Annotated in this window: 71 protein-coding genes, 1 tRNA gene and 1 pseudogene (2 of these 73 only partly in view); 37 read left to right on the forward strand and 36 right to left on the reverse strand. The window is 72.8% G+C overall.

Features of this window, described 5'->3' with window-relative positions:
• A protein-coding gene (locus ACGFRG_RS12390; protein ID WP_188278129.1) for an HNH endonuclease crosses the window boundary here: on the reverse strand, nucleotides 1–413 show its 5' portion. 124 nt of this gene lie to the left of the window's left edge; 413 of the gene's 537 nt are visible here — the first part of the coding sequence; it begins with the start codon at nucleotides 411–413; the stop codon falls past the left edge of the window.
• A 254-nt stretch (nucleotides 414–667) separates the two neighbouring features.
• Here ACGFRG_RS12390 and ACGFRG_RS12395 point away from each other — a divergent pair, with 254 nt between their 5' ends.
• The 14 genes from ACGFRG_RS12395 (at nucleotide 668) to ACGFRG_RS12460 (ending at nucleotide 19,310) form a co-directional block, all read left to right on the forward strand.
• Nucleotides 668–1,756, forward strand: coding sequence for a mechanosensitive ion channel family protein (locus ACGFRG_RS12395; protein WP_393263435.1), 1,089 nt, complete (start codon nucleotides 668–670; stop codon nucleotides 1,754–1,756).
• A gap of 155 nt (nucleotides 1,757–1,911) precedes the next feature.
• On the forward strand, nucleotides 1,912–3,117 hold the full coding sequence (locus ACGFRG_RS12400; protein ID WP_393263437.1) for an ROK family transcriptional regulator: 1,206 nt from the start codon (nucleotides 1,912–1,914) through the stop codon (nucleotides 3,115–3,117).
• 120 nt (nucleotides 3,118–3,237) lie between these two features.
• On the forward strand, nucleotides 3,238–4,581 hold the full coding sequence (locus ACGFRG_RS12405) for an ABC transporter substrate-binding protein (protein ID WP_361429989.1): 1,344 nt from the start codon (nucleotides 3,238–3,240) through the stop codon (nucleotides 4,579–4,581).
• Nucleotides 4,582–4,598: 17 nt separating this feature from the next.
• On the forward strand, nucleotides 4,599–5,540 hold the full coding sequence (locus ACGFRG_RS12410) for a sugar ABC transporter permease (RefSeq protein WP_361429988.1): 942 nt from the start codon (nucleotides 4,599–4,601) through the stop codon (nucleotides 5,538–5,540).
• 1 nt (nucleotide 5,541) lies between these two features.
• Nucleotides 5,542–6,435, forward strand: coding sequence for a carbohydrate ABC transporter permease (locus tag ACGFRG_RS12415; protein ID WP_361429987.1), 894 nt, complete (start codon nucleotides 5,542–5,544; stop codon nucleotides 6,433–6,435).
• An 8-nt stretch (nucleotides 6,436–6,443) separates the two neighbouring features.
• Nucleotides 6,444–7,709 (forward strand): 6-phospho-beta-glucosidase, encoded by a 1,266-nt coding sequence (locus ACGFRG_RS12420; protein ID WP_393263440.1) that lies wholly within the window; start codon nucleotides 6,444–6,446, stop codon nucleotides 7,707–7,709.
• Complete coding sequence (locus ACGFRG_RS12425; protein ID WP_393263442.1) at nucleotides 7,706–8,680, forward strand: N-acetylglucosamine kinase; 975 nt, start codon at nucleotides 7,706–7,708, stop codon at nucleotides 8,678–8,680. The genes ACGFRG_RS12420 and ACGFRG_RS12425 overlap by 4 nt, the downstream gene beginning before the upstream one ends.
• Nucleotides 8,681–8,898: 218 nt before the next feature.
• Nucleotides 8,899–10,299, forward strand: coding sequence for a hypothetical protein (locus ACGFRG_RS12430; protein ID WP_393263444.1), 1,401 nt, complete (start codon nucleotides 8,899–8,901; stop codon nucleotides 10,297–10,299).
• 61 nt (nucleotides 10,300–10,360) lie between these two features.
• Nucleotides 10,361–11,341 (forward strand): glutamate ABC transporter substrate-binding protein, encoded by a 981-nt coding sequence (locus ACGFRG_RS12435; RefSeq protein WP_393263446.1) that lies wholly within the window; start codon nucleotides 10,361–10,363, stop codon nucleotides 11,339–11,341.
• A gap of 57 nt (nucleotides 11,342–11,398) precedes the next feature.
• The gene (locus ACGFRG_RS12440) at nucleotides 11,399–12,727 is read left to right on the forward strand and encodes a hypothetical protein (protein WP_361429983.1); all 1,329 of its coding nucleotides are present in this window, start codon (nucleotides 11,399–11,401) and stop codon (nucleotides 12,725–12,727) included.
• Entirely contained in the window at nucleotides 12,724–15,390 is a 2,667-nt protein-coding gene (locus ACGFRG_RS12445) for a tetratricopeptide repeat protein (protein WP_393263448.1), read from the forward strand. The genes ACGFRG_RS12440 and ACGFRG_RS12445 overlap by 4 nt, the downstream gene beginning before the upstream one ends.
• 3 nt (nucleotides 15,391–15,393) lie before the next feature.
• Nucleotides 15,394–16,659, forward strand: coding sequence for a PP2C family serine/threonine-protein phosphatase (locus ACGFRG_RS12450; RefSeq protein ID WP_393263450.1), 1,266 nt, complete (start codon nucleotides 15,394–15,396; stop codon nucleotides 16,657–16,659).
• A gap of 64 nt (nucleotides 16,660–16,723) precedes the next feature.
• Nucleotides 16,724–18,082 (forward strand): VWA domain-containing protein, encoded by a 1,359-nt coding sequence (locus ACGFRG_RS12455; RefSeq protein ID WP_393263452.1) that lies wholly within the window; start codon nucleotides 16,724–16,726, stop codon nucleotides 18,080–18,082.
• An 85-nt stretch (nucleotides 18,083–18,167) separates the two neighbouring features.
• Nucleotides 18,168–19,310, forward strand: a complete 1,143-nt coding sequence (locus tag ACGFRG_RS12460) for an FHA domain-containing protein (protein WP_361429979.1) — start codon at nucleotides 18,168–18,170, stop codon at nucleotides 19,308–19,310.
• A gap of 126 nt (nucleotides 19,311–19,436) precedes the next feature.
• On the opposite strand, the gene ACGFRG_RS12465 is transcribed toward ACGFRG_RS12460, so the two are convergent.
• Entirely contained in the window at nucleotides 19,437–20,405 is a 969-nt protein-coding gene (locus tag ACGFRG_RS12465; RefSeq protein ID WP_393263454.1) for a methyltransferase domain-containing protein, read from the reverse strand.
• A gap of 178 nt (nucleotides 20,406–20,583) precedes the next feature.
• Between ACGFRG_RS12465 and ACGFRG_RS12470 the strand changes: the two genes are divergently transcribed.
• The 4 genes from ACGFRG_RS12470 (at nucleotide 20,584) to ACGFRG_RS12485 (ending at nucleotide 28,482) form a co-directional block, all read left to right on the forward strand.
• Nucleotides 20,584–20,988: a globin gene (locus tag ACGFRG_RS12470; RefSeq protein WP_361429977.1), complete on the forward strand. Its 405-nt coding sequence runs from the start codon at nucleotides 20,584–20,586 to the stop codon at nucleotides 20,986–20,988.
• A gap of 230 nt (nucleotides 20,989–21,218) precedes the next feature.
• On the forward strand, nucleotides 21,219–24,518 hold the full coding sequence (locus tag ACGFRG_RS12475) for an FtsX-like permease family protein (protein WP_393263456.1): 3,300 nt from the start codon (nucleotides 21,219–21,221) through the stop codon (nucleotides 24,516–24,518).
• A 1-nt stretch (nucleotide 24,519) separates the two neighbouring features.
• A complete protein-coding gene (locus ACGFRG_RS12480; protein ID WP_393263458.1) occupies nucleotides 24,520–27,270 on the forward strand; it encodes an FtsX-like permease family protein in 2,751 nt (916 codons plus the stop codon).
• A 246-nt stretch (nucleotides 27,271–27,516) separates the two neighbouring features.
• Entirely contained in the window at nucleotides 27,517–28,482 is a 966-nt protein-coding gene (locus ACGFRG_RS12485) for an ABC transporter ATP-binding protein (protein ID WP_393263460.1), read from the forward strand.
• Nucleotides 28,483–28,966: 484 nt separating this feature from the next.
• Here ACGFRG_RS12485 and ACGFRG_RS12490 read toward each other — a convergent pair whose 3' ends face one another.
• The 7 genes from ACGFRG_RS12490 to ACGFRG_RS12520 all read right to left on the reverse strand — a co-directional run bounded on the left by ACGFRG_RS12490 (nucleotide 28,967) and on the right by ACGFRG_RS12520 (nucleotide 38,460).
• A complete protein-coding gene (locus tag ACGFRG_RS12490) occupies nucleotides 28,967–29,641 on the reverse strand; it encodes a hypothetical protein (protein WP_393263462.1) in 675 nt (224 codons plus the stop codon).
• Entirely contained in the window at nucleotides 29,638–30,165 is a 528-nt protein-coding gene (locus ACGFRG_RS12495; protein WP_361429972.1) for a thioesterase family protein, read from the reverse strand. The genes ACGFRG_RS12490 and ACGFRG_RS12495 overlap by 4 nt, the downstream gene beginning before the upstream one ends.
• A gap of 5 nt (nucleotides 30,166–30,170) precedes the next feature.
• Complete coding sequence (ettA, locus tag ACGFRG_RS12500; protein WP_393263464.1) at nucleotides 30,171–31,835, reverse strand: energy-dependent translational throttle protein EttA; 1,665 nt, start codon at nucleotides 31,833–31,835, stop codon at nucleotides 30,171–30,173.
• Between the two features lie 200 nt (nucleotides 31,836–32,035).
• Nucleotides 32,036–33,469 (reverse strand): LAETG motif-containing sortase-dependent surface protein, encoded by a 1,434-nt coding sequence (locus tag ACGFRG_RS12505; protein ID WP_361429970.1) that lies wholly within the window; start codon nucleotides 33,467–33,469, stop codon nucleotides 32,036–32,038.
• 219 nt (nucleotides 33,470–33,688) lie between these two features.
• Complete coding sequence (locus ACGFRG_RS12510; protein ID WP_361429969.1) at nucleotides 33,689–34,207, reverse strand: single-stranded DNA-binding protein; 519 nt, start codon at nucleotides 34,205–34,207, stop codon at nucleotides 33,689–33,691.
• Nucleotides 34,208–34,459: 252 nt separating this feature from the next.
• Entirely contained in the window at nucleotides 34,460–36,232 is a 1,773-nt protein-coding gene (locus ACGFRG_RS12515) for a GTPase (protein WP_393263760.1), read from the reverse strand.
• 629 nt (nucleotides 36,233–36,861) lie between these two features.
• A complete protein-coding gene (locus ACGFRG_RS12520; protein WP_361429968.1) occupies nucleotides 36,862–38,460 on the reverse strand; it encodes a dynamin family protein in 1,599 nt (532 codons plus the stop codon).
• 345 nt (nucleotides 38,461–38,805) lie between these two features.
• On the opposite strand from ACGFRG_RS12520, the gene ACGFRG_RS12525 reads away from it, so the two are divergent.
• Nucleotides 38,806–38,878: transfer RNA gene (locus tag ACGFRG_RS12525), tRNA-Arg, on the forward strand.
• Nucleotides 38,879–39,069: 191 nt separating this feature from the next.
• Here ACGFRG_RS12525 and ACGFRG_RS12530 read toward each other — a convergent pair.
• Nucleotides 39,070–39,450: a hypothetical protein gene (locus tag ACGFRG_RS12530; protein ID WP_361429967.1), complete on the reverse strand. Its 381-nt coding sequence runs from the start codon at nucleotides 39,448–39,450 to the stop codon at nucleotides 39,070–39,072.
• Nucleotides 39,451–39,572: 122 nt separating this feature from the next.
• Entirely contained in the window at nucleotides 39,573–40,730 is a 1,158-nt protein-coding gene (ccsB, locus tag ACGFRG_RS12535) for a c-type cytochrome biogenesis protein CcsB (RefSeq protein ID WP_361429966.1), read from the reverse strand.
• 409 nt (nucleotides 40,731–41,139) lie between these two features.
• Between ccsB and ACGFRG_RS12540 the strand changes: the two genes are divergently transcribed.
• The 3 genes from ACGFRG_RS12540 to ACGFRG_RS12550 are packed head-to-tail and all read left to right on the forward strand — an operon-like array spanning nucleotide 41,140 to nucleotide 44,670.
• Nucleotides 41,140–42,444: a PLP-dependent aminotransferase family protein gene (locus ACGFRG_RS12540; RefSeq protein WP_393263467.1), complete on the forward strand. Its 1,305-nt coding sequence runs from the start codon at nucleotides 41,140–41,142 to the stop codon at nucleotides 42,442–42,444.
• Between the two features lie 22 nt (nucleotides 42,445–42,466).
• Nucleotides 42,467–43,567, forward strand: a complete 1,101-nt coding sequence (hppD, locus tag ACGFRG_RS12545) for a 4-hydroxyphenylpyruvate dioxygenase (RefSeq protein WP_393263469.1) — start codon at nucleotides 42,467–42,469, stop codon at nucleotides 43,565–43,567.
• Between the two features lie 50 nt (nucleotides 43,568–43,617).
• The gene (locus tag ACGFRG_RS12550) at nucleotides 43,618–44,670 is read left to right on the forward strand and encodes an alpha-hydroxy acid oxidase (RefSeq protein ID WP_361429998.1); all 1,053 of its coding nucleotides are present in this window, start codon (nucleotides 43,618–43,620) and stop codon (nucleotides 44,668–44,670) included.
• Between the two features lie 47 nt (nucleotides 44,671–44,717).
• On the opposite strand, the gene ACGFRG_RS12555 is transcribed toward ACGFRG_RS12550, so the two are convergent.
• The 9 genes from ACGFRG_RS12555 to ACGFRG_RS12595 all read right to left on the reverse strand — a co-directional run bounded on the left by ACGFRG_RS12555 (nucleotide 44,718) and on the right by ACGFRG_RS12595 (nucleotide 75,049).
• Nucleotides 44,718–46,067, reverse strand: a complete 1,350-nt coding sequence (locus ACGFRG_RS12555) for a hypothetical protein (RefSeq protein ID WP_361429963.1) — start codon at nucleotides 46,065–46,067, stop codon at nucleotides 44,718–44,720.
• Nucleotides 46,068–46,100: 33 nt separating this feature from the next.
• Nucleotides 46,101–46,322 carry an MbtH family protein gene (locus tag ACGFRG_RS12560; protein ID WP_188278159.1) on the reverse strand — a complete coding sequence of 74 codons (222 nt, stop codon included), beginning with the start codon at nucleotides 46,320–46,322 and terminating at the stop codon, nucleotides 46,101–46,103.
• Nucleotides 46,323–46,358: 36 nt separating this feature from the next.
• Nucleotides 46,359–50,309, reverse strand: a complete 3,951-nt coding sequence (locus ACGFRG_RS12565; protein ID WP_393263472.1) for an amino acid adenylation domain-containing protein — start codon at nucleotides 50,307–50,309, stop codon at nucleotides 46,359–46,361.
• Complete coding sequence (locus tag ACGFRG_RS12570) at nucleotides 50,306–67,546, reverse strand: non-ribosomal peptide synthase/polyketide synthase (protein WP_393263474.1); 17,241 nt, start codon at nucleotides 67,544–67,546, stop codon at nucleotides 50,306–50,308. The genes ACGFRG_RS12565 and ACGFRG_RS12570 overlap by 4 nt, the downstream gene beginning before the upstream one ends.
• A 239-nt stretch (nucleotides 67,547–67,785) precedes the next feature.
• Nucleotides 67,786–68,673, reverse strand: coding sequence for an ABC transporter permease (locus ACGFRG_RS12575; RefSeq protein WP_361429960.1), 888 nt, complete (start codon nucleotides 68,671–68,673; stop codon nucleotides 67,786–67,788).
• Nucleotides 68,670–71,306: an alpha/beta fold hydrolase gene (locus tag ACGFRG_RS12580; protein WP_393263476.1), complete on the reverse strand. Its 2,637-nt coding sequence runs from the start codon at nucleotides 71,304–71,306 to the stop codon at nucleotides 68,670–68,672. The genes ACGFRG_RS12575 and ACGFRG_RS12580 overlap by 4 nt, the downstream gene beginning before the upstream one ends.
• A gap of 135 nt (nucleotides 71,307–71,441) precedes the next feature.
• Complete coding sequence (locus ACGFRG_RS12585) at nucleotides 71,442–72,233, reverse strand: maleylpyruvate isomerase family mycothiol-dependent enzyme (RefSeq protein ID WP_393263478.1); 792 nt, start codon at nucleotides 72,231–72,233, stop codon at nucleotides 71,442–71,444.
• A 100-nt stretch (nucleotides 72,234–72,333) separates the two neighbouring features.
• Nucleotides 72,334–73,731: an APC family permease gene (locus ACGFRG_RS12590; RefSeq protein WP_361429957.1), complete on the reverse strand. Its 1,398-nt coding sequence runs from the start codon at nucleotides 73,729–73,731 to the stop codon at nucleotides 72,334–72,336.
• A 430-nt stretch (nucleotides 73,732–74,161) separates the two neighbouring features.
• Nucleotides 74,162–75,049 (reverse strand): LysR family transcriptional regulator, encoded by an 888-nt coding sequence (locus ACGFRG_RS12595; protein ID WP_393263480.1) that lies wholly within the window; start codon nucleotides 75,047–75,049, stop codon nucleotides 74,162–74,164.
• 95 nt (nucleotides 75,050–75,144) lie between these two features.
• Between ACGFRG_RS12595 and ACGFRG_RS12600 the strand changes: the two genes are divergently transcribed.
• Nucleotides 75,145–75,894 (forward strand): hypothetical protein, encoded by a 750-nt coding sequence (locus ACGFRG_RS12600; RefSeq protein ID WP_393263482.1) that lies wholly within the window; start codon nucleotides 75,145–75,147, stop codon nucleotides 75,892–75,894.
• Nucleotides 75,895–75,943: 49 nt separating this feature from the next.
• Here the strand turns inward: ACGFRG_RS12600 and mmsA are convergent, their stop codons facing one another.
• From mmsA to iolC, 5 genes are read right to left on the reverse strand one after another with little or no spacing between them, the layout of a single operon-like run.
• Nucleotides 75,944–77,446, reverse strand: a complete 1,503-nt coding sequence (gene mmsA, locus ACGFRG_RS12605) for a CoA-acylating methylmalonate-semialdehyde dehydrogenase (protein WP_361429954.1) — start codon at nucleotides 77,444–77,446, stop codon at nucleotides 75,944–75,946.
• Nucleotides 77,447–77,471: 25 nt separating this feature from the next.
• Nucleotides 77,472–79,352 carry a 3D-(3,5/4)-trihydroxycyclohexane-1,2-dione acylhydrolase (decyclizing) gene (gene iolD, locus ACGFRG_RS12610; protein WP_393263484.1) on the reverse strand — a complete coding sequence of 627 codons (1,881 nt, stop codon included), beginning with the start codon at nucleotides 79,350–79,352 and terminating at the stop codon, nucleotides 77,472–77,474.
• On the reverse strand, nucleotides 79,349–80,170 hold the full coding sequence (gene iolB / locus ACGFRG_RS12615; protein ID WP_393263486.1) for a 5-deoxy-glucuronate isomerase: 822 nt from the start codon (nucleotides 80,168–80,170) through the stop codon (nucleotides 79,349–79,351). The genes iolD and iolB overlap by 4 nt, the downstream gene beginning before the upstream one ends.
• A gap of 16 nt (nucleotides 80,171–80,186) precedes the next feature.
• Nucleotides 80,187–81,140, reverse strand: coding sequence for a deoxyribose-phosphate aldolase (locus tag ACGFRG_RS12620; protein ID WP_393263762.1), 954 nt, complete (start codon nucleotides 81,138–81,140; stop codon nucleotides 80,187–80,189).
• The gene (gene iolC, locus ACGFRG_RS12625; protein ID WP_361429951.1) at nucleotides 81,077–82,075 is read right to left on the reverse strand and encodes a 5-dehydro-2-deoxygluconokinase; all 999 of its coding nucleotides are present in this window, start codon (nucleotides 82,073–82,075) and stop codon (nucleotides 81,077–81,079) included. The genes ACGFRG_RS12620 and iolC overlap by 64 nt, the downstream gene beginning before the upstream one ends.
• Before the next feature lie 131 nt (nucleotides 82,076–82,206).
• Between iolC and ACGFRG_RS12630 the strand changes: the two genes are divergently transcribed.
• The 4 genes from ACGFRG_RS12630 (at nucleotide 82,207) to ACGFRG_RS12645 (ending at nucleotide 86,412) form a co-directional block, all read left to right on the forward strand.
• Nucleotides 82,207–83,109, forward strand: a complete 903-nt coding sequence (locus tag ACGFRG_RS12630; protein ID WP_361429950.1) for a sugar phosphate isomerase/epimerase — start codon at nucleotides 82,207–82,209, stop codon at nucleotides 83,107–83,109.
• 311 nt (nucleotides 83,110–83,420) lie between these two features.
• Nucleotides 83,421–83,624, forward strand: a complete 204-nt coding sequence (locus ACGFRG_RS12635; RefSeq protein ID WP_188278175.1) for an AlpA family transcriptional regulator — start codon at nucleotides 83,421–83,423, stop codon at nucleotides 83,622–83,624.
• Between the two features lie 136 nt (nucleotides 83,625–83,760).
• A complete protein-coding gene (locus tag ACGFRG_RS12640; RefSeq protein WP_361429949.1) occupies nucleotides 83,761–84,072 on the forward strand; it encodes a heavy-metal-associated domain-containing protein in 312 nt (103 codons plus the stop codon).
• Nucleotides 84,073–84,150: 78 nt separating this feature from the next.
• Nucleotides 84,151–86,412, forward strand: a complete 2,262-nt coding sequence (locus ACGFRG_RS12645) for a heavy metal translocating P-type ATPase (RefSeq protein ID WP_393263489.1) — start codon at nucleotides 84,151–84,153, stop codon at nucleotides 86,410–86,412.
• A gap of 631 nt (nucleotides 86,413–87,043) precedes the next feature.
• On the opposite strand, the gene ACGFRG_RS12650 is transcribed toward ACGFRG_RS12645, so the two are convergent.
• Entirely contained in the window at nucleotides 87,044–88,333 is a 1,290-nt protein-coding gene (locus ACGFRG_RS12650; protein WP_361387685.1) for a citrate synthase, read from the reverse strand.
• A gap of 179 nt (nucleotides 88,334–88,512) precedes the next feature.
• Nucleotides 88,513–90,729 (reverse strand): ATP-dependent RecD-like DNA helicase, encoded by a 2,217-nt coding sequence (locus ACGFRG_RS12655; protein WP_361429947.1) that lies wholly within the window; start codon nucleotides 90,727–90,729, stop codon nucleotides 88,513–88,515.
• Nucleotides 90,730–91,045: 316 nt separating this feature from the next.
• Here ACGFRG_RS12655 and ACGFRG_RS12660 point away from each other — a divergent pair, with 316 nt between their 5' ends.
• Nucleotides 91,046–91,429 (forward strand): DUF937 domain-containing protein, encoded by a 384-nt coding sequence (locus ACGFRG_RS12660; RefSeq protein ID WP_393263492.1) that lies wholly within the window; start codon nucleotides 91,046–91,048, stop codon nucleotides 91,427–91,429.
• A 298-nt stretch (nucleotides 91,430–91,727) separates the two neighbouring features.
• On the opposite strand, the gene ACGFRG_RS12665 is transcribed toward ACGFRG_RS12660, so the two are convergent.
• Both ACGFRG_RS12665 and ACGFRG_RS12670 read right to left on the reverse strand, forming a co-directional pair.
• Entirely contained in the window at nucleotides 91,728–92,528 is an 801-nt protein-coding gene (locus ACGFRG_RS12665) for an SDR family oxidoreductase (RefSeq protein ID WP_361433064.1), read from the reverse strand.
• Between the two features lie 141 nt (nucleotides 92,529–92,669).
• On the reverse strand, nucleotides 92,670–93,848 hold the full coding sequence (locus ACGFRG_RS12670) for a LacI family DNA-binding transcriptional regulator (RefSeq protein WP_393263494.1): 1,179 nt from the start codon (nucleotides 93,846–93,848) through the stop codon (nucleotides 92,670–92,672).
• Nucleotides 93,849–94,073: 225 nt separating this feature from the next.
• Between ACGFRG_RS12670 and ACGFRG_RS12675 the strand changes: the two genes are divergently transcribed.
• The 4 genes and pseudogenes from ACGFRG_RS12675 to ACGFRG_RS12690 all read left to right on the forward strand — a co-directional run.
• The gene (locus ACGFRG_RS12675; protein ID WP_393263764.1) at nucleotides 94,074–95,198 is read left to right on the forward strand and encodes a Gfo/Idh/MocA family protein; all 1,125 of its coding nucleotides are present in this window, start codon (nucleotides 94,074–94,076) and stop codon (nucleotides 95,196–95,198) included.
• A complete protein-coding gene (locus tag ACGFRG_RS12680) occupies nucleotides 95,195–96,349 on the forward strand; it encodes a dihydrodipicolinate synthase family protein (RefSeq protein ID WP_393263496.1) in 1,155 nt (384 codons plus the stop codon). The genes ACGFRG_RS12675 and ACGFRG_RS12680 overlap by 4 nt, the downstream gene beginning before the upstream one ends.
• 26 nt (nucleotides 96,350–96,375) lie before the next feature.
• Nucleotides 96,376–97,182 carry a sugar phosphate isomerase/epimerase family protein gene (locus tag ACGFRG_RS12685; RefSeq protein WP_361433071.1) on the forward strand — a complete coding sequence of 269 codons (807 nt, stop codon included), beginning with the start codon at nucleotides 96,376–96,378 and terminating at the stop codon, nucleotides 97,180–97,182.
• 5 nt (nucleotides 97,183–97,187) lie between these two features.
• Nucleotides 97,188–97,940, forward strand: a pseudogene (locus ACGFRG_RS12690) (sugar phosphate isomerase/epimerase family protein); the annotation flags it as partial.
• Here the strand turns inward: ACGFRG_RS12690 and ACGFRG_RS12695 are convergent.
• Nucleotides 97,831–98,841: an EamA family transporter gene (locus tag ACGFRG_RS12695; RefSeq protein WP_393263498.1), complete on the reverse strand. Its 1,011-nt coding sequence runs from the start codon at nucleotides 98,839–98,841 to the stop codon at nucleotides 97,831–97,833. The pseudogene ACGFRG_RS12690 and the gene ACGFRG_RS12695 sit on opposite strands and share 110 nt — an antisense overlap.
• Nucleotides 98,842–98,988: 147 nt before the next feature.
• Here ACGFRG_RS12695 and ACGFRG_RS12700 point away from each other — a divergent pair, with 147 nt between their 5' ends.
• The 3 genes from ACGFRG_RS12700 to ACGFRG_RS12710 all read left to right on the forward strand — a co-directional run bounded on the left by ACGFRG_RS12700 (nucleotide 98,989) and on the right by ACGFRG_RS12710 (nucleotide 102,703).
• Nucleotides 98,989–99,909, forward strand: a complete 921-nt coding sequence (locus ACGFRG_RS12700) for a LysR family transcriptional regulator (protein ID WP_361433113.1) — start codon at nucleotides 98,989–98,991, stop codon at nucleotides 99,907–99,909.
• 332 nt (nucleotides 99,910–100,241) lie between these two features.
• Entirely contained in the window at nucleotides 100,242–102,053 is a 1,812-nt protein-coding gene (locus ACGFRG_RS12705) for a glycoside hydrolase family 3 protein (RefSeq protein WP_393263500.1), read from the forward strand.
• A gap of 110 nt (nucleotides 102,054–102,163) precedes the next feature.
• Nucleotides 102,164–102,703: a hypothetical protein gene (locus ACGFRG_RS12710; protein WP_361433077.1), complete on the forward strand. Its 540-nt coding sequence runs from the start codon at nucleotides 102,164–102,166 to the stop codon at nucleotides 102,701–102,703.
• 44 nt (nucleotides 102,704–102,747) lie between these two features.
• Here ACGFRG_RS12710 and ACGFRG_RS12715 read toward each other — a convergent pair whose 3' ends face one another.
• From ACGFRG_RS12715 to speB, 6 genes are all read right to left on the reverse strand, one after another.
• A complete protein-coding gene (locus ACGFRG_RS12715; protein ID WP_361433079.1) occupies nucleotides 102,748–104,151 on the reverse strand; it encodes a S28 family serine protease in 1,404 nt (467 codons plus the stop codon).
• A 126-nt stretch (nucleotides 104,152–104,277) separates the two neighbouring features.
• Complete coding sequence (locus ACGFRG_RS12720) at nucleotides 104,278–104,670, reverse strand: hypothetical protein (RefSeq protein WP_361433081.1); 393 nt, start codon at nucleotides 104,668–104,670, stop codon at nucleotides 104,278–104,280.
• Nucleotides 104,671–104,790: 120 nt separating this feature from the next.
• Entirely contained in the window at nucleotides 104,791–108,498 is a 3,708-nt protein-coding gene (locus tag ACGFRG_RS12725; protein WP_393263503.1) for an ABC transporter ATP-binding protein, read from the reverse strand.
• Nucleotides 108,499–108,721: 223 nt separating this feature from the next.
• A complete protein-coding gene (locus ACGFRG_RS12730) occupies nucleotides 108,722–109,717 on the reverse strand; it encodes a serine hydrolase (protein WP_393263505.1) in 996 nt (331 codons plus the stop codon).
• A gap of 171 nt (nucleotides 109,718–109,888) precedes the next feature.
• The gene (locus ACGFRG_RS12735; RefSeq protein WP_393263507.1) at nucleotides 109,889–111,559 is read right to left on the reverse strand and encodes a thiamine pyrophosphate-binding protein; all 1,671 of its coding nucleotides are present in this window, start codon (nucleotides 111,557–111,559) and stop codon (nucleotides 109,889–109,891) included.
• Nucleotides 111,556–112,527 carry an agmatinase gene (gene speB, locus ACGFRG_RS12740; protein ID WP_361433087.1) on the reverse strand — a complete coding sequence of 324 codons (972 nt, stop codon included), beginning with the start codon at nucleotides 112,525–112,527 and terminating at the stop codon, nucleotides 111,556–111,558. Before speB ends, ACGFRG_RS12735 begins: the two co-directional genes overlap by 4 nt.
• A 155-nt stretch (nucleotides 112,528–112,682) precedes the next feature.
• Between speB and ACGFRG_RS12745 the strand changes: the two genes are divergently transcribed.
• Together ACGFRG_RS12745 and ACGFRG_RS12750 are read left to right on the forward strand one after the other, a co-directional pair.
• The gene (locus tag ACGFRG_RS12745) at nucleotides 112,683–114,224 is read left to right on the forward strand and encodes a PucR family transcriptional regulator (protein ID WP_361433089.1); all 1,542 of its coding nucleotides are present in this window, start codon (nucleotides 112,683–112,685) and stop codon (nucleotides 114,222–114,224) included.
• Nucleotides 114,225–114,302: 78 nt separating this feature from the next.
• A protein-coding gene (locus tag ACGFRG_RS12750; RefSeq protein WP_361433092.1) for an acyl-CoA dehydrogenase family protein crosses the window boundary here: on the forward strand, nucleotides 114,303–115,343 show its 5' portion. Its footprint extends 117 nt past the window's final position; only the first 1,041 of its 1,158 coding nucleotides appear in the window; it begins with the start codon at nucleotides 114,303–114,305; its stop codon lies off the right edge, out of view.

Consider the following 115,343-nt stretch of genomic DNA (forward strand, 5'->3'; position numbering starts at 1 on the left):
GCGGGCTGATGGCGCAGGCGCCAGCCGAGCTCCAGCAGATGCCGGTCGGCCTTGACGTGGTTGCAGCGACGGCACGCGGCCACCACGTTGTCCCAGACGTGCAGACCACCACGGCTGCGCGGGATGACGTGGTCGACGCTGGTTGCGACGCCACCGCAGTACATACAGCGCCCGCCGTCCCGTGCGAAGAGCGCACGGCGGGTCAGCGGAACGGGCCCCCGGTAGGGGACCCGTACGAATCTCTTCAGCCGGACCACGCTGGGCGCGGGGACGGCACGGGTCGCGCTATGCATGAAGGCGCCGGATTCCTCCAGGCAGACTGCCTTGTTTTCGAGCACGAGGACGAGCGCGCGGCGGAGCGGTACGACGCCGAGGGGCTCGTACGACGCGTTGAGGACCAGGACGTGCGGCACGGTGGATGCCTCCTTGTACGCCGGCGGCGCGTGGCTCGCGCCGGGACGATCTGCCTTCAGTCTCTCCTCATGCCTGGTCGAAACGCCACCACGTCCGGGTAACGGGCTGGAAGTGTTTTCGACCACACTCCCCACCATCCCCCGTCCGGGTCCGTCTCTCCCTCGAACACGGCACCGAAGCACATGGGTTGCCCCGTTAGTGTGGTTGGCCTGCCGTCGCACTGTCGGCAGCGCAAGTCCTGGAGGTTCCCGCCGTGCACTGGCCCGCCGTATTGGCCGCCGGATCCCCGTCCCCCGATCCCACCGGCCCGACGACCACCCCGGTCACTCTCGACGACGCCCAGAAGTCGGCCACCGAGGCCGCCGGCTGGGTCGAGCAGAACTGGTCGACGTGGCTCGCGATCGGCCTGCGCATCCTGCTGATCCTGATCATCGCCTCGGTGCTGCGGGTGCTGATACGCCGGGCACTGACCAAGCTCATAGACCGGATGAACCGCAGCGCCCAGGCCGTGGAGGGCACCGCGCTCGGCGGTCTGCTGGTCAACGTCGAGCGCCGCCGCCAGCGCTCGGAGGCGATCGGTTCGGTCCTGCGCTCGGTCGCGTCCTTCCTGATCCTGGGCACGGCGGCCCTGATGGTCCTGGGCGTCCTCAACATCGACCTGGCGCCGCTGCTCGCCTCGGCGGGTGTCGCGGGTGTGGCGATCGGCTTCGGCGCGCGCAACCTCGTCACGGACTTCCTGTCCGGCGTCTTCATGATTCTGGAGGACCAGTACGGAGTCGGCGACTCGATCGACGCGGGCGTGGCGTCCGGCGAGGTCGTCGAGGTCGGCCTGCGGGTGACGAAGCTGCGCGGCGACAACGGCGAGATCTGGTACGTGCGCAACGGAGAGATCAAGCGCATCGGCAACCTCAGCCAGGGCTGGGCCACGGCCGGTGTCGACGTCCGGGTCCGCCCGACCGAGGACCTGGCCCGGGTCCGCGCGGTGATCGCCGAGGCCACCGATTCCATGACCAAGGACGAGCCGTGGAACGAGCGGCTGTGGGGCCCGGTGGAGATCCTGGGCCTCAACGAGGTCCTGCTGGAGTCGATGGTCATCCGTATCTCGGCGAAGACCATGCCGGGCAAGGCGCTGGGCGTCGAGCGCGAGATGCGCTGGCGCATCAAGGAGGCGTTCGACGCGGCGGGCATCCGCATCGTGGGCGGCCCGCCGCTGACGGACACGCCCGCCTCCGCCCCCGACCCGACGGCGTCCATGTCCGCCCCCTCGGCCCTGGGCAACCCGACGTCCCCGCAGTCCCTGGCCACCGCCCCGATACCGCCGGGACCGAGCCTGTCGAAGTAGTAACGGAATGGTCGTCGTCGGGGTCGGCCCATTGACGGGGCCCTGACGTGCGGCCTACCGTCCTCCCAACCAAATAGGAAACTTTCCTAACAGTGTCGCCCGCCACGCCGCAGCAGCGGCGTGGCGGGCCTCAGCCGAAGGCAGGTGCAACCGTCGTGGCGGGTACCACCCCGGGAACTCCGCGCGTACTGCGCGCCATGAACGACCGTGCCGCCCTCGATCTCCTGCTGGAGCACGGGCCGCTGTCCCGCACCCGGATCGGGAAGCTCACCGGGCTCTCCAAGCCCACCGCCTCCCAGCTGCTCGCGCGGCTCGAAGCCGCCGGGCTTGTCGTCGCGACCGGGACCACCGAAGGCCGCCCGGGCCCCAACGCCCAGCTGTACACGGTGAACGCGCGCGCCGCGCACGTCGCCGGGCTCGACGTCACACCCCAGCGCATCCGCGCCGCCGTCGCGGACGTGACCGGGAAGGTGGTCGGCGAGTGCGAGGTGCGCACGCCCGGGCGGCGCGGCGCCGAGTCCGTGGTGCGCCAGGTGACCGACGCCCTCGACGGGGCCGTCAAGGCCGCCGCTCTGGTCCGCGCCGATCTGCACCGCGTCGTCATCGGCACCCCCGGCGCCTTCGACCCCGGCACCGGCCGGCTGCGCTACGCCTCCCACCTGCCCGGCTGGCACTCCCCCGCGCTGCTCGACGAGCTCGCCGCCGCGCTGCCCATGCCGGTCGAGTACGAGAACGACGTCAACCTCGCCGCCGTCGCCGAGCAGCGCCTGGGCGCGGCCCGGGGCCACGACGACTTCGTGCTCCTCTGGAACGAGGGCGGGCTCGGCGCCGCCCTCGTCATGGGCGGGCGGCTGCACCGCGGCTTCACCGGCGGCGCGGGCGAGGTCGGCTTCCTGCCGGTGCCGGGCGCCCCCCTGGTACGCCATGTGACCAAGGCCAACAGCGGCGGCTTCCAGGAGCTGGCCGGCGGGCAGGTGGTGCCCCGGCTGGCCCGGGAGTTCGCAGTGCCGGACATCCCCGGCGGCACCCCCATCGAGGTCGCCGTCGCGCTGGTCGCCCGGGCGGCCGAGGCCGACGACGGGCCGTACCGGCAGCTCCTGGAGACGTTCGCCACCGGCCTGGCCACCGGTCTCGCCTCGCTTGTCGCCGTACTCGATCCCGAACTCGTCGTCCTCTCCGGCGCGCTGATCGCCGCCGGGGGCGAGCCGCTGCGCGAGCTCGTCCAGACCGAGCTGGGCGAGCTGGCCGCCTCGCGGCCCCGGCTCGTCATCGGCGAGGTGACCCGTCACCCGGTGCTGCGGGGCGCGTTGGAGAGCGCCCTGGCCACCACCCGGGACGAAGTCTTCGACACCTCGCGCTGAGACGCCTCCCGTCGAGACGCCTGCCCGTGGGCCCTGGGCCTTGAGGCGCGTCTCGTCGAGACGCACCCCGCCGTACCCCGTCCTGCCCGCATCCCCGACCCTGCCCCGGGAGACTTCGCCATGTCCGCAATCCGCCGGAACCGGAAGGCGGCCGCCGCGCTCGCCGCGTCCGCCTCCATCGCCCTGTTCGCGTCCGCCTGTACGGGCCAGAGCACCTCCTCCGCCAAGGACGACCCGTCCAAGGAGACGACGATCACCTTCTGGCACGGGTGGAGCGCGCCCGACGAGGTCAAGGCGATCCAGGCCGATGTGGACGCCTTCGAGAAGGCGCATCCCAACATCCATGTGAAGGTCGTCGGCAACATCAACGACGACAAGATCAACCAGGCGCTGCGCGCGGGCGGTTCGAGCGCGCCGGACGTGGTCTCCTCGTTCACCACCAACAACGTCGGCAAGTTCTGCTCGTCGCACGCCTTCGTCGACCTCGACGCCTTCCTGAAGAAGGACGGGATCGACCCCGCCAAGACGTTCCCCAAGGCGATGAACGAGTACACCCGGTTCCAGGGCAGGCGCTGCACGCTCCCGCTGCTCGGTGACGCGTACGCGCTCTACTACAACAAGGACGCCTTCAAGGCGGCCGGGATCGCCGAACCCCCCAAGACCTGGACCGAGTTCGCCGAGGACGCCAAGAAGCTGACGAAGACCAAGGGCGACTCGTACGAGCAGCTGGGCTTCATGCCGACCTACCACGGCTACGAGTCCACCACCGAGCACTACCTCGCGCAGTGGTCGCCCACGTACTTCGACTCCAGCGGCAAGTCGAACATCGCCAAGGACCCGGCCTTCGCCAAGGCCCTCGCCTTCCAGAAGCAGCTGGTGGACGACCTGGGCGGGTTCCAGAAGCTGGAGAAGTTCCGGACCGGTTTCGGCGACGAGTTCGGCGCCAAGCACCCCTTCCACCTGGGCCAGGTCGCCATGCAGATGGACGGCGAGTGGCGCCTGGCGATGGCCGAGGAGGCCAAGCCGAAGTTCGAGATAGGGGTCGCCCCGCTGCCGGTGCCGGACGACCAGGTCGCCACCGCCGGCAAGGGCTACGTCACCGGCACCATCGTCGGCATCCCCGCCACCTCCGCCAAGCAGAACGCCGCCTGGGAGCTGGTCAGGTTCCTGGCCACCGACACGGACGCGGTGGTGAACTTCGCCAACGCCATCCACAACGTGCCGTCCACCCTGGACGCGCTGAAGTCGCCGAACCTGAAGTACGACCCGCGCTTCAAGACGTTCCTGGACATCGCGCAGAACCCGAACTCGACGACCACCCCCGCCTCGGTCAACGGCGGCCAGTACCTGCTCTCCCTGCAGAACCTCGGCTACGACGTCGAGAAGGGCAAGCAGACGGACGTCAAGGCCGGTCTGGACGCGACCGCCCGGGAGATCGACGCCGCGATCGCCCAGGCCAAGTAAGCCGGTCCGGTCCCCTCATGAGCACGTACACGCTGCGCGCCAAGCGCCGCCGGGCCGCGCTGCGGACCCTGGCCTTCATGTCACCGTGGCTGATCGGCTTCGGCGTCTTCTTCGCCTACCCGCTCTTCTCCACGGTCTACTTCTCCTTCACCGACTACGACGGCTTCGCGGCTCCCTCCTTCACGGGCCTGAAGAACTGGTCGTACGTCTTCGACGACTACCCGCTGTTCTGGCCCGCGCTGCGCAACACGCTGTGGCTGGTGATCGTGATGGTCACCTGCCGGGTCGTCTTCGGCCTGGGCGTCGGGATGCTGGTCACCAAGATCAAGACAGGCGTCGGGGTCTTCCGGACGCTGTTCTACCTCCCGTACCTGGCGCCGCCGGTGGCCGCCACGCTCGGCTTCGTCTTCCTGCTCAACCCCGGTACGGGCCCGGTCAACTCGGTCCTGACCGACCTCGGCGTCCCCGCGCCCGACTGGTTCACCGACGCCTCCTGGTCCAAGCCCGCGCTCACCATGCTGGCGGTGTGGGGGGTGGGCGACCTGATGGTCATCTTCATGGCCGCGCTGCTCGACGTGCCGAAGGAGCAGTACGAGGCCGCCGAGCTGGACGGGGCCTCGGCCTGGCAGCGGTTCCGGTTCGTGACGCTCCCGAACATCTCGCCCATCGTGATGTTCGCGGTGGTGACCGGGATCATCCAGACCATGCAGTACTACACCCAGCCGCTGGTGGCCGGGAAGGTCGCCTCCGGGATCATCGGCAACTCCGGGCAGCAGTTCGAGCCGGGCTACCCGGACAAGTCGACGCTGACCCTGCCCCAACTCGTGTACAACCTGGGCTTCCAGCGCTTCGAGTACGGCTCCGCGTGCGTGGTCGCGCTGGTGCTCTTCGCCCTCTCCATGGCCTTCACCGCCCTGCTGATGCGGCGCCGCGGCGGACTGATCCAGGCAGGTGACTGACATGGCGACGACCGATCCGGCCTACCCGCCGACGACGGCCGCGGCCACCCCGGCGGCCCGGACGGCCCGCCGCAAGGCGCTGCTCCACTGGATCGCGGTGCACGCGCTGGCGGTGGCCGCGGCCCTGTTCTTCGTGCTGCCGTTCGTCTTCCTGGTGCTCACCTCGCTGATGGACGACCAGCAGACGCTGACGCGCGATCTGATCCCGCACCACTGGGAGTGGTCCAACTACAAGAAGGTGTTCGACACCCCGGGTTTTCTGACCTGGTGGCGCAACACCCTGGTCTACGCGGGGCTCGGCACCCTCCTCACCGTGGTGTCGTCCCTGCCGGTGGCGTACGCGCTCGCCAAGTTCCGCTTCCGGGGCCGCAATCTGTCGATGATGCTGGTCATCTCGATGATGATGCTGCCGCCACAGGTGATCATCATCCCGATGTATCTGTTCTGGGCGAAGCAGCTGGACCTGTCGGGCACGCTCTGGCCGCTGATCGTCCCGATGGCGTTCGGCGACGCGTTCTCCATCTTCCTGCTGCGCCAGTTCCTGCTGACCATCCCGAACGAGTACCTGGACGCGGCGAAGGTCGACGGCTGCGGGGAGCTGCGGACGCTGCTGCGGGTGGTGGTGCCGATGGCGAAGCCCGGCATCGCCGCTGTCGCGCTCTTCCAGTTCTTCTACGCCTGGAACGACTACTTCGGACCTCAGATCTACGCCTCGGAGAACCCGGGCGCCTGGACCCTGTCGTACGGCCTGGAGTCCTTCAAGGGCGCGCACCACACCGACTGGAACCTGACCATGGCCGCGACCGTTCTGGTCATGGCCCCTGTCATCCTCGTCTTCTTCTTCGCCCAGAAGGCGTTCGTCGAGGGTGTCACACTGACCGGAGTGAAGGGCTGACGTCTGTTATGAAGCTCGCAGTTGTAGGGGGCGGATCCACCTACACCCCCGAACTCGTCGACGGCTTCGCGCGGTTGCGGGACACGCTGGCGATCAGTGAGCTGGTCCTGGTGGACCCGGCGGCCGACCGCCTGGAGCTGGTCGGCGGCCTGGCCCGGCGGATCTTCGCCCGCCAGGGGCACCCCGGGAGGATCACCACCACCTCCGACCTGGACGCGGGCGTGGAGGGCGCCGACGCGGTGCTGCTCCAGCTGCGCGTCGGCGGCCAGGCGGCCCGCGAGCGGGACGAGACCTGGCCGCTGGAGTGCGGCTGCGTCGGCCAGGAGACGACGGGCGCGGGCGGTCTCGCCAAGGCGCTGCGGACCGTCCCGGTGGTCCTGGACATCGCCGAGCGGGTGCGGCGCGCCAACCCGGACGCCTGGATCATCGACTTCACCAACCCGGTGGGGATCGTCACGCGCGCGCTGCTCCAGGCCGGGCACAAGGCGGTCGGGCTCTGCAACGTCGCCATCGGCTTCCAGCGCAAGTTCGCGGCGCTGCTGGACGTGGCGCCCGGCGCGGTGCATCTGGACCATGTGGGCCTCAACCACCTCACCTGGGAGCTCGGCGTACGCCTCGGCGGGCCCGAGGGCGAGAACGTGCTGCCGAGGCTGCTCGCCGAGCACGGCGACGCGGTCGCGGACGACCTGCGGCTGCCCCGCCGCCTCCTGGACCGCCTCGGCGTGGTCCCCTCGTACTATCTGCGCTACTTCTACGGCCACGACGCCGTGGTGCGCGAGCTCGCGACCAAGCCGTCGCGGGCGGCGGAAGTGGCCGCGATGGAGCGGCGGCTGCTCGCCATGTACGGGGACCCGGCGCTCGACGAGAAGCCGGCGCTGCTCGCCGAGCGCGGCGGCGCCTTCTACTCGGAGGCGGCCGTCGACCTCGCGGCCTCGCTCCTTGGCGACGGCGGCAGTCCGGTGCAGGTCGTCAACACCTACAACAACGGCACCCTGCCGTTCCTCGCCGACGACGCGGTGATCGAGGTGCAGGCGCGGATGGACAAGAGCGGCCCGGTGCCGCTGCCCGTGCCCGCGCTCGACCCGCTGTACGCGGGGCTGATCGCGAACGTCAGCGCGTACGAGGACCTGGCGCTCGAAGCCGCGCTGCGCGGCGGGCGCGACCGGGTCTTCCGGGCGCTGCTCGCGCATCCGCTGGTGGGCCAGTACGACCACGCCGAGGGTCTGACCGACCGGCTCCTCGCGCACAACCGGGAGCACCTTTCGTGGGCATGAGCGTGCTGGCGGTCGACGCCGGCAACAGCAAGACCGACGTCGCCGTGATCGGCCCGGACGGCACGGTCCTGGGCAGCGCCCGGGGCGGCGGCTTCCGTCCCCCGGCCGTGGGCGTGACGGCGGCGGTGGACGGCCTCGCGCAGGCGGTCGAGGCGGCCTGGGCGGACGCCGGGCACAGCGGACCGGTCGGCGTCGACCATGTGTCGGCGTGCCTGGCCAACGCCGATCTCCCGGTCGAAGAGCGGGAGTTGGCCGAGGCGCTGACCGCCCGGGGCTGGGGCGGGACCGTGCGGGTGTACAACGACACCTTCGCGATCCTGCGGGCCGGGCTGCCGCGCGGGGCCGAGCCGCGCGGGGTCGCGGTGGTGTGCGGGGCGGGCATCAACTGCGTCGGGATGACACCGGACGGCCGCACCGCCCGCTTCCCGGCGATCGGCAGGCTCTCCGGCGACTGGGGCGGCGGCGGGGGCCTGGCGGAGGAGGCCCTGTGGTTCGCCGCGCGCGCGGAGGACGGCCGGGGCGAGCCCACCGCGCTGGCCCGGGCGCTGCCCGCGCACTTCGGACTGCCGTCCATGTACGCCCTGATCGAGGCGCTGCACCTGGAGCGCGTCCCGGCCGCCCGCAGACATGAGCTCGCGCCGGTCCTGTTCGAGGTCGCGGCGGCCGGGGACGCGATCGCCCGGGCGCTGGTGGACCGCCAGGTCGAGGAGATCGTCGCGCTCGCGGTGGTGGCCCTGGACCGCCTGGGCCTCCTTGACGAACAGACGCCGGTCCTGCTCGGCGGCAGCGTCCTCGCCGCGCGCCATCCCCAACTGGACGACGGCGTACGGAACCTGCTGGCGTCCCGGGCCCCGAAGGCGGTCCCGCTGGTGGTCTCGGCGTCACCGGTGCTCGGGGCGGGGCTGCTGGGACTCGACGTGGTGGGCGCCGAGGAGGAGGTGCTCGAACGGCTGTGCCGGCAGTACGTGTAGGCGTACGAGCGCCCTCGGTCACATCCGTACACACCGAAGGGAACCGAATGGGTGCCTTCGGCGTATACATGAGGGGGAAGTAGACAGTGGGGAACGGGGCGGCGCGAAGCGACAGGGGCGCAGCGGGCGGGTAACAAGATCAGGTCAACCCTTGTGTCGTGGCCGGTCCCAGCGTCCATACTGCTGACCAGGCACTGGGTGACCGAGGGGGAGGTCTAGTGGCACACCCGCCGAACACGCGCGCACCTGAAGAGGCGTCGGCGACGGCACGGACATCGGCACCGGCGTACCCCGCCCAGCCCCCCGCCCCGCGCCGGGGCGGCTGGGCCGAGGCCCGCGAGCGGCTGCGGGCGGCCGCGACCACCGAACCCGGCAGGCTGTGGATCGTCGGGACGGTCGTGGCGCTGCTCGTCGTGGCGTTCGGCGCGGTCACCGCCTGGGAGGTCTCCGACCGGGCGGCCGCCGCCGACGACGTGGTGAGCCGCAGCCAGCCGCTGAGCGCGGACGCGGCCTCCATCTACCGCTCGCTGGCCGACGCGGACACCGCCGCCGCCAGCGGCTTCCTCGCGGGCGCGCAGGAGCCGCACGACGTGCGCCTGCGGTACGAGACGGACATCGCCACCGCCTCCCGCCTGCTCGTCAAGGCCGCCGCCAACACCACGGGTTCGTCCGGCTCCGCCCAGTCCATCGCCCAGCTCAACGAGCAACTGCCGGTCTACAACGGGCTGATAGAGCAGGCCCGCGCCAACAACCGGCAGGGCTTCCCGGTCGGCGGCGCCTATCTGCGCTACGCCAACGAGAAGATGACCTCGGACCTGCTGCCCGCCGCCCACACGCTGTACGCGGCGGAGACCGGGCGGCTCTACGAGGACTACGACCAGGCCGAGACCTGGCCGTACGCGGCGCTCGCGGTCGGTGTGATCGCGCTCGGCGGGCTCTTCTGGGCCCAGCGGCGCACCTATCTGCGGACGAACCGGGTCTTCAACCACGGGCTGCTCGCGGCCAGCGCCGCCTCGGCGGTCGTCCTGCTGTGGCTGGTCGCCGCGCACGCGGTGGCCGCCGACGACCTGTCGACCTCGCGCTCGCACGGCCAGGAGTCGCTGAAGGTGCTCAACGACGCCCGGATCAACTCGCTGCAGGCCCGCGCCAACGAGAACCTGACGCTGGTGGCGCGCGGGGCCGTCCTGACGGCGGACGGCAAGGACGACAAGTACGACGCGATGTACAAGGCGGAGATGACGGACCTCGTGGCCCAGCTCGGCTCGGCCGGGAAGCTCGCCGACGACAGCTCGGGGCGCACCCCGGTCGAGGACGCGCGCACCAGCGTCACCGAGTGGCAGCAGCGGCACGGCAAGGCGCACGACACCGATACCAGCGGCGACTACGACGGCGCCCTCAAGCAGGTCATCGGCGAGTCCGGCTCCACCGGCCAGTCCTTCGACCGGGTCGACGCGGCCCTGGAGAAGGCGATCGGCCATGAGCAGAGCGAGTTCACCCGGGCCGCCTCGGACGGCAAGGGCGCACTGACCGGCCTTCCGCTGGGCGCCGCGGTGCTCGCGGTGCTCGGCGCGGCGGCGGCCGGTGTCGGCGTCAGCCGCAGGCTGGCGGAGTACAGGTGAGCACCGTGGGGTACAGGGCACCACTGGCCCGAGGCGCGCAGCGGTCCTGGAAGGGGGCGCGATGAACAGGAACGGCAGGCTCCGTGGGTGGGGCGGTGTCGGCGGGATGGCCCTGGCCTGTGCCGCCGCAGCTTCCCTGCTCGTACCGCTGTCGCGGCACGCTGCGGGCGGGGACGGCGGGCAGGTCGGCGGATCCGGCGTGGCGCAGGGCGTCCAGGCGAAGGCCGACACCTGCAAGGACCCCGAGGCCAGCCTGCCGCCGTCGAGCGACGACGGGCCGAGCATCGCGAAGATCAAGAAGGCCGGAAAGCTGGTCGCGGGCGTCGACCAGAACAGCTTCCGGTGGGGCTACCGCAATCCGGCGACCGGGCGGCTCGAAGGCTTCGACATCGATCTGGTGCGGGCGATCGCCAAGAACATCCTGGGCGACCCGGACGCGGTCATCTACCGCGCCATCCCCACCAGTCAACGCGTCCCGGCGCTCCAGAACCACCAGGTCGACGTCGTGGTGCGGACGATGACCATCAACTGCAAGCGGATCGGCCAGGTCGCCTTCTCCTCCGCGTACTTCACGGTCGGGCAGCAGGTGCTCGCGCCCAAGGAGTCGACGATCACGGGATACAACTCCACGCTGAACGGCAAGAAGGTCTGTGTGGCGGCCGGTTCGACCGCGTACGACGCGCTGGAGACTCAGTCGTACGGCGCCGTCTACAAGGACCTCACGGTGCCCAACCAGCTGGACTGCCTGGTGCGTCTCCAGCTCGGCCTGGCCGACGCGGTGCTCACCGACAGCGCGCTCGCCGCGAGCCAGGCCGCGCAGGATCCGGCGGTCCAGCTCAAGGGCGTTCCGCTGACCCCGGAGTACTACGGAGTGGCCACCAACCTGGCGAACACGGACCTGGTCCGCCGGATCAACCAGGTCCTGGTGGACTACCGCAGCGGCGGCGCCGACAGCCCGTGGATGAAGGCCTACCGCGAATGGCTCGCCGTCGACCTGCCCGGCATATCCGGCCCGCCGGAGCCCAAGTACCGTTCGCAGTAACCGGATCGGCACCGGTGTCGTACCAGTGCGGTGGAACGCGGAGCAGAGAGGTGATCGATGGGCGCGGGATCCTTCCCCGGCTCCTCCTCGGGGAGGCCCGCCCGGCCGGTGCTCGACCGGGACGAGGTGGACCGGGCGCTGTCCCGGCTCGACGCCGAGCACGAGGCGATCGAGACCTCGCTGCTCGCGCTCCAGGACCACGCGGGCAGACGGCTGCTCGAAGGCGCGGAGCTGACCGGGGTCACCCGGGAGCGCTGGGCGGCGGCCGAGCAGTCGATCTCCTTGCTGTGGACGTACTTCGACGCGTACAAGGCGGCCCTGGACGCGGCGCGTGAGCTGCGCGAGCGGCGCCGGTGGCCGTCCCGCGAGGATCTGCTGGAGCTCACCGAGCGGCTGCTCGGAGAGTCCGTGACGGTCGCCGGATCGGCGCAGGCCGCGGGCTCGATCACCGGCCCGGCCCGGCTCACCGAGCGGTTCACGCTGGAGAAGCTGGTCGGCCGGATGAACGAGCTGTACGCGAGCTCGCTCGACCTGGTGGTCGCGGCCGACGCGGTGTGGTCGGCGCTGCCCGCCCGGATAGACCTGCTCGCGGCCGAACTGCACCGCACCCGGGGCCTGGCGCACTCGGTGGGCGTGCGCCCCGGGGAGCATCCGTCGGGGGACGACCTGGAGTCGATCACCCAGGAGCTGACGGCGCTGCGCGGCCAGGTGGTCTCCGACCCGCTGGCGTTCTGGCTGCCCGCGCCCGGCAGTTCGGCGCCGGGGGGCGGGCGTCCGGACACCGAGCGCTACGACCGGGCCGCCCGCGCCCTCGACGAGGTGCGCCGCGAGATCGAGGCGGTCCTGACGGTCCGTCAGGACGCCGAGATGCGGCTGCTGCGGCTGCGGGACGTGCTCTCGCGCGCGGACCGCACGCTCACCGAGGCGCGGGCCGCGCGGGGCGAGGTGCTGGCGAAGATCGCCGCGTCGGAGGTGCCCGCGGTGAGCGGTCCGCCGACCGCGCTCCAGGAGCGCCTGGTGGCCGCCGCCGAGTACCGCAGACACGCCCAGTGGCACCGGCTCTCCCCGCTGCTCGAATCGCTGGAGCGGGAGGCCGAGGACGAACTGCTGCGCGCCCGCGAGTCGTTGACGGCCGTCACCGCGCCGCTGGCGGTCCGCGCGGAGCTGCGCGGTCGGCTGGACGCGTACAAGGCGAAGGTCGCCCGGCACGGCATGGCCGAGGACCCGCTGCTCATCGAGCGGTACGACGCGGCGCGCCGGATGCTGTGGTCCGCCCCCTGCGATCTGCGCGTCGCCGAGCAGGCGGTGCTGCGCTACCAGCAGGCGGCGGCCGACGTCCTGGTCCCGAGGCAGAGCGGACCCGTTGACCACAGGGGGGAATCATGAGCGAGCGGAAGAAGTGCCAGCGCCCCGGTTGCGAGGGCGCGTACGAGGACATGGGCGGCGGTGAGCTGTACTGCGACACCTGCGGCCTGGCGCCAGTCGTCTCGGTGAACGGGAGCCTCAGCTCGCCCGCGACCGGCATCACCGGCGGCGGCCACAAGGGCACCGGCTCCTCGCCTCTCTCCGTGTCGGCCGGCTCGGCGGGCTCCTCGCGCTCGTCGCAGGCCACCCGCTCCTCGCGGTCCTCGACGTCCCGGCGCTCGGTCTCCGGCCGCCTGTCGCGCTCGCTGACCGGCGGGTCCGGCAGCTCGCGTTCGGTCTCGGTGCGCAGCTCGGGCTCGGGGACCGGCGGTTCGGCGCGCAGCAGACTCGGCGCCGGGCTCTGCGCCGTGCCCACGGTGCCCCGCCCCGACCCGGCGACCGCGGTGATGGAGAACCCGGAGGTCCCCGAGCGGAAGCGATTCTGCTCGAAGTCGGACTGCGGTGCGCCGGTCGGCCGCTCGCGCGGTGAGCGGGCCGGGCGCACCGAGGGGTTCTGCACCAAGTGCGGCCACCCGTACTCGTTCGTGCCCAAGCTGCACAAGGGCGACATCGTGCACGGCCAGTACGAGGTGGTGGGCTGTCTGGCGCACGGCGGCCTCGGCTGGGTCTACCTCGCCGTCGACCGCGCGGTCTCCGACCGCTGGGTGGTCCTCAAGGGCCTGCTCGACACCGGCGACCAGGACGCGATGGCGGCGGCGATCTCCGAGCGCCGCTTCCTCGCCGAGATCGAGCACTCCAACATCGTCCGCATCTACAACTTCGTGGAACACCTCGACCAGCGCACCGGCTCCCTGGACGGCTACATCGTCATGGAGTACGTGGGCGGCAAGTCGCTCAAGGAGATCGCCAACGACCGGCGCGGCACCGACGGCAGGCGCGACCCGCTCCCGGTCGAGCAGGCGTGCGCGTACGGGATCGAGGCCCTGGAGGCGCTGGGCCATCTGCACAGCCGCAATCTGCTCTACTGCGACTTCAAGGTCGACAACGCGATCCAGACCGAGGACCAGCTGAAGCTGATCGACATGGGCGCGGTGCGCCGGATGGACGACGAGGAGTCGGCCATCTACGGCACGGTGGGCTACCAGGCCCCCGAGGTCGCCGAGTCCGGCCCGTCGGTCGCCTCCGACCTGTACACGGTGGCCCGTACGCTCGCCGTCCTCACCTTCGACTTCCAGGGCTACACCAACGTCTTCGCGGACAGCCTGCCCGACCCCGAGAACATCGAGGTCTTCCGTACGTACGAGTCGTTCTACCGGCTGCTCGTACGGGCCACCGACCCCGACCCGGCGCGCCGGTTCGCCTCCGCGCAGGAGATGGCCGAGCAGCTGACGGGCGTGCTGCGGGAGGTCGTGGCGCTCCAGACCGGCCGCCCGCGCCCGGCTCTGTCGACCCTGTTCGGGACCGAACTGCGCGTCCCCGACACGCAGTTGTTCGCCGAGCTCACCGGGGACGTGTCGGTGCTGGGCGCCCGCGCGCTGCCCACGGGCCGCCTGGCCCGCAGGCGCGCGGCCGCGAACGGCCCGGCGGGCGCGCCCGGTTCGGCGGCCGCCGTCACGGCCGCCCCCGCCACCACGCCGCCCCCTTCGACGTCTCAGGCCGCCCCCACGGCCCGCACCGCCACCGCCGTCGTCCCCGCGCCCCGCGTCGGGGGCGGCCCCGGCCCGTACGCCACCGGTGACGCCGAGCTCAGGGCGCTCGACGCGGGCGCCACCTCGCTGGCGCTTCCGGTGCCGCACGTGGACCCGGGCGACCCCAACGCGGGCTTCCTCGCGGGGCTGATGGCGGCGGCGCCCGCCGAGCTGATCGCCGCGCTGCGGGCCGCGCCCGCCAACTCCGTGGAGAAGCGGCTGCGCGAGCTGCGGGCCCGGCTCGACATGGGCGAACTGGTCTCCGCCGGCAAGGGCCTGGAGTCCCTGGAGCACGACCATCCGGACGACTGGCGGGTGGTGTGGTACCGGGGTGTCGCCTCGCTGGTCACCGGCGACCACGAGAACGCCGCGCTCTCCTTCGACGCCGTCTACGACGCCTTCCCCGGCGAGCCCGCGCCCAAGCTGGCGCTCGGCGTGTGCGCGGAGGTGCTCGGCCAGCTGGACAACGCGGCCGAGTACTACCGGCTGGTGTGGACCACCGACCCGAGCTATGTCAGCGCCGCGTTCGGCCTGGCCCGGGTGCAGTTGGCGGCGGGCGACCGCACCGCGGCCGTGCGCACCCTGGAGTCGGTGCCGGAGGCGTCGATCCACTACACGGCGGCGCGGGTCGCGGCCGTACGGGCGCGACTGCGGCGGCGCTCCCCGGGCGAGCCGCTGCTCGACGACCTGCGGGCGGCGGCGGCCCAGGTGGACGCGCTGCAGAAGCTGGGCCTGGACGCGGTGCGCCGCGAGCGCCTGGCCACCGAGGTCCTGGGCACGGCGCTCGACTGGGTACTCTCCGGGAGCCGGGGCGCCCAGAACCCGGGCGGCCCGTCCGCCGGGGCCATACTGCTGGGCAGCGAGCTGGACGAGCGGGGCCTGCGGTTCGGCCTTGAGCGCTCGTACCGGGTGCTCGCCCGGCTCGCCGCCGGCGGCGACGAGCGGATCGAACTGGTGGAGCGGGCAAACCGTTTCCGCCCCCGGACGTGGGTGTGATTGATGGCGCAGATGCATCGGCCGGCGGCCGGGTCGACGTGCCCCGACTGCGGGGAGCCGCAGGAGTCGGGCGACCTGTTCTGCGGGCGCTGCGGGTACGACCTGTCGGCCGGTCCTGTTCAGGGCCCGGCGGTGGACAGCCCGACCGTGGTCCTCGGCAGTCCCGTGGCGGGCGAGGCCTGGCCCGCCGACCGTGAGAGCGAGGGCTCGCCCACCGGCGCGCCCGCCGCCGCGCCCTCGGGCGTACGGCTCGACGGCCCGGCCGAGCCCGAGGAGTACCCCCTGCCCGCACCCGACCCGCGCGCCGCCGACCCCGAGCCGGCCACCCATGTCACGACTCCGGTCAAGGTCTGTGTGGCCTGCCGGGCCGGGCGGGTCGACGCGGACGGCTACTGCGAGAACTGCGGGCACGCCCAGCCGCGCGAGCGCGACCACATGGAGCTGGAGCTGAGCGCGGTGGCGGCGGTCAGCGACCGCGGGCTTCGCCACCACCGCAACGAGGACTCCTTCGCCCTGTCCACGACCTCGCTGCCGGACGGCTCCCCCGCCGTCGTCGCGATCGTCTGCGACGGCGTGTCCTCGGCGACCCGCCCCGACGACGCCTCGGCCGCCGCCGCGGCCCGCGCCAACGACACGCTGCTGCACGCGCTGCCGCAGGGCACGCACCCGCAGCAGGCGATGCACGAGGCGATCGTGGCCGCCGCCGAGGCGGTCAACTCCCTCGCCACCGAGCCCGGCCGGGCCATGGAGCACGACCCGCACCGCCAGGAGAACGCGCCCGCCTGCACCCTGGTCGGCGCGGTCGCGGCGGGCGGGCTGCTCGTGGTCGGCTGGGTCGGCGACAGCCGGGCGTACTGGGTGCCCGACGACCGTACGACCCCGCCCGCCCGGCTCACCGAGGACGACTCCTGGGCCGCGCAGATGGTCGCGGCGGGCCTGATGAGCGAGGCCGACGCGTACGCGGACGAGCGGGCGCACGCGATCACGGGCTGGCTCGGCGCCGACGCGTACGAACTGGACCCGCACACCGCCTCGTTCAAGCCGGACCGCTCCGGTGTGGTCGTGGTCTGCACCGACGGGCTGTGGAACTACGCGGAGGGCGCCCAGGAGATGGCCGGCGCGGTGCCCGCGGACGCCGCCGAACGGCCGCTGCACAGCGCCCAGGTGCTGGTCGGCCACGCCCTGGACGGCGGGGGCCACGACAACGTAACAGTGGCCGTCCTGCCGTTCACGGTCCCGTCGTCGGGGGCAGGATCCGCCTACAACTAGGCCTTCGCACCGGTTTCCGTCACTTTCCTCTCTTCAGGCCCAGAAGCCTCAAGGAGCCTTTCAGATGGCCAACTTCTCCAAGTCCACCGCGCCCCGGTTCTCCGTCGAGGTCTACCAGAACGCGTATCTGCCGGAGGGCGGCCGCGAGGTCAACGCGATCGTCACGGTGACGTCCACCGGCGGGGGCACGGTCGGCGGCGCCCCGCTGGCCGGGGCCGCGCTGTCGCCCTCGTACATACCGGGCCAGGCGCCCAGCGCCGCCGTGGTGATCATGGTCGACTGCTCGGGCTCGATGGACTACCCGCCGACGAAGATGCGCAACGCGCGCGACGCGACGGCGGCCGCCATCGACACCCTGCGCGACGGCGTGGCCTTCGCCGTGGTGGCCGGGACCCACCAGGCCAAGGAGGTCTACCCGGGCAACGGCCGTCTCGCCACCGCCGATTCGGCCACCCGCGCGCAGGCCAAGGAGGCGCTGCGCAGGCTGAGCGCGGGCGGCGGCACCGCCATCGGCACCTGGCTGAAACTGGCCGACCGGCTGCTCAACGACGCCGACGTGCCGATCCGGCACGGCATCCTGCTCACCGACGGCCGCAACGAACACGAGTCGCCCAAGGACCTCCAGGCGGCGCTGGACGCCTGCGCCGGACGGTTCACCTGCGACGCGCGCGGGGTGGGGACCGACTGGGAGGTCAAGGAGGTCACCCAGATCGCCTCGGCGCTGCTCGGCACCGCCGACATCGTCGCCGATCCCTCGGGCCTGGCCGCCGACTTCACGCGGATGATGGAGACCGCGATGGGCAAGGAGGTCGCGGACGTGGCGCTGCGGCTGTGGAACCCGGTCGGCGTCGAGATCAAGTTCGTGAAGCAAGTGGCGCCCACCGTCGAGGACTTGACCTCGCGGCGCGCCGAGGCGGGCCCGCGCGCCGGGGACTACCCGACCGGCTCGTGGGGCGACGAGTCCCGCGACTACCACGTGTGCGTCCAGGTCCCGGAGGCCGGAATCGGCCAGGAGATGCTGGCCGCGCGCGTCTCGCTGATCCTTCCCGACCCGGCGGGCGGTACGCCGCAGACGCTCTCGCAGGGTCTGGTGCGGGCGGTGTGGACCGAGGACATGGCGGCGTCCACCGCCATCAACCCCCAGGTCGCCCACTACACGGGTCAGGCGGAACTGGCGCAAGTCATCCAACAGGGTCTCGATGCCCGCAAGTCGGGCGATATCGACGGCGCGACCGCCAAGCTCGGCCGGGCCGTGCAGCTCGCCGCGGCCTCGGGGAACGCGGATACGGCGAAGCTGCTTGCGAAGGTGGTGGACGTCGTCGACGAGGCGACGGGTACTGTGCGACTCAAGGCGAAGGTCGCGGAGGCGGACGAGATGACTCTCGAAACCCGTTCCACCAAGACCGTTCGCGTCAAGAAATAGGACCGCGTCAAGCGGTACGAGCAGCAGCGATACCACTTGAGTGTGTCGGCCCGAGGGCCGGACGAGGAGAGGGGGAAGCGACTCCATGCCGACCTGCCCGAACGGACACCAGTCGGGTTCCGACGACTGGTGCGAGGTCTGCGGCCATCGCATGGGCGCCGTGCCGCCGCCTCCCCCGCCCCCGCCGCCCGCGTTCCGGCAGGGCCCGCCGCCCCCGCCCGGCGGCGGCTACGGCTACCCCGGCCCCGAGGCGCCCACCGCCCCGGCGGAGCTCTGCCCGCAGTGCCGCACGCCCCGGGAGGGCAACACGCCCTTCTGCGAGGAGTGCCGCTGGAACTTCCTCACCCAGACGGCGACCTCGTACACGCCCCTGGCGCCGAATCCGGCCCCGTCCCAGGGCCCGGCCCTGAACCTGCCGCCGGGCTTCCAGTCGCCGCCGCCCCAGCAGCAGCGCGACCCGTACGAGTACCAGAGCTCGCGGCCCTCGCAGGTCAACCGGCCCGCCGAGCCGATCGGCGGCGACCCCTCGCGCCAGCAGGGCCCGCCGTCGTTCCGGCCGGGGCCGCCCCCGCCGCCGAACGTGGACACCGCGCAGCAGCAGCCGCCCGCCTTCCAGCAGGGTCCGCCGCCTCCGCCGGTCTTCCAGCAGGCCGGTCCGCCCGCGCCCCCGGCGTTCCAGCAGCCGCCGCAGCAGCAGGCCGAGGCCGACGACTGGCTGATCCCGCCGCCCGCACCGGTACCGGCGCCGCAGCACACCCAGGCGCCGCAGCCCCCGCAGCAGCCCCAGCCGCCTCAGCAGCAGTTCCAGGCCCCGCCCGCCCAGGCGAACTGGACGGTGACGGTCGGCCCGGACCGCGACTACTTCATGGCGATGATGCAGCGCAGCGGCCCCGAGGCGGCGGGCCTCAACCTGCCCGCGTACTCGCCGGAGCAGCAGCGTCCGCTCACCGGCAACCAGCTCACCATCGGCCGCCGCCGCCACTCCACCGGCGAGGCCCCGGACATCGACCTGGCCGTGCCGCCGGAGGACCCGGGCGTCTCGCACCAGCACGCGGTCCTGATCCAGCAGCCGGACGGCGGCTGGGCGGTGGTCGACCAGAACTCGACGAACGGCACCACGATCAACGGCGCCGAGGAGCCGATCCAGCCGTACATCCCGGTGCCGCTCCAGGACGGCGACCGGGTGCACGTCGGCGCCTGGACGACGCTGACCGTACGCCGGGGCTGAGCGCTCCGCCGGAGGTGCGGATATTCGACTGCGGGCCGGCTGTGGCTGGTCGCGCAGTTCCCCGCGCCCCTTTGGGGCACGCGGCACCGCACCGGTACTTCCCACAGACCGCTTGGGCTCCGAGCCTCACGCGGCATCCCGCAGGGGCCAGGTGTAGGGCCCCTGCGGGTCGTCCAGCCAGGCCCACTGCCGCCCGCCGCTGACCGTCACGCCGAACCGCTCCCGGCGCGGGCGCCCCTCGCGCCGCCACAGCTCGTACGCCTCGTACGGGTCGAGGCTGTCCTCGGTCAGCGCGAGCAGGAAGCGGAACAGATCGCTCTCCAGGCCCGGGTGCGGCAGCCCGCCCGCGTACGGGAGGTCGCGCTCCGGGCCGGGGGCCACCCCGCGCAGCGGCACGAAGTACGCGGGGGTGTGCAGGAAGCGGCCCTGCGCGTACCCGGCGTCGCGCACCTTCAGCAGGATCAGACCGGTGGCCAGCGGGGCCTCGATCAGCGCGCCCCGGGCGCACTGCCGCAGCCACGCGGACGGCACCCACGGCAGGGTGCAGGTCGCGATGATCTTGTCGAAGGGGGCTCGGGACGGGCAGCCGCGCGCCCCGTCGCCGGTCACCACCGCCGGATGGAAGCCCGCGGCGGCCAGATGCGTACGGGCCGACTCGGTGATCTCCGGTTCCAGGTCGACCGTGGTGACCAGGCCCTCACCGAGGCGGTGGCAGAGCAGCGCCGCGTTGTAGCCGGTCCCGGCGCCGATCTCCAGCACCGCGTCCCCGTCCCGTATCGCCAGCACCTCCAGCATCCGCGCCATCAGCGACGGCTGGCTGCTGGAGGAGAGCAGTTCCCCGTCGCGCACCCGGGTGGCCAGCGGCATGTCCGTGTAGACCCCGGCCAGCCAGCGCTCACGCCGGGCCGGGTCGGGGTCGGCGCCCCACAGCCGCTCGTAGCCGCCGGGGCCGCCGACGAAGTAGTAGGGCACGAACAGATCGCGGGGCACCTCCTCGAAGGCGGCCCGCCAGGCCGGGTCGGCGAGCGCGCCCCCGGCCACGATCTCCCTGACCAGAGCCGCCCGCGCGACGGCCGGATCCCGGTGTGCGCCCATATGTCCACTGTGCTGCGTGCGGGGCCGGGAGGCGAGTGGTCCCCGTAAGTCCTACGTCCCCGGTCCTCGGCCGGGCCATCTGAGACGATGGTGTGGTGCTGCACCTCCCGGGGGACAACCCCCGGACCCCCGGCCGAGCCCGGGGGCACGCCTGAATGACATTGCGAGGCATATACACGTGACCGAGATTCCGCGCGGCACGCTTCAGGAGCAGACCTTCTACGAGCAGGTCGGCGGCGAGGAGACCTTCCGGCGCCTGGTCCACCGCTTCTACCAGGGCGTCGCCGAGGACCCGCTGCTGCGGCCGATGTACCCGGAGGGCGATCTGGGCCCGGCCGAGGAGCGCCTTGTGCTGTTCCTCATCCAGTACTGGGGCGGCCCGCGCACCTACAGCGACCACCGCGGTCACCCCCGGCTGCGGATGCGGCACGCGCCGTTCACCGTCGACCGGGCCGCGCACGACGCCTGGCTGACCCATATGCGCGAGGCCGTCGACGAGCTGGGGCTCTCCGATGAGCACCGGACGACGCTCTGGAACTATCTGACGTACGCGGCCGCCTCGATGGTCAACACGGCCGAATAGCGACCGAAGAGCGACGGTCAACACCGCCGAGCTAAACGGAAGTTGACGTTCCATCCGGTCCGCCACCGGAATGCGGCAATCCACGATCGCATTCCGGTCACGATCGGATGAAGGTCGCCCCTGTCCGGTCCGCAAGCGGTTTCCACCGACCCGTGCCCTCTGAAAGCATCGTCGCCTGTCAGCACAACTGGACAGACGTTCGGGGGAACGAGGGGTCTGGGGGGCCGTAGGTGGCGGGATTCGTGTTTCTGCGGGTGCGCGCGCACCGGCTGCTGCTCGCCGCCGCACTGCTCGCGGTCCTGCTCACCACCTCGGTGCTCGCCGCCCTGACCGCGTTCTCCGGCTCCATCGGCGACGCCGCCCTGCGCCACACCCTGCAGACCCGCTCGGCCGTGCCCGCCGCCCTCACCGTCAAGGCGAACGTCCAGGAGCGCAACCGGCAGGCCGCCGACACCGCCGTACGCGAGGGAGCGGCCCGCACCTTCGACGGACTGCCGGTCACCACCCGCGAGTTGACCCAGTCCGGGCCCTACGCCCTGCCGCGCTCGCTCCAGCCGCCGGGAGAGCGCAAGGGCGACCCCGATCTCACGCTCTTCGCCGCCGTCGACCGCACCCGGGTCAGGCTCACCGGCGGCAGCTGGCCGGCCGCGCCCACCGCGCGCGGGGAGGTCCAGGCGGCTCTGCCCGAGACCGCCGCCGCCCAACTGGGCCTGCGCACCTGGCCCGTCTCCCTGACGCTCGCCGACCGGCTCGGCGGCCCGGCGGTCAAGGCCGTGATCACCGGCGTCTACCGGCCCGTCGACGCCACCGAGGCGTACTGGCAGCTGGACGACCTCGGCGGCCGGGGCATGCGCAAGGTCAACTTCACCACGTACGGGCCGCTGCTCACCGATCCCGCCGCGCTCACCGGCGGCCGGGTCAGCGCGGGCCAGACCTCCTGGCTCGCCTCCGCCGACTTCGCCACCCTGACCACCGGCCGCATCCACGCCCTGCGCGCGGCGGCCACGGCGGGCCCCAAGTCCCTGGTGAACGGCGGGGTGTTCGCGGGCGACGCGGCCGCCTCCACCGCACTGCCCGACATACTCGACCGGGCCGAGCGCTCCCTGCTCGTCTCGCGCTCGACGCTGCTGATCGTGGCCCTGCAACTGATGCTGCTCGCCGGGTACGCGCTGCTGCTCGTGGCCCGGCTGCTGAGCAGCGAGCGCACCGGCGAGAGCACCCTGCTGCGGGCGCGCGGCGGCTCGCGCGGCCGCCTGCTCGCCCTGTCGGCCATCGAGGCGCTGCTGCTCGCCGCACCTGCCGCGCTCTGCGCCCCGCTGCTGTCCGGCCCGCTGACCCGGCTGCTCGCCGGGCACGGCCCGCTGGCCCGGATCGGCCTGCGCCTGGACACCGGCACCACCGGCACGGTGTGGCTGGTGGCGGTCCTGGTCGCGCTGGGGTGCGCGGCGGCCGTGGTGGCCCCGGCCCTGTCCGCCGGGCGCACCACGCGGCCCGGCCGGGCGGGCACCCTGCCCGCGTCCGTGCGCGCCGGGGCCGACATCGGGCTCCTGGTGATCGCCGGGGTCGCCTACTGGCAGCTGGACCGGCAGACCTCCGGGACCGGGGCGCTGAGCGGCGACCGGGGCGGCGGCCTCGGCATCGACCCGCTGCTGGTGGCCGCGCCCGCGCTCGCCCTGCTCGCCGGGACCGTACTGACCCTGCGGCTGCTCCCGCCCGCCGCGCGCCTGGCCGAACGCCGGGCGGCCGGGGGCCGCGGCCTTCCGGCGGCGCTGGCGGGCTGGCAGCTCAGCCGCCGCCCGCTGCGCGGCGCGAGCCCGGTGCTGCTGCTCGTCCTCGCGGTCGCCATGGGCATGCTGGCGATCGGCCAGTCCGCGTCCTGGAACCGCTCGCAGGACGACCAGGCGGACTTCCGGGCGGGCACCTCGGTACGGGTCTTCGGGTCGAGCACCCCCGCCATGGGCCAGGCCGGTTCGTACGACAAGCTGCCGGGCGTACGGGCCGTGGCCCCGGCCGCGCGCTCGTCGGTGGAGCTCTCCGACAACCGCTCCGGCACCGTGCTCGCCCTGGACACCGCCCACGCGGACGGCCTGCTGCTCCGCGGCGACCTGGGCTCCGCATCCGCGCTGCCGCGCGAGCTCGCCCCGCCCCGCGCCCCCCGCGCCGGGGCGCTGCTCCCCGCGGACACCGCCGAGCTCGTCCTCGCGCTGCGCCTGGGCGCCGAGGACGCGTCCGGCAAGCCGACGACGGGCCGCACCCCGGTCGATGTGACGGCCGTCGTCGAGGACCGCTTCGGCGTGCGGTACACCGTCCCGGTCGGCACCCTGGCCGCCGACGGGCGCCCGGCCGAGCGCCGGGTCTCCCTGGACGCCGTGGCGGGCGCGCCGGTGGGCCGCCCGGCCGCCCCGCTCGCGCTCACCGGCATCGACCTGGACTTCACCATCCCGCTGGGACAGGGCGAGCGGCACCGCTTCACCGTCGACGCGCTGCGCGGCGTGAGCCGCGACGGCCGCACCACCCCGGTCGCCCTGCCCACCGCCGATCACTGGACGGCCGACTCGGTGGAGTTCGGCGGGCCGGAGACGAAGAGCCGACTGGCCCCCACTACCCAAGGCCAGGCGCTCACCCTGCCGTACTCGACGGGCGCCACCATGTCGCTCGCCAACACCTGGGGCACGCTGCCGAGCAGTACGGTGCGGATCACCGCCGCCCGGCCGAAGCCGCCGGAGCTGACGGCCGTGGCCGGTGACCGGTTCCTCGCCGCCAGCGGGACCAAGGTCGGGCAGAGCGTGACGGTCGTCCTCGCCGGCCAGACCCTGCGCGCGAAGGTCGTCGACCGGGTGCGCGACGTGCCCACGACCGGCCCGGGCGCGGGCGGCTCCGCCGAGCACGACGGCGGCGCGCTCCTGCTCGACCTGCGCGCGGTCAACGACCAGCTCGCCACCGACGGCTCCACCGCCCTCGCGCCGACCGAGTGGTGGCTCACCACCGCCCCGGGCGAGGCGGCCCGCACGGCGGCGGCGCTGCGGGCCCGGCCCGACATCGACCCGCAGCAGGTCGTGGTCCGCGCCGAGGTGGCCGAGCAGCTGCGTGACGACCCGCTGGGCGCGGGCCCGCAGGCCGCGCTCGCCGCCGCCTCCCTGGTCGCGGCGGCGCTGGCGGCGGTCGGCTTCGCGGTGAGCGCGGCGGGCTCGCTGCGCGAGCGGGGCGCCGAGTTCGCGGTGCTGCGGGCCCTTGGCGCCCCGCGCCGCCAGCTGGCCCGGCTGATCGCCGCCGAGCAGGGGGTGCTGATCGCGCTGGCGCTGCTGGTCGGTCTCGCCCTCGGGGAAGTGCTGACCAGGGCCGTGGTGCCGCTGATCGTGCTGACCGAACAGGCCACCCGGCCGGTGCCGAAGGTGCTGGTGCAACTGCCCGCCGGACAGCTGGCCGTGCTGCTCGCCGCGGTCGCCGCCGTACCGCTGCTGATCGTGGCGGCGCTGGCGCTGCGGCGGACCGACCCGGCGGTCTCGCTGCGTCATCAGGGGGAGGACTGAGATGAGTGCCAAGGCTGTCGCCCCCTGGGTGCGCACCCGGCTGCGGACCGCGCCGGGCGCGGCGGGCGCCCTCGCCCTGCTGGTGCTGCTGACCGCGTTCCTGGCCGCGGCGCTGCCGCGCGGCATCGACCGGTACGAGGACCGGGGGCTGCGCCACGCGGTGACCTCGGCCGCCCCGGACAACACCGTGATCCGGGTCTCCGGCCCGGTCGCGGCGACACCCGTCCCGGGTTCGGACCTCACCTCCGACAAGATGGCGCAGGGCTACGCGGAGCTGCTGCGGACGATCCCGGCGCCGCTGCGCCCGGACCGCGGCCAGTCGGCGTACGGGGTGCGCACCACGGAGAAGATCCTGAGCGACGCACGGGACACCTGGCTGGCCCGGCCCGAGGGGCTGCCACCGCGCTTCTTCGTCGACGCGCGGTCCGCCCCGGGCGACCACACCCGGCTGGTCTCCGGCCGCCTCCCCGCCGCCAAGGCCGCCGCCTCCTCACCGACGGCGGAGGCGGCGGTGACGAAGGCGACGGCCGACGCCCTGCACATCACGCCCGGTTCGGTCATCCATGTGAAGCGCCTCATGGCCGACCCGCTGGCGCTCCGGATCACCGGCATCGTCGAACCGCTGCGCCCCTCGGCCACGTACTGGGCCGCCGAACCGGTGCTGCGCGAGCCGGAGTTCGTCCTGTCCGACCTGAACGACCGCGACTCGCCGCACTACTGGTACGCGGGCCTGCTGCTCGGCCCCGACGCCGCCCCGGCGCTGGCCGGGGCCGCGGGCAAGCCCGAGGTGTACACCGACATCGCCCCCGACCCGCGGGCGATGAACGCCCGGCAGCTGGGCGGCCTCAAGAGCGCGCTCGCCTCCCTGAAGGGCGGCCCGGCCCTCGCCGACATCCGCGCGGCCACCGACGGCGGAACCCAGTTGATGACCCAACTCGACGCGGTCCTCACCCTGTTCACCTCGGTACGCGACTCGATCACCCCGGTGGTCGCGGTGGCCACCTTCGGGACGGCGACGGTCGCGGGCGTGGTCCTGCTGATGGCGGGCGGCCTCGCGGCGGCCCGCCGCACCAGCGAACTCGCCCTGCTGCGCGCCCGGGGCGGCTCCCTGCGCGGCATCGCCGGCCGCCTGACCGCCGAGACGGCGGTGGTGGCCGTCCCGGCGGCCGCGCTCGGCCTGGCCCTCGCGGTGCGCGCGGTCCCGACGGGCCGGATCGGTACGTCGCTGCTCGCCGTGGCCGCGGTGACGGCGGTGTCCTGCCTGGCCCTGCCGGTACGGGCGGTCCTCGCCCATCGCACGGTCCGCTCAGCCGAGCGCGACGACCTCGTCCGCGTCACGCCGTCCCGGCGCCGGACCGTGGCCGAACTGACGCTGCTGGTCCTGGCGGTGGGCGCGGTGGTGGCCCTGCGCCGCCGCTCCACCGCGGCGGGCTCCGACGCGCTGGTGAGCTCGGCGCCGGTGCTCGTGGGCGTCATCGCGGCACTCGTGCTCGTACGGCTGTATCCGCTGCCCCTGCGCTGGGCGGCCCGCCCGGCGGCCCGGCTGCGCAGCACGGTCGGCTTCCTCTCGCTGGCCCGCGCGGGCCGCGCCCCCGGCGGCGGGGTCCTGCCGCTGCTCGCCCTGCTCACGGCGCTGACCACGGCGGCGTTCGGCGGCTCGGTCCTGGCCGGGGTGGCGGACGCGCGGGACCGGGCGGCGCTGTACACGACGGGCGCGGACGCGCGTATCGACAGCGTGGGCCCGCTGCCGCCCGCCCTGCCCGGCCGGGTCGCCAAGGCCCCGGGCGTCTCGTCCGCGACGCCCGCGCACGTCGAGTACGGGGTGGAGATGCCGTACGGCGACCGGGTGGCGGTGATCGGCGCGGACCCGGACTCGTACGCACGGCTGACGGCTCGTACGGGGCTCGGTTCGATCCGGGCGGACGCGCTGCGGGCAGCGGCGGGTTCGGGTCCCGCGACCTCCGGGGCGCCACGGGGTGTGCTCCCGGCGATCGCCTCGCCGAAGGTGGCGGCGGGCCTGGGCAAGGGCCCCCGCAAGGTACGGGTGGCGGGCTACGACGTGATGGTCGAGGTCGTGGCGGTGCGCACCCGCACCCCGGCCGTCCCGCAGAGCGACTTCCTCGTCCTGGACGGGTCCGCTCTGGGCACCAAGTACCCGACGACGGTGCTGATCACGGGGCCGTCGGTGGACGGCAGAGCCCTGCGCGAGCTGGTGCGGACGGCAGCGGGCCCGCACCCCCACGACCCCCCGTCGGTGCAGCTGCGCAAGGACACCAGGCGGCAGCTCACGGACTCCCCGCTCCAGACGGGCGCGGAAGACCTCTACACGGCGGCGGTGGCGGCCGGAGCGGGCTTCGCCGCACTGGCCCTGCTGCTGTCGCTGCTGCGGGGCGCGCCGGAGCGGGCGGCACTGCTGGCGCGGCTGCGGACCATGGGCCTGACCCGTGGCCAGGGCCGACGGCTGCTGATCCTGGAGGCACTGCCGCAGGCGGTCCTCGCGGCGGTCGGCGGCGCCCTGACGGGCTGGGCGGCGACCGAACTCCTCGCCCCCGGCGTCGACTTGGCGGGCCTGGCCCTGGCGGCCTCCCCCGCGACGGCCGCGGTCACCGCCGAACTCCGGGCGGACCCGCTGTCCCTGGCGCTCCCGGCGGCCTGCGTGGTGGCCCTGGCGGCGGGGGTCGCGGCGACCCAGGCATGGTGGACGAGCCGACGCGGCTCGATCACGGAGTTGAGGGCGGGCGACACGAGATGAGGTGTACGGGGATGAGGACGGGGGCCGGACGATGACGGGGATGGGGTTGGGGATGGGTTGGGGGTCGGACGATGACGGGAACGGGCATGGGGACGGGGGCTGGACGATGACGGGAACGGGCATGGGGACGGGGGTCGGACGATGACGGGAGCGGGGACCGGGACCGGGACCGGGACTGAGACCGGGACCGGGACTGAGACCGGGACCGGGACTGAGACCGGGACCGGGACTGAGACCGGGACCGGGATGAAGGCCGATGCGGGCGGCGGGCGGTCGCTGGCGGAGCTGGAGGCGCGGGCGACGGCGCACCGCGACCGTCCGGCGTACGGCCACGACGCCCTGATCGCCTGCGACCGCCTGGTCCGCATCTTCACCACGGACGGCGTCGAGGTCCAGGCCCTCCAAGGCCTCGATCTCCTGGTCACCGAGGGCGAGTTGATGGCCCTGGTCGGCGCGTCCGGCAGCGGCAAGTCGACGCTGATGAACATCCTGGCGGGCCTGGACGTGCCGACCGCGGGCTCGGCGAAGGTCGCGGGCCGCGATCTGCTGGCCATGGACGCGAAGGCGCGGCTCGGCTACCGCCGCGAGGTGGTCGGCTTCGTCTGGCAGCAGACGGCGAGGAACCTGCTGCCGTATCTGACGGCGGCGCAGAACGTGGCGCTGCCGATGCAGCTGAGGGGCCGGGCCGGGGGGTCCCGCCGGGCGGCCCGTGGGGCCCGGGCGGACTCCCTCCTCACCATGCTGGAGGTCGCGCACTGCCGGGACCGGCGCCCGCACCAGATGTCCGGCGGCGAACAGCAGCGCGTGGCGATCGCGGTGGCGCTGGCCAACAACCCGTCCGTACTCCTGGCCGACGAGCCGACCGGCGAACTCGACTCGACCACGGCCGAGCAGATCTTCGCCGCGTTCCGCACGGCGAACGAGGAGCTGGGGACGACGATCGTCATCGTCACCCATGACCAGACGGTGGCGAGCGAAGTGCGCCGCACGGTGGCCATCCGCGACGGCCGCACCTCCACGGAGGTGCTGCGCCGCACGCATGTCGACGAGACGACGGGCGAGGAGTCGGTGGTGGCCCGCGAGTACGCCATGCTCGACCGGGCGGGCCGTCTCCAACTCCCCATGGAGTACACGGAAGCGCTGCGGATGGAACGCCGGGTCCTGCTGGAACTGGAGTCCGACCACATCCAGGTGTGGCCGGACGGGGGTTGATCCCCCACCCCACCCCTTCCCGAAAGCCCTGGGCGGGCGGCCGGGTGGTGAGCGAGGGCCGGTTTCCCCGGGGGGCTCCGCCCCCGGACCCCCGTTGTTCAGCTGCGGCCCGGCGGGGGCTGACCGCGCAGTTCCCCGCGCCCCTAAAGGAGGGCCCGAAGGGCCCATCAAGGGGCGCGGGGAACTGCGCGAGCAACCCAGCACGATCCGCAGCCGAACGAAGCGGGGTGCAGGGGCGCAGCCCCGCTACCCACCCACCCGCAGGGGCAGAGCTCAGGTACCCAGCCGGAGCCCCGAAGCGGAGTGCAGGGGGCGCAGCCCCGACAAAGGGGTCCGGGGCGGAGCCCCGCGGGGGTGCAGGGGCGCAGCCCCCTTGGGGGTCCGGGGGCGGAGCCCCGCAGGGGTGCAGGGGCGCAGCCCCGCTTGGGGGTCCGGGGCGGAGCCCCCGGGAGACCCGCCTCAACCCCCACCCACCCTCGGAGAGTTAAGGGAACGGGCGGGGTGGGGAAAACTTCAGGCCCGCGACGCCCGCCGCACCACCCACCCGAACCGCCACAGACCCGTACGGCGTCCGCAGCCGCAGCCACGGCCCCGCACCAAGCAGCGCCACAGGCACACCGACCCGCAGGAACCCCAGCGACTGCGCCGCGTGCACCGCCCGCAACGGCAACCCCGTGGATCCCAGCGTCCGCGACCAGATCTCGCGCCCGATCCGGTCCCGCTCGGCCCGCGTCCGCCCGGCCACCGGCAACGCCTCGTCCCGCGCCCGGAACTCCGCGACCGCCGCCGAGACCACCGCGCCGATCTCCGCCGCCGAGGGCAGCCCGGGCAACTGCTGCCAGCCACCGCGCGGCGGCAGCACACCCGCCCACGGCGGCCCGGTCACCGACGGCGGGACCACCACAGCGGACGCCGGCTCGTCCAGCGCCTCAAGGAGCTCACCCGCCGACACGGTGACATCGAGCTCCACCACCGCGTCCAGCCGGGCCGTACGAATCGCCAGCACCTCGAACGACGGCGGACGGCCGAACACCGCCACCGCACCGCCACCGGCCTGCAGCCGCACGGCCGCCGACCGGTCGTAGTGGATCAGCCGCGCCAGGAAGGCGGCGAGATCCGCCACCTCCCCGGCGTCGTCGAAGCCCAGCTTCACGGTCATGCCGCGGCCCGCTCCGAACCGGAGTCCGCATCCGAGCCCGCGGACGAGGCGGACGAGTCAGAGCCCGCACCCGAGCCCGCGCGCGCCGGCTTCCCGGCGCCAGCCCCCGCGCCCGCCGCACCCTCGACGTACTCCTGGAGGAACGCCTTCTCCTCCGCCGATATCCGTCGGGGCCGCCCCGCCGCCAGGTCGAACGGCACGACGACCGTCGACGCCCGCACATACACCTGCTCGGGGTCCTTGATCTCGTACGCGATCGTCAGCGACGCCGCGCCGATCTTCGTGACCCACGACTCGACGGTCACCGGTGCGTGCCGGTGCACCAGCGGCCGTACGTAGTCGATCTCGTGCCGGGCCACCACGGACCCGCCGGAGAACGACGGCGAGCCGTCCCCCGGCGCCAGCCGGAACATGAAGTCGATACGTGCCTCCTCCAGATAGCGGAGGAAGACCACGTTGTTGACGTGCCCGAAGGCGTCCATGTCCGACCAGCGGAGCGGGCAGCTGTAGATGTGGCGAGCCAAGAGGATCAGCCCCGGGTCAGCTTCTTGTAGGTGGCGCGGTGCGGACGCGCCGCGTCGGCTCCGAGCCGCTCGATCTTGTTCTTCTCGTACGACTCGAAGTTGCCCTCGAACCAGTACCACTTCGAGTCGCCCTCGTACGCGAGGATGTGCGTCGCGACCCGGTCCAGGAACCAGCGGTCGTGGGAGATCACGACAGCGGCACCGGGGAACTCCAGGAGCGCGTTCTCCAGCGAGGAGAGCGTCTCGACGTCGAGGTCGTTGGTGGGCTCGTCGAGGAGCAGCAGGTTGCCGCCCTCCTTGAGCGTCAGCGCCAGGTTGAGGCGGTTGCGCTCACCACCGGAGAGCACACCGGCCGGCTTCTGCTGGTCCGGGCCCTTGAAGCCGAACGCGGAGACGTACGCGCGCGAGGGCATCTCGACCTGGCCGACGTTGATGTAGTCCAGCTCGTCCGACACCACGGCCCAAAGGGTCTTCTTCGGGTCGATGTTGGCGCGGCTCTGGTCGACGTACGAGATCTTGACGGTCTCGCCGACCCGGATGGAGCCCGAGTCGGGGGTCTCCAGGCCCTGGATCATCTTGAACAGCGTGGTCTTGCCCGCGCCGTTCGGACCGATGACGCCGACGATGCCGTTGCGCGGCAGCGTGAACGACAGGTCGTCGATGAGCACCTTGTCGCCGAAGGCCTTGGAGAGGTTCTGGACCTCGACGACGATCGAACCCAGACGCGGGCCCGGCGGGATCTGGATCTCCTCGAAGTCCAGCTTCCGCATCTTGTCCGCCTCGGCCGCCATCTCCTCGTAACGGGCGAGGCGCGCCTTGGACTTGGTCTGCCGGCCCTTGGCGTTGGAGCGGACCCACTCCAGCTCTTCCTTGAGCCGCTTGGCGCGCTTCTCGTCCTTGCGGCCCTCGACCTTGAGGCGGGACGCCTTCTTGTCCAGGTACGTGGAGTAGTTGCCCTCGTACGGGATGGCGCGGCCGCGGTCGAGCTCAAGGATCCACTCGGCGACGTTGTTCAGGAAGTACCGGTCGTGGGTGACCGCGACGACGGCGCCCGCGTACTTCGAGAGGTGCTGCTCCAGCCAGTTCACCGACTCGGCGTCGAGGTGGTTGGTGGGCTCGTCGAGCAGCAGCAGGTCGGGCGCCTCGATCAGCAGCTTGCAGAGCGCCACGCGGCGCTTCTCGCCACCGGAGAGGTTGACCACGGGCCAGTCGGCGGGCGGGCAGCCCAGCGCGTCCATGGCCTGCTCCAGCTGGGCGTCGAGGTCCCAGGCGTTGGCGTGGTCGAGGTCCTCCTGGAGCTTGCCCATCTCCTCAAGGAGCGCGTCCGAGTAGTCCGTCGCCATGAGCTCGGCGACCTCGTTGAAGCGCTTCAGCTTGCCCATGATCTCGGCGGCGCCGTCCTGCACGTTCTCCAGGACCGTCTTGGTCTCGTCGAGCTGCGGCTCCTGCATGAGGATGCCGACACTGAAGCCCGGCGTCAGGAACGCGTCACCGTTGGAGGGCTGCTCAAGGCCCGCCATGATCTTCAGAACGGTGGACTTACCGGCACCGTTCGGACCGACCACACCGATCTTCGCGCCGGGCAGGAAGCTCAGCGTGACGTCGTCAAGGATCACCTTGTCGCCGTGCGCCTTGCGCGTCTTGCGCATGGTGTAGATGTACTCAGCCAAGAGAAACCGTCCGGCAGTGTGAATCGGGCTGTGGGCAGATACACCCCATCTTGCCGTACCGCCACCCCTCGGCGGAAACGGGTGCTTCGACGGGTAGGTCGAACGGAACGCCAGTGGCCCCGGTGCGCCTGCGCTCACCGGGGCCACTGTCACAGGGTGCTCACTCTGCGTACGGAGTGCTCTGCGTCACCGTCGCATGGTCAGTGCCCAGCGGTCCCGGCCTTCTTGCGGCGCAGGAAGAACACCGCGCCGCCGCCTATCGCGACCAGCGCGACCGCGATGCCCGCGATCATCGGGGTGGAGCTGGAGCTACCGGTCTCGGCGAGGTCGCCACCGGTCGAGCCGGACGAGGTGCCGCCCGCCGAGGCGGGGCTGGGGTGCGACGACGGCGTGGTGGTGCCGGGGCCGGCCGTCTTGCAGTCCAGGACGCCCTTGAACTCCTGCTTGAAGCCGTTCGGCCCGGTGATCACGAAGTCGTACGCCTGGTCCTCGGCGACCGGCACGGTGACGGTCTTCGACTGACCGGCGCCGATCGTGTACGAGAACCCGGCCAGCTTGAAGCTGAACGCCTCGTCGCCCTTGTTGGTGGCCGTGATGTCCACGCCGCCCTTGGCGCAGTTCTTCGCCGCCGTCAGGGCCGGAATGGCGCCCTTCTTGGCCCACGTCGCCTTGGCGACGGCGCTCACGGTGGAGTCGCTGGACCCGGCGAGGATCTGCGTCTGGCTCTTGGACTCACTGGCGAACGCGCGGCCGACCGGCACCTGCGTGGTGGCCTGGACGGTCAGCGAGCCCGAGCCCGGCTGGGCGCCCGCGGGGACGTCGAAGAACAGCTGCGAGCCGTTCTTGGCACCCGTGACGGTCTTGCCCGCCTTGTCGACGACCTTGATCCCGGCCGCCTTGAGCTCCTCGGACGGGGTGACCGTGACCTTGTCGGCGTTGGTGCGCACGGTGACCGGGCCGAGCTTGGTGCCCGCCTTGCCGGAGACCGCCGGGTTGTCGAGGGTCAGCGACGCCTTGGGCTCCGCCACGTTCTGCGCGGACTTGCTCAGCCAGTCCGCCAGCGCCTTGGCCTGGCCGTCCACGGCGTCGACCTGGACGTGGTCCGAGAAGCGCCAGATGGCGACCTGGGTGGCGGCGGCGGCCGTGCCGTTGGTCAGCTGACCCTTGAGGCCGGCCGACTTGGCGAGCGCCGTCAGGTCGTTCACCTGCGGGTACGAGTGCTCCAGGATCCAACGGATCTTGCCCGCGTCCGGGTTGCCGCTCAGCGAGGTGCCGCTCCAGGGGGTCTCCTGGTACTTCGCGGCCTGCTGGGTCGGGTTGTGGATGTCGATGCAGTACGTACGCAGCGTGCCGCCGCCGTCGACCACCATCTGGAACAGGCCGGCCGCGACCGGACGGTCACCGCCCTGCTCGTGGATGACGGCCCGGTCCGAGGCGTCCGGGTCCAGACCCTTGATGGTGGCGACCGCGCCGCCCTGGTGCTGCTGGCCGGGCGTGTCGGCGACCGCCGCACCGGCGCCGGCTATCGCACCGCCGGCGACCAGACCCGTGACGGCCGCAGCGGCCGCGAGGCGTGCGGCGCCGCGCTTGCGTACAGACTTGGGTACAGAAAACCCGTGAACGACTGAAAACACAGAATTCCCCTTCGGGCGAGGAGCTTTCGCGTACATGCGCGTGGGGGAAGTGCCTCGCCTGCTGACTCAAGTGCCCCGTGAGTACGGCGAATCCTATGGAGGCCGCGCCCCCTGATCCCCGGTCATACGGTCAGATAACCATTCCGAATCGGAATCGTTATCGCCGGTACCCACTCCCACCTGGGGTTATCGACAAATCTCCAGAACGGAACGGGACGTTCAGGGCACACTGACCGCCACGGCGGGCGGATTCACGGGCGGATCCGCGGACGCATCCGCGGGCGGCGGCGGCTCCGCCGAACCGGGATCCGGCGCGTCGGACGCCGCCGAACCGGCCTGTGCCGCCGGGTCCTTGGGCGGAGCCGTCAGGGCCGGGTCCGCCTTCACCACCCGCCGGAACGCCGACGTCCCGCGCGTCAGATCGTGGCCCACCGCGATCGCCTCGACGTCCGCCGAGAATCTGCGCTGCCCGTCCTGGTCCTGGTCGCGTACCCGCAACCGGCCGTGCACCACCAGCGGTTCGCCCACCGCGACCGAGCTCGCCAGATTCAGCCCGAGCGTGCGCCAGGCCCACACGGTGTAGAAGCTTGAGTGCCCGTCGACCCAGGCGGCGGTCTGCCGGTCGTACCGGCGCGGGGTCACCGCCAGCCGGAACCGCGCCACCCCGCCCGTCGCCGACTCCCGGTACTCGACCCGGGTCGCCGCGTTCCCCACCAGCGTCACCAGCGTGTCGTTCATCCCCACCACTCCCCCGTCATGCGTGTCACGTCGTACGTGTCGCGGCTCCGTCCGGCCCAGGCGGCCGATCGAACCCTTGCGCTGTCGATCTCCATGCTGGACCGGACGGAGGACTCGTGCCGGGGCCTGTGGACTACTGGCCAGTTGTGGAAAACCCCGTCACCCGAACGTGGCGCGCCCACCCCCGTACGTACCGATCCACCCGGCGGGACCAGGACGCGCACCGATCCGACGCACCGATCCGACGCACCGTCACGACACCCCCGCCCGCACCCCGGACCCGCCCCGCACCCCCGTACCCCCCCGCACCGCCACGTACTGCTCGCGCACCTCCCGGTACCGCATCAGTTCCGCCGCGATCGGGTCGAGGACCCTCGCGCGGCCGCAGCCCGCCGCGGCCTCCCGCAGGCGGCGCTCGGCCTCCTGCCCGTACCGCCGCCCGGGTCCGCGCGCCGCGACCCCGCAGGCCCACTCCACCAGCGGCCCCCCGATGATCCCGGCCAGCATCACCAGCGCGGGCACCAGCAGCCCGGGCCGCAGCACCCCCACGATCTGGCCGAGCAGCCAGCCCCCGCCGACGATCTGAACCAGCGTCATGGCCGCCTGCACCAGGACCGCCGCGGGCCACCACGCGGGCCGCGGCGAGGTGCCCCGCTCCTGCTCGGCCCGTACGGCCAGCTCGTCCAGGGCCTGCGGCAGCCCCTCGGCGCCCCGTACCGCCGCCTCCCGGACCGCCGTGGCCCAGGGCGCGGGCAGCCCGCCGGCCGCCTCGTCCGCGACCAGGCGCACGGCCTGCTCGACGCGTTGCCGGGCGGTCACCTCCTCCTCGGGCGGCGCGCTGGGCTGCGGCGACTCAAGGCCCGGGACGCGGATCCGCTCGTACCAGCGCCAGAGCCGCAGCCACGGGGTGCCGCACGCGCGGCTCGCGTTGCGCCGCCACTCGCGCTCGGCCGCCTCGCCCGCCGCGGCCGCGCCGACCGCGGCCGCGAGCCGGTCGGTGAACTCCTCCCGGGCCCGTTCGTCAAGACCCGAGCGCCCGTCCGCGACGTACACCGGACGTAGTCCGGCCGCTGCCGCGTCCAGATCGGCCGCCACGCGGCGCTCGGGCGCGCCGCGCTCCTGTACGAAGCGGCTGAGCAGTTCGCGCAGTTCGACGACTCCCTGGCCGGTGAGGGCGGAGATCGACAGCACGGTGGCGCCCGGTTCGCCGTGCTCGCCGAGCGCCATGCCGTCGTCGTCCAGGAGCCGTCGCAGATCGTCGAGCACCTGGTCGGCGGCGTCCGAGGGCAGCCGGTCCACCTGGTTGAGGACGACGAAACTCACCTCGGCGTGCCCGGCGAGCGGCCGCAGATAGCGCTCGTGCAGCACGGCGTCCGCGTACTTCTCCGGGTCCACGACCCAGACGACGGCGTCCACCAGCGCGAGGACGCGGTCGGCCTGGCGGCGGTGGTCGACCACGGCCGAGTCGAGGTCGGGCAGATCGACGAGGACGAGCCCTTGCAGCGCCTCGGCGTGGGGGTCGCTCGGCAGGGGTCTGCGCCGCAGCCGCCCCGGGATCCCGAGCCGGTCGAGCAGCCCCGCGGCGCCGTCCGTCCAGCTGCACGCGATGGGCGCGCCGGTGGTGGGGCGGCGCAGCCCGGTCTCCGAGATGTTCGTCCCCGCGAGGGCGTTGAACAGCGTGGACTTGCCGCTGCCGGTGGCTCCCGCGATGGCGACGACGGTGTGCCGGGCGGAGAGCCGCTGGCGGGCCGCCGCCTCGTCGAGCACCCGTCCGGCCTCGGCCAGCGTCTTCCCGTCCAGCCGCGTCCGCGACAGCCCGACGAGTTCCCGCAACGCGTCGAGCCGCCCCCGCAGCTCGCCTCCGTAGGGCCCGCCGATGGGTACGTACGCCTCGACCGGCTCGGGCTCCTCCTCGGGAACCTCCACCGCCTGCTCCTCGTTGACCCGTCGAGCGATCAGCCCGTCGTCCCAGGCGGTGCCGGAGCGCGTGTCGGGGTCGGACGCCGGGGTGGCGGCGTCGCGGATCGCCGCGCGCGCTGCGGAACCGACGGCGTCGCGGGTGCGGGGACGTGCGTGCGGGGCCGGGCCCGCGGTGGCGGTACGCGGGGCGGCGTCGCGAGGTGCGCTGTTGCGGGGTGCGGCATCGCGGGATGTGCCGTTGCGGGGTGCCCGGTCGGGTGCGGGAGGCGTCGCATCGCGCGCGTCGTCGGCCGGTTCCGTTTTGGCCGGGGCGCGCGAAGGCTCGGGCTCGGGGCGGTCGGGCCGGGGCGCGGAGTCGGTCGGCTCGGGACCGGGGGCAGCTTCCGTACCACCGGCCGGCTCGGCGCGCCGGGTACGCGGGCGCTCGGCCCAGGGGCGGTCGAAGCCGAGCCACCCCGAGGTCGGGCCGACGGTCTCCAGACGGCCGATCCCGGGCCGCCCGGAGGCACGCAAGCCGGTCCCCGTCGACGCGGCCTCCCGCTCGTCACGCGACTCGTCATCCGATGGTGTGGCCTCGACCGGGCCGGACGCGGCCCCGGACCGATCGGACCCGGACTCGGACTCGGGCCGGTCCGCCCCCGCCCGACCGGCCTCGGGCTGGTCGGCCCCCGACCGATCGGATTCGGAGTCCGGCTGGTCGGCCCCGGGCCGATCCGTCAGAGCGGTCACCCCGCTCACCTCTCCTTCTGCAGTAGGGACAGCGCGGCGATCAGCTCGGCCTGGGGCTCGGGGGTCACCTGGAGCGCGTCCAGTGGGGCGAGTCGGCGGTCGCGTTCGGCGTTCAGGACTTCGTCGATGTACGTGGCGACCAGCTCGCCGCCCTGGTCGCGGAGCCGGAGCGCGCGCTGGGCGCCGACGCGTTCAGCCAGCCGCTCCCCCGCCCGGCGGGCCCGGCGGCCGCCGAGGAGGGCGGCCGCCAGCAGCGCCGCGACGGCCTCCGGGGCGGGCGCGACCGACCGTTCCATCCCGCCCACCTCCTCCTCGGCCAGCTCCTCCAGGACCCGCCGCCAGCGCCGTACCGCGACCTCGATGCGGTCGCCGGTCTCCCGGTCCCGTACGCCCTCGGCCAGCTCCGCCGCCGCGGGCTCGCGGCTCCAGGCCTCGCGGACCCGGTCGTCGGCGGCGTCGGCGGCGCAGCCGAGCAGTTCGGCGAGGCTCTCGACGAGCGCGTCGAGCAGTTCGGACGAGGTCGCGTCCCGTGGGTAGGCGCGCCAGCGGGTGAGCGCGTCCCCGGCGAGCACGCCCCCCGCCTGCAGCCTGCGCCGCACGCGTGCGCCTTCCCGCTCGTACGCCTCCTCGACGGCGGCTGTCATCCGTACGGCCGCGGCGTGCTGCGCGGCGACGGCGGAGGCGAGCTCGGGCATCCGGGCGTTGAGCGAGTCGATGACGCCGACGGCGGTGCGGACGACCGCCTGCTGGCGGGCGGCCGCGTCCTGGGCGCGGTGGGTGAGCCACTGGCCGAGCGGGGCGACCGCGGTGGAGGGAAGCAATCCGCTTCCGCCGCCCGCCGATTCGGGCAGCTCGGGGATGGTGAAGCGGGGCACCTGGCCGAGCCCGGCCCTGGTGAGCAGCGCCGCGTACTGCCGCGACACCTCGGCGATGACCTGGTGCGGCACCCGGTCCAGGACGATGACCAGCGTGGCGTCGTACTCCTTGGCGGTCCGCAGCAGATGCCAGGGCACGGCGTCGGCGTACCGCGAGGCCGTCGTCACCATGACCCAGATGTCGGCGGCGCAGATCAACTGCGCGGCGAGGATCCGATTGCTGACGACGAGTGAGTCGATGTCGGGCGCGTCGAGCAGGGCGAGGCCGGGCGGCAGGTTCCGCGAGGTCTCGACCCGTACGGAGTTCTCCGCGTCGTTCCCGCCGATGCCCTCCTCCCCCTCCGCGTCCTCGCTCTGCTGCGGCAGCCATACGCGGGCGAGCTGCGGCAGTACGCGGATTCCGGTGAACCAGTGGTGGTCGTCGGGGTGGCAGACGAGTACGGGGGTGCGGGTCGTGGGGCGCAGCACCCCGGCCTCGCTGACCCGCCGTCCCACAAGGGAGTTGACGAGGGTGGACTTGCCGGCGCCGGTGGACCCGCCGACGACGGCGAGCAGCGGCGCTTCGGGATCTTTGAGCCGGGGCAGCAAATAGTCGTCGAGCTGCGCGAGCAGCTCGACCCGGGTCTGCCGCGCCCGCGCCGCCCCCGGCAGGGGCAGCGGAAGACGCACGGCGGCGACCCGGTCGCGCAGGGCGGAGAGTGCGTCGATCAGCTGAGGCCGTACGTCCAAGGTCACCACATGCGAAGAATGCCCAATTTTGGCGCCTTTTTGAAGCGTATGGAGGCTTTCGCGCGCCGATCGGACACAGCGGGACAGACGGGATGAGTGGGACGCAGGCATAACGAGTGCACAACACCCGGCGCCGCAAGCGTCAAAAGCGCTGCGTGTTCCGCGCTCGCCTGCGATTATCGGTTCGCTTCACCGAACCTCCACATCGTGCCACGCAGGTGAAGCAACCGGGACGAGGTGAGAGGAGCCCTATCCTTGTCCCCGGCAAGGTCACCGGCCCCGGAGCCCGCTCCGGACCGCAGCCCTGCCCGCCCGGGGGCTCCAGGCCACCGCGGCCGCCAACCGGCCCCCGTAGCTCAGTGGATAGAGCAGGCGCCTTCTAAGCGCTTGGCCGCAGGTTCGAGTCCTGCCGGGGGCGCTTCCGCCCGTGCGGTGTCAGGCCCTCCCTTCGGGAGGGCCTTCTTGCCGGTCAGGGGGAACATAGCCAGTGGGGCGTAGCGGGGGCGTAAAACGCCCGGCGCGGGCGTCTTCGGGCGGGCGGGGCCGAGGCGGGGTCGGGCTCCCCGCACCTCGGGCTCCGCACGCGGCGCAACCGCGGCGCCCGCCCCGTCAGCGGTCCGAGTAGCTGAAGTCGCCCGCCGTCCACGCGCTGACGTCCGCGATCGCCACCCGGTACATCCCGCCCGTCTCGGGGATCCCCGTGGTGCCCTGCAGGATCCTCGCCACGTGGAAGTGCAGATGGGTGGGCGGGGCGTCCTTGCGGGCGCTCCGCGGCGCCGGGGCCGTCGTGAAGATGGCGGAGAACGCGCCGAGGCTGTCCGAGTCCGTCAGGACTTCGGCGACACGCTGTCTCCAGACAGCCTCGGGGGCCAGTCGGCCGGTGATCACGGAGCCACCGGCCACCACCGTCAGGGACATCTGATTGCTCTGCTCGGACTCGACCATCGCGGCAACGTCGACGAGCAGCTCGTCGGGGTCAGGGTTCGACATGACCGGGGATTTTAGCCGCCGCCACCGGGTCCCGTCCGCCCCCCTAACTGCCGCGCGCCGCAAGTCCTTCGGGGCCGGGCGGATCAGCCGGGCGGATCAGCTGTACGGATCAGCCGGGGCGATCACACGCCCGAGTACGAGTGCTTCCCGCCGAACAGGAAGTTCACGCCGTAGTAGTTGAACAGGTACGCGCCGAACGCCGCCAGCGCGATGTACGCCGCCTTGCGGCCCTTCCAGCCGGCCGTCGCGCGCGCGTGGAGGTAGCACGCGTACGCGACCCAGGTCACGAAGGACCAGACCTCCTTCGGGTCCCAGCCCCAGTAGCGGCCCCAGGCGTCGCCCGCCCAGATCGAGCCCGCCACGATCGTGAAGGTCCACAGCGGGAAGACCGCCGCGTTCACCCGGTACGAGAAGCGGTCCAGGCTGGAGGCCGCGGGCAGCCGGGCCATGATGTCGTTGCCCATCACCCGGGCCCACAGGACGATCCGGGCCGAGCCGGCCGGGGCGCGGCCGCCCGCCAGCACCCGCTCCGCCTCGCCGACCCGGCCGGCCGCGAGCCGTACCTCGTACCGGTCACGCAGCAGGTAGACCAGCGACGAGAGCGCGCCCATGTAGAGGACCGCGCCGCAGAAGATGGCGGTGGAGACGTGGATCCACAGCCAGTACGAGTGCAGGGCCGGGACCAGCTGGTCGCTGTCGGTGTAGAGCCAGGTCGTCGCCACGCCGAGGTCGAGCAGGACGGAGGTGACCAGCGGCAGGCCGAGCCAGCGCACCTTCTTCTTGGCGAGCAGCAGCGCGAGGTACACGCCGACGGCCACCGTCGAGAAGGTCGTGGAGAACTCGTACATGTTGCCCCACGGCGCCCGCTGCACCGACAGCGAGCGGGTGACCACCGCGGCCGCCGCGATGAAGAACGCGAGGACCGTGAGGGAGATGGCGATTCGGCCGTAGAGGCCGCCCTTCTCGTCGCCGCCGTCGGCGCCGGGGCCGTCCACGACGTCGCGGCTGCCCTCGGTCGCGCGTCCGACGACCACCGGCCGCTCCAGCACGGCCGTACCACCCGCCTGGGCCCTGCGCACCTGAGCCGAGCCCTTCGCCGCGCGGCTCTCCCCCTCACCCTCGGCCACCAGGGCGGCCGCGGTGCGGCCGACCTTGCTACGACTGCCGAAAACCCATTCGGCGATATGCGCGAGGAAGGCCAGGGTGTAGACAGCCATTGACGAATAGATCAGCACATTACTGATGTGCGCCAAGTTCTCATTGGCGGCGGCCAGATTCACTTCTCAACCCCTTTGAAGGATTCAGCCTGCGGGCCGGGGACGGACCGCCCCCGGCCTCACCCTAGCCCCCGCTCCGCAGCGCCCGGCAGCCGGGTCCCGGGCGGGCCTGACGGCAATGGCTGCCCGGTCGCGGGGAGTTGGCCCGGGCTCAGCCCGACTGCCCGGTATCCCCCGTACACGTAAGGCCCGGCACGCCTTCCGCCAAGCGCCGTACATCTGCCCCAGGTTGACCGACCATCAGACACCGTGATTGAATCGATCAAGATATGCTCGGCATGCTTCGATAAACGCATGCCCTTTCATGAGGAACCTGCAAACGGGGGCCAGGTTCCTTTGCGGCGAGCCTTCTTATTGGTGCCTCCGTTGTGTTTCGGAGGGGAACTCAGGCCGCCAGTACGGCCGTCACCACATGCCAGCAGAAATCGACATGCTCAGCCTGCACGGGTCGCTCGACTCTCCTGTCATCGAATCGATGAACTTCCTCAACGAGATTTCCCAGCGATTTCCCGAGGCGCTTTCCCTCGCCGCCGGGCGTCCGTACGAGGGGTTCTTCGACACGGCGGACGTGCACCGCCACTTCCGTACCTTCGAAGCCCATCTGCGGGAGAAATTCGACGGGGACGAGGCCAAGGTACGCAGAACGCTTCTCCAGTACGGCCGCACCAAGGGCATCATTCACGAACTGATCGCGAAGAACCTCTCCGTCGACGAGGGCATCGACATCGACCCGGAGTCGGTGGTCGTGACCGTCGGCTGCCAGGAGGCGCTGTTCCTCACCCTGCGCGCCCTGCGCCGCGACGACAACGACGTCCTGCTCGCCCCGACACCCTGCTACGTGGGGGCGAGCGGTGCCGCCGAGCTGGTCGGCATGCGGATCCTGCCGGTCAAGGAGAGCGCCGACGGCGTCGATCTGGACGATCTGGCGCGGGTCGCCGAACAGGCGCGGGCGGCCGGACTGCGGCCGAGGGCGTTCTATGTGGTGGCCGACTTCGCCAACCCTTCGGGCGCCGGCCTGGACCTCGACGCCCGGAAGCGTCTGCTCCGTATTGCCGGGGAGCAGGATTTCCTCGTCCTGGAGGACAATCCGTACGGTCTGTTTCAGGACAGCGCGATCGAGCCACTGCCGACGCTCAAGTCGCTCGACGGTGAACACCGGCGGGTGGTGTATCTCGGCTCGTTCGCCAAGACCGGCCTGCCCGGCGCCCGGATCGGCTACGTCGTCGCCGACCAGCGCACGATGGCCGCCGACGGACGGACGGAACTGTTCGCCGATCAGCTGGCGAAGATCAAGAGCATGCTCACGGTGAACACCTCTCCGGTGGCCCAGGCCGTCATCGGCGGCAAGCTCCTGGAGCACGGCCACAGCCTGCGCGCGGCGAATGTCCGGGAAACCGAGCTGTACCAGGCGAATCTGCGGCACATCCTGGGCGAGCTGGCCCGGCAATTCCCCGCCGGAACACGGCCGCAGGTCACCTGGAACACCCCGGCCGGCGGATTCTTCGTCGTCGTCACCGTGCCCTTCCCGGTCGACGACGAACTCCTTGAGCATTCCGCCCGCGCCCACCGGGTCCTGTGGACCCCCATGCACCACTTCTACGGCGACGGGCAGCCGCGCAACCAGCTGCGCCTGTCGTTCAGTTATCTCTCCGCGGACGAGATCACGCTGGGAATCGACCGGCTCGCGGCATTCATTCGCGAACAAAGCGACGTCTGAAAAACCACTGAAACGGAATGTCATGAGCAGCCCCTTTGACGGACTCCGCCTCGACCACGTCGGCTTCTCGGTCGGCGACCTCGCCGAGGCGACCGAATTCTTTGTGAACAACTACGGGCTCGGCGTCTACGCGCAGTCGACGTCCCCGGTGGAAGCGGACGGTTCGGTTCGCGCCCACGCCCTCGGACGGCGGGACATCCGCTTCGTCCTGACCGACTCGCGCGGCACCGACCACCCCGCCTCCGCCTATGTGGAGCGCCATGGTGACGGTGTGTCGGACATCGCGCTGAGCGTCCCGGACGCCGCGGCCGCCTTCGCCGAGGCCGTACGGCGCGGGGCCCGGCCGGTGGCCGAACCGCAGGAGCGCGACGGGGTCGTCACCGCCTCCATCACCGCGTTCGGCGACGTCACGCACACCTTCGTGCAGCGCCCCGACGGCATGAACCCGGCTGTCCTGCCCGGGCTTTCGCCGGTCAGCCAGGACCGCGAGGCCGAGGCGGCGGGCGCGGCTGCCGCCGGTCTGCACACCGTCGACCACTTCGCGGTGTGCCTGGAGCCGGGCCAGCTGGTGCCCACCGTCGAGTTCTACGAGCGCGTCCTCGACTTCGCCATGGTCTTCACCGAGCGCATCGTCGTCGGCGGCCAGGCCATGGACTCCAAGGTGGTGCAGAGCCGGTCGGGCGCGGTGACGCTCACCCTGATCGAGCCGGACACCTCCCGCGAGCCGGGCCAGATAGACAAGTTCATCAAGGAGCACGGCGGCGCCGGTGTGCAGCACATCGCCTTCGCCACCGACGACATCGTGCGGGACGTGGACCTGCTCGGCGCAGAGGGCCTGGCCTTCCTGAAGACGCCGGCGGCGTACTACGACCAGGTGCCGGACCGCCTCGACCTGCTGCGCCACTCGGTGGACCAGCTGCGGGCGCTCAACATCCTGGTCGACGAGGACCAGGACGGCCAGCTGCTGCAGATCTTCACCAAGTCGGTCCACCCGCGCGGCACCCTGTTCTTCGAGCTCATCGAACGGCTGGGCGCGCGGACCTTCGGCAGCGGCAACATCAAGGCGCTGTACTCCGCGGTCGAGCTGGAGATGGAGCGGGCACGCGAGGACGCGGCCAGGTGACCGTCCCTCCGCAGCCCCCGGCGCACCGCACGGCCGCCTGCGTCGCCGACATGGCCCGGCTCGCCGCGGACCGGCTGCCCCGTGACGTCCTCGACTTCGTCGACGGCGGCGCCGGGGACGAGACCACCCAGGCCGCCAACCGGACCGCGCTCGACGCGGTCCGGCTGGTGCCTCGGGTCCTGGGCACCCGGGGCGAGACCGACACCTCGGGCAAGCTGCTGCGCAGTGCGGCCGGAATGCCGCTGGCGGTGGCGCCGATGGCGTACCAGCGGCTGATGCACCCGGACGGCGAGCTCGCGGCGGCGCGGGCCGCGCGGGACGCCGAAGTGCCGTACATCATCAGCACGTTGAGCAGCTACTCGATCGAGGAGATCGCCGAGGTCGGCGGGAGCGTCTGGTTCCAGCTGTACTGGCTGCACGACCGCGGTGTGGTGCTCGACCTGGTCCGGCGGGCCGAGCGGGCGGGCTGCGAGGCGCTGGTCCTGACCGTCGACGTGCCGCACATGGGACGCAGGCTGCGCGATGTGCGCAACGGGTTCACGCTCCCGGCGGACGTGACGGCGGCGAACCTCGCCCCGGCCCCGGTCTCGGCCGCGCACACCCGGGAGTCGGGCACCTCGGCGGTGGCCACCCACACCGCGCTCGCCTTCGACCCGGCGATCGGCTGGGAAGAGCTGGCCTGGCTGCGGGCGCACACCGAGCTTCCGGTGCTGGTCAAGGGCATCCTGGATCCGCGCGACGCCGTGCGCGCGGTGGAGCTCGGCGCCGACGGGGTGATCGTCTCCAACCACGGGGGCCGTCAGTTCGCGGCCGCGCCGGCGAGTGTCACCGCGCTGTCCCGCGTGCTCGACGCGGTCGGCGGGCGGTGCGCGGTGCTCCTGGACAGCGGCATCCGCAGCGGTACGGACATCCTGCGGGCGCTCGCCCTCGGCGCCGACGGGGCGCTGTGCGGCCGTCCGGTGCTGTGGGGGCTCGCGGTGGCCGGCGAGGCCGGGGCGCGGCAGGTCCTGGACCTGCTCCACACCGAACTGCGGGAAGCGCTCCTGCTGTCCGGCTGCCCCGACCTCGCGGCCGCCCGGGACCTCGACGTCGTACACGTCTGAGGACGTGTCGGTGTGCGCATCCGCGTACACCGACACGTACGCGCCGCTCAGGCGGCGGTGAGCTGCGGGAACAACCCGACGTTCGCCGCCGCCTTCAGGTAGTCGGCCCCGGCGGTGCCGCCGGTGCCGGGCACCTTGCCGATGATCTTCATCGTGACGCCCCAGTGGGTGCGCTTCATGCCCCGCCAGTTGGCGTCGAGGCCGCGCATCGCGTCCTCCAGACGACGTGCGTCCTCGCTCGGCCAGCCGCCCACGCGCGCCAGGAACGCCTCCTGGAGCGTGGTGTCGAGCGCGAACAGCGGGCCCTTCTCCGGCCGGTGCGCCTCGCCCTCACGCTTGGCGCTCACCGTCTCCACCAGCTGATACGGCCTCGACTGGATGGCGCTGGCGCCGTGCGTGTGGTCCCGGATCACCGCGAAGGACTCCGGCGGCATGGTGGTCAGCACCCGGTACAGCGGTCCCGTGGCACCCGACAGCCAGGCCGCCGCCGTCTCCAGGACGGCCGCCGCCTCGGCCGGCCGGTCCGCGCGGACCGCCTCGACCGCCGAGGTCAGCGACCTGGCCACACGGGCGAAGAGCCGCTCGAAGAGCTGGATGGACCGGATGAACATCTGCTCGTCGTGCAGCGTCGTGACCGGCAGCAGGCTGACCTCGACCGCCCGCAGGAGCGCGGGCGCCGCCTGCTCGCGCAGGGCGGCGACCGCCGCCCGTGCCGCGTCGGGCACCGCGGCGGCCTCGCTCTCGCCGAGCGCGGCGCGCACCGCGTCGAGCGGCGCGGTGTCCGCCAGGGCCAGCGGCGCGTAGTCCGCGAGCCGGGCGAGCGCCTGCCACACGGCGGTGGTCCTGGTGCGCTGCGCCGCGTGCGCCCCGGCCTGCTCCCAAGCGGTGGTCTCCCGCTCGACGAGGTCGGCGATCAGCACCGCGGTGAGCACGTCGTCGGCCCGCTCGGCGGCGCCCGGGGTGCCGTCCGTGTCCCAGTGGGCGATCGACAGCACGTCGTTGCCCGCGTACGAGACGTAGTTCATGGGGCGGTCGGTGAAGGTCAGCGGCAGCCAGGCGTCGAACAGCCAGGCGTCCGGCGACGACCAGGGCCGCGCCCGGCCCGAACACTCGATCCCGAGCCGGGCCCCGCGCAGCAGCGCGACCAGCTCGTGGGAGACCTCCGCCTTGCCGACCTTCTGGTAGTAGTCCACGACCTCCCGGTACGGAAAGCGGCCGAAGACCTCCGGACCGTCCCCCAGCGCCCGGTGCGACCAGGCGGTCACGGCCTCGACCGCCTGCCGCAACGCCCGTACCCGGTCCAGCCGTGTGCCGCGGCCGAGGGCCGTCCCGCCGACACCGGACAGCTCGTCCTCGTGGTGTTCGGCGGATCCCCCGACCGACGCCTTCTCCGTCATATACACGCTTTCACCAATTCTTCGACTGCGCCGTTAGGCGCGTTCCGCGCCCATGGCATCGACGAGGCTCTTGGGGCGCATGTCCGTCCAGTTCCGCTCGATGTGGTCCAGGCACGCCTGCCGGGTGTCCTCGCCGAAGGCGCGCTCCCAGCCGGCCGGCACCTCGACGAAGGACGGCCAGAGCGAGTGCTGGCCCTCCGCGTTGACCAGGACCAGATAGGTGCCGTTCTCGTCCTCGAAGGGGTTGGTCGCCATGGTGTGTCTCCTTGTTATGGGTGGTGAGGTGGTGGTTCAGCGGGCTGTCGTACGGTCCTCGATCACCCGGGTGATGACGTCGAGGGCGGCCGACGCGGTCATCCCCAGATGGGTGCAGTCCACGTCGAACTCATGGATCTCGCCCGTCACATGGGCGTCCCAGGCCTTGACGGCGTACGGGCCGTCGCCCCGCGCGGAGCGGAACGCCAGCACGTCACCGTCGAAGACGCCGGGCACGAACTCCCCGGCGATCCTGCGGTTGTTGGCGGCGACCCGGTGCAGCGCCTCGATGCCCTGCTCGCCCAGGTCGGCCAGCGGACTGTCGTGCTCGCGCAGCAGGGCGGCGACCTCGGCCGCCGTCAGCGGACCGGTGCGGCCGTCGCGGGCCGCCGGGCCGAGCGCGTCGGCGAGCACGGACAGGATCTCCTGCCGCAGATCGCCCTCCGGCGCGCCCTCGGGCCCCTCCGCCTGCGCGGGATAGGAGTCGAGCAGCGCGAGCAGTTCGACCTCGGCGCCCTCGCTCTGCAGCCGGGCGGCGATCTCGTGCGCCACCAGACCGCCGAACGACCAGCCGATCAGGCGGTACGGGCCCTCCGGCCGCACCTCCCGGATGCGGGCGGCGTAGTCCGCGGCCATCGCGGGCAGATCGGCGGCGCAGGCGTCGTCGGGGTTCAGGCCGCGCGCCTGGAGGGCGTACACCCCGGCGTCGGGCCCCAGGCGGGTGATGAAGCCGGTGTAGCACCAGCCGATCCCGACGACCGGGTGGATCAGGAAGTACGGGGTGCCGCCGCGCCCGGCGCGCAGCCGCAGCATCGTCTCGAACGGGTCGTCGTCCCCGCCGTCCCCGCCGTCCTCCTGCAGCCGCCGGGCCAGGCCCGCGACCGTCGGGGCCTCGAAGACGCTGCGGATCGAGGTGGCGGTGCCCAGCTCGGCGCGGACCCGGTTGACCAGGCGGGTGGCGAGCAGCGAGTGGCCGCCCAGCTCGAAGAAGTCGTCGTCGATGCCGACCGAGTCCACGCCGAGCACCTCGGCGAACAGGCCGCACAGCGCCTCCTCGCGGGCGGTGCGCGGGGCCCGGCCGCCGGTGGTGCGGCCCGCCGTGGCGTCCGGGGCGGGCAGCGCCTTGCGGTCCAGCTTGCCGTTCGGGGTGAGCGGCAGCGCGGGCAGCTCCATGACGATCGCGGGCACCATGTACTCCGGCAGCCGTCCGCGCGTGTGGGCCCGCAACGCCTCGGGGTCGAGGGCGGATTCCGCCCGCCCCGGCACGACGTAGGCGACGATGCGCTTGTCGCCGGGCCGGTCCTCGCGGACCACGACCGCCGCCTGGGCGACCGCCTCGTGCGCGGTCAACGCCGTCTCGATCTCGCCGAGTTCGATGCGGTGGCCCCGGACCTTGACCTGGTGGTCGGTGCGGCTCAGGTACTCCAGCTCGCCGTCCGCGCGCCACCGCACCAGGTCGCCGGTGCGGTACATCCGCGTCCCGGCCGGGCCGTGCGGGTCCGCCACGAAGCGGTTCGCGGTGAGGCCCGGCTGATCCAGATAGCCCCGGGCCAGCCCCTCACCGGCCAGATACAGCTCACCGGGCACCCCGGGGAGCACCGGGCGCAGCGCGCTGTCGAGCACATAGGCGCGGGTGTTGCGGATGGGGCGGCCGATGGTGGGCCCGCCCTCGGCCCCGGCGTCCAGGGTCACGGCGGTCGACCACACGGTGGTCTCGGTGGGGCCGTACAGGTTGGTGGCCTGCGCACCGGTCCGCGCCATGCGCTCGGCGAGCGCGGTCGGCAGCGCCTCGCCGCCGACCAGCATCCGCAGCCCCTCGGCGGCCGACGCCCGCTCGGAGAGCAGCGAGTGCCACAGCGTGGGCGTGGCCTGCATGATCGTGGCGCCGCTCGCGGCGATCAGCTCGGCGAGCGCCGCGGGGTCCAGGACGGTGTCCCGGTCGGCGACCACCACGCTCGCCCCGGCGAGCAGCGGCAGATGCAGCTCCAGGGCGTGGATGTCGAAGGCGACGGTGGTCACCGCGAGCATCCGGTCGGCGGCGGTGAGCGGGAACCGCTCGCCCATCGCGGTGAGGAAGTTGAGCAGGGAGCGGTGCTCGACGACGACGCCCTTGGGCGCGCCGGTGGAGCCCGAGGTGTAGATCACGTACGCCGGGTGCTCGGGCCGCAGCGGACCCTTGCGCTCCCCGTCACTCAGATCCCGTCCATCCGACTCCCGTATCTCCGCGGCGAGTTCAGGATCATCGAGACAGTGGACGGCCGGGCCTTCGGGCAGCCGGGCCAAGCCGTCGAGCGTGGTCAGTACGGCCGCCGGGCGGGCGCCGGACAGGATGGCCTCGACGCGGTCCTTCGGGTGGCCGAGGTCGACCGGCAGATAGGCGGCGCCCGTCTTCAGGACGGCCAGCATGGCGACGACCAGGCGCGGCGAGCGCGGCAGGGCGAGCGCGACGACCGTCTCGGGACCGGCGCCCCGGGCCACCAGGAACCGCGCCAGCCGGTTGGCCTCGGCGTTCAGCTCCGCGTACGTGATCACGGACCCGTCCTGCCAGAGGGCCGCGGCCTGCGGGGCGGCCTGCGCCCGCTCCTCGAAGAGGGCGGGCCAGCACCGCGCCGAGGGTTCGGCGGCGGTGTCGTTCCACTCCTCAAGAATCCGCCGCCGCTCGGCCGCGTCGAGTACGTCCGTGTGCGCGGCCGGCCGGTCCGGCGCCTCCACCAGGGACCGCAGGACGGTACGCAGCCGGTCGGCCCAGCCGAGCACCGTCTCACCGGTGAACAGGTCGGGCCGGTAGGTCAGGCGCAGCCGGAGCGTGGCGCCCGGCAGCACGGTGAGGGTCAGCGGGTAGTGGGCGGCGCCGCTGCCTTCGGTGCCCGCGATCTCCAGGCCCTGGTAGGCGGGCTTGCCGTCGCCGGTCGGGGCCGGGTAGTTCTCGAACACGTACAGCGTGTCGAAGAGTTCGCCGCCCGTCCCGGCGAGCTGCTGGATCTCGCCGAGGCCCATGTATTCGTACGCGGCCAGGGCCGAGCGCTCGTCCTGGAGGCGGGTCATCAGCGCGATCGCGGACTCGGCGGGGTCCATCCGCACGCGCACCGGGACCGTGTTGGCGAACAGGCCGATCATCGACTCGACACCGGCGAGCTCGGGCGGGCGGCCCGAGACGGTGGCGCCGAAGACGACGTCGTCGCGGCCGGTGAGCGCGCCGAGCACCTGCGCCCAGGCGCCCTGCACCACGGTGTTCAGGGTGAGCCCACGGGTACGGGCCAACTCGGCGAGGCGCGCGGTGAGTTCCGCGTCCAGCCCGGCCTCGGTCTCCTCGGGCACCACCGTCTCGCGGCCCGCGCCGACCGGTCCGAGCAGCGTCGGCTCCTCCAGGCCCGCGAGGTGGCCCCGCCACGCCGACTCGGCGTCCGCGCGGTCGCGGCCCGAGAGCCAGCGCAGATAGTCGCGGTAGGGCTGGACCGGCGGCAGCGTGTGGTCGGCGCCGTCGTGCGCGTACATGGTGAACAGCTCGTGCAGCAGCAGCGGCACCGACCAGCCGTCGAGCAGGATGTGATGGCTCGTCAGGACGAAGCGGTGCTCGTCCGCGCCGAGCCGGACCAGGCGGCAGCGGATCAGCGGCGGCTTGCGCAGGTCGAAGCGGGTGGCACGGTCGTCCGCAAGCACCTCGGCCAGCCGCGCCTCGCGTTCGGCCGGGGCCAGCGCGGACAGGTCGATCTCCTGCCAGGGCACCGGCACCCGGTCCGGCACCACCTGGACGGACTCGCCGTTCTTGCGCTGGCGGAAGGCGCCGCGCAGATTGCCGTGCCGGCGCAGCAGCCCGTCGGCCGCCCGGCGCAGGGCGCCCGCGTCCAGGGCGCCGCGCAGGTCGAACACGAACTGGAGGTGGTAGACGTCGGCGCCCCGCTCGTCGTAGAGCGAGTGGAACAGGAAACCCTCCTGCAGGGCCGTCAGCGGCAGCACGTCTTCGATGCGTGCCTTGGCGCGCGTCATTCCTGGTCCCCGTCCTCGAATATGAAGTCATCGCCGAAATCGTCGAAATCACCGAACTCGTCCTCGAACGCGTCGATCTCGTCCTGGTCCAGTCGGACCAGTTCGAAGTCGGACGCGGTCGCGCCGCCCGCGTCGGCCCGTTCGGCATGCCGGGCCATCGCGGTGAGGGCGCGCACCCAGGCGTCCGCGACAGCGGACACCTCGGCCTCGGTCAACACGCCGTCCGGCCACGTCCATACGGCGCGCAGCTCGGCGCCGTCGGCCGTGGGCCGGGTCATCGCGTTGACCGTGAGCGGGTTGCGCAGCGGCATCGCGGTCACCGGCAGGGTGTCCGCGCCGCCGTCCTGGACCGCCTCCGGGGCCAGGCCCCAGTCGGCGGAGCGGCCCGAACCGTCGAACCTGCCCAGGTAGTTGAAGCCGATCTGCGGCAGCGGCAGGGCCGCCATCGCCGGTGCCGTCTGCGGGTTGAGATAGCGCAGCAGACCGTGGCCGAGCCCCTGGTCCGGCACCGCCCGCAGCTGCTCCTTGGCCCGCTTGAGCACATCGCCGACGGCCGGGCCCGCCTGCCACAGGTCGTCCCAGTCCACCGCGCCCGGTTCGATCCGTACCGGGTGGACGCTGGTGAACCAGCCGAGCGTGCGGGACAGGTCGACCCCGTCCACCAGCTCCTCGTGCCGGCCGTGGCCCTCGACCTCGACGAGCACCGGCTCGCCCTGCGGCCGGTCGCGGCCGGACAGCGACGCCAGGGCCAGCGCGGTCAGCAGCACGTCGTTGACGCCCGCGTTGAAGGCGGCGGGCACCCGGGTGAGGACCGCCTCGGTCACGCTCGCGGGCAGCGAGACGGTGAGCGAGCGGGCGCTCGCGGTGGTGTCCCGCTCCGGGTCGAGCTCCCGGCTGCCGAGCGGCTGCTCGGGCCGGTCGTGGAGCCCGGTCCAGAAGGCGAGTTCGGCCGTACGGGACGGCTTGGCGGCCTCCTCGGCGAGCAGGTTCGCCCACCGCCTGAAGGAGGTGCCGACCCGATCGAGGCGGGGTTCGGCGCCCGCGGCCACCGCGCTCCACGCGGTGCTCAGGTCGTGCAGCAGCACCCGCCACGACACCCCGTCCACCGCGAGGTGGTGCACGGTGAGCAGCAGCCGCCCGGACGTCCCGTCGCCCGCGTCGAACCAGACCGCCTGGAAGATCACACCGTCCGCCGGCGCGAGCCGCTCGCCCGCGGCGACGGCCTCCTTGGCCATCAGGGCGCGGGCCGAGGCCTCGTCCATGCCGGTCAGGTCGACCCGGCGCAGACAGTCGGCGGCGGACACCTCCCCGACGGGCCGGACCCTCAACCGCCAGTCGCCGTCCATGACTTCGAGGCGCAGGACGTCGTGGTGGTCGACGGCGGCCTGGAGGGTCGCCGCGAGCCCCGTCTCGGTGAGCGCGGCCGGGACCTGGAGGAGCACCGACTGGAGCAGCCCGTCGAGGTCGCCGCCGCGCGCCCGCAGATCGTGCACGACCGGCGTGAGCGGCACCTCGCCTTCGCCGTCGTCGGCCGGGGCCGACTCGGGCGCGGTGACCTCACCGGCCACCGCCGCGAGCTCGGCCAGTGTGCGGGTGCGGAAGACGTCCTTCGGGGCGAGTTCGAGACCGGCCGCGCGGGCCCGGCTGGCCAGTTGGATGGAGCCGATGCTGTCGCCGCCGAGCTCGAAGAAGTTGTCCTGGACGCCCACCGTCTCAAGGCCCAGCACCTCGGCCACCAGACGGCACAGCACCTCCTCCTGCCCGGTGCGCGGGGCGCCGCCGGTCCCGGACTCGGACTTGAAGACGGGCGCGGGCAGCTTGGCCCGGTCGAGCTTGCCGTTGGGGGTCAGCGGCAGCTCGTCGAGCGCCACGACCGCCGCCGGGACCATGTACTCGGGCAGGACACCGGCCGCGTGCGCGCGCAGTTCGGCCGCGTCCACGCCACCGGCGGCGTCCGCCGGTACGACATAGGCGACGAGCCGCTTGTCGCCCGGCCGGTCCTCGCGGACGACGACCGCGCTCTGCGCGACCGTGGCGTGCCGGGTGAGCACCGCCTCGACCTCGCCGGGCTCGATACGGAAGCCGCGCACCTTGACCTGGTCGTCGGCGCGGCCGATGAACTCCAGGGAGCCGTCGTGGCGCCAGCGCGCCAGGTCGCCGGTGCGGTACATCCGCGAGCCCGCGACCCCGTACGGATCGGCCACGAACCGCTCACCGGTCAGTGCGGCCCGGTCGAGATAGCCGCGGGCCAGGCCCGCGCCCGCGATGTACAGCTCGCCGACCGCACCGACCGGCACCGGCGCGAGCGCCGCGTCCAGCACATAGGTGCGGGTGTTGGCCATCGGGCGGCCGATCGGCAGCCGGTCGCCCAGCTCGTCGGCCGCGCCCACCAGGTGGTTGGTGGCGCACAGGGTGATCTCGGTGGGCCCGTACAGATGCCGTACGACGACGTGCGGCGCGGCGCGCAGCACGCTCTCCACGGCCGCCACCGACACCACGTCACCGCCGGTGAGGATCTCCTTGACGCCGCCGAGGGCGTCGCCCAGGTCGTCGGCGACGACCCGGAAGAGACCGGCGGTGAAGTGCACGCCGGTGATGGACTCGTCGACGATCAGCCGCTTGAGCTCGGCGATGTCCAGCTCACCGGGCGGCGCCAGCACGACTCGGCCGCCCGCGAGCAGCGGCACCCACAGCTCGTAGTTGGAGATGTCGAAGGCGTACGGGGCGTGCATCAGCACCTGCTGATGGCGCTCCCCCTCGGCCCAGGACGGGTCCAGGGCGAGTTCGAGCAGCGCGCGGTGGCTGATCGCGATGCCCTTGGGCTTACCGGTCGAGCCGGAGGTGTGCATCACGTACGCGAGCGCGTCCGGCCGCACGGGCGACACGTCCGGGGCGGTGGCGGTCGGCTCGGCCTCCTCGGCGAGGACCACGTGCTCGGCGTTGTCGGGCAGCCCGCGCTCGCGCCAGGCGCGGTCCGTGACCAGGACGCGAGCGCCGGACCCGGTCAGCACCTCCCGCATGCGCTCGTCCGGGTAGCTCTCGTGCAGCGGGGCGTAGGCGGCGCCCGCCTTGAGGATGCCGAGCAGCGCGACCACCAGATCGGCGGAACGTTCCAGCAGGACGGCCACGCGGTCCTCGGGGCGCACCCCGAGGCCGACCAGGCGGTGCGCGAGCCCGTTGGCCCGGCGGTCGAGCTCGCCGTAGGTCAGATGCAGCGGGCCGGAGGTGACGGCGACCGCGTCGGGGCGCAGCCGCGCCAGCTCCTCGAAGGTGGCGTGCACGGTCGAGTCGAGCCCCGCGACCGCCGCTTCGGTGGCGTTCCACGCGGTGAGCACCTGGTGGCGCTCGTCGGCGCCGAGGATGTCGACGAGGGCGAGCGGCCGGTCCGGGTCGGTGACGGCCGCGTGCAGCAGCCGCCCGAGCCGGGCCGCGATGAGCTCCGCGCTCGCGTGGTCGAACAGGTCGGTGCTGTATTCGAGCATGCCCCGGATGCCGTCCGCGTCCGCGCCCTCCTGAAGGCTCAGGGAGAGGTCGAACTTGGCGACGCCGATGTCGACCGGCTCGGCCCCGATGGTGAGTCCGGGCAGTTCGAGGGAGACCTCGGGCGTGTTCTGGAAGGCGAGCAGCACCTGGAAGAGCGGATGCCGGGCCCGGGAACGAGCCGGGTTGACCAGCTCGACCAACCGCTCGAACGGCACGTCCTGATGCGCGTACGCCGCCAGATCCGCCGTCCGCACCCGCGAGACCAGCTCACGGAACGTCGGCTGACCCGACACATCCGTACGCAACACCAGCGTGTTCGTGAAGAACCCGATCAGGTCATCGAGGGCTTCATCGGTGCGTCCGGCGATCGGGCTGCCGATCGGGATGTCCTCACCGGCGCCCAAGCGGTTGAGTAGGGCCGCGAGGGCCGCCTGGACCACCATGAACACGGACGTGGACGACTCACGGGCGAACTCCACCAGCTCGCGGTGCAGTTCCGCGTCCCAGTCGACAGCCACCCGGCCGCCGACATGGCTCGACTCGGCCGGGCGCGGCCGGTCCGTGGGGAGCTCCAGCTCATCGGGAAGACCGGCCAACGCGTCTCGCCAGAAGGCGAGTTGACCGTGCGCGAGACTGTCGGGCTCGCTCTCGTCGCCGAGCAGGTCGCGCTGCCACAGCGCGTAGTCCGCGTACTGCACGGGCAGCGGCCGCCAGTCCGGGGCCCGACCCTCCAGACGGGCCGCGTACGCCGTGCCCAGGTCGCGCGCCAGCGGCGCCATCGACCAGCCGTCGCCCGCGATGTGGTGCAGCGAGATGGCGAGGACGTGGTCGCTCTCGTCGACAGTGAACAGCGAGGCCCGTACGGGTATCTCGCGGGACAGGTCGAAGCCCGCGCTCGCGGCCGACTTCAGGAGGCCGGGCAGCGCCTGCTCGTCGGCGCGTACGAAGGTCAGCGAGAAGGCCGCCTCGGCCGGGGCCAGGATGCGCTGCTCGGCGCGCCCGTCGGATTCGACGAACACGGTACGCAGCGACTCGTGCCGGGTGACGACATCGGCCAGCGCCGCCTGGAGGGCGTCGCCGTCCACGGTGCCGGTCAGCCGCAGCACGACGGGCATGTTGTAGAGCGCGTCCGCGTCATGGAGTTGGCTCAGCATCCACAGGCGGTGCTGGGCGAAGGAGAGCGGCAGCGGGTCGGGCCGGTCCTTCGGCTCCACCGCCGGGCGGGCCGACTCCGCGTCGGCGCAGGCCACGGCGAGGCCGAGCACGGTCGGGGTCTCGAACAGGGTCGCCAGCGGGAGTTCGACACCGAGCACCGAACGGATCCGGCTCACCAGCCGCGTCGCGAGCAGCGAGTGGCCGCCCAGCTCGAAGAAGCTGTCGTCGATGCCGACCCGGGTCAGACCGAGGACCTCGGCGAACAGGCCGCACAGGACCTCCTCGCGCGGGGTGCGCGGCGCACGGCCCGACACCGCCGTGTCGAAGTCCGGCGCGGGCAGCGCCTCGCGGTGCACCTTGCCGGTCGGCGAGAGCGGGATGGCGGTCATCGCGACGACGGCGGCCGGGACCATGTACTCGGGCAGCGCGCCCGCGACATGCGCCCGCAGCTCGGCCGCGTCGACGCCTCGTACGGAGTCCGCCGGTACGACGTACGCCACGAGACGCTTGTCGCCGGGCCGGTCCTCCCGTACGACGACGGCGGAGTGAGCCACCGACGCGTGGCGGTCGAGTACGGCGGCGATCTCACCCGGCTCGATACGGAAGCCCCGCACCTTCACCTGGTCGTCCGCACGGCCCAGATACTCCAGCTCGCCCTCCGCGTTCCAGCGCACCAGGTCGCCCGTGCGGTACATCCGCTCACCAGGGGCCCCGAACGGGCACGCCACGAAGCGGTCGGCGGTGAGGTCCGGACGGTTCAGATAGCCGAGCGCCACGCCGTCGCCCGCCAGGTAGAGCTCTCCCATGACACCGGCCGGGACCGGCTCAAGGCCCGAACCCAGGACATACGCACGGGTGTTGGGGATGGGGCGGCCGATCGGCGCGGATATGGCGCCGGTCAGCGGGGCGCTGAGGGTGGCGCAGACGGTCGACTCGGTCGGGCCGTAGGCGTTGAGCATGGTCCGGCCCTGCGACCAGCGCGCGGTCACCTCGGGCGGGCACGCCTCGCCACCGGTGATCAGCCCGCGCAGGGTGGGCACGCTCTCCGGGTCCAGGGTCGCCACGAACGCGGGCGGCAGCATGGCGTGCGTGACGCCGGTCTGCGCCATCAGCCGTACGACCGCGTCGCCGATGACCTGCTCCGGGCGCGGCACCACCAGGGTGGCACCGGCCAGCAGGGTCATGACCAGCTCACCGGCCGAGGCGTCGAAGCTGAGCGAGGCGAACTGCAGCACCTTCGACTCGCCGTCCACGCCCAGCGCCTCCTGATGGGAGACAGCGAGGCTGGCCAGACCACGGTGGGTGACCAGGACGCCCTTCGGCTTGCCGGTGGAGCCGGAGGTGTAGACGACGTACGCGGGGTGGCCGGTGCGCAGCGGGGAGATCCGGTCCGCGTCGGTGAGGTCCGCGTCCGACGCCGTCGCGGTGAACTCCGGGTCGTCCAGGCGCCAGCGCGGCACGCTGTCGGGCACCCGGTGGCCCGCGTCGCCGACGGTGAGCAGGCCCAGGGGCGCGGCGTCCGCGCACATGTAGGCGGCGCGCTCGGCCGGGTAGTCCGGGTCGATGTTCAGATAGGCCGCGCCCGCCTTGACCACGGCGAGGGCGGCGAGCACCAGCTCGGCCGACCGGGGCAGGGCAAGGGCGACCACGGTGTCCGGCCGTACGCCCTGGGCGACCAGGCGCCGGGCGAGCCGGTTGGCACGGGCGTTCAGCTCGGCGTAGCTCAGCGCCTCGCCGTCGTGCAGCACGGCCGTCGCCTCGGGGGTGCGGGCGACCTGCGCCTCGAACAGCTCGGGCAGCGTCGCCGGGGCTATGGACGCGCCGTTGGTGTTCCAGTCGGTGAGGACGCGCTGCCGCTCGTCCGCGTCGAGCACGTCGACGCGGCTGACCGGGCGGTCCGGGTCGCCGACGACCGCGTGCAGCAGGCTGTGCAGCCGCCGTGCCAGGCCGGTGGCGGTGTCCGTGTCGAACAGGTCGCCGCTGAATTCGAGGACGCCGTTCATACCGGTCGCGACCCCGGCCTCGTCGGCCTGCTCGCGCAGGCTGAAGACCAGGTCGAACTTGGCGACGTCCGTGCCGACCGGCTCGGCCCCGATGGTGAGGCCGGGCAGTTCGAGGTGGACCTCGGGCGTGTTCTGGAAGACCAGCATGACCTGGAAGAGCGGGTGCCGGGCCCGGGAACGGGCCGGGTTGACCAGCTCGACCAGCCGCTCGAACGGCACGTCCTGATGCGCGTACGCCGCCAGATCAGCCGTCCGCACCCGCGAAACCAGCTCACGGAACGTCGGCTGCCCGGACACATCGGTGCGCAGCACCAGCGTGTTCGTGAAGAACCCGACGAGGTCGTCGAGCGCTTCGTCCGTACGCCCCGCGATCGGGGTGCCGATCGGGATGTCCTCGCCCGCCCCGAGCCGGTTCAGGAGCGCGGCCAGAGCGGCCTGGACGACCATGAACACCGAGGACGACGACTCCCGGGCGAACTCCACCAGCTCGCGGTGCAGCTCGGCGTCGAACGCGAACGGGACCATGCCGCCCCGGTGGCTGGCGACGGCGGGGCGGGTGCGGTCGGTCGGCAGGTCGAGCTCTTCGGGCAGGGCCGCCAACGCGCCCTGCCAGAAGGCGAGTTGGTCGTGCGCGAGGCTGTCGGGATCGCTCTCGTCGCCGAGCAGGTCGCGCTGCCACAGCGCGTAGTCCGCGTACTGCACGGGCAGCGGCCGCCAGTCCGGGGTGCGGCCGTCGCACCGGGCCGCGTACGCCGTACCCAGGTCGCGGGCCAGCGGCGCCATCGACCAGCCGTCGCCCGCGATGTGGTGCAGCGATACGAGCAGTACGTGCTCGGCCTCGCCCAGCGCGAACAGGAACGCCTTCAGGGGGATGTCGGTGGACAGGTCGAAGCCCGTCTTGACGGCCGCGTCGAGGAGCGCGGGGAGCGCCTGCTCATCGGTGTCCGTGACCGGCAGCGGCACCTCGCAGGAGCCGAGCACGACCTGACGCGCCTCGCCGTCCACGTCCGGGAACACCGTACGCAGGGACTCGTGGCGATGGACGACATCGGCCAGGGCCGACTCCAGGGCGCCACGGTCGAGTTCACCCGTGAGCCGGAGCACCATCGGCATGTTGTAGAGCGCGTCCACGCTCTCCAGACGGTTGAGGAACCAGAGCCGACGCTGGGCGAAGGAGAGCGGCACCGCGTCGGGCCGGTCCATCGGGACCAGCGCGGGGCGTGCCGCGTCCGCGTCCGCCGAGATGGCCGCGAGGCCCGCCACGGTCGGCGTCTCGAACAGCGCCGAAAGCGCCAGCTCGATGCCGAGCACCGAACGGATGCGGCTCACCAGACGCGTGGCCAGCAGCGAATGACCGCCGAGGTCGAAGAAGCTGTCGTCGATGCCGACCCGCTCCACGCCGAGCACTTCGGCGAACAGGCCGCACAGGACCTCCTCGCGCGGGGTGCGCGGCGCACGGCCCGACACCACGGCGTCGAAGTCCGGCGCGGGCAGCGCCTTGCGGTCGAGCTTGCCGTTGGGCGTCAGCGGCAGCGCGTCGAGGGCCACCACGGCGGCCGGGACCATGTACTCGGGCAGCGCGCCCGCGACATGCGCCCGCAGCTCGGCCGCCTCCACACCGCGTACGGAGTCCGCCGGTACGACGTACGCCACCAGGCGCTTGTCCCCCGGCCGGTCCTCCCGTACCACCACGGCGGCCTGCGCCACCGACGGGTGACGGCCCAGGACCGCCGCGATCTCGCCCGGCTCGATGCGGAAGCCCCGCACCTTCACCTGGTCGTCGGCGCGGCCCAGATACTCCAGCTCGCCCTCCGCGTTCCAGCGCACCAGGTCGCCCGTGCGGTACATCCGCTCACCAGGCGCCCCGAACGGGCACGCCACGAAGCGCTCGGACGTCAGGCCCGGGCGGCCCAGGTAGCCGCGTGCCACGCCGCCGCCCGCCACGTACAGCTCGCCGGGCACCCCGGCCGGAACCGGCTGGAGGCCCGAACCCAGCACGTACAGCCGGGTGTTGGCGAGCGGGCGACCGACCGGCAGCGGGCCGGAGGCCGGGGTCGTGCCCGGCTCGACGCGATGTTCGGTGCAGCTGACCGTGGTCTCGGTCGGACCGTAGACATTGCGTACGGTCACGTCCGGGTGGGCGGCGCGCCAGTCGCGCAGCGCCTCGGCGGTCAGCGGCTCGCCCGCGAGCAGCAGGTCGCCCGTGGGCGAGGCGTGCCGGGGCAGGGCCTGGAGGATCGGCAGATGGCTGGGGGTCGCCTTGAGCAGGGTCGGCGCGGTGGCCGGGAGCTCGCTCTCGTCGAGGCGGCCCACGACGACGCAGCCGCCGACGGTGAGCGGCGTCAGGAGCGCGGTGACCGTCATGTCGAAGGACACGGACGAGTGCAGCAGTGCGGACCCGCCCGCGCTCGGGTAGCTCCGGCCGGCCCACTCCAGGTAGTCGACGAGGTTGCGCTGTTCCACCACCACACCCTTGGGCGTGCCGGTGGAGCCCGAGGTGTAGATGACGTACGCCGGGTGGTGCGGCCGCAGCGGACGGACGCGGTCCGCGTCGGTCGGGTTCTCGGCGACGGGGGCGACGGCGTCGGCGAGGACGCGCGCGACCCCGTCGAACTCGGCGCGGCCCTCGACCGCGTCCCGCGTCGTCAGCAGCCGGACGGGCGCGGCGTCGCGCAGCATGTACGCGATGCGGTCGGCCGGGTAGTCGTGGTCGACCGGGAGGTAGGCGGCACCGGACTTGAGGACGCCGAGCAGCGCGGCCAGCAGACGCGGCGAGGGCCGCATGGCCACCGCGACCAGGTCCTCGGGGCCGACGCCCTGCGCGGTCAGCTCCCGCGCCACACCGTTGGCCAGCGCGTTCAGCTCGGCGTAGGTGAGGGTTTCGTCCCCCTGCCGGGCGGCGGGCGCGTCCGGGGTCCGGGCGGCCTGCCCCTCGAAGAGCTCCGGCAACGTGGCGTGGGCCACCGCACTCGCTGTGGCGTTCCACCCCTTCAGGACGCGCTGCCGCTCGTCCGCGCCGAGGAGGTCGACACGGCTGACCGGCCGGTCCGGGTCGGAGAGCAGCGCGCGCAGCATGTGCTCAAGCCGCGCGGCGATCGCCGTGGCGCTCTCGCGGTCGAAGAGGTCGCCGTTGAATTCGAGGGTGCCGCCGATACCGGCCGGGCCCTGGTCGCCGTGCTGCTCCTGGACGTTGAACGACAGGTCGAACTTGGCGACGCCCGTGTCGACCGGTTCGAGACCGATGGTGAGTCCGGGCAGTTCGAGGGAGACCTCGGGCGTGTTCTGGAAGGCGAGAAGCACCTGGAAAAGCGGATGCCGGGCCCGGGAACGAGCCGGATTGACCAGCTCGACCAGCCGCTCGAACGGAACGTCCTGATGCGCGTACGCCGCCAGATCAGCCGTCCGCACCCGCGAGACCAGCTCACGGAAGGTGGGCTGCCCGGACACATCCGTACGCAGTACGAGCGTGTTCGTGAAGAAGCCGATCAGGTCATCGAGGGCTTCATCGGTCCGCCCCGCGATCGGGCTGCCGATCGCGATGTCCTCGCCCGCGCCGAGCCGGTTGAGCAGCGCGGCCAGAGCGGCCTGGACCACCATGAACACCGAGGACGACGACTCGCGGGCGAACTCCGCGATCCCCCGGTGCAGTTCGGCGTCCCAGTCCACCGCCACGCGGCCGCCGGCGTGGCTGGCCACGGCCGGGCGGGGGCGGTCGGTCGGCAGGTTCAGCTCCTCCGGGAGCTCGGCCAACGCCTGCTGCCAGAAGTCGAGTTGGCGCAGCGCCAGGCTGCCCTGCTCGCTCTCGTCGCCGAGCAGGTCGCGCTGCCACAGCGCGTAGTCCGCGTACTGCACGGGCAGCGGCTCCCACTCGGGAGCCCGGCCGTCGAGGCGGGCCGCGTACGCCGTGCCGAGGTCGCGCGCCAGCGGCGCCATCGACCAGCCGTCGCCCGCGATGTGGTGCAGCACCATCAGGAGTACGTGTTCGCTCTCGCCGAGCGAGAAGAGACCGGCTCGCACCGGCAGGTCGCGGGAGAGGTCGAACGGCTGCTTGGCGGCCGCGTCGAGGAGCGCGGGTAGTCCCCGCTTGTCGGTCGCCGTGACCGCCAGCGGCACCTCGCAGGAGCCGAGGACGACCTGGCGCGCCTCGCCGTCCACGTCCGGGAACACCGTCCGCAGCGACTCGTGGCGGCCGACCACATCGCCGAGGGCGGCCCGCAGGGCGTCGGCGTCCACCGTGCCGCGCAGACGCAGCACCAGCGGCATGTTGTAGAGCGCGTCCACGCTCTCCAGGCGGTTGAGGAACCACAGCCGCCGCTGGGCGAAGGACAGCGGCACCGACTCGGGCCGCTCGCGCGAGACCAGCGCGGGGCGCGCGGACTCCGCCTCGTCGGCCGTCCCGGCCAGACCCGCGACCGTCGGCGTCTCGAACAGCGCCGAAAGCGCCAGCTCCACGCCGAGCACCGAACGGATGCGGCTCACCAGGCGCGTCGCGAGCAGCGAGTGGCCGCCCAGCTCGAAGAAGCTGTCGTCGATGCCGACCCGGTCGACACCGAGCACTTCGGCGAACAGGCCGCACAGGACCTCCTCGCGCGGGGTGCGCGGCGCACGGCCCGACACCGCCATGTCGAAGTCCGGCGCGGGCAGACCCTTGCGGTCCAGCTTGCCGTTGGGCGTCAGCGGCAGCGCGTCGAGGCTCACCACGGCCGCCGGAACCATGTACTCCGGCAGCACCCGGGCCACCTGCGCCCGCAGCTCGGCCGCGTCCACACCGTGTGCGGAGTCCGTCGGCACGACGTACGCCACCAGCTGGCCGGGGCGGTCCGCCCGGGTCACCACGGCGGCCTGGGCGACGCCCGGCCGCGCGGCCAGCACGGACTCGATCTCGCCGAGCTCCACCCGGTGGCCACGGATCTTGACCTGCTCGTCGGCCCGGCCCAGGTACTCCAGGGTGCCGTCGGCCCGGCGCCTGGCCAGGTCGCCGGAGCGGTACATCCGCTCACCCGGCGCGCCGAACGGGCACGCCACGAAGCGCTCGGCCGTCAGACCCGCGCGGCCCAGATAGCCGCGCGCCACACCGTCGCCCGCGAGATAGAGCTCTCCCGCGACACCCACCGGAACGGGCCGCAGCCGCTCGTCCAGGACGTACGCGCTCATGTTGGTGACCGGCGTGCCGATCGGCGGCCGCTGGTCACCGCAGAGCGCGCCGCTCATGGTGACGCACACGGTGATCTCGGTCGGGCCGTACGCGTTGATCATCCGGCGGCCGGGGGACCAGCGGGCCACCAGCTCTCCGGAGGAGGCCTCGCCGCCGACGAGCAGGGTGCGGACCGTGGGCAGGTCGGAGGGCGCCAGCACGTCGAGCACGGACGGCGGCAGCAGCAGATGGCTGACCTGGTGCCGCGCGGCCAGCTCCACCAGCGGGGCGCCGGGCCGCAGTTGATCCGGTGAGGCGAGGACCAGGGTGGCGCCGGAGAGCAGCGCCATGGCGAACTCCCAGAACGCCGCGTCGAAGCTCAGCGAGGCGAACTGGAGCACCCGGTCACCGGGTCCCACCTCCAGGAGCCCGTCGGCGTCCAGGAGTCCGGCGACACCGGTGTGGGTGCACACCACACCCTTGGGGCGGCCGCTGGAGCCCGAGGTGTAGATGATGTAGGCCGCGTGGGCGGCCAGGAGCGGACTGCGGCGTTCGGCGTCGGTGACGTCGTGCGACGGGAGGCCGGACGCGGCTTCCTGGTCCAGCTCCAGGTACGCGATACCGCCCGGCAGCCCGGCCGTCGCGCCCTGGGCGACCAGGGTGAGGGTGGGCCGCCCGTCGGTGAGCAGATACGCGATGCGCTCGGCCGGATAGGCGGGGTCGACCGGAAGATAGGCGGCGCCGGCCTTGAGCGCGGCGAGCACCGCGACGGGCAGTTCGGCCGAGCGCGGCAGCATCAGCGCCACCGTGTCCTCGGGGCCGATGCCCCGCCGGATCAGCAGCCGGGCCAGCCGGTTGGCGCGGCTGTTCAGCTCCTCGTACGAAAGGATGCTCTCCCCGAAGACGACGGCGGGCGCGTCCGGGGCGGCGGCTGCCCGCGCCTCGAACAGCTCGGGGATGGTGAGCGCCGGGAGGTCCTTGCGGGTGTCGTTCCACCCGGTGGTCAGCTGGGCGTGCTCGGCGTCCGTCAGCAACTCCAGGTCGCCGATGGGCAGTTCGGGCGTGGCGGCCGCGGCCAGGAGCAGGCGCGTCAGGCGGGCCGTCAGCAGCTCGACGGTGTCCCGGTCGAACAGGTCGGTGCTGTACTCGACGAAGCCTTCCAGGCCCGCCGGGGAGCCGTCGGCGCCGCGCGTCTCGGTGAGGCTGAGCGACAGGTCGAACTTGGAGCCACCGGGGTGGACCCCGTACCGGTCGAGCTCCAGGCCCGGCAGCTCCATCGTGGAGCCCGGGGTGTTCTGGAGGGCGAGCAGGATCTGCACCAGGGGCTGCCGATTGGCGGAGCGCAGCGGGTTCAGCACCTCGACCAGGCGCTCGAACGGCAGGTCCTGGTGGGCGTAGGCGGCCAGGTCGGCGGCGCGCACCCGGTCGACGAGCTCGGCGAAGCCGGGGTTGCCGGAGGTGTCGGTGCGCAGCACCAGGGTGTTGACGAAGAAGCCGACCAGATCGTCCAGGGCTTCGTCGGTGCGTCCGGCGATGGGGCTGCCGACGGGGATGTCGTCGCCCGCCCCGAGCCGGGTGAGCAGGGCGGCGAGACCGGCCTGGAGCACCATGTAGAGGGTGGCGCGGCGCTCCGAGGCGAGGTTCAGCAGAGCCCGGTGGAGCTCCGCGTCGAGGCGGACGGGCAGGGCCGCGCCCCGGTGGCTGGCGACGGCCGGGCGAGGCCGGTCGGCGGGCAGGTCGAGCTCCTGCGGCAGCGCCGCCAACGCGCTCTTCCAGTACGTCAGTTGCTCGTGCGCGAGGCTCGCCGGGTCGCTCTCGTCGCCGAGGAGTTCACGCTGCCACAGCGCGTAGTCCGCGTACTGCACCGGCAGCGGCTCCCACTCGGGAGCCCGGCCGTCGACGCGGGCCGTGTACGCGGCGGCCAGGTCCTGCGCCAGCGGCGCCATGGACCATTCGTCACCGGCTATGTGGTGCAGCACCAGGGCGAGCACGTGCTCGCGCGCGCCGAGCGAGAAGAGGGTGGCGCGCACCGGGATCTCGCGGGCCAGGTCGAAGACCGTGGCCGCCGCCGCGTCGAGCAGCGCGGGCAGCGCCTCCTCGTCGGTGTCCACGACCGGGACCGGCACCTCGCGGGAGCCGAGCACGACCTGGCGCGCCTCGCCGTCCACGTCCGGGAACACCGTGCGCAGCGACTCATGGCGCCCGACCACATCGGCGAGCGCCGACTCCAGGGCGCCCCGGTCGAGTGCACCGGTGAGCCGCAGGGCCAGCGGCATGTTGTACGTCGAGCCGCCGCCCTCCACCTGGTCGAGGAACCACAGCCGCTGCTGGGCGAAGGAGAGCGGAACGGCGTCCGGCCGCCGCATCGGTACGAGCGCGGGCCGTACGGACGGGGCCTCGGCGAGCTGGGAGGCGAGCCCCGCGACGGTCGGCGACTCGAAGAGCGTGCCCAGCTGGACCTCGGTGCCGAGTTCGGCGCGTACGCGCACGGCGAGGCGGGTGGCGAGCAGCGAGTGGCCGCCGAGGTCGAAGAAGCTGTCGTCGATGCCGACCCGCTCCACGCCCAGGACCTCGGCGAAGAGCCCGCACAGGATTTCCTCCCGCGCGTCGCGCGGCGCGCGGCCCGCGTCGTCGCCCTCGAACGTCGGGGCGGGCAGGGCGCGTTGGTCCAGCTTGCCGTTGGGGGTGAGCGGCAGCGCGTCCAGGGCCACCACGGCGGCGGGCACCATGTACGAGGGCAGCGACTCGCCCGCGTACGCGCGCAGCTCCGCCGGGTCCAGCGCGTCCTCGCGCAACACGGCGTAGGCGACGAGGCGCTTGTCGCCGGGCCGGTCCTCGCGGACGACGACCGCGACCTGGGCGACCTTCGGGTGGCGCGCGAGCACGGACTCGATCTCGCCGAGCTCGATGCGGAAGCCGCGGATCTTCACCTGCTGGTCGGCGCGGCCCTCGTAGGCGAGCAGTCCGTCGGCCGTCCAGCGGGCCAGGTCGCCGGTGCGGTACATCCGGCTGCCCGCCGGGCCGTACGGGTTGGCCACGAAGCGGTCGGCGGTCAGGCCCGGCCGGTTCAGATAGCCCCGGGCCAGACCGTCACCGGCCACGTACAACTCGCCGGTCGCGCCGGGCGGGACCGGGCGCAGGGCGGCGTCCAGGACGTAGGCGCGCAGGTCGGCGAGGGCGGGGCCGACGGTGCTGCCGTTGTCGCTCGCCGCGCTCTCGCGGGTGAACGCCTGCTGGGTGACGTGCACGGTCGTCTCGGTGATGCCGTACATGTTGACCAGCGTCGGCCGGTCGTCGGGGTGCCGGTCGTACCACTCGCCGAGCCGCCCCGGGGCCAGCGCCTCGCCGCCGAAGATCACGTAACGCAGGGCGAGTTCACTGTCGGGGTGGCGCTGATCGGCCTGGATGAGCTGGTAGAACGCCGACGGGGTCTGGTTGAGGACCGTGGCGCGCTGCTCGGCGAGGAGCGCGCGGAACGCCTCGGGCGAGCGCGAGACGGTGTGCGGCACGACGACCAGGCGGCCGCCGTACAGCAGCGCGCCCCACAGCTCCCACACCGAGAAGTCGAAGGCGTACGAGTGGAACAGCGTCCACACGTCCTGCTCGCCGAAGCCGAACCGGTCGGCGGTGGCGGAGAAGAGGCGGGTGACGTTGGAGTGCGGGATCACCACACCCTTCGGGCGGCCCGTGGAGCCGGACGTGAAGATCACATACGCGGGGTGGTCGGCCCGCAGCGGCGTGGTGCGGTCGGCGTCGGTGGGGTCGGCGGACGTGCCCTCGTGCCGGGCGGCGGCCACGGACTCGACGCCGTCCAGGACGAGTACGGGACCGGCCTCCTCCAGCACGGCGGCGCGGCGCGCGGCGGGCGCGTCCGGGTCGACGGGCAGATATCCGGCGCCGGACTTGAGTACGGCGAGGACCGCGACCACGAGCTCGGCGGAGCGCGGCAGGACCAAGCCGACCAGCCGCTCGGGCCCGGCTCCCCGGGCGATCAGGTGGTGGGCGAGCCGGTTGGCCCAGGCGTTGAGCTCGCCGTACGTCAGGGTCGTGCCCTCGTACACCACCGCGACCGCGTCCGGGGTGCGGCGGGCCTGCGCCTCGAACCAGGACGGGATGGTGCCCGCGTCGAGATCGGTGGCCGTGGGGTTCCACTCGGTCAGGACGCGGTGGCGCTCGTCCTCGGCCATGACGTCGACCGAGCCGATCGCCCGCGCGGGGTCGGCGGTCAGGGCGCGCAGATAGGCGACGAAGCGGCGGCCGTGGCCGTCGATGTCCTCGGCGCCGTACGCGGCGGTGTTGCCCGCGATGCGCACGCCGATGCCGTCGTCGCCGGAGCCGCCCTCGAAGACGATCACCAGGTCGTCGACGGGACCGCTGGGCATGCCGTGCGCGGCCGCCGTGCACGGGCCGAACCGCAGCCCCTCGTCCAGCGGCAGGAAGTTGATGGACGGGCCGAACATACGGCGCGAGTGGCCGCCGAGCCCGAGGTCCTTGCGCAGGTCCTCGCCCCGGTAGCGCTGGTGGCGCAGCAGGCCCCGCATCTCCTGGCCGACGTGCCGGTGCAGATCGAGGAAGGACATCTCGGGGCGTACGGCCAGGCGCAGCGGCAGGACGTTGGAGGCCATGCCGGGGGTCGCCTGGGTGACAGAGGTCAGGCGGCCGGTGACGGGGAAGCCGAGGACGACGTCGGCCGCGCGGGTGAAGTGGCGCAGATACGCGGCCGCGGCGGCGGTGAGGGTGACCTGCCAGGTCGAGCGCGCCTCGCGGGCGAGGCGCTTGATCTCGGCGAAGTACTCCGGTTCCAGCCATGCCTCGTACCGCTTGGACTCGGCCCACAGGCCGGTGGCGCGGTCGGGGAGATTCAGGATCTCCGGGTCGTCGCCGAACCGTTCGAGCCAGTAGTCGTGGTCCCGGGTACTGCGTTCGCTCTCGGTGTACTTCTCGTGCTCGGCGACGAACTCGGCGAGCGGCGAGAACGAAGTGAGGGGAATCTCTTCTTCCGCAACGAGCGCGCTGTAGCAGTCGGCGACACGCTGCACGAGGAGGTTGAACGCATACGCGTCACAGACGATGTGATGCGTCCTCATGTACCAGAAGAAGCGGTCCGGGGCGACCTTGAACAGCATCTGCACGAAGAGCGGGCCGTTTTGCAGGTCAAAGGGCCGGTCGAGGTCTTCCTGCATGGCCGCGAAGGCCGCCGCACGCGGGTCGCTCTCGCCTGTCAGGTCCACGTGGGGCAGCGGCCAGTCGCGCCAGTCGCGCACCGACTGCCGTGGTACGCCGTCCACTTCGGTGAAGGTGGCCCGCAGCGCCTCGGCCTCGTCGATCGCCCGGCGCAGCGCGCTCTCGAACAATTCCGGGACGAACGTCCCGTGAATTTCCACGTAACCGTTGAGGTTGTAGAGAAGGCTGTCCGGAGCCAGCTTCTGGGCGAACCAGACGCGCTCCTGCGCCGTCGACAAAGGATGGCCTGCAGACTGCGATCCGCCGAACACCTAGAGAATCCCCCACGCATTATCGGGGGACAGTCTTCCTCTGGCCCCCCGGCGTACGGGTTCTCACACCACCCCCGCACACGCTTTCCAAAGTCGAACAAGATCGGACTCTATCATCGAGCCTTGACGAGTCGACTTCCGGCCAAACGTGATAAGGGACCGTCAGATGATGTTCGCCGTATGTCATTTGACATACGGCGAACTCGCTACGAGACGATGTCCTTCTTCTCGAAGCCCCGGAACGCCAGGGCGACGAGCACCAGCGCGTACCCCACCGACACCCCCGCGCCCTGGGCCATGCCGCTCCACTCCAGATGCGGCTGGAGCGCGTCCGCCCAGGCGAACTGCCAGTGCGCGGGCAGGGCCTTGCGCCAGCTGCCCAGCGCGGTGATCGCGTCCAGCACATTGCCCACGATCGTCAGGCCCACCGCACCGCCCACCGCGCCCAGCGGCGCGTCCGTCCTGGTCGACAGCCAGAACGCGAGACCGGCGGTGACCAGTTGGGAGACGAAGACGAACGCCACCGCGATGGCCAGGCGCGGTATCGCCTGCCCCGCCCCGAGGGAGCCGCCGGTGGGGATCTCCAGCGGGCCCCAGCCGTACGCCGCCGTGCCGACCGCGAGCGCCACCAGCGGCAGCAGCACGATCGCCGCCGCGCTCAGGCCGAGCGCCACCGCCAGCTTGCTCCACAGCAGCCGGGCCCGGGGCACGGGCGCGGCCAGCAGATAGCGCAGCGAGGACCAGCTGGCCTCCGAGGCGACCGTGTCGCCGCAGAACAGGGCGACGGGCACCACCAGCAGGAAGCCCGCCGAGACGAACAGGGCGGTCGCCGCGAAGTTCGCGCCGGACGCCGTCGCCGTGTCGATCAGGGTGATCCGGCCGTCGCGGCCGGACGGGGTGCCGCCGATCGCGAAGGCGGTGACCAGGATGAAGGGCAGGGCGGCGAGGAGGCCGCCCATCACCATGGTGCGCCGGCGCCTGAGCTGGCGCGCCGCCTCCACCCGCAGCGGCAGGGTGCGGCCGGGCCGGTAGCCGGGCGCCGTCGCCCGCAGGTCCGCCCCGGACGGTGTCCCCGTGTGCGTCGGCGTCGTCATCCCGATCCTCCGATCAGGGTCAGGAACGCGTCCTCCAGGCGGCGGTGCGGGCCCACGCCCGTCAACGGCACGTCCAGGCGGATCAGTTCGGTGATCAGTTCGGTCGGGGTCGCGCCCGCCAGGCGGACCAGCATGCCCTCGTCGGTGCGGGTCGCCGCGCCGATGCCGGGCAGCGCGGCCACCTTGTCGGCCAGCACGTCCGCCACCGGGCCGGCCACCGTCACGAGCAGCGTGTCGCTCTCGCCGGTGATCTCGGCGACCGGGCCCGCCTGGACGAGGCGGCCGCGGTCCATGACGACCAGATGCGTGCAGGACTGCTCGACCTCCGACAGGAGGTGGCTGGAGACGATGACCGTGCGGCCGCCCCGCGCGTAACGGATCATCACGTCCCGCATCTCGCGGATCTGCGGCGGGTCCAGGCCGTTGGTCGGCTCGTCCAGTATCAGCAGGTCCGGCATGCCGAGCATGGCCTGGGCGATGGCCAGGCGCTGGCGCATGCCCTGCGAGTACGTGCGCACCGCCCGCTGGAGCGCGTCGCCCAGGCCCGCGATCTCCAGGGCCTCGTCCATGCGCGAGTCCTCGGCGGGGCGGCCGGTGGCCTGCCAGTACAGCTCCAGGTTGGCGCGGCCCGACAGATGCGGCAGGAAGCCCGCGCCCTCCACGAAGGCCCCGACCCGGGAAAGCACCGGGGCGCCCGGGCGGATCGCGTGGCCGAAGACCCGGATCTCGCCGCCGTCGGGGCGGATCAGTCCCATCAGCATCCGCAAGGTGGTGGTCTTGCCCGCGCCGTTCGGCCCGAGCAGGCCCAGGACCTGGCCCTGCTCGACCCGGAAGGAGAGGTCGCGGACCGCGTAACGGTCGCTCGACCTGCTGTACTTCTTGGTCAGGCCGGTGATCTGGAGCGGGACTTCGGCCAGCTCCGGATCGGGGGCCCCAGCCGTGGTGCGCCGGGTGACCAGCAGGCCGAGCGCGATCACCGCGCCCGCCAGCGGAAGCCCCCAGGACCACCAGGGCACCCCGGCCGGGTCGGTCTTCACACCGGGCGCGGTCGGCACGGTCAGGGTGGAGTCGGCGAGCGAGACGGTGTACGTCCCCGGCGCCGTCGGCGAGGCGTAGCCGAGGTCGGTCGCGGCGACCACCAGGCGCAGCCGGTGGCCCGCCTCCACGTTGTGGTCGACGGCGGGCAGGGTCAGCTCGACCGTCCGGCCCTCCTTGGCGCCGTCCACCCGGACGGGCGCGACCAGCTGGGCGGGCAGCACCTGCCGCTTGCCGTCCGGCCCCACGTCGTACACCTTGCCGAAGAGCACCGCGTCGTCGCCGCTCGACTTGACCTTCAGCTTGACCGTGGGCGAGCCGGTGATACGGATGCCGGGCTTCAGCTTCGGCGAGTCGAAGGCCGCGTACTGCCCGGGGAAGTCGATGTTCAGGCCGCCGACGCCCAGCGAGGACAGGCCCGCGAGGCCGCCGCCGACGCCGGGCACGGCGGAGATGGCGGGCGGGGCCGCGCCCGCCGGGTTCTCGAAGGTCTGCTCGCGGCCGCTGAGCGCCACCGCGCGGGTGCCGCTCGCCAGGCCCGGGTAGCTGCCGCTGGTCGCGCCGCGCAGCTGGGCGGCGCCGTCGGTGGAGCTGATGCCGCCGGTCCTGGTGACCCGGAAGGCGGGGCCGGTGTCGGCGCCCTTGTCGCCCTTGAGATAGCGGTCGAACCAGGAGGCGATACGGGCGTCGACGCGGCCCGACTCGCGGTCGCCGCCGTCGTGTCCGCCCGCGATCCAGTCGACCGCGACCGGCGCCCCGTTGGCGCGGATCCTCCGGGCCGCCGCGTCCGCCTGGCCGAGCGGGAAGAGCGAGTCGGTCTGGCCCTGCACCAGCAGCGTCGGCACCTTGATGCGGTCGCCGACGGCGGACGGGGAGCGGGCCGCGAGCAGGTCGCGCGCCTGCGCGTCCGGCGTGCCGCTGACCGCGACCCTCTCGTACATCTCGCAGAGCTGTTTCTCGAAGGTCTTGCAGCCGCCGCCGGTGGAGAAGAAGATCCCGGCCCACAGCTTCTTGAAGACGCCGTCCGGGAAGAGCGCGTCGGCCAGGTTCCAGTAGGTGATCTGGGGGGCGATCGCGTCGACCCGCTTGTCGTAGCCCGCCGCCAGCAGCGAGATCGCGCCGCCGTAGGAGGCACCGGTGACGCCCACGCGCGGGTCGCCCGGCGCGTCCAGCTCCACCTCGCGCCGCTGGGCCAGCCAGTCGATCAGCCGCGAGACGTCCTTGACCTCGTACGCCGGGTCGTTGAGGCCGATGTCGCCCGTGGAGTCGCCGAAGCCGCGCGCGGACCAGGTCAGCACCGCGAAGCCCTCGCGCGCGAGCTTCTGCGCCTGTGGGCGCACGTCGTCCTTGTTGCCGCCGAAGCCGTGTCCGAGCAGCACGGCGGGGCGCTTCTTGCCCGCGCCGCCCGCCGTGAAGAAGGACGTGTCGATCTTCGCGCCGGGCATCTGGAGGACCCGGTCCTCCTGGTGCACCGCCGGCGTGCCGCTCGCGCCGGTGGCCGTCCAGATTCCGGCCCCGGCCAGCACGGCCAGAGCGGCGGCCGCGGCGGCCGCCGCCCGTCCACGAGGTCGGCGAAGACGAGGTCTGCGCAATTCCATGCCTCCACCGTAAGTGCCGCCTCCGACAACCGAGCCTGCCGCCAGGTGGAGGTGGCGGCGGTACTCACGGCGTACGGCCGCGCTCTCCCGTACCGCAGCGGGAGTAGGCGGCCGTACGGGCGCGCGGGCCGCGGCTCAGCCGAACGACGCCCGCTGGAGCCAGAAGTCGAGCAGCCCGGCGTCGCCCAGCACCTCGACCTTGGGGCTGTCGGCGGGCAGCCGGCGGTAGAAGACGTTCATGACGTCGGTCAGCGGGCCGCGCAGCGCGACCGTCGCCTTCTCGTGGCCCCGGCGCCAGCTCAGCCCCTTTTCGCCGAGCTCGATCAGCCACTCCGCGTCGGGCACGTCGGTGGCGTGAAGGTGGATGCTGCGGCCGGGGCCGCGCAGCTCGGCGGCCTGCGGGGCGAGCTCGGCGGCCTGGATGAAGCTGACGATCTCCAGCCACTCGTCGATGGTGTCGACCGCCACCTCGGGCGCGAGCCGGTACTCGGCGCCGACGGTGAACGCGGCATCCGCGCGGTGGACCACCGTCTCATGGGTCATCCGGCGCGCCCAGAACCCGGCGGTCGCCTCGCCCGCCCAGGTCCACGCGGCCTGGTCGGGACCGGCGTCCCGCAGCGCGTCGGCGCAGAGCTCGGCGCCCTGCGCCAACCAGGCGTCCAGCGCGTCCGGTTCGTCGCCGTCGGGGCCCTTGGAGTCGAGCGCGAGCCGCTCGGGGGCGCTGGTGGCCTTGGACCGTACGATCTCGGCGACCCAGCGGTGCGCCCCGCTCACATGGACGGCGAGCTCGCGCAACGTCCAGTCGGGGCAGGTCGGTACGGTGACGGAGAGGTCCGCACCCGTGAGGTGGGACCTCAGCTCGTCTGTCTGGCGGAGGATTTCGGAACAGTAGAAGTCGTGGCCCAGAGGGGAATCCGCGGCAGTCATGCCTCAAACCCTAGGTGCGGTCCGCCCATTACGTCCCTCGATCGAGCGGCCGGAACCGGACAGAGTGCCCGGTCCCGGCGGCCTTGGCCGCGAACCCGCCTCAGACCTGCTCGTCCTCCGGGACGCTCACCAGCCAGCGCGTCTCGCGGCGCGGCCGCAGATAGAAGGCCCAGTAGAGGGTGGCGACGGCCGTGATGCCGCCGGTCCACAGCAGATACGTCGTCTCCTGCTGGGTGAGGATGTACGCGAGGACGGCGATCAGCAGCACCGGCACCGCGGGCCACAGCGGCATCCGCCAGGCCGGGACCTCGCGGTGCGCGCCCCGGCGGCTGAGCAGTGCCGCGACCGCGACCAGCAAGTACATCCCGGTGACCGAGACGCCCGTGACGCCGTACAGGGTGTCGAGGTTGACGAAGCACAGGGCCGCGCCCGGGACGCCGACAAGGAGGGTGGCGACCCACGGGGAGCCGAACCGGCCGAGCCGCGAGAGCGCGCGGTTGACCGGCTCGGGCCAGGCCTTGTCGCGGGCCGAGGCGAACAGGACGCGGGAGTTCTGGATGACCATCACGATGCCCGCGTTGACGATGGCGAGGGCGACGCAGAGGCTGACGAAGGTGCCCACGGCCGAGTTGGACCAGGCGGTGACCATCGCGCCGATGTCGCCGGAGGTGAGGGCGGCGAGGTCGGGGGCGCCGACGGTGATGGCGATGACCGGGACGAGGATGACGGCGGTGGAGATGGCGAGGGTGGCGAGCACGGTCCGCGCGACGTTGCGGCGCGGGTGCTCCAGCTCCTCGGAGAGGTAGACGGCCGTCGAGAAGCCCTGGGTGACGAAGAGGGCGATGGCCAGGCCCGAGACGACCATCATCGCGGTGACCGGGGAGTGCGTACCGCCGTCAGCGGCCACCGTGCCGTGCACCAGCGAGGAGGCGCCCCGGTGGCTGTGCGAGAAGCCGAGGACGGCGACCACGGCCGCGGCGACGACTTCGAGCACCAGGAAGATGCCGGTGATCCAGGCGTTGGCCCGCAGGTCGAGCAGTCCGGCGAGGGTGGCGAGCAGCATCACGCCGCCGCCCGCGACCGGGGCCGGGATGTGGACGAGGGGGGCCAGATAGTCGGCCGTGCCCATCGCGATGACCGGAGGGACGATCATCACCACGAGCAGCGACAGGACGAACACCAGCCAGCCCGCGAGGCGACCCGCGAGCGTCGAGACCATCGCGTACTCGCCGCCCGCGCTGGGGATGAGCGTGCCCAGCTCCGAGTAGCAGAACGCGACGCCGATACAGAGCAGCGAGCCGATGGCGATGGTGAGCGCGGTGTAGGTGCCCAGGCCCGCGAAAAGATCGGGGACGACCACGAAGAGGGTGGAGGCGGGCGTCACGCAGGACAGCGTGAGCAGGGTGCCGCCCACGACGCCGATGGAACGCTTGAGCTTCTTGGGGGCTTCGCCCGTCGCCGGGGAGAGGACGTGGGGCGGGCTGAGCGTTTCGGTCATCGATGCGCATCCGATCGGCAAGGTGCGGGGTGTGAGCGGGGAGCGCTATCGACCTCCGGGTGGTGCTCCGGGGCCCGTCCGGCCCCGGTGGTGAGTGGTGTGTCGCTCCCTTGGGGCGACATTTCAATCTCCACGCGATCCGCAGGTCAATAGCTGTTCACCTACGGAATCCGTCGCTCCACAGCCCTTGCGGAACTGATCCGGCATTAAGAGCGCAATAAAAACGCCCTGTCGGGCAGTACGGGAACCGCAGCCCGCGCGCGGAAATTTTTCGCCCTGTTCCGCATGCCGGAACGACGCCGACGACCGAGACGGCACTTGCGGTTACCCGGGGTCACGGACGGGCGCCCGAGCCCGCTCCCGGATGGGCGCCCGGCCCGGCCCCCGGCCGGTGCGCCCCCGGCCACCGCCACCCGCCACCCGCCTCCCGTCACCCGCCCACCCCCAGCGCCGCGACCAGCGCCCGTACCGGCGCCGACGGGGTGCGCGGGTGCAGGGCCTCCGTGCGGTGCACCAGGCGGGGCACCGCGACGCGGACCGCGGCCGTGCCCGCCAGGCCCTCGGCCGCCGCGAGCCCCGTCGCGGCGAGCCCGTGTCCGGCCGCGACCAGTTCGGCAAGCCCCCTCAAGTCGCCTCCCCCGTACGCCAGTCGGGGCCGGAAGCCGTCGGCGTGCGCGGCGGCGCGCAGCTGGGCCAGGGAGACCGCCGCGTCCGGCGCGTCGACCCAGTGCGCGTCGGCCAGGTCCGCGAGGCGCAGCGAGGCGCGGCGCGCCAGCGGGTGCCCGGCCGGGAACAGCACCGCGAGCGGGGTCTGAGCCACGGCCACCGTGACCATCGGGCCCGCGTCCGGCAGCGGCAGCGGGTCGTTGGGGGCCGCGGCCCCGTCCACCAGGCCCAGATCGGCCTCCCCGGTCACCACGGCCCGTACCGCCGCGTCCCGGCCGAGCACCCGCACCTCGGCCGCGAGCCCCGGGGCGTCCCGGCGCACCCCGGCCAGGGCGGCGGCGAGCGCGGGCGTGAGGGCGGCCGGGGTGCAGACGAGCGCCAGGCGCTCGGCACGCACCCCGCGCAGCCGGGCGATGTCCGCGCGGGCCGCGTCCAGGCGCAGCAGCAGTGGCCGGGCGTGCTCCATCAGCCGCTCGCCCGCCTCGGTCGGCCCGACCGGCCTGCGCTCCACCAGCCGGGCGCCGAGGTCGGCCTCCAGCGCCGCGATGTGCTGCGAGACGGCCGACTGCGTATAGCCGAGGCGCTGCGCGGCGACGGAGAAGGAGCGGTGCTCGACGACGGCCACGAAGGTGCGCAGGAGATGGGGATCCATGGGCATCAGTAAAACCCACGTGCATCAGCATCACTGATCCTCGATGCATTGATCATCGTTGGACGCGATGCGGGGCCGCCGCCCACGATGGATCCATGACGAACCACACCGCACGGATCGCCCTGGTCGGCGACCGCTCCCCCAACGTCCGCTCGCACACCCGCATTCCGCTGCTGCTCGACGCCCTGCGCGAGCGCGACGGGCTCGACCTCGACGCGTACTGGATCCCCACCGATCAGGCCGAGGACGGCGTCGAGGGGTTCGACGCGATCTGGGTGCTGCCGGGCAGCCCGTACCGCAGCGAGGCGGGTGTGCTGGCAGCCGTGCGCACCGCCCGCGAGCAGGGCATCCCGTTCCTCGGCACCTGCGGCGGCTTCCAGCACGCGCTGCTGGAGTTCGCCCGGGACGTGTGCGGGCTCGACGACATCGCGCACGCCGAGAACGACCCCGACGCCCCCGTCGAGGACGCGCTGATCGTGCCGCTGGCCTGCTCGCTGGTCGGCCACGAGGGCACGGTCGAGCTCAGCCCGGGCTCACTGGCCGAGCAACTGCTCGGCGCCGAGCGGTCGGTGGAGCGCTACCACTGCATGTTCGGCCCCAACCCGCGCCACCTGGACACCCTGCGCGCCCACGGTCTGCGCTTCACCGGCACCGACTCCGCGGGCGAGGTCCGCGTCGCCGAGCTGCCCGGCCACCCGTTCTTCCTGGCCACGCTCTTCCAGCCGGAGCTGTCCGGCGACGGCACGCGCCCGCACCCGATCGTCCGGGGACTCGCGGCGGCGGCCGTGGCGACGGCGGCGGCCCGCACGGCGGGGGAGACCGTACGGGCCGCTTCGAAGGGCTGAGCCGGGGGGGGCGGCCGAGCCGTGGTCGGTGCCGGCGGGGGATGCCGGGTCAGTGGTTGCGGGGGAAGCCCAGGTCGACGCCGGCCGGGGCGTCGGCCGGGTCCGGCCAGCGGGTGGTGACGACCTTGCCGCGGGTGTAGAAGTGCGTGCCGTCGTTGCCGTAGATGTGGTGGTCGCCGAAGAGCGAGTCCTTCCAGCCACCGAAGGAGTGGTAGCCCACCGGCACCGGGATCGGCACGTTGACGCCGACCATGCCGGCCTCGACCTCCAGCTGGAAGCGGCGGGCGGCGCCGCCGTCCCGGGTGAAGATCGCGGTGCCGTTGCCGAACGGGGAGGCGTTGATGAGGGCCAGGCCCTCGTCGTACGACGCCACGCGCAGCACGCACAGCACCGGCCCGAAGATCTCGTCCCGGTAGGCGTCCGCCGAGGTCGGCACCTTGTCGAGCAGCGAGAGGCCGATCCAGTGGCCGTTCTCGAAGCCCTCGACGGTGTGGCCGGTGCCGTCCAGGACGACCTCGCTGCCCTGGGCGGCCGCGCCCGTCACATAGGAGGCGACCTTGTCGCGGTGGGCGGCGGTGATCAGCGGGCCCATCTCGGACGTGGGGTCGTCGCCCGGGCCGATCTTGATCTTCTCGGCCCGCTCCTTGATCTTGGCGACCAGCTCGTCGCCGATGGCGCCCACGGCCACCACGGCCGAGATCGCCATGCAGCGCTCGCCCGCCGAGCCGTACGCGGCGGAGACGGCGGCGTCGGCGGCCGCGTCCAGGTCCGCGTCCGGCAGGACCAGCATGTGGTTCTTGGCGCCGCCCAGGGCCTGGACGCGCTTGCCGTTCGCGGAGGCCGTGGCGTGGATGTAGCGGGCGATCGGCGTGGAGCCGACGAAGGAGACGGCGGCCACGTCCGGGTGGGCGAGCAGCGCGTCGACCGCGACCTTGTCGCCGTGGACGACGTTGAAGACGCCGTCGGGCAGCCCCGCCTCGCTCAGCAGCTCCGCGATCTTCATCGAGGCCGACGGGTCCTTCTCCGACGGCTTCAGTACGAAGGTGTTGCCGCAGGCGATGGCGATCGGGAACATCCACATCGGCACCATGGCCGGGAAGTTGAAGGGTGTGATGCCCGCGACCACGCCGAGCGGCTGGCGGATCGAGGAGACGTCCACGCGCTGTGACACCTGGGTGGAGAGCTCGCCCTTGAGCTGGGTGGTGATCCCGCAGGCCAGGTCCACGATCTCCAGGCCGCGCGCGACCTCGCCGAGCGCGTCCGAGTGGACCTTGCCGTGCTCGGCGGTGATCAGCTCGGCGATGGCGTCCCGGTTGGCGTCGAGCAGCGCGCGGAACGCGAACAGCACGGTGGTGCGCTGGGCGAGCGAGGACTGGCCCCAGGTCGCGTACGCCTCCCGGGCGGCCGCGACCGCCGCGTCCACCTCGTCGACGCTCGCGAAGGCGACCTGCGTCGTGACGGCGCCGGTCGCGGGGTCCGTCACCGGACCGTACGTACCGGACGCGCCCTCGACGGCCTTGCCACCGATCCAGTGGTTGACGGTCTTCGTCATGACGGAAAACTCCTTCGGCGATGCTTCACAGATGGCGGCGTCGGGCTGCGACCTGCCGGTCGTACTCCTCACGCGCCTCGACCGCCGACGGACGCGTCGCGGTCTCGGCCACAGGAACATCCCACCACGCCTGCGCCGGGGGCGGGCCCGACACAGTGTCTGCCGTTTCGGTCTCCACGTAGACACATGTGGGACGGTCCGCCGCACGCGCGAGAGCGAGGGCTTCGCGCAGGTCACGGATGGTCTTGGGGCGCAGCACGGCCATCCCGAGCGAGGCCGCGTTCGCCGCCAGGTCCACCGGCAGCGGCTCCCCCGTACAGCTGCCGTCCGGCGCCCGGAAGCGGTACGCCGTGCCGTACCGCTCGCCGCCCACCGCCTCGGAGAGCCCGCCGATCGAGGCATACCCGTGGTTCTGCAGGATCACCACCTTGAGCGGGATGTTCTCCTGCACCGCCGTGACGATCTCGGTCGGATTCATCAGATACGTGCCGTCGCCGACCAGCGCCCACACCGGCCGCCCGGGCGCGGCCAGGGCGACCCCGATCGCCGCCGGGATCTCGTATCCCATACAGGAGTAGCCGTACTCGACGTGGTACTGGTCGCGCGAGCGGGTCCGCCACAGCTTGTGCAGATCGCCGGGGAGCGAGCCCGCCGCGTTGATCAGGATGTCGTCCCCGGTGACCAACGTGTCGAGCAGGCCCAGGACTTGGGCCTGGGTGGGCCGGGCGTCCTCGCTGTCGGGGGTGTACGCGACCGTCACCCGCCGCTCCCACGCGGCCTTCAGCTCCGCGTACCCGCTCTCGTACGACGGCTCGACGCGGTGTTCGCGCAGCGCCCCGGCCAGCGCCTGGAGCCCCGCCCGGGCGTCGCCGACGACTTGCAGCCCGCCCATCTTGTGCGCGTCGGCGCCGTTGACGTTCAGGCTCGCGAAGCGGACGTCCGGGTTCTGGAAGAGGGTCGAGGACGCGGTGGTGAAGTCGGTCCAGCGGGTGCCGACGCCGAGCACCACGTCGGCGGTGCGGGCCAGTTCGTCGGCGGTGGCCGTGCCGGTGTGGCCGATGCCGCCCACGTCACAGGGGTGGTCGAAGGGGAGCGAGCCCTTGCCCGCCTGGGTGGAGGCGACCGGGATGCCGGTCCGCTCGGCGAAGTGCCGCAGGGCCTCCTCGGCCCCGCTGTGGTGGACGCCGCCGCCCGCCACGATCAGCGGGCGCCGGGCGCCGCGCAGCAGGTGGACCGCCTCGTTCAGCTCGTCCGAGTCCGGCGGCGTCGCCCGCACCCGCCACACCCGCCGCCGGAAGAACTCCTCGGGCCAGTCGCACGCCTCGGCCTGCACGTCCTGCGGCAGCGCCAGGGTCACCGCGCCGGTCCTGGCCGGGTCGGCGAGCACGCTCATCGCGGCGAGCGCGGCCGGGATCAGCGCCTCGGGCCGGGTGATCCGGTCGAAGTAGCGCGAGACGGGGCGCAGGCAGTCGTTCACCGACACATCGCCCGCGTACGGGACTTCGAGCTGCTGGAGGACCGGGTCGGCGGGCCGCGAGGCGAAGACGTCACCGGGCAGCAGCAGGACCGGCAGATGGTTGACGGTGGCCAGCGCCGCGCCGGTGACCAGGTTGGTGGCGCCCGGGCCGATCGAGGTGGTCACCGCGTGCGCGGAGAGCCGCCCGGACTGGCGGGCGTAGCCCACCGCCGCGTGCACCATGGCCTGTTCGTTGCGGCCCTGGTGGTACGGCATGTCGCTGCCGGGCTCCAGGAGCGCCTGGCCGATCCCGGCGACGTTGCCGTGGCCGAAGATGCCCCAGGTCGCGGTGATCAGACGCTGCTCGACGCCGTCCCGGGCGGTGTACTGCCGGGAGAGGAAGGCGAGCAGCGCCTGCGCGGTGGTGAGCCGCCTGGTCGTCGCGCTCATCGGTAACCCTCCGCGTGGTCGGGGTGGAAGCTGATCCGCCACGCGCGCTCCGCGCCGGGGCCCGCCATGACGTTCAGGTAGTACATGGGGCGGCCGGGCGCGGCGATCGACGGGCCGTGCCAGCCGTCGGGGACGAGCACCGCGTCGCCGTCGCGCACCTCGGCGAGCACGTCCGCGCCGCCGGGACGCGACGGCGAGACCCGCTGGAAGCCGAAGCCCTTGGGGTCCTCGAACGCGAAGTAGTAGATCTCCTCAAGGACCGACTCCCGCCCCGGGATGTGCTCGTCGTGCTTGTGGGGCGGGTACGAGGACCAGTTGCCGCCGGGCGTGATCACCTCCACGGCGATCAGCCGGTCGCACGCGAAGGCGTCGGCGGCGGCGAAGTTGCGCACCTCGCGGGCGCTGACGCCCGCACCCCGCCGTTCGACGGGCACCTCCGGCGCGGGGCCGTGACGAGCGGGGAGTCGGCGCTCGCATCTCGCTCCTGCCAGGGCGAAGCGGCCTCCCGCGCCGGAGGCGATCTGTGCTCGGGCGTCACGCGGGAGATAGGCGAAGTCGCTGACCCCGCCGAACACGCTCTCCCGGCCCAGCAGTTCCAGGGTCCGACCTTCTGTCTGTACCGTACATCCACCGCTCAGCGGCAGCACGATCCACTCGCTGTCGCCGGTGGTCAACGTGTGCGTGCCGCCGGGCGCCAGCTCCAGCACGCGCAGCGCCGAGTGGTCCCAGCCGGCCCGCTCGGGCCCGATGTCGAGGGCGTAGGCCCCCCGGGCGGTGGAGCCCGCCCGTACGAACAGCTCGTCCATGCGCTCGTCCATGCGTCCTCCCTACCCCCTACAGCAGCCCGGCCGCGGTATCGACCGCGCCCGCCACGTCCCCGTCGGCCGGATAGAGCAGCGTGCGCCCGGCCACCAGCCCCTGCACGGTGGGCAGTTGCAGCGCCGATCGCCACTTCTCGTACGCCGCCTCCTGCTCGGCGGGCGTCCCGCCGACGTCGCCGCCGAGCAGCACGGCTGGGAGTGTCGTGGTCGCCATCACCCTGGCCATGTCGTCCGGGTCCTCGGTGACGGGGACCTTCAGCCAGGTGTACGCCGAGGTCCCGGCCAGCCCCGAGGCGATGGCGAGCGAGCGCGTGACGGCCTCGGCACTGAGATCGTTGTGCACCCGCCCGTCGCGCCGGTGACAGATGAACGGCTCCACGAAGACCGGCAGCCGACGCTCCGCCATCTCGTCGATGGCGCGGGCGGCCGAGTGCAGGGTGCGGAGCGAGCCGGGGTCGTCGTAGTCGACGCGCAGCAGCAGCTTGCCCGCGTCGAACCCGAGGCGGGCGAGGTCCTGGGCGCGGTGGCCGGTGAACCGGTCGTCCAGTTCGAACGCGGCCCCGGCGAGCCCGCCCCGGTTCATGGACCCGATGACGACCTTGTCGTCGAGGGCGCCGAGCAGCAGCAGGTCCTCCAAGATGTCGGCGCTGGCCAGCACTCCGTCGACGCCGGGCCGGGACAGCGCGAGGCAGAGCCGTTCGAGCAGGACACGGCGATCCGCCATGGCGAAGGCGTCCTCGCCGACGCCGAGCGCGCCCCGGGCGGGGTGGTCGGCGGCGATGATCAGCAGCCGCCCGCCGCCCCGGACCAGCGGGCGCCGCACGCGCCGCTCGGCCGCCTCGGCGATGGCCTGCGGATGCCGGGTGCGGACCCGGGCGAGTTCGCCGGGGCTGACGCGAATGCTCACGCCGCTCCCCCCGCCAGTACGCGCTCGACCTCGGCCGGGAACGGCATCGCGGAGGAGCAGGCGAGGCGGGAGGCGACGATCGCGCCGGCGGCGTTGGCGTACCGCGCGATCCGTTCGGTGTCCCATCCGGCGAGCAGCCCGTGGCAGAGCGCCCCGCCGAACGCGTCCCCGGCGCCGAGCCCGTTGACCACCTCCACCTCGACGGGCGGCACTTCGACGGCCCGGCCGTCCCGGCCCATCGCCAGGACCCCCTTGGGCCCCTGCTTGACCACCGCGAGCTCCACCCCGGCGGCGAGCAGCGCCCGCGCGGCGGCGTACGGCTCGCGCTCACCGGTGGCCACTTCGCACTCGTCGAGGTTCCCGACGGCGACGGTGGCGTGCCGCAGGGCCTCGCGGTACCAGCGGGTGGCCCCGCCGGTCTCCTTCAAGGCCGCGTCTTTCCAGGCTGCGTCTTTCCAAAACGTGGGCCGCCAGTCGAGATCGAGGACAGTGGTGCCCGCGCGCGCCCGGGCCGCGAGCGCCGCCAGGGTGGTGGACCGGCTGGGCTCGACGCTCAGCCCCGTCCCGGTCACCCAGAAGATCCGCGCCGCACGGATCGCGGCCAGGTCCAACTCCCCCTCGTACAGCTCCAGATCGGGCGCTTTCGGCTCCCGGTAGAAGTAGAGCGGGAAGTCGTCCGGCGGGAAGATCTCGCAGAAGGTGACGGGCGTGGGCAGGCCCGGGACGGGGGTGACCCAGCGGGCGTCGACCCCGAACTCGCCCAGTTCCGCCCGCAGATACTCACCGAACGGGTCCTCGCCGGTGCGGGTGATGACGGCCGTGCGCCGCCCGAGCCGGGCCGCCGCGACCGCCACGTTGGTGGGCGAGCCGCCGACGAACTTGCCGAAGGACGTGACCCGCGAGAGCGGCACACCGGTCTGGAGCGGATAGAGGTCCACCCCGATCCGGCCCATGGTGATCACGTCGTACGGACCCTCGTACGAAACCGACTCCATGCACGCCCCCTTCATCGGTGACCCCGGCCGGTCCCAGGTCTAGCCGCCCCGGCCGGGCCCTGTCAATCTTTTGTCCTGACATTCGGACGTAGTCTTGACACCGTTCTCGCGCCCCGGGAAGGCTGACTGCCATGACGACGGACAGGACTCGCATCCGGATCGGCTCCGCCCCCGACTCCTGGGGCGTCTGGTTTCCCGACGACCCGCGCCAGGTCCCCTGGTCCCGGTTCCTCGACGAGGTCGCGCACGCGGGGTACGCGTGGATCGAGCTCGGACCGTACGGCTATCTCCCCACCGATCCGGCGCGCCTCGCCGACGAGACCGCGCGGCGGGGCCTGCGCGTCTCGGCCGGGACCGTCTTCACGGGGCTGCACCACGGCCCCTCGGTGTGGGACACGACCTGGGAGCACGTCGCGGACGTGGCCGAGCTGACCCGGGCCACCGGCGCCGGACACCTCGTCGTCATCCCGGCGTTCTGGCGCGACGACAAGACCGGCGAGGTCCTGGAGAGCTCCACGCTCACCGCCGCGCAGTGGCGCGATCTCGCCACCCAGACCGAGCGCCTGGCCCGCGAGGTGCGCGAGCGCTACGGGCTGCGGATCGTGGTGCACCCGCACGCCGACACCCACATCGACAGCGAGGAGAACGTGGCGCGCCTGCTCGACGCCACCGACCCGGACCTCGTCGGCCTCTGCCTGGACACCGGCCACTACGCCTACTGCGGCGGGGACAGCGTCAAGCTGATCGAGACGTACGGGGAGCGGATCGGCTATCTCCACCTCAAGCAGGTGGACCCGGAGATCCTGGCCCAGGTGCACGCCGAGCGGCTGCCGTTCGGGCCCGCCGTGGCCCGGGGCGTGATGTGCGAGCCGCCGCACGGGGTGCCCGCGCTCGAACCCGTCCTCGCGGCGGCCGAAGCGCTCGACGTCGACCTCTTCGCGATCGTGGAGCAGGACATGTACCCGTGCGATCCGGACCGCCCGCTGCCCATCGCCGAGCGCACCCGCGCGTTCCTGCGCTCCTGCGGGGCCTGACCCGCCGACTCCTGCGGGGCCCGACGCCGGGCGTCGACGCCGCACCGATCGCCCGCGCCCCGTGAGGGCGCGGGCGGCTCCGCCCGCCCGCCCCCATTCACCCCGTATGCCACCCCTGTCACAACCGTGCACCCGACGTCACACATGTCTCGATTACGCGGGTCTTGCGTCACAGACAGTCGACAGCCACACCCCTGCCTTCACTCTCTGTCGTTCAACGGGCACAGGCTGAGTGATCGTCAAGTTCCCGCGCCCGGCTCCCCCGACGGCCACCGGACCGCCGCTGCGGCGCACGCAGGGAGGTGCCCACCATGACCGACCGACGACTCTGGTCGTACAAGGAAATCGCCGCACACATCCGGGTCCAGCCGGACACGGTCCGCTCGTACCGCAAACACGGGCTGCTCCCCCCGCCCGACCTGGTCGAGAACGGCAAACCCTTCTGGTACGCGGACACCATCCGCACCTGGGTCGCGCGCCGCCCCGGGAACCGGAGCACCCGCAAGGACGACTGACCGTGGGACGGATACGCCGAGGGGACTGGATTAATACCCCCTAGGGGTATAACGTGGTTCATCGTCAGGGCGTCCCGGCTTCCCCGTGGCCCTCTGGTGCACCATGGACCCGTACCGCCCCGAAGAGGAGAAGCCCATGACCGCCGAGACCGAAGCCGCCGTCGCCACGACCGGCTCCTGCTGCTCGCCCGCCGGTTCCTGCCACAGCGACGGCCCGGCCGACGTCCAGCTCGGCTCCGTCACCACCGTCTACCAGGTCTCCGGCATGACCTGCGGGCACTGCGAGGGCGCGGTGTCGAGCGAGATCTCCGAGATCGCCGGCGTCGGCTCGGTCACGGCCGTCGCCGCGACCGGCCAGGTCACCGTCGTCTCCGCCGCGCCGCTGGACGAGGAGGCCGTCCGGGCCGCGGTCGACGAGGCCGGCTACGAGCTGGTCGGCCTCGCCTGAGTCACGGTTTCCCCGTCCGGGCCGTACGAGCGACGCATTCGGCTCCGTACGGCCCGGCCTCTTTTTCTGGAGCCTCACGTGGACAACGTGAACACCGTGGACCGCCCCCCGAGCGCCGCGCCCCGGCTGGTCGAGCTGACCATCGGCGGGATGACCTGCGCCTCGTGCGCGGCCCGCATCGAGAAGAAGCTCAACCGCATGGAGGGCGTCGAGGCGACGGTCAACTACGCGACCGAGAAGGCGAAGGTCGCGTACGCGACCGGGATCGAGGTCGCGGACCTCATCGCCACCGTCGTGAAGACCGGCTACACCGCCGAGGAGCCACCGCCGCCGGAGCCCGAACCGGTCGCGGACGCCGCCGCCGACGGCCCGGCCGAGCGGCTCGACCCCGAGCTCGCGGCGCTGCGCGGGCGCCTGATCGTCTCGGCCCTGCTCGCCGCGCCCGTGGTCCTGCTCGCGATGGTCCCATCCCTCCAGTTCGACAACTGGCAGTGGCTGAGCCTGACGCTGGCCGCGCCGGTCGTGGTCTGGGGCGGGCTGCCGTTCCACCGCGCCGCCGCCGTCAACCTCCGGCACGGCGCGGCCTCGATGGACACCCTGGTCTCCGTCGGCACCCTCGCCGCCTTCGTCTGGTCGCTGTGGGCGCTGTTCTTCGGGGACGCCGGGATGCCCGGCATGCGCCACGGCTTCGAGCTCACCGCGAGCGGGACGAGCGGTGCCTCCACCATCTACCTCGAAGTGGCCGCCGGGGTCGTCTCCTTCATCCTGCTCGGGCGCTATCTGGAGGCCCGCTCCAAGCGCAAGGCGGGAGCGGCCCTGCGGGCGCTGCTCGAACTGGGCGCCAAGGACGTGGCCGTCCTGCGCGCGGGCGCCGAAGTGCGCGTCCCGGTGGGCGAGCTGCGCGTCGGCGACCGCTTCGTCGTGCGGCCCGGCGAGACCGTCGCGACCGACGGCACGGTCGTCGAGGGCTTCGGCGCGGTGGACGCGTCGATGCTGACGGGCGAGTCCGTCCCGGTCGACGTGGCCGTGGGCGACCCGGTCACCGGCGCCACGGTCAACGCGGGCGGCCGCCTGGTCGTCGAGGCGACCCGCGTCGGCGCCGACACCCGGCTCGCCACCATGGCCCGCCTCGTCGAGGACGCCCAGAACGGCAAGGCCCAGGTCCAGCGGCTGGCCGACCGGATATCGGAGATCTTCGTCCCCGTCATCCTGCTCATCGCGCTCGGCACGCTGGTCGGCTGGCTGCTGGCCACCGACGACATCACCGCGTCCTTCACGGCGGCCGTCGCGGTCCTGATCATCGCCTGCCCCTGCGCCCTGGGCCTCGCCACCCCCACCGCCCTCATGGTCGGCACGGGACGAGGAGCCCAGCTCGGCATCCTCATCAAGGGCCCGGAGGTCCTGGAGACCACCCGCCGCGTCGACACCATCGTCCTCGACAAGACCGGCACCGTCACCACCGGCCGCATGACGCTGTACGACGTGTACGCGGCCGACGGCACCGACGAGAAGGAGGTGCTGCGGCTCGCGGGGGCCCTGGAGCACGCCTCCGAGCACCCCATCGCCCGCGCCGTCGCCGACGCGGCCGCCGAACGCACCGGCGAGCTGCCCGCACCGGAGTCCTTCCGCGCGCTGCCCGGACGCGGTGTGGAGGGTGTGGTGGAGGGCCGCGCGGTCTTCGTGGGCCGGGGCGTCGAGCTGCCCGCCGCACTCGCGGCCGCCAAGGAGGCCGCCGAGGCCGAGGGGCGCACGGCGGTCACGGTGAGCTGGGACGGGGTGCCCCGGGGCGTGCTGACCGTCGCCGACGCGGTGAAGGAGACCAGCGCCGAAGCCGTCGTACGGCTGCGCGGGCTCGGGCTGCGGCCCGTCCTGCTGACCGGCGACAACCGGGCGGTGGCCCAGTCGGTGGCGGCCCGGGTCGGGATCGCCGCCGAGGACGTGTACGCCGAGGTGCTGCCCGAGGAGAAGGTCGAGCTCGTCAAACGCCTTCAGGGCGAGGGCCGTTCGGTGGCGATGGTCGGCGACGGCGTCAACGACGCGGCCGCGCTCGCCACCGCCGATCTGGGTCTCGCGATGGGCACCGGCACGGACGCCGCGATCGAGGCGGGCGACCTCACCCTCGTACGGGGGGACTTGAGGGTCGCGGCCGACGCGATACGGCTCTCCCGGCGGACCCTGGCCACGATCCGGGGCAACCTGTTCTGGGCCTTCGGCTACAACGTGGCGGCCGTTCCGCTGGCCGCGGCGGGGCTGCTGAACCCCATGATCGCCGGTGCGGCTATGGCGTTCTCGTCGGTGTTCGTGGTAACCAACAGCCTACGGTTGCGCTCCTTCACCTGATCTCCACAAAGAGAGCTAGATCACAGAGATTATGAGGTAACCATCGGGCCGGTTCGGGAGTCTAAGTGGGCGATGCCGAGGACGTCTTGGGGGACGTCCATGGAATGTCTTGGGGGACGTTCCAGGCAGCGCGTTGGCCGGGGCACGTACAACGGGGAGCTTTGAGCGGCCCACCCGTTACGTACGTACCCCGGCAGACCGCCAGACCCCCGGCCGGATCCCGTGGGGGGAATCCGCACCGGGTAAAGGGAAGCGCCCCGCCCGCCAACCCGTGGGGGGATTGGTGGGCGGGGCGCTTCTGTACTTTTCAGGGCTCGGTTCGCCTCCGGGGCGCAAAAGCCTGTGTCGAGAGCCCGATCGTGCTCGACCCTCCTTCGTCGGGCCTCCGCGCTCCCCCAAGCTCTCGACTGCGCTCGAGCAGGGAGGTACCCCCATGCCCTCTCGACACAGGCGCGCCCCTTCGGCTCACTCGCCGGGGTTGGGGTCATCCCAACCCCTAGGGGCGCGGGACCGTGTTGATGTGCGGCTCCGCCGCGATGGGGGTCCCCCCTGTTCGAGCGGAGCCGAGAACTTGGGGGAGCGACCAGCCACGCACGGTCCGCAGCCGAAAAACCGGTACCTCGCGGAGCGTCTAGCGGGCCTCGACGGGGACGAAGTCGCGCAGGACCTCGCCCGTGTAGATCTGGCGCGGGCGACCGATGCGGGAACCCGGCTCCTTGATCATCTCGTGCCACTGGGCGATCCAGCCCGGCAGGCGGCCGAGGGCGAACAGGACCGTGAACATCTCGGTCGGGAAGCCCATGGCGCGGTAGATGAGACCCGTGTAGAAGTCCACGTTCGGGTACAGGTTGCGCGAGACGAAGTAGTCGTCGGAGAGCGCGTGCTCTTCCAGCTTCAGCGCGATGTCCAGCAGCTCGTCGGACTTGCCGAGCGCGGAGAGGACGTCGTGCGCGGCGGCCTTGATGATCTTGGCGCGCGGGTCGAAGCTCTTGTAGACCCGGTGGCCGAAGCCCATCAGACGGACGCCGTCCTCCTTGTTCTTCACCTTGCGGATGAAGGAGTCGACGTCGCCGCCGTTGGCCTGGATGCCTTCCAGCATCTCCAGGACCGACTGGTTGGCGCCACCGTGCAGCGGACCCCACAGGGCGCTGATGCCGGCGGAGATCGAGGCGAACATGTTCGCCTGCGAGGAGCCGACCAGACGCACGGTGGAGGTCGAACAGTTCTGCTCGTGGTCCGCGTGCAGGATGAGCAGCTTGTCGAGCGCCGAGACGACGACCGGGTCCAGCTCGTACTCCTGCGCCGGGACCGAGAACGTCATCCGCAGGAAGTTCTCGACGTAGCCGAGGTCGTTGCGCGGGTAGACGAACGGGTGGCCGATCGACTTCTTGTAGGCGTACGCCGCGATCGTCGGAAGCTTGGCGAGCAGCCGGATCGTCGAGAGGTGACGCTGCTTCTCGTCGAACGGGTTGTGGCTGTCCTGGTAGAACGTGGACAGCGCGGAGACGACCGAGGACAGCATGGCCATCGGGTGGGCGTCACGCGGGAAGCCGTCGAAGAAGCGCTTGACGTCCTCGTGCAGCAGCGTGTGCTGGGTGATCTCGCTCTTGAACGTCGACTGCTGGTCGACGGTCGGCAGCTCACCGTTGATGAGCAGGTACGCGACCTCCAGGAAGGTCGAGCGCTCCGCGAGCTGCTCGATCGGGTAGCCGCGGTAGCGCAGGATGCCCTGCTCGCCGTCGAGGTAGGTGATGGCGGATTTATAGGCAGCGGTGTTGCCGTACCCGCTGTCCAGAGTCACGAGGCCGGTCTGGGCCCGGAGCTTCCCGATGTCGAAGCCCTTGTCGCCGACGGTGCTGTCGATCACCGGGTAGGTGTACTCGCCATCGCCGAACCGCAGTACTACAGAGTTGTCGCTCACGTCATCCCTCACCGACGTAGTGCCTCTTCTTCGAGGTGCCCTGACTGTCTCTACCATCCCCCATTTGGCTCAGCAGAGTGCACTCGGGGTCGCCCATTGGGCTTATTAGCGGCACTCAGTGCCGTCAACCTGCTCATCCTGCCCCCTTCGCCCCGGTTCTGGAAGCCCCAGGTGATGTTTCACACCAAGGCGCCCCCTGACAGCCGATGAGCGAGTGCGGTAAAGCGTCTGCCTGCGGAAACCGTACGCACTGCCTGCCCGATCGCCTTGCGGGACCCCACCAGTACGACGAGTTTTCTGGCGCGGGTGACCGCCGTGTAGAGCAGGTTCCGTTGAAGCATCATCCAGGCGCCGGTGGTGACGGGGATCACCACCGCCGGGTACTCACTGCCCTGCGAGCGGTGGATCGTCACCGCGTACGCATGGGCCAGCTCGTCCAGTTCGTCGAAGTCGTACGGCACCTCCTCGTCCTCGTCGGTACGCACCGTCAGCCGCTGCTCGTCCGGGTCGAGGGAGGTGACCACGCCGACCGTGCCGTTGAAGACGCCGTTCTTTCCCTTCTCGTAATTGTTCCGGATCTGGGTGACCTTGTCGCCCACCCGGAACACCCGGCCGCCGAACCGCTTCTCCGGCAGGTCCGGGCGGGCCGGGGTGATGGCCTGCTGGAGCAGTCCGTTGAGGTTCCCCGCGCCGGCCGGGCCTCGGTGCATCGGCGCGAGCACCTGGACGTCGCGCCGGGGGTCGAGGCCGAACTTCGCGGGGATGCGGCGCGCGGCCACGTCGACGGCGAGCCGGCCCGCGTCCTCGGTCTCCTCCTCCACGAAGTGGAAGAAGTCGCTGAGACCCTGGGTGAGGGGAGGGACACCGGAGTTGATGCGGTGGGCGTTGGTGACCACACCGGACTGCTGGGCCTGGCGGAAGATCCTGGTGAGCCGCACCCGGGGCACCGGCCCGCCTTCGGCGAGCAGATCCCGCAGCACCTCCCCGGCGCCGACCGAGGGCAGCTGGTCCACGTCCCCGACCATCAGCAGGTGCGCGCCCGGCGCCACCGCCTTCACCAGTTTGTTGGCGAGCAGCAGATCGAGCATCGACGCCTCGTCGACCACGACCAGATCGGCGTCCAGCGGCCGGTCCTTGTCGTACGCCGCGTCGCCGCCCGGCTTCAGCTCCAGGAGGCGGTGGACCGTCGACGCCTCGGCGCCGGTGAGCTCGGCGAGGCGCTTGGCGGCGCGGCCGGTGGGCGCGGCGAGCACCACCTTGGCCTTCTTGGCCCGGGCCAGCTCCACGACCGAGCGCACGGTGAACGACTTGCCGCAGCCCGGGCCGCCGGTGAGCACGGCGACCTTGCTGGTGAGGGCGAGCCGGACCGCCTGCTGCTGCTCGGGGGCGAGCTCGGCGCCGGTGCGCCCGGCGAGCCAGGACAGCGCCCGGTCCCAGTCCACGTCCTGGAACCCCGGCATCCGGTCCTCGCCGGTGCGCAGCAGCCGCAGCACCTGGGCGGCGAGGGAGAGCTCGGCGCGGTGGAAGGGGACGAGGTAGACAGCGTTGACCCGCTCGGCCCCGCCCTGCGGCCCCGGGACAAGCTCGCGCACCACCCCCTCCTCGGCGACGAGCTCGCCCAGGCAGTCGATCACCAGACCCGTGTCGACCTGGAGGAGCTTCACCGAGTCGGCGATCAGCTGCTCCTCGGGCAGGAAGCAGTGGCCCTGGTCGGTGGACTGGGACAGCGCGTACTGCAGCCCCGCCTTCACGCGCTCCGGGCTGTCGTGCGGGATGCCGACCGCCTGGGCGATGCGGTCGGCGGTGAGGAAGCCGATGCCCCAGACGTCGGCGGCCAGCCGGTAGGGCTGGTTCTTCACGACCGAGATCGAGGCGTCCTCGTACTTCTTGTAGATCCGCACGGCGATGGAGGTGGAGACGCCGACGCCCTGGAGGAAGACCATCACCTCCTTGATGGCCTTCTGCTCCTCCCAGGCGGCGCCGATGAGCTTGGTGCGCTTGGGCCCCAGGCCCGGCACCTCGACCAGCCGCTTGGGCTCCTGCTCGATGATGTCCAGCGTGTCCGTGCCGAAGTGCTCCACGATGCGGTCGGCGATGCGGGGGCCGATTCCCTTGATCAGGCCGGAGCCGAGATAGCGGCGGATGCCCTGGATGGTGGCGGGCAGGACCGTCGTGTAGTTCTCCACGGTGAACTGCTTGCCGTACTGCGGATGCGAGCCCCAGCGGCCCTCCATCCGCAGCGACTCGCCCGGCTGCGCGCCGAGCAGCGAGCCGACCACCGTGAGGAGATCGCCCGCGCCCCGCCCGGTGTCGACCCGGGCGACCGTGTAGCCGTTCTCCTCATTGGCATAGGTGATCCGCTCCAGGACCCCTTCGAGCACCGCGAGATTGGACATGATCCGACGCTACCGGCGGGCTCGGACACCGTGGGGTGCCTGTGGATAACTTTCGCGCGACGGGAGTTGGCGGCGGGAGTCGGGGGTGCGGAACCGGTCCGGGAACTCAAGGGGGCCCGGTCCGTGTGACCGGGCCCCTCGATTCCCCTCCCCATCCCTCCCCACACGACGCTCCCCGATCCCCCCGGATCCCTCCCCTGGAGCGCCGATGACAAGTACGACACCCGTCACGCCTGAAGGGTTGCACGACTGCGGAAAGTAATTTTTCCGGAATCCCGACATGCCGATGGAGGGGTGCGGCCGTAGCGTTTCGCCCATGAGCGACGATTCCACCTTCGAGCAGGACGTACTGAACGAGCTGGGGGACGACGGGCTGGCCCGGCTCGCCCAGGAAATCGGCACGGACCCGGCCGGGGCGCGGGCGGTCGTGGGCTCGGCGGCGTCGGAACTGGCGGGCGAACTCCCGCCGGTCCCCCCCGCCCCCGAGGAGCCCCCGCTCCAGGGCGTCGCCACGCTCGGCGGCCTCGGCATGGCGGGCGGCGGCATGGTGGCCACGGTCCTGGCCAAGGCGACGAAGCCGCTGGCGAAGACGGTCGCCAAGAAGACGGGCCTCCCGGAACCCACGGTCACGCGGGCACTGGAACTCCTGATCCCGGTGGCCCTGACGGTCCTGAGCAAGCGAGCGGCGAAGGGGAAGTAGGGGGCGGGGTGGCGGGGGCTGGTCGCGCAGTTCCCCGCCCCCCTAAAGGCGGCGGTCATTTCGTCTGCGGGCCGTCTTGGGCTGGTCGCGCAGTTCCCCGCGCCCCTTGATGGGCCCAGAGGGCCCTCTTAGGGGCGCGGGGAACTGCGCGAGCAACCCAGCACGGTCCGCAGCCGAACGAAGCGGGGTGCAAGGGCCGCAGGCCCCGCAAGCGGGTCCGGGGGCGCAGCCCCCGGGAGACCGGCTCCACCCCCACCCAGCCGCCCGCAGGGCTTTGGGGAAGGGGCGGGGTGGGGGATCACACCGCCTTCGAGAAACCCCCGTCCACCACGAACTCCGCCCCCGTCGTACTCCCCGACCTCGGCGACACCAGCAGCGCCACCACGTCGGCGATCTCCTCGGGGGCGATGAAGCGGCCCGTGGAGGCGTTCATCCCGGGCGCCAGCGTGTCGAGGACCGTGTCCCGGTCCGCGCCCGCCATCGCCGCGATGACGTCCGCCGCACCCCCCTCATCCGTCCACCACGCCGTCCGCACCACCCCCGGCGACACCGTGTTGACCCGGACGCCCTGCGGGGCGAACTCCTCCGACAGGACCTTCGTGAAGTTGGACAGAGCCGCCTTCGCCGCACCGTACTCCGCGTTGCCCACAGCGGGCTGACGGGCCAGCACCGACGAGACGTTGACGACGGCACCGCCCCGGGCGAGCAGATGCGGCAGGGCCGCGCGGAAGGCGCGTACCGCCGAGAAGACGTTGAACTCGAACACCGCCGGCCAGTCCGCGTCGGGCGCGTCCAGGAACGACGCGCGCGGCAGGCTCACCCCCGGCGGCGGCCCGCCCGCGTTGTTGACCAGGATGTCGAGCCCGCCGAACTCCTCGACGGCACGGGCCACCACGCGCGCGGGGGCGTCGGCGTCCATGAGGTCGGCCGGTACGTGCACGAGCTCGGGCCGGGCCAGCTTCTCCAGCTCGGGGCTGGAGCCCCGCGAGACCGCGACCACGCGCGCGCCCTCGTCGAGCAGCCTGCGGACGACCGCGAGCCCGATGCCCTTCGAAGCGCCGGTGACCACGGCCGTACGGCCGGAAAGGTGCAGGTCCATGGGGTGTCTCCAACGTGCGACGGCGCTCGCCCCGTACGGGCGAGCCGGAGGCCGTGAACACGATCCTGTTCCGCCGCGGCGCCCATCGCTGGCGGGAATCCGGCACCGAGTTTCCCCCCGGGGACGGTCGGGCGACACGCGCTACGCGCGCGCCCGTCCCGTCGACCCCCGCACCATCAACTCACCGTGCACCGTGGCGATCCCGCCCGGCGGCACCGGCTCCTTGCCCATCGCCAGGCGCCCCGCCCGCGCCCCGGCCTCGCACAGCGGCAGCCGTACGGTCGTCAGCGCGGGCACCGCGTCCATGCTGAACGGGAGGTCGTCGAAGCCCGCGACCGAGACGTCGCCGGGGATGGCCAGACCCCGGTCGCGCAGGGCCGCGCAGGCGCCGAGCGCGACCGTGTCGTTGGCGGCGACCACCGCCGTCAACTCCGGGTCGCGGCGCAGGAGTTCGAGGGTCGCGTCATACCCGGAACGGCGGTCGTACGAGCCGTGCACCACGGGCCCGGGCGCCGCACCCACCGCCGCCAGCGCGGCCCGGTGGCCCTCCAGGCGGTGCCGGGTCGTGGTGCGCTCCTCGGGGCCCGCGATGTAGCCGACGCGGCGGTGGCCGAGGGCGAGCAGGTGCTCGGTCAGGCGCTGGCTGCCGCCACGGTTGTCGAAGGTCAGCGTCGCGGCAACGGGTCCGCCGGAAGCGGCCCCCGCACCCGCGACGGGACCGCCGGAGCCGACTCCTGCCCCCGCGCTCGCGACGGGACCGCCCGGGCCGGCTCCCGCGCCCGCCCCCGTCCCACCGGAACCAGCCCCCGCAGCCGTCCCCTCCCCCGGCCACGAAACCGGCGGCCGGCCGCACAGCACCACCCGCGTCCCCGCCTCCGCGAGCCGCCTCAGCTTCGCCGCGACCGCCGCCGCGTGGCCGGGGTCCTCCAGCGCTCCCCCGGTGAGGATCACGGCGGCCGCGCGCTGGCGCTGGAGCAGGGTCAGATAGGTGAGTTCACGCTCGGGCGAGCCACCCGTGTTGCAGACGACCGCCAGTTTCTCGCGGGCGCCGCGCTCGCCCCCGATCTCGGACTGGGCCGCGCCCGCCATGATCCCGAAGAACGGGTCGGCGATGTCGTTCACGAGTATGCCGACCAGGTCGGAGGTGGCCGCGGCGAGTGAACTGGCGGGCCCGTTCAGGACGTAGTCGAGCTCGTCGACGGCACGCAGGACGCGTTCACGGGTCGCCGCGGCCACCGGATAGTTGCCGTTGAGCACCCGCGAGACGGTCGCCGGGGACACCCGGGCGCGCGCCGCCACATCCGCCAGGGTCGTTGTCATCTCTGCCTCCGCCGCACCTCTCGTGCACCGCCGCGCGCCTCTTGTCCGTGGCGCTGTGCGCAGGCTAGCGTCCCTCCTGGCAGAAAGCGCTTACTACCGTGTCTTCAAAAGGCAAAGGCGCGTTGTCACCGGCCGCGCCGCGCGCCGCGCAGGAACGTGCCACGAGCCCGGAAGGGACATCACGTGACAGACAGGATCCCGCCCCGCAGGACCGTGCGGATCGCCATGAACGGCGTCACCGGCCGCATGGGCTACCGCCAGCACCTCGTGCGCTCCCTGCTCGCGCTGCGCGACGAGGGCGGTCTCGACCTCGGTGACGGCACCGTCCTGTGGCCGGAGCCCGTCCTGGTGGGCCGCCGGGAGTCCGCGCTGCGGGCGATCGCCGACCGGCACGGCCTCGCCCACTGGTCCACGGACCTGGACGCCGTCCTCGCCGACGACGGCGTGGAGATCTACTTCGACGCCCAGGTCACCGCCGCCCGCGAGGAGTCGATCCGCAAGGCCGTCGCCGCCGGCAAGCACGTCTACACCGAGAAGCCGACCGCGACCGGGCTCCCCGCCGCCCTGGAGCTGGCCCGGCTCGCCACCGCCGCCGGGATCAAGCACGGCGTCGTCCAGGACAAGCTCTTCCTGCCGGGCCTGCTGAAGCTCAAACGGCTGGTGGACAGCGGCTTCTTCGGGCGGATCCTGTCCGTGCGGGGCGAGTTCGGCTACTGGGTCTTCGAGGGCGACTGGCAGAGCGCGCAGCGCCCGTCGTGGAACTACCGCGCCGAGGACGGCGGTGGCATCGTCGTCGACATGTTCCCGCACTGGGAGTACGTGCTGCACGAGCTGTTCGGGCGCGTCACCTCCGTCCAGGCGCTGGCCACCACGCACATCCCGCAGCGCTGGGACGAGCGGGGCAAGCCCTACGACGCGACCGCCGACGACGCCGCGTACGGCGTCTTCCAGCTGGCGGGCGGCGCCGTCGCGCAGATCAACTCGTCCTGGGCCGTCCGCGTCCACCGCGACGAACTCGTCGAGTTCCAGGTCGACGGCACCGAGGGCTCGGCGGTGGCGGGGCTGCGCGAGTGCCGCTTCCAGCACCGCTGCGCGACCCCCAGACCGGTGTGGAACCCGGACCTCCCGGCGACGGAGGCGTTCCGCGAGCAGTGGCAGACGGTCCCGGACAACGAGGACTTCGCCAACGGCTTCAAGGCGCAGTGGGAGCTGTTCCTGCGGCACGTCTACCTCGACACCCCGTACCGCCAGGACCTGTTGGCGGGCGCGCGCGGGGTGCAGCTGGCCGAGCTGGGGCTGCGGTCGTCGGCCGAGGGCCGCCGCGTCGAGGTTCCGGAGATCTCGCTGTGACGGTCCTGCTGCCCCGCGCCGACGGCTCGCTCGTACGGTACGAGCCCCGCCCCGACCCGATCGCGTGCGCCCCGGGCGCCCCGCCTCTCTCCCGTACGGTCTTCGCGGCCGCGCACGTGGTCGCCGACCCGTACGCGGATCCGTACGCCGCCACGACCTCGGCCGTCGACTGGGACGCCACGCTCGCCTTCCGTCACCACCTCTGGTCGCACGGGCTCGGGGTGGCAGAGGCCATGGACACCGCCCAGCGCGGCATGGGCCTGGAGTGGCCCTCGGCCGCCGAGCTGATCCGGCGCTCGGCCGCCGAGGCGAAGGCGGCCGGAGGCCGGATCGCCTGCGGGGTGGGCACCGACCAGCTGACCGGCCCGGCCTCGCTCGCCGAGGTGACGGCCGCGTACGAGGAACAGCTCGCGCTCGTCGAGGGCGTCGGCGCGCGGGCCGTCCTGATGGCGTCGCGCGCGCTGGCGGCCGTGGCGCGCGGGCCGGAGGACTTTTCGGCCGTGTACGGGCGGCTGTTGGAGCAGGCCGCACGGCCGGTGATCCTGCACTGGCTCGGCCCGATGTTCGACCCGGCCCTCACGGGGTATTGGGGCTCGCCCGACCTCGATCTCGCCACCGAGACCTTCACGAAGATCATCGCCGACCACCCCGGCAAGGTCGACGGGATCAAGGTGTCGCTGCTCGACGCGGCGCGGGAGGTCGCGCTGAGGCGACAGCTGCCGCCGGGGGTGGCCTGCTACACCGGCGACGACTTCCACTACCCGGAGCTCATCGCGGGCGACGAACAGGGCTTCAGCCACGCCCTGTTGGGGATCTTCGACCCGCTCGGTCCGCTGGCGGCGCAGGCGGTGCGGGCGCTGGACGCGGACGACACGGCGGGCTTCCGGCGGCTGCTCGATCCCACCGTGGAGCTCTCCCGCCACCTCTTCGAGGCCCCTACCCGCTTCTACAAGACGGGCGTGGTCCTGCTCGCCTGGCTCGCGGGACACCAGGACCACTTCACGATGCTGGGCGGCCTCCAGTCGGCCCGCCCACTGCCCCATCTGGCCCGGGCGTACCAACTGGCCGACGGGCTGGGCTTGTTCGGCGATCCCGCACGCGCCGAGGCACGGATGAAGAACCTGCTGAACGTGTACGGAGTCGACCGGTGAGCCTTTCCCGTCTCAGCCTCAATCAGATGACCGTGAAGCAGCTGCCGCTGCCCCAACTGGTCGCCGTCTGCGCCGAGTCGGGCGTGCCGGGCGTCGGACTGTGGCGCGAGCCCGTGCGGGCGTACGGCGTCGAGGCGGCCGCGAAGCTCGTCCGGAACGCGGGGCTGAGCGTCACCTCGCTCTGCCGGGGCGGCTTCTTCACCACCGCCGAGCCGCACGCGCGCGTAAAGGCGCTCGGCGACAACCGGGCCGCGATCGACGAGGCGGCGACGCTCGGCACGGACACCCTGGTGCTGGTCTGCGGCGGACTGCCCGAGGGAAGCCGGGACCTGGCGGGGGCGCGGGAGCGGGTCGCCGACGCGCTCGCCGAACTCGGCCCGTACGCGCGCGTGCGGGGCGTACGCCTCGCCATCGAACCGCTGCATCCCATGTACGCGTCCGACCGCTGTGTCGTGTCGACCCTCGGCCAGGCCCTGGACCTGGCCGAACGCTTCCCGGCCGAGGAGGTGGGGGTCGTCGTCGACACCTACCACGTGTGGTGGGACGACCTGGCCCCGGCGGCCGTCACGCGCGCGGGGGCCGCCGGACGCATCCACGCCTTCCAACTCGCCGACTGGGTGACGCCGTTGCCCGAGGGCGTACTGACCGGGCGCGGCCAGCTCGGGGACGGCTCGATCGATCTGCGGGACTGGTGGCGGCGGGTGGACGCGGCCGGGTACGCGGGCCCGGTCGAGGTGGAGCTCTTCAACGAGGCGCTGTGGCGGCGGGACGGGGTGGAGGTCCTGCGCGAGACGGTCGAGCGGTTCCGGCGGCTCGCCCCGAAGGGACGGTGAGCCCCGTGCGCTACGCGTTCTCCACGCTCGGGGTGCCCGGCCTGCCGATCCCCGAGGTCGTCCGGCTGGCCGCCGAGCACGGCTACCAGGGCGTCGAGCTGCGCGCCCATCCGGAAGAGCCGGTGCACATCGGCGTCGGCATGCGCGAACGGGCCGCCGCTGTCAGCGAGTTCGCTGCTCAGGGCGTCGACATCCTCGCCGTCGCCGGGTACGCGCGCGTGGCCGGTCCCGGCGACGCGCGCGTGGACGAGCTGGTGCTCCTCGCGCACGACCTGGGTGCCCGGTACGTACGTGTCTTCCCCGGCGGCGACGGCTCCCCGAACGACGACGGCCTCGCGGTGCGGCGGCTGCGCGAGGTCGCCGCCCTGGCCGCCGAGCGCGGCGTACGCGTACTGCTCGAAACGCATGACTCGCACCGCACGGGCGCGGCCGTCGCCCGCATCCTGGACCGGGTCGGCGCGCCGGAGGTCGGCGCCCTGTGGGACGTGATGCACACCTGGCTCGGCGGCGAGAGCCCGGCCGCCACCCACACCGCACTCGCCCCGCACCTGGGATACGTACAGGTCAAGGACATCGCGTCGGCCGAGGACACCACCCCGCTGCCGCTCGGGGCCGGGGTGCTGCCGCTCGCCGCGTGCCTGGCGCCGCTCAGGTCGGACGGCTGGCTGTGCTGGGAGTACGAGAAGCGGTGGTATCCGGACGCGGCGGAGCTGCCGGGGCTGCTGACGGCCGGGCGGGAGCATCTGGACGCGCTGCTCGGGCGGTCGGGGCCGGGGAATCGCGGAACACCGGAATCCGGGGCAGGGGCACCCGGGGCAGCGACGTCAGGGCCACCCCGCCCACCAGCAGCACCGCCGCGCACCACCGCAGCGGACTGACCGGCTCGCCCAGGAAGAGAGCGGCCGACGACATCCCGAAGACCGGCACCAGCAGGCTGAACGGGGCCACCGACGACGCCGGGTGGTGGCGCAGCAGATACCCCCAGGCGCCGAACCCGAAGACCGTGCTGCCCCAGGCGACATAGACGAGCGCGCCCGCGCCGCTCCAGTCGAACGACCGGAGCGCCGCCGCGTCCCGCCCCGGGCCCTCGAAGAGCAGCGAGAGGCCGATCAGGGGCAGGATCGGGACGGTGGAGACCCACACCATGAAGTTGAGCGCGTCGGGCGGGGCGGCCTTGCGGGTGACGACGTTCGAGACGCCCCAGCAGGCGGCGGCCGCCACGGTGAGGGCGAAGCCGAGCAGCGGGCCGCTCGCGCCCTCGTCCACGGCGGCGACGGCGATCCCCGCCAGCGCGACCAGCATGCCCAACAGGCGGGTGCGGCCCGGGCGTTCACCGAGGGCCACCATCGCCACGACCGCCGTGAACACCGCCTGGATCTGGAGCACCAGGGAGGAGAGCCCGGCCGGCATGCCCTCGTTCATACCGATGAAGAGCAGCCCGAACTTGGCGACCCCGAGGACGAGTCCGACCGCCACCAGCCACTTCCAGCCGACCTTCGGCTTCCCCACGAAGAACACCGCGGGCAGCGCCGCGACCAGGAAGCGCAGGGCGGAGAAGAGCAGCGGCGGGAAGTGGCCGAGCCCGACCTCGACGACCGTGAAGTTCACGCCCCAGACGGCGGTGACCAGCACGGCGAGCACGATGTGTACGGGACGCATGCGTCGAGGATCACCGAGGCCGACCATGTAGCACCAGCGCGGATTTCTTCATGGTTGGATTGAGCAGACGTAATGAATCGCTCTGGCGAGCCAGTGACGAATCGCTCCGCCAAGACCCTACGAAGTCCGTACGAACGTGAGGCCACCGTGCTCGATCTCGCCCGGCTGCGCGCGCTGCACGCCGTCTCCGTCCACGGGTCCGTGGCGGCCGCCGCCACCGCACTCGGCTACACCCCCTCCGCGGTCTCCCAGCAGATCACCAAGCTGGAGCGGGAGACCCGCACCACGCTCCTGGAGCGGCGCGGGCGCGGGGTCGCGCTCACCGAGGAGGCGCTGCATCTCGCCGCCACCGCACAGGAGTTGCTGGCACTCGTCGAACACGCCGAGACCACCCTGGAGGAGCGCCGGGGGCTGCCCACCGGGCGGCTGACGGTCGCCGCGTTCGCCTCGGCGGCGCGCGGACTGCTCCCGGGCGTCCTCGCCCAGCTGGCGCGCGAGCACCCGGACCTGGACGCCCGCCTCTCGGAGATCGACCCTCATCTGTCCGTCGACCTGGTGGCGAAGGGCGTGATCGACCTGGCGGTGACGCACGACTGGGACATCACCCCGCTGCCCGCCCCCGAGGGCGTGGAGCACGCGGTGATCGGCGACGACCTGTGCGACCTGCTGGTGCCCGAGGACCACCGGCTCGCCGGGCGGGAACCGGTGCGCCGCGCCGAGCTCGCCCGGGAGCGCTGGATCTGCCAGCCGCCCGGGTCGGTCTGCCACGACTGGCTGGTGCGGACGCTGCGGGCCGACGGACACGAGCCGGATCTGCGCCACCAGGCCGCCGAGTACCACACCCAACTCGCCCTGGTGGCCCATGGGTTGGGCGTCGCCCTGGTTCCCCGGCTGGGCCGGGGTCCGCTGCCCGACGGTGTGGTGGCGGTCCGACTCGACCCCGCTCCGGTGCGCCGGTTGTACGCCCTGTGGCGCACGGGGGCCGCTCGCCGCCCGGCCATCACGGCGGCGGTGGCGGCGCTCCGGTCGCAGTGGCCGGCCGCCGTGCCGCCTCCCGCACAACCCTGATCACATCGGGCACTTCCGTACCATTTTGTCCGAATGAGGCCCCGGCCGGGAACCCACCGGGGACGGCGATCGTCCAACCTCCGTACTGCCGGTGAGTCTCCGCAGAGCGGTGTCGGCGATCGCTGCTGGCGGCGAACGGCCGACTCCCCTCTCCAACCGCCTGCGGCCGGCAGCACACCGCCACCGGTGCGCCCCCCTCCGACTGCGCCGGTGGCGGACCCCTTTCCGGGCCGAGTGCGCGTCCCGCGATGCGCGCCCCCTTGACCGGTAATAACTTTCCGGTTATCCGTTCGGCGTTGGAAGTTTCTTCCACGCCTACGGATGGAGCGCACGTGTCGCACCGCACCTCCAGACGCACCCTCCTCACCGCGACCGCCGCCGCGGGCGCGGCGGCCGCCGTCGGGGCCGCCCTTCCCGCGTACGCCGGTGAACGGCCCGGCCACGACCGGCTGCGGCGGATCATCGCCCGGATGTCGATCGAGGAGAAGGTCGGCCAGCTCTTCGTGATGCGGGTCTACGGCCACTCCGCGACCGCACCCGACCAGGTGGACATCGACGCCAACATGAGCGAGATCGGTGTGCACACCGCCGCCGAGCTCATCGCGAAGTACCACGTCGGCGGCATCATCTACTTCACCTGGGCGCACAACACCCGCGACCCGCACCAGATCGCCGACCTCTCCAACGGCATCCAGCGCGCCGGGCTCGCCCAGCCAACGCCCGTACCGCTGATCATCGCCACCGACCAGGAGCACGGCATCGTCTGCCGCGTCGGCCACCCGGCGACCCTCTTCCCCGGCGCGATGGCTCTCGGCGCGGGCCGCTCCGCGCGCGACGCCACCACCGTCGGGCGGATCGGCGGTGCCGAGCTGCGCGCGATCGGGATCCGGCAGAACTACTCGCCCGTCTCGGACGTCAACGTCAACCCCGCCAACCCGGTCATCGGCGTACGGTCCTTCGGGGCCGATCCGGCGGCCGTGGCCCGGATGGTGGCCGCCGAGGTGCGGGGCTACCAGGGCGCCGGGATCGCGGCGACCGCCAAGCACTTCCCCGGTCACGGCGACACCAGCGTCGACAGCCACACCGGCATCCCCGTCATCACCCACACCCGCGAGCAGTGGGAGAAGCTGGACGCGCCGCCGTTCCGGGCCGCGATCGCCGCCGGGATCGACTCGGTGATGACGGCGCACATCCAGTTCCCGGCGCTCGATCCGACCAACGACCCGGCGACGCTCTCGCACCCCATCCTCACCGGCATCCTGCGCGGGGAGCTGGGCTTCGGCGGGGTGATCGTGACGGACGCGCTGGGCATGCAGGGCGTCCGGGACAAGTACGGCGACGACCGGGTGCCGGTGCTGGCGCTGAAGGCGGGCGCCGATCAGCTGCTCGACCCGCCGAAGCTGGACGTGGCCTGGAACGGGGTGCTCTCGGCGGTCCACAGCGGCGAGATCACCGAGGCCCGGCTGGACGAATCGATCCTGCGCATTCTCGAACTCAAGGAGCGGCGCGGCCTGTTCAGCCATCCGTACGTCTCGCAGCACGAGGTCGACCGGGTGGTCGGCACCCGGCCGCATCTCGCCGCCGCCGACGCGGTGGCCGAGCGGACCACGACCCTGCTGGTCAACGAGGGCGGGCTGCTGCCCCTGTCGCGGCGGCGCCGGCACGACATCCTGGTGGTGGGCGCCGACCCCGCGTCACCGTCCGGGACGACCGGTCCGCCGACGGCGGTCCTGGCCAGGGCGCTGACCGAACTGGGCTTCACCGCGACCGCGTTGCCCACCGGGTCGCTGCCCACCCAGGCGCAGATCGACGCGGCGACGGCGGCCGCGCGGGGCAAGGACGCGGTGGTCGTCGCCACCTACAACGCGGGGCCGGGCGGCGCCCAGTCCAGGCTGGTGGCGGCGCTCGGCGCGACCCATGTGCCCGTGATCCACCTCGCGATCCGCAACCCGTACGACATCGCGCATCTCAGCGGGCATACGGCATCGCTCGCCACCTACTCGTGGACCGACGTCGAACTCCGCGCGGCGGCCCGGGTGCTGGCGGGCAGGGCCGCGCCGGTCGGGCGGCTGCCGGTGGCCGTGCCGCGCGGGGACGATCCGACCCAGGTTCTGTACCCGATCGGCTACGGGCTGTCGTACTAGAGATACCCCTCGCCTCCTCTGGCGGGGCGCCCGGGCACCGGGTCACGCTGGTGCGGGGGTCGGTCATGTGCGCGTACGGGTCGTTGAGGGCGGTTCGCCCTGTTCTGGCGGTGTCCGCCGCCCTGTTGCTCACCGTGGGCTGTCAGCGGGCGGCGTCCGGCCCGGCCGGGCGCGTACCGCCCGCCTCGTCGGCCGCGCCGGACGCGATGTTCCTGGAAGCCGGGGCCTGCGCCGCGCACGGGCAGGCGTTCACGGAGGTGCCGTGCACGAGCGAGCGCGCGGTGGCGCGGGTCTCGGTGCGGCGCCCGGGCACCGCGCGGACGGCCGCCGGATGCCCGCTGAACACGGACTTCGTGCTGTACATCGGGGGCCGGGGCGCCTCGGGGTACGCGTGCATGCGCAATCTGGAGGCGCCGCATCCCGGGGATCCGGGGATGGGCGGCGGCCCCTTCACGGTCGTCGGCGACTGTGTGTACCAGTCGGGCGAGGGACAGGTGAAGGAGACCGCGTGCGACGGCTCGGGGTCCGAGCCGCCGGGGTTCAAGGTGACGAAGGCGGTGACCCGCCGCGCCGACTGCCCGGCCTCGACGGCGATGTACGTGGAGCTGACCGGCGGCTCCCAACGGGTGGGCTGCGCCCGGCGGTTGTGAAGGGTGCGCGGGGCCCGGGGGACAGCGCCCCCGGGCCCCCTTCCTCACGGACGCAGCGTCGGCTCGCGCTCCGCCTGCGGGCGGTCCAGGCGCGCGTCGAAGGACGCCAGCGGCTTCGCGGCCGTCGCGGGCAGCCCCGCCCAGCGCAGGATCGCCGAGGTCGCCGTCGCCTTCTCGGCGGCCGCGAGACCGGCCACCTTGGAGCCGTGGTTGCCGCCCGCCACCGTGTAGACATACGAGTCACGCGACCCGGCGCCGAGCCGGAAGCGCTCCGCGCCCCACGGGTCGTTCTGCCCGTACACGTACAGCATGTGGTCGGCGTGGTGCCGCACCCAGCGGTCCACCTCCGGCATCACCCACGGCTGGAACCGCGTCGGGATGCTGCGCGGGACGAAGTTGCGCGGCGGCTGGTAGCCGTACCGGCTCAGACCGCCCAGCCAGGGCTGCTTGATGGTGGGCGAGCCGAGCTGGGTGGCCGCCTGGTAGTAGTACGGGGTGTACTTCTCCAGGCCCTGGTCGACATAGGAGTCGAAGCCGACGATCTTGTTGACCGAGTCCCAGATCACCTGGTCGGTGGCGTGCGTCGGGTCCGCCGGGATGGTGCCGCAGTCGGAGACCAGGCTGTACTGCCAGAACGTCCAGACGTAGTCGAGCACGACCGCCTCGTACGCCTTGTCCAGCGTGCCGACCGTGGTGAACGTGTACTTGTTGTCGGTCGCGTACTGCGCGTACTTCTTCTCCAGCGGCTCGCGGCGCACCAGCGCCTCGCGCTGCACGGCCTGGAGCTTGTCGCGGCACTCCTTGGTGCCGACGGTCTGGAAGAAGCGGTCGTAGGCCGAGTCCTCGTCGTTGACCACGTCGTTGGGGGCGACGTACGCGACGACGCCGTCCATGTCCCTGGGGTAGTACCGCTTGTAGTACGTGGCCGTCATGCCGCCCTTGGAGCCGCCGGTGGTCAGCCAGTTCTTGCGGTAGATCGGCTTGAGGGCCTGGTAGATGGCGTGCTGGTCACTGGCCGCCTGCCAGATGTCCAGCTTCTTCCAGTCGGCCGGCTGCGGCCGGGACGGGGTGAAGTAGCGGTACTCCACCGAGACCTGGTTGCCGTCCACGATCTGGGTCGGCTCGCTGCGGCCCGGGTTGGTCGACACGTTGTAGCCGCTGGTGTACATGACGGTGGGGCGGCCGGTGTCCTTGTGCAGCAGGGTGACGCGCTGCTGGAAGGTGCCCTGCGAGGGGTGCCGGTGGTCGACCGGCTGGGTGAAGTCGAGGACGAAGTAGCGGTAGCCGGCGTACGGCTTCTCCTCCAGGAGGCTCACCCCGGGTATCGCCAGGATGCGGTCCTTGATGTCCGGCTCGGCGGCGGTGGCCGCCCCGGCGGTGGCCCCCGCCACGCTCACCGTGCCTATCAGCACGACGAGCGAAAGGAGCCATCTGAGCGTCTTGCGCATGCGTTCTCCCCTGTGGTCACGATGTGACGCGATCATCGCGAACCTAATGGGAGCAACACCCGCACCACCAGACCCAGTTGTCACACCGGCCCCGGCATCGTTGTCATCGCCGCTGTCAACAGCGCGTCAGCACAGGATCCATCCGGTGGATCCCCCGGATCCGGCGACCGAACCCGACGCCCGTACACAGCGGTTGATCGCGTGCACCGTGACCGGGCCCGCCTGCTGGGTGAACTGCCCGCTGTCGGAGACCGGGCCGCCGCCGCGCGCCTGGATCGTGACCGCCATCTGCCGTCTGGCGCCGGGCGACTTGGCCACCGTGATCGCGCAGGCGTAGCCGCGCGTCTTGTAGACCCGCAGCTCACCGGTGGCGAACGACACCGTCTTGACCTGCCGCCCCACGCACCCGGCCGCCGCGTCGGCACTCCCCGCCCCCGGCCCGAGCACGGTCACAGTGCCCGCCGCCACCAGCACGGCAAGCCCCCAGCCCGCCCGCCTGTGAAACCCCCCACCGAACACGCTTGCCTCCTTCCGTCACATGAACGTATGTGAGTACGGACGCGGGGGCCCATGCGGCGGTTGCGCTGAATCTCGCCATGCGGACAGTCCCCGGCACCCGTCCTCGCGGGCGCGGACGCTTCAGACCGCCGCCGGCTCGTCCTCGCCGATGAAGGTGCGCCACAGGCTCGCGTAGCGGCCGTCCTGGGCCAGGAGCTCGTCGTGGGTGCCGTCCTCGACGACCTTGCCGTGGTCCATCACGACCACCCGGTCCGCCCGGGCCGCCGTGGTGAGGCGGTGGGCGACGACCAGCGTGGTGCGGCGGCCGGTGAGGCGGTCGGTGGCCTGGTTGACCTGTGCCTCGGTGGCGAGGTCGAGGGCGGCCGTGGCCTCGTCGAGGAGCAGGATGTCGGGGTCGACGAGCTCCGCGCGCGCCAGCGCGATCAGCTGGCGCTGGCCCGCCGACAGATTGCGGCCGCGCTCGGCGACCTCGTGCAGATAGCCGCCGTCGAGCGTGGCGATCATGTCGTGCGCGCCGACGGCCCGCGCCGCCGCCTCGACCTCGGCGTCAGTGGCTTCGGGCCGCCCGTAGGCGATGGCGTCCCGGACCGTGCCCGCGAACAGATACGCCTCCTGCGGAACGACGCCCAGGCGGTGCCGGTAGGCGGTGATGTCCAGGTCGCGCAGATCGGTGCCGTCCGCCGTGACCCGGCCACCGGTCGGGTCGTAGAACCGGGCGACCAGCTTGACCAGCGTCGACTTGCCCGCACCGGTCTCGCCGACGAAGGCGACGGTCTGCCCGGCCGGTATCCGCAGCGCCACCCCCGACAGCGCCTCCTCGTCGTCCCCGTACGCGAAGTCCACGTCCTCGAAGGCGATCTCGCCGCGCAGCGAGGAGACCTCCCGGGGCTTGGCCGCCGACGCCGTGGAGGTCGGCTCCCGCAGGAGCTCCTGGATGCGCTTGAGCGAGACGGCCGCCTGCTGGTAGCCGTCGAAGACCTGCGAGAGCTGCTGTACGGGCGCGAAGAACAGGTCGATGTAGAGGAGGTACGCGACGAGCGCGCCCGTCGTCAGACTGCCCGCGTCGACCCGGTGCGCGCCCACGATCAGCACCGAGGCCGACGCGACCGACGACAGGAGCTGCACGAACGGGAAGTAGACCGAGATGAGCCACTGGCCCCGGATACGGGCCGTGCGGTAGTCGGCGCTGCGGGCCGCGAACCGCTCGCCGCCGTCGCGCTCGCGCCCGAAGGCCTGCACGATCCGCAGCCCGCTCACCGACTCCTGGAGGTCGGCGTTGACCACCGCGACCCGCTCGCGGGCCAGTTCGTACGCCTTCACGCTCTGCTTGCGGAAGAAGTACGTGCCGACGATCAGCAGCGGCAGGGTCGCGAAGACGACGAGGGCGAGCTGGAGGTCGATGACGAGCAGCGCGAGCATGATGCCGAAGAAGGTGACGACCGAGACGAACGCGGTGACCAGGCCGGTCTGCAGGAACGTCGCCAGCGCGTCGACGTCCGTCGTCATCCGGGTCATGATCCGGCCGGTCAACTCGCGCTCGTAGTAGTCGAGTCCGAGCCGCTGGAGCTGGGCGAAGATCTTCAGGCGCAGGCTGTAGAGGACGCGCTCACCGGTCCGGCCGGTCATCCGGGTCTCGCCGATCTGGGCGGCCCACTGGATGACCACGGTCAGCAGGGCGAGTCCCGCGGCCGCCCACACCGCGCCGAGCGCGAGCCGGTTGACGCCCTTGTCGATGCCGTGCCGGATCAGGACCGGCAGCAGCAGGGACATGCCCGCGTCGATCGCGACCAGGGTGAGGCTGACGGCGAGCGGCTTGCCGAAGCCGCGCAGCAGCCGGCGCAGCCCGTAGGACCGCTCGGGCTGCACGGCCCTGGCCTCGTCGACGCCGGGGGTGTCGGTGGCCGGGGGCAGCGCCTCGACCTGGGCGAGGAGTTCGGGGGTGGCGGGCATACCGCCGGGGGCCGCCGACTCGGGCTTGTCCTGGCGTATCCACAGCGGGGGCGTGATGCCCCGCTCGGCGTCGAACTCGGCGTCCAGCTCGTCCCGTACGGTGTGGTCCTCCACGACCTCGGCCGGGACCAGGCGGCCGGGCGAGACCGCGCCCAGCTCGTCCGGGTCGGTCAGCAGACGGCGGTAGAGCGCCGAGTCGCGCTGGAGCTCGTCGTGGGTGCCGATGGCCGCCAGGCGGCCGCCGTCGAGGACGGCGATGCGGTCGGCGAGGTTGAGGGTGGAGCGGCGGTGCGCGATGAGCAGCGTGGTGCGCCCGGCCATCACGGACTTGAGCGCCTCGTGGATCTCGTGCTCCACGCGCGCGTCCACGGCCGAGGTGGCGTCGTCCAGGACCAGCAGACGCGGGTCGGTGAGGATGGCGCGGGCCAGGGCGACGCGCTGGCGCTGTCCGCCGGAGAGGGTCAGACCGTGCTCGCCGACGGTGGTGTCGTACCCGTCGGGCAGCTCGGCGATGAAGCGGTCCGCCTGCGCCGCGCGCGCGGCCTTCTCGATCTCCTCCTGGGTGGCGTCCGGCTTTCCGTACGCGATGTTGGCGCGCACGGTGTCCGAGAACAGGAAGCTGTCCTCGGGCACCAGGCCGATGGCCGAGCGCAGCGAGGCCATGGTCAGCTCGCGCACATCGTGGCCGCCGACCAGGACGGCGCCGTGCGTGACGTCGTAGAAGCGCGGCAGCAGCAGGGAGACGGTGGACTTGCCGGAGCCGGAGGAGCCGACGACGGCGACGGTCTCGCCGGGCCGGATCTCCAGCGAGAACCCGTCCAGGACCGGGCGCCCGTCCTCGTAACCGAACCGCACGTCGTCGAACTCGACGGTGGCGGGGGCGTCGGCGGGCAGTTCCCTGGTGCCGTCCTCGATGGACGGCTCGGTGTCGATCAGCTCCAGGACCCGCTCGACACCGGCCCGCGCCTGCTGGCCGACGGTCAGCACCATGGCGAGCATCCGGACCGGTCCGACGAGCTGGGCGAGATACGCGGAGAAGGCCACGAACGTGCCGAGGGTGATCTCGCCGCGGGTGGCCAGCCAGCCGCCGAGCGCCAGCATGGCGACCTGGCCGAGCGCGGGGACGGCCTGGAGGGCCGGGGTGTAGCGGGAGTTGAGCTTGATCGTCCGCAGCCGCCCGGCGAAGAGCCGGCGCCCGACCTCGCGGAGCTTGCCGGTCTCCTGCTCCTCCTGGCCGAAGCCCTTGACGACGCGTACGCCGGAGACGGCGCCGTCGACGACGCCCGCGACGGCCGCCGCCTGGCCCTGGGCGTACCAGGTGGCCGGGAAGAGACGGGTGCGGCTGAGCTTGGCGATGAACCAGAGCGCGGGCGCCACGGCCAGCGCGACCAGGGTCAGCACCGGCGACAGCCACGCCATGATCGCGAGAGAGATGAGGAACAGCAGGATGTTGCCGATGGTCATCGGCAACATGAAGAGCAGACCCTGGATGAGCTGGAGGTCACTGGTGGCGCGGCCGACGACCTGCCCGGTGGACAGCTCGTCCTGACGCCGCCCGTCGAGCCGGGTGATCGTCGCGTACATCTCGGTCCGCAGGTCGTGCTGGACGTCGAGGGCGAGGCGGCCGCCGTAGTAGCGGCGTATGTACGTCAGTACGTACACGACGACCGCCGCGGCTATGAGCAGTCCGGTCCAGACCGCGAGCGAGCGGGTGTGGGAGCCGATCACGTCGTCGATGATCACCTTGGTGACCAGCGGGACCAGGGCCATCACCGCCATACCGGCCAGGGACGAACCGAGCGCCAGCACGACATCGCGCCGGTACCGCCAGGCGTACCCGGTCAGCCGCCGCGCCCACCCTTGATCTGCCGCCGCCACTGGTTGCCTCCCGTAGTCCGAACCACCGCAAGGCCCCAACGCCACGACCGGCGGATTTCATCCCGCCGCAACAATCGGGGGGCAGAAACCCGCCTACGGTCGTAGGACCGAAGGCGGGTTGCCCGACCAATGCGGTTCCGGGTGCCCTACCAGGGGCGCGGGGAACTGCGCGACCAGCCACATACGGTCCGCACCCGAATAACCCGCCCCCCGCGCGGAGCGCCTAGCGGCCGGGCACAGCCGTGATCAAGGTGCGCCCGGCGGGAGCCTCCGGCACCGGCGGCACGGCCTCCTGCGGCAGCACACGCACCGGCGAGGGCCGCTGCCACTTCGGCGGATGCCACGGCCGCGCGACGACACCCGGCGTGCCGAGATCGCCGTGCACGGCCCGGGCCACGGCCTCGATCGTGTCGACGCCCTGGTTCATCGTCGCGTTGTCCTCGGTCAGCACGGCCATCGCGTAATCGTGGCCGTTCCCCGTGAACGCCCCGATGCTGTGCACCCGCCACCCGTGCGTGGACCGCTGCAGCCACCCGTTCTTGAGCTGCACAATCGCCCCGCCGGGGGCGCCCGCGGGCGTGCCCCAGCGCTGACCGGCCACGACCCGGTTCATCAGACCCAGCTGGTAGGCACGCGCGGCGTCGCTCAGGAGCGCGTTGCGCGAGGTGAGCAGCGCGAGCAGTCTGGCCTGGTCGCGGGCGGTGATCCGGGTCAGACCCCAGTAGCCGTCGGCGCCCGGGGTCGTCTGCGTCATCCCGGCGGCGCTCAGGAACGACTGCACCTTGGCCGCGCCGAGCTGCTTCCACAGTTCGGTGGTCGAGGCGTTGTCCGACTCTGTGATCATCTTGGTGGCCAGGCCGCGCTCGCGCTGGGTGAGCGAGCGGTCCTGCCGGGTCGCGTCCCACAGCAGGGTCGCGAGCACGGTGGCCTTCACGACGCTCGCGGAGTCGAACGTGTCGGTCGCCCGCAGCTCGCAGCGGGTGCCGGTGGAGCGGTCGTAGAGCGCGACGGCGGTCAGCGAGTCACGGCCGCGCAGCGCCGAGGTGATGTCCTTGGACAGCTTGGCCGCGAAGGCGCTGTCGCCGGAGGTGCAGGTCACCGAGGACGCGGCGGCGGCCGGCGCGGCGCCCGCCGCCAGCTGCGCGACCACGCTCGCGGCGACGGCGGCGCCGAGCGCGCCGCCGCGTATCCGTCTGGCAGTGCCGGATCGTCTGAACAAAGCTTCTGGCCCCCTGTGCGTACCGAGACGAGCACGTCGCCCTGACGTGCTCGCCTCAGATGACTCACCGGGAGGCGCAAGGTTGTACGAAGAAGATGTTGAACGAGGTCACAATTGGGCCACACGTTTCGCGCCACGGAGCCGCACCTTGCCGCGCCCGGCCGCACCCGGTCACCGATGCGTCGGCGCGAACATCCTCAGCACGGCGGGCAGCACGACCACCGAGGGCCCGGGCTCCGCCAGCGCCTTCGCCAGGTCCGCCCGCAGCGACTCCACGCTCGTACGCACCGCGGGCACGCCGAACGACTCGGCGAGCGCGACGAAGTCCGGCGTCACCAGCTCCGTGCCGGTCGCCGCGCCGAAGGCGTCCGTCATGTACTCGCGCAGGATGCCGTAGCCGCCGTCGTCGACGATCAGCCAGGTCACCGGCAGGTCGTACTGCCGGGCCGTGGCGAGCTCGGCGATCGAGTACATCGCGCCGCCGTCGCCGGAGACCGCGAGCACCGGTCGCGTGCGGTCGGCGGCGGCGGCTCCGATCGCCGCCGGGAACGCGTAGCCGAGGCCGCCCGCGCCCTGGGCCGAGTGCAGCGCGCCCGGCCAGGCGGACCAGGCCCAGTACGCCAGGATCGTCATGTCCCAGAAGCTGGGCGCGTCGACGGGCAGGGCCGCGCGCACATCGGCGAGGATCCGCTGCTCGGTCTCCAGGCCCTGCCCGGCGATCCGCTCCCCCACCTTCGCGAGGACCGTGCGTACGGACTCGGCGGCGGCCGGGTCGGTGCGCTCGCGGACCGTCTCCAGGAGCGCGGCGAGCGCCACGCGCGCGTCCGCGTGGATGCCGAGCGCCGGGTGGTTGGACTCCAGCTTGCCGAGGTCCGCCTCGATCTGGATCACCCGGCCGCGCGGCGCGAACGTGTGGTAGTTCGAGGAGAGTTCGCCGAGGCCCGAGCCCACGACCAGCAGGACGTCGGCGTCCTCCAGGAAGTCGGTGGTGTGCCGGTCCTCCAGCCACGACCGGAGCGAGAGCGGGTGCTCCCAGGGGAAGGCGCCCTTGCCGCCGAAGGTGGTGACCACCGGCGCGGCCAGCTTCTCGGCGAGCGCGCGGAGCTTGCCGGCGGCGTCGGCGCGTACGACACCGCCGCCCGCGATGATCACCGGGCGGGCCGCGCTCGACAGCAACTCGGCCGCCACGGCCGTCAGTTCGGGGCGCGGGAGCAGGTCGTGCGGGGTCGCGTCGACGGCCGTGACGACCGGCAGGGCCGTCTCGGCGGACAGCACGTCCTGCGGGATCTCCACCCAGACCGGCCCGTGCGGGGCGGTCAGCGCCGACTCCCACGCCGCCGCGATCGCGGACGGGATCTGGGACTGGCCGCGGACCGGGTGGACCGACTTCACCACGTCCCGGAACGAGGCCTGCTGGTCGCGGAGTTCATGCAGATGGCCGCGGCGGCCGCCGCCCAGACCCGCCGTGGGGACCTGGCTGCAGATCGCCACGACGGGCGCGCTGGCCGCGGCCGCCTCCTGGAGGGCGGCGAGCGAGGTCAGCGCGCCGGGCCCGGTGGAGAGCAGCAGCGGGGCCGCCTCACCGGTGACCCGGCCGTACGCGTCGGCCGCGAACCCCGCGTTGTTCTCCATCCGCAGCCCGACGTAGCTCAGATCGGAACGGCGCAGCGCGTCGAACATCGCGAGCGCGTGCTGCCCGGGCAGCCCGAAGACGGTGGTGGCGCCGAGCCCCTGAAGGGTCTCGACGACGAGATCGCCACCGGTGCGGCCGGGCGGCGGGTTCAGGGCCGCCGCGGTCTGCGCCCCGGTGGGGCGCAGCACCACGTCGTGGTCGTGGGTCACTTGGACGCCTTGGCCGCCGCGATCTGCCGGGACATGATCGTCGTGAGCTCGTACGCGGTGTGGGACGCGGCCACCGAGGTGATCTCGGCGTGGTCGTACGCCGGGGCGACCTCGACGACGTCGGCCGAGACCAGGTTGCAGGAGGCGAGGCCGCGCAGGATCTCCAGGAGCTCGCGGGAGGTCATGCCGCCGGCCTCGGGGGTGCCGGTGCCGGGGGCGTGCGCCGGGTCGAGGCAGTCGATGTCGATCGAGATGTAGAGCGGGCGGTCGCCGATGCGCTGGCGCAGCTGGTCGGCGATCTCGTCGGCGCCACGGCGGTAGACGTCGGCCGAGGTGACGATGCCGAAGCCCATCTTCTCGTCGTCGGTCAGGTCCTGCTTGCCGTAGAGCGGGCCGCGGGTGCCGACGTGGGAGAGCGCCTCGGTGTCGAGGATGCCCTCCTCGACGGCGCGGCGGAACGGGGTGCCGTGGGTGTACTCGGCGCCGAAGTAGGTGTCCCAGGTGTCCAGGTGCGCGTCGAAGTGGAGCAGCGCGACCGGGCCGTGCTTCTTGGCGACCGAGCGCAGCAGCGGCAGCGCGATGGTGTGGTCGCCGCCGAGCGTCATCAGGCGGGCGCCGGTGCCGAGCAGGTCGTCGGCGGCGGCCTCGATGGTGTCCACGGCCTCGTTGATGTTGAACGGGTTCACCGCGATGTCGCCGCCGTCCGCGACCTGGGCCAGCGCGAAGGGCGAGGCGTCCTGCGCCGGGTTGTACGGGCGCAGCAGCCGGGAGGCCTCGCGGATGGCGTTGCCGCCGAAGCGGGCGCCCGGGCGGTAGGAGACGCCGCTGTCGAAGGGCACGCCGACGACGGCGACATCGGCGGTGCCGACCTCGTCCAGACGCGGCAGCCGGGCGAAGGTCGCGGGCCCGGCGTACCGCGGGACGCGGGACGAGTCGATCGGACCGCGCGGCGTTTCGTTGCTGCTCATGTCGGAGTGCCCTTCGTGATGGCCTGCGTACGGACTGGACGGCCCGTGGTTCCTCCGGGCCGGTGCGGCCCGCGCTGGCCACCCTAGGTGCCGGTACCGCCATACTGAAGTGTACGTTTCCTCCACTTACGGCCCCCCTGATGTACGGAGTGCCCATGCCTGCCGAGCCCACGGCGGCCCCGCCCACCACTCCCGTCCCGCTCTCCGCCCTGCTGGCCCGCGCCGATCTGGGCCTGCGGCGGATCGCCGGGCCGCCCGAGGCCGATGTGCACTGGGTGCACACCTCGGAGATGGCCGACCCGTATCCGTACCTCCTCGGCGGGGAGCTGCTGCTGACGGCGGGCGTGCAGCTCAGCGACCCGGAGCGGTACGCGGCGCGGGTCGCCGAGGCGGGCGCGGCGGCGCTCGGCTTCGGTGTCACACCGGTGTACGACACCGTCCCGGCCGCGCTGGTCGAGGCCTGCGAGCGGCACGGGCTGCCGCTGCTCGAAGTGCCGCCGCCCACCACGTTCACCGCGATCGCCCGCGCGGTGTGGGGCCTGATGACGCAGGCCCGCCACCATGAGCTGCGCCGGGTCTCGCAGGCCCAGCAGGGTCTGGCCACGGCGGCCGCGCGGCCCGACCCGGTCCCGGCGGTCCTGCACCAGCTGGCGACCCGGCTCGGCGGCTGGGCCGGGCTGCTGGACGCGTCGGGGACGGTGGTGCACGCGGCCGGGCGCGAGCCGTCCGCCGAGGTGCGGGCGGCGGTGCGCCGCCTGGCGTCGGTGGTCTCGCCGGGGGGTGCCGGGATCCCCCCGGGAGCCGCCTCCCCGGCGGGGGCCGCACCCGCGAAACCGGCCGTCTCCCCGGCAGGTGCCGAACCCGCGAAGCCGAGCCCGCCCGGGCCCACCGCGCCCACCTCCGCGAGCGACACCTCGGGGGGCGCGCACCTCGCCGCGTACGCCCTGGCCGGGGCCCGGGGGCTCACCCTCGGCGTCGCGACCCCGGGGCGCGAGCCCGGGGACCACACCATCGCCGGGGTCGCCTCCGTGCTGCTGTCCCTGCTCACCGCCGAGCGGCCGGGCGCCGACCAGGCCGCCCGGTCGGCGGCGCTGGTGCGGCTCCTGCTCGGCGCGGCCCCGGCCGAGGTCGCGCCGCTGCTCGGGGACGCGCCCTGGACCGTCGTCCACGCGCGCGGTGCGGGCGCCCCGCCCGATCTCGGCAGCCCCCTGGTGGACGCGGACGACGGCCACGCGCGCGTGCTCGTCCCCGGCGGCCATACCGTCGCCCCGCACCCCGGCTGGACGCTCGGCGTCAGCGCGCCCGTCCCGGCCGACGGCCTGGCCGCCGCCGACGCCCAGGCCGCCCGGGCCCTGCGCCGCGCGGAGGCGGCCCGGAGCGCCCTGGTGCGCCATCGCACCGGCGGATACGCCTCGTTGGTGGATCCCGAGGAGGCCGCCGCGTACGCCCGCCGGCTGCTGGCACCGCTCGCCGAGCCGCTGCTCACCACCCTGCGCTGCTGGCTCTCGCTGCACGGCAGCTGGGACCGGACCGCCGTGGCGCTCGGCGTGCACCGCAACACCGTGCGCCAGCGCGTGGCCCGCTGCGCGGCCCTGCTGAACGCGGATCTGGACGACATGGACGTCCGCACCGAGCTGTGGCTGGCGCTCCGGGGTGCGGGCGGGAGTGCTGAGTCTCACTCTGGACAGTGCGAGTGACCGCCGGGTAACTTCATTATTCAATCTGAGCAAGCGCTTAGCCACAGCCCAGTGTGACCAGTGTGAGGAGGGCGTCCCGTGCGCCGTACGGTATTCAACGAGGACCACGAGGCGTTCCGGGAGACCATCCGGGCCTTCATCGAGGCCGAGGTCGTGCCCGTCTACGACGAGTGGTACGCGGCGGGCCAGGCGCCCCGGGACTTCTACCACAAGCTCGGTGACCTGGGCGTCTTCGGCATCCGCGTGCCCGAGGAGTTCGGCGGCGCGGGCATCGAGTCGTACAAGTTCGAAGCCGTGATGTACGAGGAGACGGCCCGCGCGGGCGTCCAGTTCGGCGGCTCCGGCGTGCACGTGCTGCTCGGCCTGCCGTACATCAAGATGCTCGCCACCGACGAGCAGAAGAAGCGCTTCCTGCCCAAGTTCGTCTCCGGCGAGGAGATGTGGGCCCTGGCGATGACCGAGCCGGGCACCGGCTCCGACCTCGCGGGCATGAAGACCACCGCCAAGCTCTCCGAGGACGGCACGCACTACGTCCTCAACGGCGCCAAGACGTTCATCACCGGCGGCGTGCACGCCGACCGCGTCATCGTCTGCGCCCGCACCGCCGCGCCGACCGCCGAGGACCGCCGCCACGGCATCTCGCTGTTCGCCGTCGACACCAAGTCCGAGGGCTACTCCATCGGCCGCAAGCTGGACAAGCTCGGCCTGAAGACGTCCGACACGGCCGAGCTGGCCTTCGTCGACGTCAAGGTGCCGGTCGAGGACCTGCTCGGCGAGGAGAACAAGGGCTTCTACTACCTCGGCCACAACCTCGCCTCCGAGCGCTGGGGCATCGCGTTCGGCGCGTACGCGCAGGCCAAGGCGGCCGTCCGGTTCGCCAAGGAGTACGTCCAGGAGCGCACCGTCTTCGGCAAGCCGGTCGCCGCGTTCCAGAACACGAAGTTCGAACTGGCCGCCTGCCAGGCCGAGGTGGACGCCGCCGAGGCCGTCGCCGACCGCGCCCTGGAGGCCCTGGACGCGGGCGAGCTGACCCCGGCCGAGGCCGCGTCCGCGAAGCTGTTCTGCACCGAGGTCGCGCACCGCGTGATCGACCGCTGCCTCCAGCTGCACGGCGGCTAC

The organism is Streptomyces sp. NPDC048696, from assembly GCF_043198895.1.
Classification (GTDB): domain Bacteria; phylum Actinomycetota; class Actinomycetes; order Streptomycetales; family Streptomycetaceae; genus Streptomyces.

Bases quoted from the DNA above. Each gene is read 5' to 3' on its own strand.
- ACGFRG_RS12600 (WP_393263482.1), top strand. From the start codon at position 75,145: ATGACGAACCACACCGCACGGATCGCCCTGGTCGGCGACCGCTCCCCC.
- iolB (WP_393263486.1), bottom strand. From the start codon at position 80,170: ATGGACGAGCGCATGGACGAGCTGTTCGTACGGGCGGGCTCCACCGCC.
- ACGFRG_RS12685 (WP_361433071.1), top strand. From the start codon at position 96,376: ATGACCGTGAAGCAGCTGCCGCTGCCCCAACTGGTCGCCGTCTGCGCC.
- ACGFRG_RS12745 (WP_361433089.1), top strand. From the start codon at position 112,683: ATGCCTGCCGAGCCCACGGCGGCCCCGCCCACCACTCCCGTCCCGCTC.
- ACGFRG_RS12540 (WP_393263467.1), top strand. From the start codon at position 41,140: ATGCCAGCAGAAATCGACATGCTCAGCCTGCACGGGTCGCTCGACTCT.
- mmsA (WP_361429954.1), bottom strand. From the start codon at position 77,446: ATGACGAAGACCGTCAACCACTGGATCGGTGGCAAGGCCGTCGAGGGC.
- ACGFRG_RS12635 (WP_188278175.1), top strand. From the start codon at position 83,421: ATGACCGACCGACGACTCTGGTCGTACAAGGAAATCGCCGCACACATC.
- ACGFRG_RS12670 (WP_393263494.1), bottom strand. From the start codon at position 93,848: ATGACAACGACCCTGGCGGATGTGGCGGCGCGCGCCCGGGTGTCCCCG.
- ACGFRG_RS12480 (WP_393263458.1), top strand. From the start codon at position 24,520: ATGAGTGCCAAGGCTGTCGCCCCCTGGGTGCGCACCCGGCTGCGGACC.
- ACGFRG_RS12455 (WP_393263452.1), top strand. From the start codon at position 16,724: ATGGCCAACTTCTCCAAGTCCACCGCGCCCCGGTTCTCCGTCGAGGTC.
- ACGFRG_RS12485 (WP_393263460.1), top strand. From the start codon at position 27,517: ATGAAGGCCGATGCGGGCGGCGGGCGGTCGCTGGCGGAGCTGGAGGCG.
- iolC (WP_361429951.1), bottom strand. From the start codon at position 82,075: ATGGAGTCGGTTTCGTACGAGGGTCCGTACGACGTGATCACCATGGGC.
- ACGFRG_RS12410 (WP_361429988.1), top strand. From the start codon at position 4,599: ATGAGCACGTACACGCTGCGCGCCAAGCGCCGCCGGGCCGCGCTGCGG.
- ACGFRG_RS12465 (WP_393263454.1), bottom strand. From the start codon at position 20,405: ATGGGCGCACACCGGGATCCGGCCGTCGCGCGGGCGGCTCTGGTCAGG.
- ACGFRG_RS12585 (WP_393263478.1), bottom strand. From the start codon at position 72,233: ATGACTGCCGCGGATTCCCCTCTGGGCCACGACTTCTACTGTTCCGAA.
- ACGFRG_RS12655 (WP_361429947.1), bottom strand. From the start codon at position 90,729: ATGTCCAATCTCGCGGTGCTCGAAGGGGTCCTGGAGCGGATCACCTAT.
- ACGFRG_RS12560 (WP_188278159.1), bottom strand. From the start codon at position 46,322: ATGGCGACCAACCCCTTCGAGGACGAGAACGGCACCTATCTGGTCCTG.
- ACGFRG_RS12580 (WP_393263476.1), bottom strand. From the start codon at position 71,306: ATGGAATTGCGCAGACCTCGTCTTCGCCGACCTCGTGGACGGGCGGCG.
- ACGFRG_RS12415 (WP_361429987.1), top strand. From the start codon at position 5,542: ATGGCGACGACCGATCCGGCCTACCCGCCGACGACGGCCGCGGCCACC.
- ACGFRG_RS12440 (WP_361429983.1), top strand. From the start codon at position 11,399: ATGGGCGCGGGATCCTTCCCCGGCTCCTCCTCGGGGAGGCCCGCCCGG.
- ACGFRG_RS12565 (WP_393263472.1), bottom strand. From the start codon at position 50,309: ATGACGCGCGCCAAGGCACGCATCGAAGACGTGCTGCCGCTGACGGCC.
- ACGFRG_RS12445 (WP_393263448.1), top strand. From the start codon at position 12,724: ATGAGCGAGCGGAAGAAGTGCCAGCGCCCCGGTTGCGAGGGCGCGTAC.
- ACGFRG_RS12640 (WP_361429949.1), top strand. From the start codon at position 83,761: ATGACCGCCGAGACCGAAGCCGCCGTCGCCACGACCGGCTCCTGCTGC.
- ACGFRG_RS12660 (WP_393263492.1), top strand. From the start codon at position 91,046: ATGAGCGACGATTCCACCTTCGAGCAGGACGTACTGAACGAGCTGGGG.
- ACGFRG_RS12575 (WP_361429960.1), bottom strand. From the start codon at position 68,673: ATGACGACGCCGACGCACACGGGGACACCGTCCGGGGCGGACCTGCGG.
- ACGFRG_RS12675 (WP_393263764.1), top strand. From the start codon at position 94,074: ATGAACGGCGTCACCGGCCGCATGGGCTACCGCCAGCACCTCGTGCGC.
- ACGFRG_RS12435 (WP_393263446.1), top strand. From the start codon at position 10,361: ATGAACAGGAACGGCAGGCTCCGTGGGTGGGGCGGTGTCGGCGGGATG.
- speB (WP_361433087.1), bottom strand. From the start codon at position 112,527: ATGAGCAGCAACGAAACGCCGCGCGGTCCGATCGACTCGTCCCGCGTC.
- ACGFRG_RS12555 (WP_361429963.1), bottom strand. From the start codon at position 46,067: ATGACGGAGAAGGCGTCGGTCGGGGGATCCGCCGAACACCACGAGGAC.
- ACGFRG_RS12530 (WP_361429967.1), bottom strand. From the start codon at position 39,450: ATGTCGAACCCTGACCCCGACGAGCTGCTCGTCGACGTTGCCGCGATG.
- hppD (WP_393263469.1), top strand. From the start codon at position 42,467: ATGAGCAGCCCCTTTGACGGACTCCGCCTCGACCACGTCGGCTTCTCG.
- iolD (WP_393263484.1), bottom strand. From the start codon at position 79,352: ATGAGCGCGACGACCAGGCGGCTCACCACCGCGCAGGCGCTGCTCGCC.
- ACGFRG_RS12460 (WP_361429979.1), top strand. From the start codon at position 18,168: ATGCCGACCTGCCCGAACGGACACCAGTCGGGTTCCGACGACTGGTGC.
- ACGFRG_RS12550 (WP_361429998.1), top strand. From the start codon at position 43,618: ATGGCCCGGCTCGCCGCGGACCGGCTGCCCCGTGACGTCCTCGACTTC.
- ACGFRG_RS12450 (WP_393263450.1), top strand. From the start codon at position 15,394: ATGGCGCAGATGCATCGGCCGGCGGCCGGGTCGACGTGCCCCGACTGC.
- ACGFRG_RS12425 (WP_393263442.1), top strand. From the start codon at position 7,706: ATGAGCGTGCTGGCGGTCGACGCCGGCAACAGCAAGACCGACGTCGCC.
- ACGFRG_RS12420 (WP_393263440.1), top strand. From the start codon at position 6,444: ATGAAGCTCGCAGTTGTAGGGGGCGGATCCACCTACACCCCCGAACTC.
- ACGFRG_RS12695 (WP_393263498.1), bottom strand. From the start codon at position 98,841: ATGCGTCCCGTACACATCGTGCTCGCCGTGCTGGTCACCGCCGTCTGG.
- ACGFRG_RS12590 (WP_361429957.1), bottom strand. From the start codon at position 73,731: ATGACCGAAACGCTCAGCCCGCCCCACGTCCTCTCCCCGGCGACGGGC.
- ACGFRG_RS12490 (WP_393263462.1), bottom strand. From the start codon at position 29,641: ATGACCGTGAAGCTGGGCTTCGACGACGCCGGGGAGGTGGCGGATCTC.
- ACGFRG_RS12715 (WP_361433079.1), bottom strand. From the start codon at position 104,151: ATGCGCAAGACGCTCAGATGGCTCCTTTCGCTCGTCGTGCTGATAGGC.
- ACGFRG_RS12510 (WP_361429969.1), bottom strand. From the start codon at position 34,207: ATGAACGACACGCTGGTGACGCTGGTGGGGAACGCGGCGACCCGGGTC.
- ACGFRG_RS12405 (WP_361429989.1), top strand. From the start codon at position 3,238: ATGTCCGCAATCCGCCGGAACCGGAAGGCGGCCGCCGCGCTCGCCGCG.
- ACGFRG_RS12665 (WP_361433064.1), bottom strand. From the start codon at position 92,528: ATGGACCTGCACCTTTCCGGCCGTACGGCCGTGGTCACCGGCGCTTCG.
- ACGFRG_RS12630 (WP_361429950.1), top strand. From the start codon at position 82,207: ATGACGACGGACAGGACTCGCATCCGGATCGGCTCCGCCCCCGACTCC.
- ACGFRG_RS12595 (WP_393263480.1), bottom strand. From the start codon at position 75,049: ATGGATCCCCATCTCCTGCGCACCTTCGTGGCCGTCGTCGAGCACCGC.